Raw genomic sequence first — 95,654 nt, 5'->3', positions numbered from 1 at the left:
TTCCTTTGTACTCACCCTCTCGGGCTTTCCTCCGGGCGCTTCCCTTCGGTATTTCGTGTTCCCGACTCTATCAGACTCTTTCGTGTCCGATTCCCCGTCGGAATGAGGTTCGCTTCGAGGTCTTCGCTTTCGCGTTTCCCTTTCGGCGTGTCCACTACGTTAGCGGGTTTCCCCGGCCATTCATAATCGAGTCATTCGAGTTCGAATTCCGGCATGCCGAAATTCAACCCCGCTGGGGTTCGATCGTAGGTAGTGAGTGGCCTCTTGGGGTTGCTGAACAGCAGGGCCCGTCTCAAGCGGCTCGGGCTACGTTAGGCGTCCCTCGAAGCCGAGTCAAGTTCGACGTTTACGGGGCTGGTGCGCGCGGTAGGGGCTCACGGTCGGATCGTCCGCGATCCAGAACCGCCACGGGTGCGGGGCACCGTCGCCGCCCACTCCGGTGCGCGGTCCGCTGCGTACCTGGTCGGGCGGCGCCGGGGTGCCGGTGAGCACGGAGAGCGGTGCCTGGAGGCCCGCGCAGACGTCGACGCCGTTCAGGGGGCGGCCCACGTCGAGCGCGGTGGCCAGGCGGGCCGGGCCTTTGGCCAGTTCTCGGTCATGGCGGGCCGAGAGTCGACGTTTGCGGGCGTGCTCGGCGCCGACCCGGATCTCCCCGGCCCGCAGCAGGACTCCGCTCGCCTCTCCCTCGGGGCCGCACACGAGGTTGAGGCAGTGCCACATTCCGTAGGTGAAGTAGACGTACGCGTGTCCGGGCGGCCCGAACATCACCTCGTTCCGGGGCGTGCGGCCCCGGAAGGCGTGCGAGCCGGGGTCGTTGGGGCCGTCGTAGGCCTCCACCTCGGTGAGGCGCAGTTCGAGGGGGCCGTCGTCGGTGAGGCGTACGAGCGTGCGGCCCAGCAGGTCCGGGGCGACTTCCAGGACGGGTCGGTCGTAGAAGTCCCTGGGCAGTGGCGTACGTTCGGTGGCCGCGATCATGCCGTCCGAGGGTAACGGACCCCGGAGCGGAACCGGATGCGGTCGTTGCGCGTTCGTAGGGGTCGAGGTCGACACGTCATAGGGGAAGGACAGGCATGGGGTTCAAGCGGCTGCTGGCGAGTTTGGGGGCCGGCGGGGCTTCGGTGGAGACGGAGCTCAGCGAGGCCAATGTGGTGCCCGGCGGGGTCGTCCAGGGCGAGGTGCGGATCCAGGGCGGCTCGGTCGATCAGCAGATCGAGGGGCTTTCGGTGGGGTTGCAGGCCCGCGTCGAGGTCGAGGGCGGTGAGCACGAGCACAAGCAGGACATCGAGTTCACGAAGCTGCGGCTCGGCGGTGCCTTCGAGGTGAAGGCGGGGGCGGTGCACGTGGTGCCGTTCGGCCTGGAGATCCCCTGGGAGACGCCGGTCACGACGGTCGACGGGCAGCAGCTGCGGGGCATGCACATCGGGGTGACGACGGAGCTGGAGATCGCCCGGGCCCTCGATTCGGGCGATCTGGACCAGGTGCACGTGCATCCGCTGCCCGCGCAGCAGGCGATCCTCGACGCGTTCATCGGTCTGGGGTTCCGGTTCAAGAGCGCGGACATGGAGAAGGGGCACATCCGCGGGACGCGGCAGCGGCTGCCGTTCTACCAGGAGATCGAGTTCTACGCGCCGTCGCAGTACCGGGGTCTGACCCAGGTGGAGCTGACGTTCGTCGCGGACGACCGGGCCATGGACGTCGTCCTGGAGATGGACAAGAAGCCGGGTCTGTTCAGCGAGGGCAGCGATTCGTACCGCTCGTTCCAGGTGGGTCTGCACGACTTCCGGGGGACGGACTGGGCGGCGTATCTCCATCAGTGGCTGGCCGAGGTCGGCGGGCGGCGGAACTGGTTCTGAGGCCGGAGCGCCTAGGCTCGGGTTCCACCAGTCGTAGCAGGTGACGTCGCGGCAGGTGACGTCGTAGCAGTTGAAGGCGAATCAGGAGGTGCCGACGTGAGCGAGCTCAAGAGGCCGCCGCTTCCCCATGACTTCCACCCCGAGGTGCCGTCGTTCACGGTGGTGAGCGAGGACGTCGAGCAGGGTGGCGTGCTCGGGGACGCTCAGGTGTACGCGGCCGGGAACACGTCGCCGCAGTTGCGGTGGGAGGGGTTTCCGGCCGGTACGAAGAGCTTCGCGGTGACGTGCTTCGATCCGGACGCGCCGACGGGCAGCGGGTTCTGGCACTGGTCGGTGTTCGACATCCCGGCGTCGGTGACGGAGCTGGTGGCGGGGGCCGGCAGCGGGAAGTTCGAGGGGCTTCCGGCCGGGGCGGTTCAGGTGCGCAACGACTACGGGTCGAAGGACTTCGGGGGTGCGGCTCCGCCCGCCGGGGAGACCCATCGGTATGTGTTCACCGTGTACGCGGTGGACAGCGAGAAGCTGGGTCCTGACGCGGAGGCCTCGCCCGCCGTGGTCGGGTTCAACCTGCGCTTCCACACGCTCGGGCGTGCGCAGCTGGTCGCGGAGTACACGGCGCCCGCGGAGAGCTGACCGTTCGTTTTCCGTTTGCCCTGCCCTGGTCTTGGAGAGATCAGGGCAGGGCATTTTTCTGTTGTCGGTCCGGGTTCACCGCTCGGGGGGCCGCGGATATTGCGTTGTCCATCGTGGCGAGCCCGGCCAGAGTTGATCCAAGCCCGCGTCGGTGGGCCGGCACTACGGAGGTGGGCAGGATGAGGGACACGCTGGTTTTGAACGCGAGCTTCGAGCCGCTCTCGACGGTGACGCTCAACCGTGCCGTGGTGCTGGTGCTCCAGGACAAGGCGGTGGTGGAGCAGTCGCACCCGGATCTGCGGATGCGTGCGGCGGCCGTGGACATACCGGTGCCGCGGGTGATCCGGCTGTGCCGTTACGTACGGGTGCCGTTCCGAAGACAGGCTCCGTGGTCGAGACGGGGTGTGCTGATCAGGGACCAGCACCGGTGCGCCTACTGCGGGCGGCGGGCGACGACGGTGGACCATGTGGTGCCGCGGGCGCAGGGCGGGCGGGACGGGTGGCTGAACACGGTGGCGTCCTGTGCCGAGGACAATCACCGCAAGGCCGACCGGACGCCGCAGGAGGCGGGGATGCCGTTGCTGCGCCAGCCGTTCGTGCCGTCGCCGGCCGATGCGATGCTGCTCGCGATGGCGGCCGGGGACCGTTCGGAGCTGCCGGAGTGGCTGGCCACGGGGGCCGTGCCGGCGGCCTGAGGTCGGTGCGGACCCTGCCGGTGGGGTGTCCGTGCGGTCCCTGCCGTGGGGGTCCGGTTCGTACCGGCTCGTGGGGTCCGGTCCGTGCCGGCTCGTGCGGTCCGGTCCGTGCCGGCTCGTGCGGTCCGGTCCGTACCGGCTGGTGATTGAGGGTTTGTGCGGCCGGTCCTGGCGCAGGTGAGCCGGTCAGGTGCGGAGCCCGCCTTCGGGTGAAGGCGGGCTTCTTCGTGTGCGTACGGGCGTTATTTCAGGGTGAGTTGGAGGATCGCGACGACGCCGACGGCGATGATGACGCCGCGCAGGACGGCGGGCTTCAGGCGGCGGCCGACCTTGGCGCCGATCTGGCCTCCTATGGTCGAGCCGACCGCGATGAGCAGGACGGCGGTCCAGTTGAACTCGGCGACGAAGAGGAAGAAGACGGCGGCGATGCCGTTGACGACGGCGCCGAGGATGTTCTTGACGGCGTTGATGCGCTGGAGGCTGTCGTGCAGGAGCAGGCCCATCAGGGACAGGTAGAGGACGCCCTGGGCGGCGCCGAAGTATCCGCCGTACATGCTGGCCAGGAAGAGTCCGGCCAGCAGGACGGGGCCGCCCTCGGGGTGGACCTCGGTGCCGCGGGCCTCGCGGCGGCGCTTGATGTGGGCGGCGAGGCGCGGCTGGAGGAGGACGAGGACGAGGGCGATGCCGACCAGGACGGGCACGATGGCGTCGAAGGACGAGGACGGCAGGGCGAGCAGCAGCACGGCCCCGGCGAGGCCGCCGAGGAGGGCGGCGCCGGCCAGGCGGAGCACGCGGCGGGTCTGGCCGCGCAGTTCGTGGCGGTAGCCGATGGCTCCGCTGATGGAGCCGGGGACCAGGCCGAGGGCGTTGGAGACGTTCGCGGTGATGGGTGGCAGGCCGGTCGCCAGGAGCACGGGGAAGGTGAGGAGCGTGCCTGATCCGACGATGGTGTTGATGGTGCCCGCGCCGATGCCGGCGGCGAGGACCGCGAGTGCTTCCCAGATGGACAAGGCCATCTCCTTACACGTTCAGTGAGTCGCCTCCCCGCCATGGAGGTCGAGGGGCCGCACTGATCATGCATGAAGGGTGTACGGGGCAGTCAACTCGCCCCGGTGCGGCGGGGGTTGGGGGCCGCCCGCCGCCGGTCGCGGTCGGGTCGTCAGTCGACCGAGGGGGTCTCGCGGCGCTCGGCGGGGCTGTTGCCTTGGCCGCTGCCCTGGTTGCCGGTGTTGAAACCGGGCATGCCGCCGCCGAGGTTGCCGAAGGCGCCGGAGAGGCCCTTGAGGGCGTCGCCGATCTCGCTGGGCACGATCCAGAGCTTGTTGGCGTCGCCTTCGGCGATCTTGGGGAGCATCTGGAGGTACTGGTAGGAGAGCAGCTTCTGGTCGGGGTCGCCGGCGTGGATGGACTCGAAGACCGTACGGATGGCCTGGGCCTCGCCCTCGGCGCGCAGCGCGGCGGCCTTGGCCTCGCCTTCTGCGCGCAGGATCGCGGACTGCTTCTCGCCCTCGGCGCGCAGGATCTCGGACTGCCGTACACCTTCGGCCTGAAGGATGGCGGCGCGCTTGTCACGGTCGGCGCGCATCTGCTTCTCCATCGAGTCCTGGATGGAGGTGGGCGGTTCGATCGCCTTGAGTTCGACGCGGTTGACGCGGATGCCCCACTTGCCGGTGGCTTCGTCGAGGACGCCGCGCAGGGCCGCGTTGATCTCCTCGCGTGAGGTGAGGGTCCGCTCCAGGTCCATGCCGCCGATGATGTTGCGGAGCGTGGTGACGGTGAGCTGCTCGATCGCCTGGATGTAGCTGGCGACTTCGTAGGTGGCGGCCCGGGCGTCGGTCACCTGGTAGTAGATGACGGTGTCGATGTTGACGACCAGGTTGTCCTGGGTGATCACCGGCTGGGGCGGGAAGGGGACGACCTGTTCGCGGAGGTCGATGCGGTTGCGGATGGAGTCGATGAACGGGACCACGATGTTGAGGCCGGCGTTCAGGGTCCGCGTGTAGCGGCCGAAGCGTTCGACGATGGCGGCGCTGGCCTGCGGGATCACCTGGATGGTCTTGATCAGGGCGATGAAGACCAGCACCACCAGAATGATCAGGACGATGATGATCGGTTGCATCGCTTACCCCCGTGCCCTTCTTGCTCTCGGATGGCCCTGGAAACGTTGGCGGTTACCGGACTTGATGATCCTGGCATGGTTCACATGACGATGGCAGTGGCTCCGTCGATCTCGACGACGTCGACCTGCCGGCCGGGCTCGAAGACGCCGTCGGGGGCGAGGGAGCGGGCCGACCAGACCTCGCCCGCCAGTTTGATCCGGCCGCCCTCGGCGTCGACGCGTTCGAGGACGAGGGCCTGACGGCCTTTCAGGGCCTCGGTGCCGGTGGCCAGTTGGGGCCGCTGGGTGCGGTGGCGCGCCGCGATGGGGCGGACGACGGCGATGAGGGCGACCGACACGGCCACGAAGAGCAGCACCTGGGAGACGGTGCCCAGGCCGAGGGCCGCGCCGATCGCGGCGGCGACCGCGCCGACGGCCATCATGCCGAATTCGGGCATGACGGTCAGCACCAGGGGGATGCCCAGCGCCGCCGCGGCGATCAGCCACCAGACCCATGCCTCGATGTCCACGTGGTCATGGTAGGTCCGGGTGTCCCCTCACCGACAGTGCACGATTCCCCGGCGGTGCACGGTTCCCGGACAGTGCACGGTTCCCGGACGGTGCACGATCACCCGGCGGCGCACGATGGTCAGCCGAGCGGGAGGCCCGTCGCGGTGTAGCGGTCGCCGCGGTGCTCGACGAGCAGCGGGAGGCCGAAGCAGAGGGAGAGGTTGCGGGAGGTGAGCTCGGTCTCCATGGGGCCCGCGGCGAGGACCTTGCCCTGGCGGATCATGAGGACGTGGGTGAAGCCGGGGGCGATCTCCTCGACGTGGTGGGTGACCATGACCATCGAGGGGGCGTACGGGTCGCGGGCCAGGCGGCCGAGGCGGCGCACCAGGTCCTCGCGGCCGCCGAGGTCGAGGCCTGCGGCGGGCTCGTCGAGGAGGAGGAGCTCGGGGTCGGTCATCATGGCGCGCGCGATGAGGGTGCGCTTGCGCTCTCCCTCGGAGAGGGTGCCGAACTTGCGGTCCAGGAAGTCCGTCATGCCGAGGCGGTCGAGGAAGGCGCGGGCGCGGTCCTCGTCGACGGCGTCGTACTCCTCCTGCCAGGTGGCGGTCATGCCGTAGGCGGCGGTGAGCACGGTCTGCAGGACGGTCTGGCGCTTGGGGAGCTTGTCGGCCATGGCGACGCCGGCCATGCCGATGCGCGGGCGCAGCTCGAAGACGTCCACCCGGCCGAGCTGCTCGCCGAGGATCCTGGCGGTGCCGGTGCTGGGGAAGAGGTAGCTGGAGGCGATGTTGAGGAGGGTGGTCTTGCCGGCGCCGTTGGGGCCGAGGATGACCCAGCGCTCACCTTCCTTGACCGACCAGGAGACGTCGTCCACCAGAGCGCGTCCGTCGCGGACCACGGATACGTCCACCAGCTCCAGTACATCGCTCATGAGCGCGTTGTCTCCCCATGCCATCGTCTTGAGTTCGCGAGTGCGGGGGTGCGCGCGCCGGTGGGCGCGGTCCCCAGGGAAAACCTACGCCACCGGGGAAGCGATCCCGCCTCTAGGTCCGGTCGTCCGGTTTCTCTAGGCTTGGGGCCATGTTCTCGGAACCACGTTCAGGTCGGCTGGCCGCTTGGGGAAATGCCCTGTTGGCCGGAAATGTCTCGCCGGACGACGCGGCGCTCGCCATCGTCGGGGACGATGCGGTGCACCGGGTGCGGGGGCTGCCCGGCGAGTCCGGTCCGGTGGGGCTGACGCTGGCGCTCGGGCGGCTGCGCGCGCTCGGGGTGACCGGCTGGCGGGTGGCGCTCCCGGCGGCCGGGCATCCGCTGGGGCTCAGCGGGCCGGCGGAGTTCAATGTGCGGGCGCTGGAGGCCGAGGAGGCCGTCGTCGGGTTCGGGGCGCCGTACGGGCTGGTCCCCGAGGTGTACGAGGCCGGGCCCGCGGGGGACGTGCACACCGAGGTGGTCTGGCACTGCCTGGCGGTGCGTGAGGCGCCGCCGGCGGACGTGCCCTCCCTCGGCGAGGCGGAGCGCGAACTCGCGGAGGCGCTGCGGGAGGCGACGGCCACGCTGACCCGGCTCGACGTGGCGGGCTCCGGTCCGGCGGCGTCGGCCGCGATCGACGCGTACCGGGCGCGGGCCGAGGGGCCCGACGAGGAGGTGCTGGCCCCGGGGTATCCGCCGCGCGCGGTACGGGTCCTCGAGCTGGCCCGGCGGGTGGGGCTGCTGGTGTCGCTGGCGTACGAGAGCGGGCACGGGGGTGCGGTGAGCGCCTCGGAGATCTCGGCTCGCCGGGAGGCGTTGCGGCCTGTGGAGCGGGTGGGGCGGCGGGCTCGGGTTGCCGCGTACAACGCGTTCGTGGAGCAGCGCGAGCTCGGCTGACTCCGGGGTGCCTGCGCCCCGGGGCCCCTCGGCTTCGCGCCGGGCGGGGTTGCGGGGTGGGCTCGGCTCGGGGGTTGGCCTTGCGCCCGGCCCGGGGGCTTGCGGGGTGGCCCCGGGCCGGGGTTTTGGGCTTGCGCCGGGGCGGGGTGGTTGCGCAGTTCCCCGCGCCCCTAGAACCGTCTTTCGGGCTCGCGTTGTGCGTGGTTGCTCGCGCAGTTCCTCGCGCCCCTAGAGCCGTGGGGGGTGAGGTGGGGGTGTCAGTGGTTGGTGGAAGTGTTGGCGAAGGCGGGGTTCAGGAGGCCGATCACGTTGACCGTGTTGCCCGTGGCGTTCACCGGGACGTGGACCGGGACCTGTACCAGGTTGCCGGAGACGGCGCCCGGGGAGTTGTGGGCGATGCCGTCGGCGTCGGCCCCGCCGTGGGCGGAGGCGGCGCCGGTCGCGGCGGCGAGGGCGCCGCCGACGAGCACGGTCACGGTGAGGGCCTTGTTGAGCTTCATGGTGTGCGTCCTCCTGATCGTCGCCGCGACGTCCGCCGCGGCATGCCATGGAGAACGCCGGCCCGCCCGCGGGGATGCGCCATGTGAGTGACATACACCCGACGGTATGAATCTCGTACCGGCCGTGACGGCTCGGCGGCGACCGCCCGGCGCGGGGCCGTTTTCGCCGGTCACCCCGGGTCCGCCACGCCGTGCCGTACGGCCCACAGCGCGGCCTGGGTGCGGTCGGCGAGGTCGAGCTTCATCAGGATGTTCGACACGTGGGTCTTCACGGTCTTCTCCGACAGGACGAGGTGGCGGGCGATCTCGCGGTTGGAGCGGCCGTCGGCGATGAGGGCGAGGACCTCCTTCTCCCGTTCGGTGAGCGTGGAGCCGCGCCCGGTGCCGGCGTGGCCCTCGTCCTGGCTGAGCAGCGCGCCCGCGACCTCGGGCTGGAGCAGGACGTGTCCGGCGTGCACCGAGCGGATGGCTCCGGCCAGCGCGTCCGGGTCGATGTCCTTGTAGACGTATCCGGCGGCGCCGGCCCGCAGCGCGGGGACCACGGTGCGCTGCTCGGTGAAGCTGGTGACGACCAGGACCCGCGCCGGGTGGGCGAGCTCGCGGAGTCTGCGCAGGGCCTCGATGCCGTCCATGCCGGGCATCTTCACGTCCATGAGGACCACGTCCGGGACGAGTTCCTGGGCGCGGGCGACGCCTTCGGCGCCGTCGGAGGCCTCCCCCACCACCTCTATGTCGTCCTGTACTTCGAGGAACGTGCGCAGCCCGCGCCGCACCACCTGGTGGTCGTCCACGAGCAGGACCCTGATCACCTTGTCAGCCACCGGGGACCTCCATCTCGATCGTGGCGCCCTTCCCGGGTGCCGAGTGCACGGTGAGCCTGCCGCCGACGCCGCCGGCCCGGTGGCGCATCGAGACCAGGCCGAGGTGGCGGCCGGCGCGGCGGACCAGGCTCGGCTCGAAGCCGCGGCCGTCGTCGCTGATCCGCAGGCGCGCGCCGTGGCCGGTGCGTTCGAGGACGACGTCGACCCGGGCCGCGCCGGAGTGGCGCAGTGCGTTGTGCAGGGCTTCCTGGGCGACGCGCAGCAGGGCCTCCTCCTGGGCGGGCGGCAGGGCCCGTACGCCCTGGTTGTCGAAGGTGACGCGGGCCGCGTGGGCCCGGTCGAGGACCTGGATCTGGGTGCGCAGGGTGTGCACGAGGCCGTCCTCCTCCAGGGCGGCAGGCCTCAACTCCACGACGGCGGCGCGCAGTTCGTCGGCGGCCTCGGCGGCCAGCGAGGCGACCTGCTGGAGCTCGCCCTTGGCACGGGCCGGGTCGCGGTCGACGAGGGCGGCCGCGGCCTGGGCGGTGAGGCGCAGCGAGAAGAGTTTCTGGCTGACCGCGTCGTGCAGCTCGTGGGCCAGGCGCGAGCGTTCCTCGGCGATGGTCAGTTCGCGGCTGCGTTCGTACAGGCGGGCGTTGGTGAGGGCGATCGCGGCGTGCTGGGCGAGCAGGCGCAGGAGTTCCTCGTCGTGGGCGGTGAAGCCGCAGCCGCCGTCGGGCTTGGGGCAGCGTTTGTTGGCGAGGAAGAGCGCGCCGAGCGTCTCGTCGCCGTCACGGATCGGCATGCCGAGGAAGTCGGACATGTCGGGGTGGGCGGCGGGCCAGCCCTCGAAGCGGGGGTCCTTGCGGACGTCGGCGAGGCGCTCGGCGCGCTCTTCGTGGAGCATCGCGGCGAGGATGCCGTGCTGGCGGGGCAGCGGGCCGATCGCGCGCCACTGCTCGTCGCTGACGCCGTCGACGACGAACTGGGCGAAGCCGCCGTGGTCGTCGGGGACGCCGAGCGCCGCGTATTCGGCGTCGAGGAGTTCGCGCGCGGACGCGGTGATCGTCTTGAGGACGTCGCCGACCTCCAGGTGCCGGCTCATGGCGAGCAGGGCGGTGCTCACGGCGGCCAGGCCCGCGCTCGGTGACGGGGTCTGACCTGCGGAGGCGGGGTCGGCGGGTCGGCTCATGGGGTCACCGTACCGGCGGGGGGTGACGGGCGGCCTCGGCCTGTGGACGGCGATCGCCTGCGGCGCAGGGCCTAGGTCGAAGTGCCCCGGGAGTGGGTCCGGCGTCCGAGGCGGGGGCCGGGTGCGGGGCGTCACTGTGAACGCATCGACGGGCGGTCCCGGGGCCGCCCGGTGGGCAGAGGGGTTGGACGTCATGCCGGTTGCGATCATCACGGGGGCTTCGAAGGGGCTGGGCCGGGCGCTGGCCGGGGCGCTGGCGCGGCGGGGCTGGGATCTCGTCCTGGACGCCAGGACCGCGTCCGTCCTTCAGGAGGCGGCGCGCTCGCTCGACGGGTACGGGACCCGGGTCGTGGCGCTGGCGGGGGACGTCACGGACGCGGGGCACCGGGCGGAGCTGGTGGCGGCGGCGCGGGAGCTCGGTTCGCTGGATCTGCTGGTGCACAACGCCTCCGCGCTCGGCGCCGAGCCGCTGGTGCGCCTGGAGGAGCTGGGGCTCGCGGGGCTGAGGGTGGCGCTGGAGACCAATGTGGTGGCGGCGCTCGGTCTGGTGCAGGAGGCGCTGGGTCTGCTGCGGGGCTCGCCCGTGGGGGCGGTGGTGGCGGTCACGTCGGACGCCGCGGTCGAGGCGTACGGGACGTGGGGCGGGTACGGGGCCTCGAAGGCGGCGCTGGACCAGCTGGCGGCGGTGCTGGCCGTGGAGGAGCCGGGGCTTCGGGTGTGGGCGGTGGATCCGGGCGACCTGCGGACCGATCTGTACGCGGCGGCGGTGCCGCAGGACGACGGGGCGGACCGGCCGGAGCCCGCGTCGGTGGTGCCGGGCTTCCTGCGGCTCCTGGAGGAGCGGCCGGCGAGCGGGCGCTACGAAGCCCCCTCGCTCGCGCGCGGGCCCGGCGGGGGTGTGGTGTGGGGCGGTCTCGGCGGGGCGGCCGGGCCGGACGGCCTGGCGGCGGCGGCCCCCGCGGACGGTGCGGGGAGGCCGGGGCGGTGACGGCGCCGATCGTGGTGCGGGTGCCGCCGGAGCTGTTCGCCTCGGTGCCGGCGGAGGTGCGCGGGCGGGGCCGTGACGATGTGCGGCTGATGGTGTCGCGGGGGACGGCGGTGACCCATCACGCGTTCGGTGAGCTGGCCGGGCAGCTGCGCGCCGGTGACGTCCTGGTGGTCAACACCTCGGCGACGCTCGCCGCGGCGGTGGACGCCTTCGTGGCGGGGCGCCCGGTGGTGGTGCACTTCTCGACGCCGGGTCCGGACGGGCGCTGGGCGGGGGAGCTGCGGGCGCCTGCCGCGTCGGGCAGCACCGAGCGCCGCCGCGGGGACCGGGCGGGGGCGGTGGTGGCGCTGCCCGGGGGCGGGCGGCTGGTCCTCGACGAGGCGCTGAGTCCGGACCGGTTGTGGTGGGCGCGGACGGAGGGGGTCGCGGTGCCGGAGCTGATGCGCCGGTACGGGCGGCCGATCCGGTACTCCTACACCGAGCGGGACCAGCCGCTGTCCGCGTACCAGACGGTGTTCGCGCTGCCGGACGCCGGCGGTCTCGGCTCGGCGGAGATGCCGAGCGCGGCGCGGCCGTTCACGGCGGGCCTGGTGGCGGAGCTGGTGCGGCGGGGCGTGGGGTTCGCGCCGGTGACGCTGCATACGGGGGTGGCGTCGGCGGAGGCGCACGAGCCGCCGTATCCGGAGCGGTTCGAGGTGGCGGGGGCGACGGCGCGGCTGGTGAACGCGGCGCGGGCGGGGGGCGGGCGGATCGTGGCGGTGGGGACGACGGCGGTGCGCGCCCTGGAGTCGGCGGCGGGTGCGGACGGGGTGGTGCGCGCGGCTGCGGGCTTCACGGATCTGGTGGTGACGCCGCGGCGCGGGGTGCGGGTGGTGGACGGGCTGCTCACCGGGCTGCACGAGCCGGAGGCCTCCCATCTGCTGATGCTGGAGGCGATCGCGGGCCGCGCGGCGCTGGCCGTCGCCTACGACCAGGCGCTGAGCCGGCTCTACCTGTGGCACGAGTTCGGCGACGTGCACCTCATCCTTCCGGAGGAGAACCCTCACCGTGTGCATTGCTCCAGCAACGTTTGGTGAGACTGTTACCCGCCCGATGTGAGCCCGCGCATAGGACGCACATCACTTACGAAGCCGGCTAGTGGACAAATAAAGGCGGTGTGAGCCGGTCCGGAGTGGGTATGAGGCGCGCTTTGCCGATCCCTGATCCACTACCCGGCTTCGTATGTAGCACCTTTGCCACGAGATTTTGCGGCCGCTAACAATGGCTCCCGTCGCACAGCGCTGCGGCTCCACGCCGCGGCGCTTCGGTGCGCCGTCCCCCGTCATTCGGAAGAGGTCCAACCGCCATGCCCGAGTCCAGCAACCCTGGTCACAGTCGTCTGAACCAGACGCACAAGATCTCGATTGCCGGTGTCGCCGCACTCGGCGCCGCCGCGCTCGCCCTCACGGTTCTTCCCGGCACGGGCACGTCGGGCGACGCCGTGGCCGCCGAGCCGGCCGCCTTCTCGGCGACCGTCGCCAGCACCAAGACGGTCTCGGAGAACGTCTCCAAGCAGCGGGTGACCGCGGACAAGCAGGCCCAGGTCGCCGCCAAGGCGAAGGCCGCCGCGGACGCCAAGGCGAAGGCCGAGGCCGAGGCGAAGAAGCGTGACGCGGCCGCCGCCGCGAGCCGCTCCGCCGCCCGCAAGCCGGTCTACGCCAACAACCTCGACGGCTGGATCCGCCAGTCCCTCGACATCATGAAGAGCAAGGGCATCCCCGGCAGCTACGAGGGCCTGCACCGCAACATCATGCGCGAGTCGACCGGCAACCCGATGGCCATCAACGGCTGGGACATCAACGCCATCAACGGCATTCCGTCCAAGGGTCTGCTCCAGGTCATCCAGCCGACGTTCAACGCCTACCACGTGGCCGGCACGTCGTGGAACATCTACGACCCGGTCGCCAACATCACGGCCGCCGCCAACTACGCGGCCGACAAGTACGGCTCGATGGACAACGTCAACAGCGCCTACTGACGGGTGGGACGTACCACCGAAGCGACGCCGAAGGGCGGCACCCCGTGCGGGGTGCCGCCCTTCGGCGTCGCGTGTGCGCGGTCACCCGCGCACGGCGCTCACTCGTGCACGACGCTCACTTGCGCATGACCTCGGGCTCGTGGCGGCGCAGCAGCCGTGCCACGAAGAAGCCGAGGACGACACCGATGAACAGCAGCACCGAGATGTCGATGAACCACTGGGCGGCGTCGTGCTTCCACAGCGGGTCGAGGTTGGTCGGGTCGCTCTGATCCATCGGCCCCATCAGGTGCGAGAGGTCGAGCGTGGTGCCGGCGCCCGCGATGGCCCAGCGCGAGGGCATCAGCCAGGCGAACTGCTCCAGGCCGGGCGAGTCGTAGACCTTGAACAGGATGCCGGTGAAGACGACCTGGACGATGGCGAACATGACCAGGAGCGGCATGGTCTTCTCGGAGGTCTTCACCAGCGAGGAGATGATCAGGCCGAACATCATCGAGGTGAAGCCGAGCGCGATCACGACCAGGCACATCTCGACCGCGGGCGGCATCACCAGGCCCTCGGCGGGCAGCTTGCGGGTCGAGAAGCCGATCAGGCACAGGATCACGCCCTGGAAGGCGGTGATCACGCCGAGCACCAGGATCTTGGACATCAGGTAGGCCGAGCGGGACAGGCCGGTGGCCCGTTCCCGTTCGTAGATGACCCGTTCCTTGATCAGTTCTCGTACGGAGTTGGCGGCGCCGGAGAAGCACATGCCGACCGCGAGGATCAACATGATCGTTCCGGCGTCGCCGTTGAACCGGGACGGCGGGGTCGGCGGCCCGAGTCCGAACTTCGCCGGGATGACCACGCTGACCGAGCCGATCACGGCCGGCAGGGCCACGGACAGGGCGAGGAAGCCCTTGTCGGAGGCGATGACGGAGACGTAGCGGCGCATCAGCGTCCACAGCTGGGAGGCCCAGCCCTGGGGCTTCGGCGGCTTCATCGCCTGGGCGGGCGGCATCTGCACCGACTGCGGGGCGACGGCGTCGATGTCCGCGGCGTACATCTGGTAGTGCTGCGAGCCCTTCCAGCGGCCCGCCCAGTCGTAGTCGCGGTAGCTCTCGAAGGCGGAGAAGACGTCGGCCCAGGTGCTGTAGCCGAAGAAGTTCAGGGCCTCCTCGGGCGGGCCGAAGTAGGCCACCGAGCCGCCGGGCGCCATCACGAGGAGCTTGTCGCAGATGGCCAGCTCGGCCACCGAGTGGGTGACGACCAGGACGGTGCGACCGTCGTCGGCGAGGCCGCGCAGCAGCTGCATGACGTCGCGGTCCATGCCCGGGTCCAGACCGGAGGTGGGCTCGTCGAGGAAGATCAGCGACGGCTTGGTGAGGAGTTCCAGGGCCACCGAGACGCGCTTGCGCTGGCCACCGGAGAGGGAGGTGACCTTCTTCTCCTTGTGGATGTCCAGCTTGAGCTCGCGCAGCACCTCGTCGATGCGCTGCTGGCGCTCGTTCTCGGTGGTGTCGGCGGGGAAGCGCAGCTTGGCCGCGTACTTCAGCGCCTTCTTGACGGTCAGCTCCTTGTGCAGGATGTCGTCCTGCGGGACCAGACCGATGCGCTGGCGCAGTTCGGCGAACTGCTTGTACAGGTTCCGGTTGTCGTAGAGGACGTCGCCCTTGTTGGCGGGCCGGTAGCCGGTGAGCGCCTTGAGCAGGGTGGACTTTCCGGAACCGGAGGGGCCGATGACCGCGATGAGGGACTTCTCGGGGACGCCGAAGGAGACGTCCTTCAGGATGTCCTTGCCGCCGTCCACCGTGACGGTGAGGTGGCGGGCGGAGAAGGAGACGTCACCGGTGTCGACGAACTCTTCGAGCCGGTCGCCGACGATGCGGAACGTCGAGTGGCCGACGCCGACGATGTCCTGCGGGCCGAGCAGGACGCTGCCGCTCTTGGCGATCGGCTGGCCGTTGACGTAGGTGCCGTTGTGCGAGCCGAGGTCGCGGATCTCCATCCGGCCGTCGGGCGTCGCGTGGAACTCGGCGTGGTGGCGCGAGACCTGGAGGTCGGAGACGACCAGCTCGTTCTCGAGCGCACGGCCGATGCGCATGACGCGGCCGAGGGCGACCTGGTGGAACGTGGTCGGGCTGCGGTCGCCGTAGGCGGGCGGGCTCCCGGCGGGACCGCCCTGCTGCGGGAACTGCGGCGGCTGGGGCTGCTGCGCCTGCTGCCACTGCTGCTGCGGGACCTGCGCCTGCTGCGGCGGCTGGGCCCAGCCGCCCTGCTGGGGCGGGGCCTGCTGCGGTTGAGGGTGGACAGGGGCCTGGGCCTGCTGGGCCGCGGGCTGCGCGTAGGCGGCGGCCGCGGCACCGGACAGATTCAGCCGCGGACCGTCGGTCGCGTTGCCGAGGTGGACCGCGGAGCCGGGCCCGATGTCCATCTGATGGATCCGCTGGCCCTGGACATAGGTGCCGTTGGTCGAACCGTGGTCCTCGATGACCCAACTGCGGCCGCTCCAGCTGATCGTGGCGTGCCGCCACGACACTCTGGCGTCGTCGACCACCAGGTCACCCTGCGGGTTCCGGCCGAGGGTGTACGACCTGGACGGATCGAGCGTCCAGGTGCTGCCATTCAATTCCAGTACGAGTTCCGGCACTCCAGCCCCACTTGTCGTCCCCCGAAAAGACCTCCGCACCGGAGGCCTGTGACTCCCGACACAGGGAGTCTAGGGATGGTGAACATCGTGGGGAACTATTTCAGGCCCGGGCTCGTATCCGAAACCCGGGCCTGGCGAATTGGCTGCACAGTCCGTGCACAGTACGGTCCCGTTCCTGCAACAGGCCCTCGGAGACCGCCCGTTGAGGGGGGTCAAACACTCCTTGAGCGTAATGAGCACCCGCGAATACGCATGGATCATGACGCCTGCCCACTAATGCGGGGTGTTGGTTCAAAAAGGCCCAGATACTCGAAAAGGGGCGAGTCGACCCGTATCCCGGGGCCGCCGCCGAGCAGCCCGACGTACCCGGCGGGGGGCGCCGCGGGCGTGTCCGCAGGGCGGGACGGCGTGCCGGGGGGCGGCGCCGGGCGGATACGGTGGGAGCACCATGACGCCATCGCCCCTGCCCCCCGCCGGCCAGAACTCCGACGCCGGTCAGAGCTCTGACGTACCGACCCTCCTCGTCAAGATCTTCGGCAAGGACCGGCCCGGCATCACCGCCGGGCTCTTCGACACCCTCGCCGCCTACTCCGTCGATGTCGTGGACATCGAACAGGTCGTCTCGCGTGGCCGCCTCGTGCTGTGCGCGCTGGTCACCGAACCCACCGTGGCCTCGCAGGGCGAGCTGCGCGCCACCGTGCACAGCTGGGCCGAGTCGCTCCGGCTGGAGGCCGAGATCATCTCGGGCACCGGTGACAACAGGCCGCGCGGGAGCGGCCGTTCGCACGTCACCGTCCTCGGACACCCGCTGACCGCCGAGGCCACGGCGGCCATAGCGGCCCGTATCGCCGGCACCGGCGGCAACATCGACCGTATCTTCCGGCTCGCCAAGTACCCGGTGACCGCCGTGGAGTTCGCGGTGTCCGGTGTCGAGACCGCGCCGCTGCGCACCGCCCTGGCCGTCGAGGCCAAGGCGCGCGGGGTGGACGTGGCCGTCGTCTCGGCGGGGCTGCACCGGCGGGCCCAGCGCCTCGTCGTGATGGACGTGGACTCCACGCTGATCCAGGACGAGGTGATCGAGCTCTTCGCCGCGCACGCCGGCTGCGAGGACGAGGTCGCCGAGGTGACGGCCCGCGCGATGCGCGGCGAGCTGGACTTCGAGCAGTCCCTGCACGCCCGGGTGGCGCTGCTGCGGGGCCTGGACGCCTCGGTGGTGGACAAGGTGCGGGCCGAGGTGCGGCTCACTCCGGGGGCCCGCACCCTCATCCGTACGCTCAAGGCGCTCGGCTATCAAGTGGGCGTCGTATCGGGCGGGTTCACCCAGGTCACCGATGACCTCAAGGAGCGGCTCGGGCTCGACTTCGCCTCGGCCAACACCCTGGAGATCGAGGACGGGCGGCTCACCGGCCGGGTCACGGGGGACATCGTCGACCGGGCCGGCAAGGCGCGGCTGCTGCGCCGGTTCGCCGAGGAGGCGGGGGTGCCGCTGGCGCAGACCGTGGCGATCGGCGACGGCGCCAACGACCTCGACATGCTGAACGCGGCGGGCCTCGGGGTGGCCTTCAACGCCAAGCCGGTGGTGCGCGAGGCCGCGCACACGGCGGTGAACGTGCCGTTCCTCGACACCGTCCTGTATCTGCTCGGCATCACCCGCGAGGAGGTCGAGGCGGCCGACGGCCTGCTCGACTGATCCGCGTCCCCTGTGCGATCGGGGCCCCGGCGCGCTCGTCGCGCCGGGGCCCCGCCGTGTGCCGTGGAGGGGCCGGGCGCGGTCAGTGGTGCGGGGTCCAGAAGTCGGTGAGGGTGGCGGCGCCGTGTTCCACGGACTTCCACGGGCCGTCGAAGGTGAGCACGGCGATCGCGCAGGTCGGGAAGCCGCTGCGGTTCATCCGCGCCAGGGCGTCGCCCTCGGCGCCGCCGGCGAGCGCGTCGGCCATCGCGTGCATGCCGGGGTTGTGGCCGATGAGCAGCAGGTCCGCGACGTCGTCGGGCGTCTCGTTGACGAGCGCGATCAGCTCGCCGAGCGAGGCCTCGTACATCCGCTCCTCGTACACCGTCCGCGGCCGGTGCGGCAGTTCCTGGACGGCGAGCTTCCAGGTCTCGCGGGTGCGTACGGCGCTGGAGCACAGGGCCAGGCCCAGGTCGAAGCCGGATGCGGCGAGCCGGCGGCCGGCCTCGGGGGCTTCGGCCCGGCCGCGTTCGGCGAGCGGCCGGTCGTGGTCGGACACCTGGGGCCAGTCGGCTTTCGCGTGCCTCAGAAGGACGATCCTGTGCGGTGTGTCGACGCTCATACGACCCAGCTTCGCATGGATCGCGCCATCGGGCGCAGGGTGTTGGAGGGCTCGTCCGGGGGCGTGGGGGCCGGGCCGCACGCGGCGCGCGCGGTCAGCGCGAGAGGCTCTGCTGGAGGCGCTCGACGAGGTGGGAGACGGTGCCGTCGCCGGAGACGGCGTGGGCGTCACCGGAGCCGATGACGAGGGCCAGGAGCACGAAGAAGGCGACGGCCGGCAGCAGGACGGCCCACCACGGCAGCTTGAAGTCGACGCCACCGGCGGCCGGTTGGGGGGACCTCGGGTGGGTGTGGGCCGGCATGACCGCCTCCGTGTGCGTCGTGGGTTCTTGTTCCGCGCCGGACCGGGCGTCCTTGGCGGTACCTCACAACGTAGTGACGCGGCGGGCCCCGTCCCATCCGGTGACCCACCCACTCGACCCTGACCCTGGCCCCCTAGGGGATGGGGGGGCTAGCACCACCATGGCGGTCAGGGCGAGGCGAGCGTCGCGATGACGGCGACGACGACCGTGACGGCGAGCATCGCGCCGAGCACGAGCAGGAGCTTCTTGTGGCTGTTCTGCGGGTTGGGTTCGAGCACTGGCATGCGGCCAGTGTCGCATCCCGGTCCGGCCGTCAGCGCCGGGCCCCGGCCTCGTCCTCGATCGTGCGGTCGCGTCCGGCCAGGACGCCCACGACGATCTGCGGCACCATGAGGGCCGCCATCAGCGCGATGGGCAGGTCCCAGCCGCCGCTGCGGTCGTGCAGCACGCCGACCAGGAGCGGGCCGGGGATGGAGAGCAGATAGCCGACGCACTGGGCGAAGGCCGACAGGCGCACCACGCCCGCGTGGGTGCGGGAGCGCTTGCTGATCATCGTCAGGGCCAGCGGGAAGGCGCAGTTGGAGATGCCGAGCAGCAGCGCCCAGGCCCAGGCGCCGGAGGCGGGGGCGAGGTAGAGACCGGCGTACCCGGCCAGGCCGCAGGCGCCGAGCACCACGACGATGGGGCCCTGGCTGCGCAGCCGGTTGACCAGCCACGGGATCACGAAGCCGAGCGGTACGCCCATGACCATGGTGATCGACAGCAGCAGCCCCGCGGTGCCGGCCGAGACGCCCGCGTCGCGGAAGATCGTCGGCATCCAGCCCATGGTGATGTACGCGCCGGTGGCCTGGAGTCCGAAGAAGCAGGCCAGCGCCCAGGCGGTGCCGCTGCGGGTGATGCGCAGGGCGGGCGCCGTCTCGTCGGCGGCGGCGACGGCCGGCCGGGCGCTGCCCGAGCGGTCGCGCGCCAGCGGGATCCAGACGGCCACGGCGAGGACCGCGAGCAGCGCCCAGATGCCGAGGCCCTGGCGCCAGCTGCCGCCGAGCGCGTCGGTGAGCGGCACGGTGGTGACCGCGGCGAGCGAGGTGCCCGCGGCGAGCGCCATCGAGTAGAGGCCGGTCATGGAGCCGACCCGGTCGGGGAAGTAGCGCTTGACGATGACGGGCATCAGCACGTTGCTCAGGGCTATGCCCATCAGGGCGAGGGCGCTGGCCGCGAGGAAGGAGACGGTGCCGCCCGCGAAGGGGCGCAGGAGCAGGCCCGCGGTGATGGCGGCCATGCCGGCGAGGACGACGGCGCCGGGGCCGAAGCGGCGGGCCAGGCGGGGCGCCATGATGCCGAACACGGCGAAGCAGAACGCCGGCACCGAGGTGAGGACGCCCGCGATGCCGCCGCTCATGTGCAGTCCGCCGGTGACCTCCTTCATCAGCGAGCCGAGGCTGGTGATGGCGGGGCGCAGGTTGACGGCGGCGAGCACCAGCGCGAGCGGTACGAGCCAGCGCGTCCACGCGGGCACCCCGCCCGGGGCAACTGGGGCCGCGGGGGTCTGTCGGGGCCCGGTCGTGTCGGCGGGCGCGGGGCTCAGTGTGGTGGTCTCTTCGTTGGGCATGGTGCCATCATAGAATCATGGGATGATTGGTTGTCCAATCGATTGCCTACGCTCTTCACGGCCCGGCGCCTCCCGTCGCGGCCTCCCGACCCTCACCCGACCCCCTTCCGGACTGGAGCACCATGACGCTGAGCACTCCCCGGCGGTCCGCCCTCGCCGATCAGGTGATCGCGCAGCTGCGCAATCAGATCACCTCGGGCGAATGGCCGGTGGGCACGCGCATCCCGACCGAGCCCGAGCTGGTCGAGCAGCTCGGGGTGGCGCGCAACACCGTGCGCGAGGCGGTCCGCGCCCTCGCGCACAACGGCCTGCTCGACATCCGCCAGGGCTCGGGCACCTATGTGGTGGCGACCAGCGAGCTGGCCGGGGTGATGCAGCGCAGGTTCGCCGCCGCGGACCCGCGCCATGTGGCCGAGCTGCGCTCCACCCTGGAGTCCTCGGCGGCCAGGCTCGCCGCCGAGCGGCGTACCGAGCGCGAGCTGAAGCAGCTGGACGTCCTGCTCGCGCGGCGCGAGGAGGCGTGGGCGGCCGGTGACCGCGAGGCATTCATCTCGGCGGACGCCACGCTCCACCTCGCCGTGGTCGCCGCCTCGCACAACGACGTCCTCACCGAGCTGTACGCCGACCTCGGCCATCTGCTGCGGGACTGGCTGCGCGACGACGTGGCGCTCGACATGACGCCCGAACACCACATGGACCACGGCCGGATGGTCGACGCGATCAGGACCGGCGACGCGCAGACCGCCGCCGCCGAGGCCGCGGCCCACGCCTTCATCTGCCTGCCGGAGCGCCTTGAGGGCCGCGCCTGAGCGGGCCCCGGCCCGGGGGCGGGCTCACACCGCCTTCTGGTGGCTGACCCACACCGTGCGCACGTCCTGCCAGCACCGGTCGGTGAGCCGTACGGTCTGCCCGGGCCCCACCTCCACCGGCAGCGCGTCCGCGTCCAGGTCCCACCACATCGCGCAGTCGGTGTGCAGCCGCACCCGGTCGGCGTCCGGGTAGGGGTTGTGGCAGTACGCGGTGACGCGCGAGCCCTGGACGTAGGTGCGGCAGGCGGCGCCGAACGGCTCGGGGCGCGCGGCCGGGGGCGGCGCGTCGGGGGCGGGGGCGGCGCGCACCACGGAGGGGGCGCCGAGGCCGGCCGCGACGGTGAGCACGAGGAGAAGCAGGGCCAGGGGGCGCGGGACCCGTACCCGTGGGGCCCGCGGACGCGTGAGGCGCACGCCCCCACCTCCTCCCCGGCCGACCGTCCGACATGTCCGTCCCGATCAGTCTGCGGGCAAGTCGCGCCGCACGCACGGCGGCCGCCCACCGGAAGGCTCCGGCGGGCGGCCGCTGTTCGTGCTGTCCGTACGTCCTGCCGAAGGTCAGGCACCCACGGCGTGCAGACCGCCGTCGACGTGGATGATCTCGCCCGTGGTCTTCGGGAACCAGTCCGAGAGCAGGGCGACGACGCCCTTGCCGGCCGGCTCGGGGTCGGCCATGTTCCACTCCATCGGGGAGCGGTGGTTCCACACGTCCGCGAGCTCGGAGAAGCCCGGGATGGACTTGGCGGCCATGGAGCCGATCGGGCCCGCCGAGATCAGGTTGCAGCGGATGTCGTCCTTGCCGAGGTCCCGGGCCATGTAGCGCGAGGTGGCCTCGAGCGCGGCCTTGGCCGGGCCCATCCAGTCGTACTGCGGCCAGGCGAACTGCGCGTCGAAGGTGAGGCCGACGACGGCGCTGCCCGGGGTGAGCAGCTCGCGCAGCGCCATGGTGAGCGACTTCAGCGAGAACGCCGAGACGTGCATGGCGGTGGCGACCGACTCGAACGGCGTGTTGAGGAAGTTGCCGCCGAGCGCGTCCTGCGGGGCGAAGCCGATCGAGTGGACGATGCCGTCCAGCCCGCCGAGTTCGTCCTTGACCAGTCCGGCGACCCGGTCCAGGTGCTCCTGGTTGGTGACGTCGAGCTCGATGACCTTGGCGGGCCTGGGGAGCTTCTTGGCGATGCGCTCGGTCAGGGTCGGACGCGGGAAGGCGGTCAGGATGACCTCGGCCCCCTGCTCCTGCGCCAGCTTCGCGGCGTGGAAGGCGATGGAGGACTCCATCAGCACACCGGTGATCAGGATGCGCTTGCCCTCGAGAATTCCGCTCATGGTGATCAGTGACCCATGCCCAATCCGCCGTCAACCGGGATGACGGCTCCAGTGATGTACGAGGCGTCGTCGGAGGCGAGGAACGTCACCGCGGCGGCGATCTCCTCGGGCTGCGCGTAGCGGCCGAGCGGCACCTGGGACACGATGCCCGCGCGCTGCTCCTCGGTGAGCACCTTGGTCATGTCGGTGTCGACGAAACCGGGTGCGACGACATTGAACGTGATGTTCCGGGAACCGAGTTCACGGGCGAGCGACCGGGCGAAGCCGACGAGACCCGCCTTGGAGGCGGCGTAGTTGGCCTGGCCGGCCGACCCGAGCAGTCCGACCACCGAGGAGATCAGCACCACGCGGCCCTTCTTGGCCCGCAGCATGGCGCGGTTGGCGCGCTTGACCACCCGGAAGGTGCCGGTGAGGTTGGTGTCGAGGACGGAGGTGAAGTCGTCCTCGGTCATGCGCATCAGGAGCTGGTCCCTGGTGATGCCGGCGTTGGCGACCAGGACCTCGACGGGACCGTGCTTGTCCTCGATCTCCTTGTAGGCCTGCTCCACCTGCTCGGTGTCGGTGATGTCGCACTTGACGGCCAGACAGCCCCTTTCGGTCAGGGCGGCCGGCGGTTCTCCGGAGCGGTACGTGATCGCGACCTTGTCGCCGCTGTCGGCAAAAGCGCGGGCGATGGCGAGGCCGATGCCCCGGTTACCTCCGGTGACGAGAACCGAGCGGCTCAACGGATCACCCTTTCGATAGGCGGATTCGTACTCCACGCAAACTATCGGTCCCGCCCGACTTACGAGGAATCGAGCCCTGACAGTGGCGTGGAACGAGTGCTGTCGGGTCCCTACAGAAAGACGTAGTCAGAGGCCCTCGCGGCGCGACATGATCGGGGGCGACCGGTCCGTACGACAGGGGAGAGCGCTGTGCCAGCTGGGACCCATTCCATCGACGAAGCCTTCACGGCGCTGCCCCTGCGGGCACTCGCCGACGCGGCGCTCGCGCGCGCCCGCGCGCTGGGCGCCGTCCACGCCGACTTCCGCTTCGAGCGGGTGCGCGGCGCCGCGCTGCGGCTGCGGGACGCCCGGCCCGCCGGATCCTCCGACACCACCGACCTCGGCTACGCGGTGCGCGTGGTGCACGGCGGGGCGTGGGGGTTCGCCTCCGGCGTGGACCTCACGATGGACGCGGCCGCCAAGGTCGCCTCGCGCGCGGTGGCCATGGCCAAACTGTCCGCGCAGGTCATCGCGGCTGCCGGGTCCGACGAGAGGGTCGAGCTCGCGGACGAGCCGGTGCACTCGGAGAAGACGTGGGTCTCGTCCTACGAGGTCGATCCGTTCTCGGTGCCGGACGAGGACAAGAGCGCGCTGCTCGCCGACTGGAGCGCGCGGCTGCTCGGCGCGCCCGGGGTCGAGCACGTGGACGCGTCCCTGCTCACGGTGCACGAGAACAAGTTCTACGCGGACACGGCGGGCACCGTGACCACCCAGCAGCGGGTGCGGCTGCACCCCCAGCTCACCGCCATCGCGGTGGACCGCACCACCGGCGAGTTCGACTCGATGCGCACCATCGCGCCGCCGGCCGGACGCGGCTGGGAGTACCTGACCGGCACCGGCTGGGACTGGGACGCGGAACTGGAGGAGATCCCTTCGCTTCTGGCCGAGAAGATGCGGGCGCCGAGCGTCGAGGGCGGGCTCTACGACCTGGTGGTGGACCCGTCCAACCTGTGGCTGACCATCCACGAGTCGATCGGCCACGCCACCGAACTGGACCGGGCGCTCGGCTACGAGGCGGCGTACGCGGGCACCTCGTTCGCCACCTTCGACCAGCTCGGCACGCTGGCGTACGGCTCGCAGGTCATGAACGTGACCGGCGACCGCACCGCCGAGCACGGGCTCGCCACCATCGGCTACGACGACGAGGGCGTCGCGGCGCAGTCCTGGGACCTGGTGCGCGACGGCACTCTCGTCGGCTATCAACTCGACCGCCGCATCGCGAAGTTGACGGGCCTCGGCCGCTCCAACGGCTGTGCCTTCGCCGACTCCCCCGGGCACGTCCCGGTGCAGCGGATGGCGAACGTCTCGCTCCAGCCGGACCCGGGCGGGCTCTCCACACAGGACCTGATCGGCGGGGTGGAGCGCGGCATCTACGTGGTCGGCGACCGCTCGTGGTCGATCGACATGCAGCGCTACAACTTCCAGTTCACCGGTCAGCGCTTCTTCCGCATCGAGAACGGCCGGCTCGCCGGCCAGCTGCGCGACGTGGCCTACCAGGCCACCACCACCGACTTCTGGGGCTCCATGGAGAAGGTCGGCGGCCCCCAGACCTATGTCCTGGGCGGCGCCTTCAACTGCGGCAAGGCCCAGCCGGGCCAGATCGCCGCCGTCTCCCACGGCTGCCCCTCCGCCCTGTTCCGGGGCGTCAACATCCTGAACACCACCCAGGAGGCCGGGCGATGAGCTCGCGTACGACCGTCAAGCCGCACGAGATCGTCGAGCGGGCCCTCGATCTGTCCACCGCCGACGGCTGCGTCGTCATCGCCGACGAGCACTCCTCGGCGAACCTGCGCTGGGCCGGCAACGCGCTGACCACCAACGGCGTCACACGCGGGCGCACCCTGACCGTGATCGCGACGGTGGACGGATCCGAGGGCACCGCCTCCGGCGTGGTGTCCCGTTCGGCGGTGACCGCCGACGACCTGGAGCCGCTGGTGCGCGCCGCCGAGGCGGCCGCGCGCGCCGCCGGGCCCGCCGAGGACGCCCGGCCGCTGGTCGGCGCGGCCCCGGCGTCGGCCGATTTCACGGACGCCCCGGCCGAAACGACCTCCGCGGTGTTCACCGACTTCGCGCCCGCCCTCGGCGAGGCCTTCGCCCGGGCCAGGGCGGGCGGCCGCGAGCTGTACGGGTTCGCCCACCACGAGCTGACCTCCACCTATCTGGGCACGTCCACGGGCCTGCGGCTGCGCCACGACCAGCCCACCGGCACCCTGGAGCTCAACGCCAAGTCCCCGGACCGCACCCGTTCGGCGTGGGCGGGGCGGGCGACCGCGGACTTCAAGGACGTCGATCCCGGCGCCCTGGACGAGGAGCTGGCCCGCCGGCTGGGCTGGGCCGAGCGCCGCGTCGAGCTGCCGGCCGGGCGGTACGAGACGCTGCTGCCGCCGACGGCCGTGGCCGACCTGCTGATCTACCAGATCTGGTCGGCGGCGGCCCGGGACGCCGCGGAGGGCCGGACGGTGTTCTCGAAGCAGGGCGGCGGCACCCGCGTCGGCGAGACGCTCTCGCCGCTCCCGCTGACCCTGCGCAGCGATCCGAACGAGCCGGGCCTCGAATACGCGCCGTTCCTGGTGGCGCACTCCTCGGGCGACAGCCAGTCGGTGTTCGACAACGGCCTCCCGCTGACCGCGACCGACTGGATCCGCGGGGGCCGCCTGGAGAACCTGGTCACCACCCGGCACAGCGCCGACCTGACCGGCCTGCCGCTCGCGCCCTCGGCCGGCAACCTGATCCTGGACGGCGGCGGCGAGCACACCCTGGACGAGATGGTCGCCGCCACCGGACGGGGCCTGCTGGTGACGTGCCTGTGGTACATCCGCGAGGTGGACCCGGCGACGCTGCTGCTGACCGGACTGACCCGGGACGGGGTCTACCTCGTCGAGGACGGCGAGGTGGTCGGCGAGGTGAACAACTTCCGGTTCAACGAGTCGCCGGTGGACCTGCTGTCGCGGGCCACCGAGGCGGGGCGCACCGGCCGGACGCTGCCCCGCGAGTGGAACGACTACTTCACCCGTACCGCGATGCCCGCCCTGCGCATCCCCGACTTCAACATGAGCTCGGTCAGCCGGGGCGTGTGACCCCCCTAGACTGGCCTCTTCCACCCCCATCACCACGAGGAGACCCACCACCGTGACGGACATCGTCGACGAGCTGAAGTGGCGCGGGCTGTTCTCGCTGTCCACCGACGAGGACGCCCTGCGCAAGGCTCTCGCGGACGGTCCCGTCACGTTCTATTGCGGCTTCGACCCGACCGCGGCCAGTCTGCACGTCGGCCACCTGGTGCAGGTCCTCACCGTCCGCAGGCTCCAGCAGGCCGGGCACCGGCCGCTGGCGCTCGTGGGCGGGGCGACCGGCCAGATCGGTGACCCGCGGCCGACGGCCGAGCGCACCCTGAACGACCCGGAGACGGTCGCGAACTGGGTGAACCGGCTGCGCGCCCAGATCGAGCCGTTCCTGTCCTTCGAGGGCGAGAACGCGGCCGTGATGGTCAACAACCTGGACTGGACCGCGGGCATGTCCGCGATCGAGTTCCTGCGCGACATCGGCAAGCACTTCCGGGTCAACAAGATGCTCACCAAGGACTCGGTGGCCCGCCGCCTGGAGTCCGAACAGGGCATCAGCTACACGGAGTTCAGCTACCAGCTGCTCCAGGGCATGGACTTCCTGGAGCTGTACCGGCGCTACGGCTGCACCCTCCAGCAGGGCGGCAGCGACCAGTGGGGCAACCTGACGGCCGGGCTCGACCTGATCCACCGCCTGGAGCCGGACGCCCAGGTGCACTGCCTGGCGACACCGCTGATGGTCAAGGCGGACGGCACCAAGTTCGGCAAGACCGAGGGCGGCGCCGTCTGGCTCGACCCGCAGATGACCACGCCGTACGCGTTCTACCAGTTCTGGCTGAACGTGGACGACCGGGACATCTCCACGTACCTGCGCATCCTCTCCTTCAAGTCCCGCGAGGAGCTGGAGGAGATCGAGAAGCTCACCGAGGAGCGTCCGCAGGCGCGCACCGCGCAGCGGGCCCTCGCCGAGGAGCTCACCACCCTGGTCCACGGCGCCGACCAGTGCGCGGCCGTCATCGCCGCGTCCAAGGCGCTGTTCGGCCAGGGCGAGCTGGCGGATCTCGACGAGGCGACGCTGGCCGCCGCCCTGTCCGAGCTGCCGAACGCGAAGGTGTCCGAGCTCGGCCCGGTCACCGACCTGTTCGCCGAGGTGGGTCTGGTGGCCAGCAGGTCGGCGGCCCGGCGCACCGTGAAGGAGGGCGGCGCCTACGTGAACAACGTGAAGGTGACGGCCGAGGACGCGGTCGCCACGGCCGAGGAGCTTCTGCACGGGCGCTGGCTGGTGCTGCGCCGCGGCAAGAAGAACCTGGCGGCGGTCGAGCTGGTCGCCGGCTGAGGCGCGGGCACGCGAAAGGGGCGGTTCCCTCGCGGAACCGCCCCTTTCGTGTGCCGTCAGGCTCTCTGCTTGTTGCCCCGCACCGCCATGTAGAGCATGTCGCCGAGGAAGACGATCACGACGGCGGCCGCGATCTGGAGGCCGTGCCGGCCCCAGTCGATGCCCTTGGTCTCGGCGATGCCGATGGCGCGGGCGATCGAGTTGCCGACGATGCCGCCGATGATGCCGAAGATGGTGGTCAGCCAGAGCGGACTGTGCTGCTTGCCGGGAATGATCGCCTTGGCGATGAGACCGAGCACGAATCCCACGATGATGGCCCACAACCAGCCCATGGCTGCCTCCTAAGTACGGCTCGACGTGAGCAGGTCCCGCCAGTGTCAGCCCGTACTCGGTACGGCGCATGTCGGATACGCCCGTACGGGGCCGGTACCACCCCGTCCGCCCGGCTCGCACCCGCCCCGGTCTCGATCGCGGCGCGGCGCGGGCGTACGGTGAGAGCAGTCCGGGCCGGGGAGGGCCCGCTGTGGAATTCGGGTGGTGGAGCGTGATGCGGAAGCAGAGCAGCGGCCAGGTCTTCCGGATCACCGGGGCCCGCCGGTCGCTCGACGAGGACGTCCGCGGCCGGCAGCGCCGCTACGTGATCTCGATGTCGATCCGTACCCTCTCGGTGGTGCTGACGGCGGTGCTGTGGAACGTCGAGCGGCCCGTCGCCGTGGTGACGCTCGCTCTGGGCGCCCTGCTGCCGTACGTGGCGGTCGTGATCGCCAACGCGGGCCGGGAGAACGTCACTTCGCTGCCGTCGACCTTCATTCCGCCGCCCGTCCGGCCGGCGCTGGGGGCGGCTCCGGCGGGCGGCCCCGCGCCGTCGGCCCCGGGTGCCGCGGCCGGCGACCCGCAGGGGCGTTCACGCGATCACGGCTGATCCGTCACCGTCCGCGAAGCTCAGGAAAACCTCAGATCAATCATGAAGTTCCGGTGCACCACACCGGGTCCCCCATGACATACTTCGTAGGCGCTCCGCATCCCCCGTCGGAGCGACGGACCGACGCCGGGCAGCTCCCCCCGTGGCTGCTCGGCGTCGCCTTTTTCCCGGGGCCGCGCGGCGGCCGGATGGCGCACAATGTCTCTGTGAGTGACGAGACGAGCGCCGAGACCCCCTGCTGTTCCGCCAAGGGCTGCCGCACCGATGCCGTGTGGGTGCTGGCGTGGAACAACCCGAAGCTGCACACCCCCGAGCGCCGCAAGACGTGGCTCGCCTGTGCGGAGCACCGGGAGCACCTGTCCCAATTCCTGGGCGTACGCGGCTTCTTGAAGGACGTGGTGACGCTCGCCGAGTGGGAGTCGGCCGGGTCAGCCGCCGATCGCTGACATCGGGCGGTCGGGCTGGAGGAACGAGGGGTCGTCCAGACCGGAACCGGCCTTCTTGCCCCACATGGCCAGCTTCCACAGCCGGGCGACCTCCTCGTCGCCCGCGTCCGAGCGCAGCGCGGCGCGCAGGTCGGACTCCTCGCGGGCGAACAGGCAGGTGCGCACCTGGCCGTCGGCGGTGAGCCGGGTGCGGTCGCAGGCCCGGCAGAAGGGGCGGGTCACCGAGGCGATGACGCCGACGGTGTGCGGGCCGCCGTCGACCACCCAGCGCTCGGCGGGCGCGGAGCCCCGCTCGTCGTCGCCCTCCGGGGTGAGGGTGAAGCGGGTGCGCAGGGACTCCAGGATGTCACCGGCGGTGATCATGCCGTCGCGCTTCCAGCCGTGCTGGGCGTCGAGCGGCATCTGCTCGATGAAGCGGAGCTCGTAGTCGTGCTCGACGGCCCAGGCCAGCAGGTCGGGCGCCTCGTCGTCGTTGAGGCCCGGCATCAGGACGGCGTTGACCTTGACCGGGGTGAGCCCCGCGTCCCGGGCGGCGCGCATGCCCTCGATGACGTCGTGGTGGCGGTCGCGGCGGGTCAGTGTCTTGAACACCTCGGGCCGCAGGGTGTCGAGCGAGACGTTGACGCGGTCGAGCCCGGCCGCCTTCAGGGCGGCGGCGGTGCGCTTGAGTCCGATGCCGTTGGTGGTGATCGACATCCGGGGGCGCGGTTCGAGGGCGGCGCAGCGCTCGACGATCCCGACCAGGCCGGGACGGAGCAGCGGCTCGCCGCCGGTGAAGCGGACCTCGGTGATGCCGAGGTCGGTGACGGCGATGCGGATGAGCCGGACGATCTCGTCGTCGGTCAGCAGATCGGGCTTGGCCAGCCACTGCAGGCCTTCTTCGGGCATGCAGTACGTGCACCGCAGATTGCACCGGTCGGTGAGCGAGACGCGCAGGTCGGTGGCCACCCGGCCGTAGGTGTCGATGAGCACTTGTGGGCCCCCTCCCCTGTCCGTCGAGGTTCGGCCGCGGTCCGTGCGGAGGGCTGCCGGATGTGTATGCACCCGAGCCTACGCGAGACGTGCGGCAACCGGAGGGGCCGATTGTCACGAGGTGCGGCGAGGCCGTGTCGTAGGGTCCTACGACACGGCCTCGGCCACGGGCCGTGCGGACGCACGGCCGGCGGGCGGCTCAGTGGGCGCCGACGCCGGTCAGGGACTTGACCTCCAGCTCGGCGTACTTGCCGGAGTCAGGCTCCTCCTTGGAGAGCAGCGAGCCGATCCAGCCGAGCAGGAAGCCGAGCGGGATCGAGATGAGGCCCGGGTTCTCCAGCGGGAACCAGTGGAAGTCGACGCCCTTGAACATCGAGGTCTTCGGGTTGCCGGAGACGACGGGTGAGAACAGGACGAGGAACACCGAGCTGAACAGGCCGCCGTAGATCGACCACAGGGCGCCCTGGGTGGTGAAGCGCTTCCAGAACAGGCTGTAGAGGATGGTCGGCAGGTTCGCGGAGGCGGCCACCGCGAAGGCGAGCGCGACCAGACCGGCCACGTTCATGTCGCGGGCGAAGGCCCCCAGCAGGATCGCGACGGCGCCGATGAAGACGGTGGCCCAGCGGGCGGCCCGCATCTCCTCCTTCTCGGTCGCCTTCCCCTTGCGGATGACGTTGGCGTAGATGTCGTGCGCGAACGAGGACGACGAGGCGAGGGTGAGGCCGGCGACGACGGCGAGGATGGTCGCGAAGGCGACCGCGGAGATCACCGCGAGCAGGGTCGCGCCGCCGGTGGTGCCGACGCCGCCGCCCAGGTACTCGGCGAGCTGCGGGGCCGCGGTGTTGCCGGCCGGGTTCTGCGCCTTGATGGCGGCCGGGCCCACCAGGGCCGCCGCGCCGAAGCCGAGCGCGATGGTCATCAGGTAGAAGGCGCCGATGATGCCGATCGCCCAGTTCACCGACTTACGGGCGGCCTTGGCGGTGGGCACCGTGTAGAAGCGGATCAGGATGTGCGGCAGGCCGGCGGTGCCGAGCACCAGGGCGATGCCGAGCGAGAGGAAGTCCAGCTTGGAGGTGCCGCTGACGCCGTACTTGAGTCCCGGCTCCAGGAACGCCGCGCCCTTGCCGCTCTTCTCGGCGGCGCTGCCGAGCAGGTCGGAGACGTTGAAGTGGAACTTGAGCAGCACCAGGAAGGTCATGAGGACGGCGCCCGCGATGAGCAGGACCGCCTTGACCATCTGCACCCAGGTGGTGCCCTTCATGCCGCCGATGGTGACGTACACGATCATCAGGACGCCGACGAGGGCGACGATGAGGATCTTGCCGGCGTCGGTGGTGATGCCGAGCAGCAGCGAGACGAGGACGCCGGCGCCGGCCATCTGCGCGAGCAGGTAGAAGATCGAGACGACGATGGTGGAGGCGCCGGCCGCGGTGCGCACCGGGCGCTGGCGCATCCGGTAGGCCAGCACGTCGCCCATCGTGTAGCGGCCGGAGTTGCGCAGCGGCTCGGCGACCAGGAGCAGGGCCACCAGCCAGGCGACGAGGAAGCCGATGGAGTACAGGAAGCCGTCGTAGCCGAACAGGGCGATGGCCCCGGCGATGCCCAGGAAGGACGCGGCGGACATGTAGTCGCCGGAGACCGCGAGGCCGTTCTGGAAGGCGGTGAACTGGCGCCCGCCGGCGTAGAAGTCGGAGGCGTTCCTGGTCTGGCGGCCGGCCCACACGGTGATGGCGAGCGTGGCGGCGACGAACACCGCGAACAGGGTGATGATCAGCGGCCGGTGCTCGGTGGTCGAGGAGGCGGCGAGCGGGATCAGGGCGTGGCTCATGCGTCGGCCTCCATGCGGTTCCTGATGGCCTCGGCCCGGGGGTCGAGCCTGGCCGCCGCGTGCCGTGCGTAGAACCAGGCGATGAGGAAGGTGGTGAGGAACTGGGCGAGGCCGAAGACGAAGGCCACGTTGATGTTGCCGATGACCTTGGTGCCCATGAAGCCGCCCGCGTAGCTGGACAGCAGCACGTACAGCAGGTACCAGACGATGAAGGCGATGGTCAGGGGGAACGCGAACGAGCGGTGGGCGCGGCGGAGTTCGCCGAATTCCGCGCTCTGCTGCTCCGCGACGAATGCCTCGGTACTGGGCTGGGCGGCTCGGGGGGCCGCCCCGGCTTCGGGCGGCGGCGCGTCGGTGGGCACGGAGTCTCCTCGCGGTGCTGGTGAAGCGGGCAGGGGAAATGCGGACATGGGGGTCCTTGGTCCGGGTCGGATGCGGTCCCCCTGACAACGGCACGGGGCGCGGGCCGTCTCGGTTCAGTCCGGCCGTTTTTTCTGTGTGGCGCATCCCCCGGGCGCCGGCGCGTCGTGTGCGGCTCCCGGTGCGGCGGCGCGACTTTCCACGCGAACTCGGCCGAAGCCGTTGATGCGCCGCGATGATCGGCGATAGCTTCACTGCTCCGTAACGAGAGTTCCGCCAACCCCATGGAGACCCCATGACGTTGCACATCTCCCGTACGCGCCGCGCCGTAGCCGCGTCGGCGGGTCTGGCCACCGCCGTCGCGCTGGCGCTGCTCCCCGGCACCGCGACGGCCGCACCGGCCGCGCCGGCCCCGGCGAAGGCGGCGGCCACCACCGGGCCCGAGCTGAGTTACATCGTCAACGTCCGTCCCGGGCAGGGCAATTCGGCCCGGATCAAGAGAGCGGTCACCCAGGCGGGCGGCTCGGTGCTCCAGGTGTACGACCGGATAGGCGTGCTCGTCGTGCACTCCGCGAACGCGGACTTCGCGCAGCGGATCCGCACGGTGCGGGGCGTCGAATCGGCCGGCGCCTCGCGGACCGCGCCGCTGCCGGCGCAGTCCACCACGGACGTGGGCACGCCGAAGCGGCTGACCGCCGAGGACCTCAAGGCGGCGGCCGTGAAGGCGGCGCCGGGCGAGGACCCGCTGGAGCCGCTCCAGTGGGACCTGAAGGCGATCAGGGCGGACAAGGCGCACGAGAAGACGCTGGGCAGCTCCCGGGTGACCGTCGGCGTGATCGACACGGGGGTCGACGACACCCACCCGGACATCGCGCCCAACTTCGACCGCGCCAAGTCGGTCAGCTGCATCAGCGGCAAGCCGGACACCACCGACGGCGCCTGGCGGCCCTTCACCACCGGCGGCTCGCCGCACGGTACGCATGTGGCGGGCGAGATCGCCGGCGCGAAGAACGGCGTCGGCATCACCGGGGTGGCGCCGGGCGTGAAGGTCGCGGCGATCAAGGTGTCGACGCAGGGCGGCAGTTTCTTCTACACCGAGGCCGTGGTCTGCGGTTTCGTGTGGGCGGCCGAGCACCACATCGACGTGACGAACAACAGCTATTACACCGACCCCTGGTACTTCAACTGCAAGAACGACCCCGACCAGAAGGCGCTGGTCGAGGCGATCACCCGGGCGTCCCGGTACGCCGAGTCCAGGGGCACGGTCAACGTGGCCGCGGCGGGCAACGAGAACTACGACTTCACGTCGCCCTCGATCACCGACGCGTCGAGCCCCAACGACACCACTCCGGGCAGCCGGGTCATCGACCCGCGTGAGTGCCTGGACATCCCGACCCAGCTGCCGGGCGTGGTGACGGTCGCGGCGACCGGCGCCAAGGGCCTCAAGTCGTCGTTCTCCAACTACGGTCTCGGCGTGATCGACATCGCGGCGCCGGGCGGCGACTCGACCGCGTACCAGGCACCGCAGGCCCCCGCCACCAGCGGCCTGATCCTCGGCCCGGTGCCCGGCGGCACGTGGGCGTACATGGCCGGAACCTCCATGGCGACGCCGCACGTGGTGGGCGTGGCGGCCCTGCTGAAGTCGCGGCACCCGCACGCCTCGGCGGCGGCGATCAAGACGCTGCTCACCCTCCAGGCGAACGCCACGGCGTGCACGACGCCGTACGACATCGACGGTGACGGCACGCCCGACGCGGTCTGCAAGGGCGGCAAGCACTACAACGGCTTCTACGGGGCGGGCATCGCCGACGCCCTCAACGCCGTTCGGTAGCGCGCGAGTTGAGGGGGCCGTCCGCTTGCCGGGCGGCCCCTTTGCGCGTGCGCGGCCTGGTGGCGGTCAGGGAGCGGGGGACGGCCGTTCGCGGTACGCCTGCGCCAGAAGGAGCTGTGCCGCGAGGTAGGTCAGCATGATCCAGAAGTCGGGGCGGGGCGCCTGCGGCCAGTCGGCGACGCCGGTGGCGATCAGGGTGTCGGAGAGCAGGAACAGCGCGCCGCCGGCGCCCACGAGCGGGCCGAGCCGGGAGGAGCGGTAGGCCGTCGCGGTCAGCAGCAGGCTGTATCCGGCGACCGGGATCCTCAGGTCCGGGGGCAGATCGGGCCACAGGGCCGCCACGGTGGCGACCAGGGCGACCGCGTAGAGCGCGCCGAGCCCGGGGTGTGTCCTGCCGCGCCCGAACAGGACGAGGTAGCAGACGTGCCCGGCGGCGAAGCAGCCCATGCCGAGCAGGAACGCGGGGTCGGCGCCCGAGAGCAGGAACACGTCGCCGCCCCAGCCGCACAGCAGCGCGGCGATCAGCAGGCCGGGGCCGCCCCTCGCGTACACGTGCGCGGCGAGCAGCGGCATCAGGAGCGGCTTGGCGACCAGGTGCCCGGTGTGCCATCCGGCGAGGAGCGAGCCGAGGTCCACGAGGCAGGCGAACGCGAAGGCGAGCAGCAGCGGGGTGACCGCCGCGCCGTGCCGCGGCCCCGGCCCGCCGCCCCGTACGGGCGGGGGCGCGCCCGGGGCCGTGCGGCGCGGGGCGGCGTCCGCGCCGGGTCGCGTCATACGGCGCGCTCCGGCACGGCGGGTGCGGCGCTCGCGGAGGACACGGGCGCGGCGGCGTCGGGCCCCGAGCCCGTGCCCGCCCCGGCAGCGCCGGCCGGCGCGCTCCGCGGCTGCCAGCCGGGGCCGCGGAAGACGCGCCCGGCCCGCTCCCGCCAGCTGCTCGCGGCCCGTACGTCGCGCGCGATGGCGGCGTACTCGTGGGTGGCGACGCGCAGCGGGTTGTAGGTCGAGATGTTCTTGGTGAGCCCGAACACGGGCCGCTCGGTCTCGGCGGTGAAGGAGCCGAACATCCGGTCCCAGATGATCAGGATGCCCCCGAAGTTGCGGTCCAGGTAGCCGCCCTGGGAGGCGTGGTGGACCCGGTGGTGGGAGGGCGTGTTGAGGACGAACTCGAAGGGCCGGGGCAGCTTGCCGACCCGCTCGGTGTGCACCCAGAACTGGTAGACGAGGTTGGCCGACGAGCAGAACGCGAGCACGGCCGGGTGCATGCCGAGCGCGATGAGCGGCACGTAGAAGGGCCAGACGGTCCAGGTCGTCCAGGGCTGTCGCAGCGCGGTGGTGAGGTTGAAGTTGCGGCTGGAGTGGTGCACCACGTGGCAGGCCCACAGGATCCGGATCACGTGGTGGCCGCGGTGCGACCAGTAGTAGAAGAAGTCCTGCCCGAGCAGCATCAGCGGCAGCGTCCACCACAGGACGGGGATGCTGAGCGGGGTCAGCGCGTAGACCGCGGTGTAGATCGCGACGATCGGGATCTTCCACAACGCGTCGAAGACGAGACTGCCCAGGCCCATGCCGACGCTGGTGGCGGCGTCCTTCGTCTCGTACCCCGCGGCCTCCTCGTCCGGATGGAGCCGGTAGCTCACCATCTCCACGACGGTGAGCAGCACGAAGGCGGGTATCGACCACAGCACGACATCGGGCAGGTTCGGCGACATGCCTGCACCGTAGGGGCGGTGCGGCGGCCCCGGCTAGATGTTGTTACCGACAAGTATGCGAGAAGGGTTGTCAGCAGGCTTTGGTGACTTCTGCCAAGAGGGGCGCCTGAGCCCGTCCCGACCGCCTGCACCAGGACGGACGTCCTACACCCCCGCCGCCCCCAGCAGCACCCCCACCCCATACGTGACCCCCATCGCCACCGCACCCCCTCCCACGTTCCGCCAGATCGCGCGGCGGGGCGGGGCCGCGCCCAGGCGGGCGCTGCCCCAGCCGGTGAGGGTGAGGGCGGCCAGGACCGAGCCGACCGTCACGTACAGGCGGGCCTGGGGCGGGGGCAGCACGATGGCGAGGAGGGGGAGCAGGGCGCCGGCGGTGAAGGCGAGGAAGCTGGCCCAGGCCGCGTGCCAGGGGTTGGTGAGGTCGTCGGGGTCGATGCCGAGCTCGACACTGGCGTGGGCGCGCAGCGCGTCGCGCTCGGTGAGCTGGACCGCCGCCTCGCGGGCCACCTCCTCACTCAGGCCCCGCTCGGTCAACAGCCCGGTCAGTTCGGCCAGTTCGGCTTCGGGCGACTCCTTCAGCTCACGCCGCTCCAGGGCGAGCGCGGCCCGCTCCGAGTCGCGCTGGGTGGAGACCGAGACGTACTCGCCGGCCGCCATGGACAGCGAACCGGCGAGCAGCCCGGCGAGGCCCGCCGTCAGGAGGGCCGAGCGGTCGTCCGTCGCACCGGCCACGCCGACGACGAGTCCGGCGGTGGAGACGATGCCGTCGTTGGCGCCCAGGACCGCGGCCCGCAGCCAGTTGAGCCGCGAGCCGAGGGCCCCCTGGTGCGCCTCGTCGTGCTGGTCGGGTGAGTTCATGCGGGGCAGGGTCTCACCCCGCGTTCACCACACCCGCACCGACCCGCCCGGGGCGAACGCGGGACTCGTCGCGCCGGCGGGGACCTCCTTCAGGGGCTCGGCGACCTCGGCCACCGTGGGGCCCACGCGCCGCGCGATCGCGTCCAGGAACGGCAGGTCGAATCCGTAGACGCGGGCCGCGTTGCCACCCACCATCGCCGCGACCTCCTCGCTCGGCAGGCCCGCGTAGGCGATCCGCAGCCCCTCCCGCGAGAAGGGGGTGGTGCCCTCGTCGTGGGGGTAGTCGCTGCCCCACATGATCTTGTCGAGGCCGATCCGGTCGCGCAGCGGCACCTCGTGCGGCCGCATGAAACTGGCTCCGACGAAGCAGTTGTCCCGCCACACCCGCGACGGACCCCTGCCCATGGAACCGGCCAGCCCCGCGCCGAACTTGGACTCCGCGGTGGCCGCCTTCGTCCTGGCCGCCACCAGCCGCCCGTGGTAGTAGTCCAGCATGTCGAGCACGCCGGGGATCCAGCCCGACCCCTGCTCGGTGAGCACCAGGTGGAGGGACGGGTGGCGGTTGAAGGCGCCGCCGAAGATCAGGTGCCACAGTGCCCGGTGCGAGAACCAGGTGGTCTCCACCATGAACACCGCGCGCGCGGCCGGCTCCTCCCCCAGCGGCGGCGACGCGGACCCCCCGTGGTGGTTGACCGGTACGCCGAGCTCGGCGCAGACCGCCCAGATCGGGTCGTACGCCTCGGAGTACAGCTCGGGCACCCCCGAGCCCGGCGGCGCGCCCGGCAGCAGGACGCCGCCGGTCAGGCCGGCCTCGCGGCTGTGGCGGATCTCGCGCACCGCCTCGTCCACGTCGTTCAGCAGGATCTGCGCCACGCCCGCCCGGCGCCCTGGCGCCTGCGCGCAGAAGTCGGCGAGCCACCGGTTGTGGGCGCGCAGCCCGGCCCAGCGCCGCTCGTACTCCTCGCGCGTCGGGGCGGGCGCCATGAGGGAGGCCGACGGGAAGAACGGCGGGATCGTGTTCGGGAAGACGACCTCGGCGACGATGCCGTCCGCCTCCAGCTCGGCCACCCGGCGGGCCGAGTTCCAGTTGCGGTCGGCCGTGTCGGCCATCAGGTCCTCGTACGGGTTGACGTACGTGGCCACCCACGCGTCGAAGGCGTCGTGGTACTTCGACTCCAGGTAGGGCCGGTAGTCCAGGAGGTCGGCGCCGGCGTGACAGTCCGCCGAGATGACCGTGTAGCGCTCGGCCGCCGCCGCGCTCCCGCCGTCCGGTCCGCTCGCGCCGGCCGCGCCCCGCCCGTTCGCGCCCCCCGTCCCGCGCCCGCTCACCGCTCCACCCCCAGGACCGGGAAGTCGTGCTCGGTCAGCCAGTGGCGGCCCACCTCGCGCGAGCGCGCCCAGGACGCCTCGACGGCCGACTGGTCCTCGGGCTGGCCCAGTTCGGCGGGGGTCGGCCCGATCCGGCGGGCGAGCGGCGCCAGCTTCGCGGTGTCGAAGCCGAACACCTCGGCCGCCGCGAGGCCGAGCATCCGCCGGGTCTCCGACACCGGGATGTCGTGGAAGGTGGTGCGCAGCCACTCCCGGGTGCGGGGCCAGGTGCCCTCCGGGTGCGGGAAGTCGGAGCCCCACAGGATGTTGTCGACGCCGATCTCGTAGCGCTGGGCCAGTTCGCGGCGCTTGGTGTTGGTGGCGCAGACGAAGATCTGCCGGTCGAGGTACTCGCTGGGCGGGCGCTTCAGCTCGGCGAACGGCGAGAGCTTCTTGCCGCCGTGCGCGCCGAGGTAGAGCCGGTCCATGAACCACAGCAGGTTGGGCAGCCACCAGCAACCGGACTCCGCCACCCCGAACCTGAGCCCGGGGTGGCGCTCGAAGACGCCGGACCACAGCAGGAACCACAGCGGGCGGGCGGGCCACCAGGTCACCTCGGACACATAGATGCCCAGGTGGTCGCCGTACTCGTGGCGCGGGGCCGCCCCCGAGTGGGTCACCAGCGGCATCCCGGTCTCGGCCGCGGCGGCCCACACCGGGTCGTAGCGCCGGTCGTGGTAGGGGGCGCGGTCCACCCACATCGAGGGGATCATCAGCGCGCCGAGCCCGGACTCCTTGGCCCGGTGGATCTCGGCGACGACCCGGTCGACCTCGCCGGTGACGGGCAGCAGGGCGACCCCGCAGTGCCGTTCGGGATGGTGTGCGACGAACTCGGCGAGCCAGCGGTTGTGCGCCTGGGCGCCCGCCATGCCGAGGTCGGGGTCCTGGTCGCCGGAGAGGCCGAGGCCGACGCCGAAGGGGGCGGCGGTGCGGCTGTCCACGGCGTCCGCGTCGGGGAAGACGACCTCGCCCGCGACGCCGTCGCCGTCGAGCTCCTTGATGCGCCGGGCCGCGTCCCAACCCCCGCGCAGACCTTCCTCGTTGTCGCTGAACCAGCGGTCCGCGAAGGCCTCGTTGCGCACCCCGAGCCGGGTCATCTCCTCGCGGCGGCGCTCGCGCCCCGCGAGGAACTCGTCGAACTCCCGGTGGAAGCGGCTGTCCAGATAGGGCCGGTACTCCTCGGTGGGGAGCCCGGCGTGGCAGTCGGAGGAGATGATCAGGTACGGATCGTTCTGCGCTGTCATCGCACGTCCCTCGTCAGTCCAGGATGAAGCTTTCCAGGTAGGCCGGGTCGGCCCGGTCGAGCATCGACTGCGAGCGCGCCCGGATCTGCCGGTCGCTGTGCTCGCTCGCCGGGAGCATCCAGAACCGGTCGGCCCTGATCCCGTCGACGACCTCGGCCGCCACGGCCTCGACCGGGGTGAACTCGATCGCGTGGCCCGCGGCACGCATCGCCGACTCCCACTGGTCGAGGCTGCGGTAGGGCGTTCTGCGCGGGCGCTCCTTGGCGTAGCGCCCGGGCCGGTTGCGGTGCGACTCCCACAGGCCGGTGCGCAGCATGTGCGGGCCGGGGAAGAGCACCGATGCGCCGATCGGGACCCCCTCCGCCTTCAGGTGCGCGTACAGCGACTCGGTCATCGTGACCACCGCCGACTTGGTGACGGCGTACACGGACGCGGTCGGCAGCGGGGCGATGCCGCCGTCCCCGGAGGAGGTGTTGACGATCCGGCCCGCCTCGCCGCCGGCGATCATGCGGGGCACGAAGGCCTGGATGCCGTGGAAGACGCCCCACACATTGACCGCGAAGGCCCACTTCCAGTCGTTGGCCTCGTGCTCCCACATGCGGCCCTCGGCGCCGGAGCCGACCCCGGCGTTGTTGCACAGCACGTGCACCGCGCCGAACGCCTCGTACGCGGCGTCCGCGAGGGCCAGCACCTCGTCCCGTTCGCTGACGTCGACGGTGCGGGCGAGCACCTCGGCCCCGTCCTCGCGCAGCTGTCGCGCCGCCTTGCCCAGGGCGCCCTCCTCGACGTCGGCGAGGACCACCTTGAGCCCCTCGGCGGCGAACCGCCGGGCCATCGCGAGCCCGATCCCGCTCGCCGCACCGGTCACCACCGCGACCTGCCCCTGCCTCAGCTCCATGGTCAAAGACTCCCCTCGGGCGGCCCGTCGAGGATCTGCCGGGGATCGTCGTAGCGCTGGTGGATGTAGGGCAACAGGGCCTGGGCGCTGACCCGTTCGGCCACCGTGCCCCGCTGGTCGGTGGCCTTCTCGCCGATGGTGATCTGGACGAGGCGGCGCACCGGCAGATCGGCGACCGGGTCGTACATCGACTCGCGCAGCACCACGTCGCCGGTGACCTTCTCCAGGGTGCGCACCTTCTCGTTGCGTACGCAGTGCACGAGGACGGGGTCGGCGTCGAAGCCCTCGCCGTCCACGGCCGGCAGGAACTTGAAGTAGAAGTCGGTCCTGCGGGTCGGCCCGGGCAGCGGCAGCGGCCCCTCGACCGCGCCGCGCACCTCCACGAACGCGATGCCGTGCCGGGCGAGCGAGGCGCGGACGACCAGGCCGTCGCGCTCGACCACCACCTCGCCGAGCTTCTTCGGCTCTCCGAACACTTCGCGTCCGCCGATCAGGGCGCGTTCGTGCGTCATCGGCATGACCAGCGGATACCAGCCCTCCTGTCCGTCGTGCACCGCGGCGACGGCGACCGAGCCCGCGCCGAGCGGATATCCGGGCAGGTCGACGGTGCTGATGTTGGCCCGCACCAGCGGGCGCTCTCCGGGCTTCAGCGGCGGCGGCAGGACGGCCGCGACCGCGTCGGGGTCGCTCTCCCAGACCGCCACGACGCCGGTCGACCAGATGTCGGGGAGCTTGGAGTTCGCGGTGCGCGCCGCCTGGATCTCGGCCTCGGTGCGCGCCCCGTACCGTACGCGTGCCATGTCGTACCACCCTTCGCGGACTGTCTCCTGGGGGGTCCGGCCTACGGGGGCCCTCTTCTCCCGGCGGCCTGTAACACAGTTACATCGCGTCCGATGAAGGGTAAAGACCCGCGCACCCACCAAATATGACGGAGCATCAGACATGACGCGTGCCTCCCTCACCCGCGAGGAGATCCTCCTCGCGGCCGGGGCCCTGGTCAGACAGCACGGGCCCGCCGCCCTGACCATGCGCAAGCTCGCCGCCGAACTCGGCACCGCCGTCACCTCGATCTACTGGCACGTGGGCAACCGCGAATCCCTGCTGGACGCACTGGTGGAGCGGACCGTGGCGGAGCTGGGCGAGATCGCACCGCGCGGGCGCACCCCGGCCGCCCGCGTGGTGTCGGTGGCCCGCACCCTGCGCGACGAGCTGCGCGCGCGCCCGCACCTGATCGCGATGGTCCACGAACGGGGCCTGACCGAGCGGATGTTCCTGCCCGCCCAGCAGGCCCTGGTGCGCGAGATGCACGCGGCGGGCCTGCGCGGCGCCCGCGCGGCGCAGGCGGTGCGGGCCGTGCAGTTCCAGGTCGTGGGGTACGTCCTGATCGAGCGCAACCGGGAGCGCGCCCCGCTCCAGCGCCCGGCGGAGGAGGAGCTGTGGCATCCGCGGACGGCCGGACAGGATCCGGCGCTGGCCCGGGCGCTGGCCGCGCCGGTGGATCAGGACCGGCTCTTCACCGACTCGGTGCGGGCGCTCGTGGCGGGGCTGCTCGCGGGCGCGAAGGAGTAGGCACGGCGCCTTCGGCCGCCGCCCGCGCCTGCCCCGCACTGTGGCCCGGCCCTCACTCCGGCCCCCGGACCGGCGCCGCCCACCGGAGCGGGGCAGCTCCATATCGTCTGATTCCGGGGCGAGTTGGGGGCGTGCGCCCGGGCGCGAGGAGCCCGGCGGCACGGGCCGGATGCCCCGCCGGGGCCCGGCGTGTCAGTGCGGACCCGTATTCTCTGTGACCATGCTCGACGACCTGACGACAGCAGCGACGTGGCCGGCCGCCTACCCACCGGGGTACGCGGTCGTCGACGTGGAGACCACCGGCCTCGCCCGCGACGACCGGATCATCTCGGCTGCCGTCTACCGCCTCGACGCCCAGGGCAATGTCGAGGACCACTGGTACACGCTGGTCAACCCCGAGCGCGACCCCGGCCCGGTGTGGATCCACGGGCTCACCAGTGACGTGCTCGAAGGCGCGCCCCTGTTCCCCGACATCGCCGAGGAGTTCGCCGCCCGGCTCGACGGCCGGGTCCTGGTCGCGCACAACGCGATCTTCGACTGGCAGATGATCGCGCGCGAGTACGCGCGGGCCACCCGCACCGCCCCCGTCAGGCAGCGGCTGTGCACCATCGCCCTGTCGAAGGAGCTGGCGCTGCCGCTGCCCAACCACAAACTGGAATCCCTGGCCGCGCATTACGGCGTCGTGCAGCAGCGCGCGCACCACGCCCTCGACGACGCGCGGGTGCTCGCCGAGGCCTTCCGGCCGAGCCTGCACGCCGCGGCGGCCGGCGGGGTGCGCCTGCCGCTGCTCGAATGCCGCCCGCTCACCGAGTGGACGGACGCGCCGGCCACCCCCCGCATCGGCTACCAGGCCTCCTACCGCGGCGGCGGCTCGGGCACCTGGCGCGCCTCGCGCAAGCGCCCGGCGTGCCCGTACCCCAACCCCGGGCGCTACGAGCCGGACCGGCCGCTGAAGCAGGGCATGCGGGTCGCCTTCTCCGGTGACACCTCCGTCGACCGCGAGCTCCTGGAGGATCGTGCCGTCGAGGCGGGGCTGCACGTGGCGACGAGCGTGTCGCGGCTCACCAGTCTGCTCGTCACCAACGACCCCGACTCGGCCACCTCCAAGACCGTCAAGGCGAAGTCCTTCGGCACCCCCGTCGTCGACGAGGCCGCCTTCACCCAGCTGCTGCGGGACGTGACACCGGCAGACGGGTGAGTGCCGGGCGCGGCGCCCACCGTGCGCGCCGCGCACCCTCCACCCTGTGGCCCATGGCACGTTGCGAGGTCTGCGGAAACGACTACGGGATGTCCTTCGAGGTGCACGCGCAGGGTGCGGTGCACGTCTTCGACTGCTTCTCGTGCGCCATCCACCGCATGGCGCCCATCTGTGAACACTGCCGGGTCCAGATCATCGGCCAGGGGGTCGAGGTCGAGGGTGCCTGGTACTGCGGGGCGCACTGCGCCCGCGCGGAGGGGAAGGCGGGCATCGTCGACAAGGTCTGACCCCTTTGCCCCCGGACAAATCCCCCGGACCCGAGGGCGACCCTCCGCCACCCCACCCACCGCACCCCGTGACCCGAGTTGTACCGTCATGGGGTGTACCGCTTCCTGTTGTCCCGGCAGTGGGTGCTCGTCACCCTTCTGGCCCTGGCTCTCATCCCCACGATGATCGAGCTGGGCTTCTGGCAGCTGCACCGCCACGAGCACAAGGTCGCCCAGAACACCGTCATCGCCGACAACATGAAGGCGGCCCCCGTCCCGGTGACCGACCTCACCTCGCCGGGCCACACGGTGCCCCACTCCGACTACTGGCGCCGGGTGACCGCCACCGGGCACTACGACACCGCGCACGAGGTCGTCGTGCGGCGCAGGACCGCCGCCGACGGCCGGGTCGGCTACCACGTGCTCACCCCGTTCGTCCTCGACAACGGCCCGACCGTCCTGGTCAACCGGGGCTGGATCCCCGACGACGGCAGCCAGATGAACTTCCCCAAGATCCCGGCCCCGCCCGCGGGCAGGCTGACGGTCACCGGCCGTCTGATGGCCGACCAGACCACCGCGGCCAGCGGCATCAAGGACGTCAAGGGCCTGCCGCCCCGCCAGGTCATGCTGATCAGCAGCGCCCAGCAGGCCAGGGCGCTGGGCCGAACGGTGCTGGGCGGCTACATCGAGCAGACCGCGCCGGACTCCCCCGGCGGCTCCCCCGAACTGATCCCGGCCCCCGACGACAGCTCGATCGGGCCGCACATGGCGTACGCCGTCCAGTGGTGGCTGTTCTCGGCCGCGGTGCCGGTCGGCTGGTTCATCCTCGTACGGCGCGAGAAGCAGGACCGCGAGGCAGCCGCGGCCGAGCCGGCGGCCGAGCCCGAGCCCGCAACCGCCTGATCCGGTGCCGCGCGCGCCCGGTCAGGTGACTGCTTAACAATTTGTCCCGCCGGGAACACGCCATGGCGTGACGCAACGTACTCAGCGCATCGAGGACTACGCCCTCATCGGCGATCTGCAGACCGCGGCCCTGATCGGCCTCGACGGATCCGTCGACTGGCTCTGCCTGCCCCGTTTCGATTCGGCCGCCTGCTTCTCCGCCCTGCTCGGTGACGAGAACAACGGCCACTGGCGGATCGCCCCGACGGAGGCCGGCCACTCGGGCCGGTGCTCCCGGCGCGCCTATCTGGATGATTCGCTCGTCCTGGAGACGTACTGGGAGACCGCCACCGGCACGGTGAAGGTCATCGACTTCATGCCCCAGCGCGATGTCGCCCCGGACGTGGTGCGCATCGTGGAGGGGGTCAGCGGGACCGTCGAGATGGGCTCGGTCCTGCGCCTGCGCTTCGACTACGGTCATGTGGTGCCCTGGATGCGCCGCTGCGACGGGCACCGGGTCGCGGTCGCCGGGCCCGACTCGGCGTGGCTGCGCAGCGAGCCCGAGGTCAAGACCTGGGGCCAGCACATGAGCACCCGCTCCTCGTTCACGGTCGGCAAGGGCGACAAGGTCGCCTTCGTCCTGACCTGGCACGCCTCGCACGAACCGCGCCCCGATCTCATCGACCCGTTCGAGGCGCTCGACCAGTCCCTCGCCGACTGGCGGGAATGGGCGGGCCGGTGCCGCTACACGGGCCCCTACCGCGACGCGGTGATGCGCTCCCTGATCACCCTCAAGGCGCTGACCTTCGCCCCCACCGGCGGCATCGTCGCGGCCCCCACCACCTCGCTGCCCGAGGAGCTGGGCGGCGTCCGCAACTGGGACTACCGCTACTGCTGGCTGCGCGACTCCACGCTCACCCTCGAAGCGCTGCTGTCGGCGGGCTATCTGGAGGAGGCGGGCCGCTGGCGGGACTGGCTGCTGCGCGCCGTCGCCGGCGATCCGGCCGACCTCCAGATCATGTATGGCCTGTCGGGCGAGCGCCGCCTGCCCGAGTTCGAACTCCCCTGGCTTAAGGGGCACTTCGAGTCCGCGCCGGTACGGATCGGCAACGCGGCCGTCGAGCAGCTCCAGCTCGACGTGTACGGGGAAGTCATCGACTCGCTGTATCTCGCGCGCCAGGCGGGCCTGCAGAGCGAGTCGCACGCCTGGAACCTCCAGCTCAGCCTGCTCGGCTTCCTGGAGGCGCGCTGGCGCGAGCCGGACGAGGGGCTGTGGGAGGTGCGCGGGCCGCGCCGGCACTTCGTGCACTCGAAGGTGATGGCGTGGGTGGCCGCCGACCGCGCGGTGCGCACCCTGGAGGCGGACCCGGAACTGCGCGGCGACGCCGGGCGCTGGCGCAAGATGCGAGACGAGGTGCACCAGGAGGTCTGCGAGAAGGGCTTCGACCCGGAGCGCAACACCTTCACCCAGGCGTACGGCTCGCAGGAACTGGACGCGGCGACCCTGCTCATCCCCCGGGTCGGCTTCCTGCCGGCGGACGACCCCCGGGTGATCGGCACGGTCGACGCGGTGCACGCCGAGCTCGGCGGAAGCGGCTTCGTCCGCCGCTACAGCACCGACGGAACGACCGTCGACGGCCTGCCCGGCGACGAGGGCACCTTCCTGGTCTGCTCGTTCTGGATGGCGGACGCGCTGCGCCTGACCGGGCGGAAGAAGGAGGCACGGGAGCTGTTCGAGCGGCTCCTGACGCTGCGCAACGACGTGGGCCTGCTCGCCGAGGAGTACGACCCGTCGGCCGGACGCCAGCTCGGCAACTTCCCGCAGGCCTTCAGCCACATCGGTCTGGTCGCGACCGCCTGCGCGATGGAACCGGACGGCGACGAGGGTGCAGGATAGCCCGCATGGATCTTGGACTGAAGGACCGTGTGTACGTCGTCACCGGGGCCTCGCGGGGCCTCGGCCTCGCCTCGGCCCGGGCGCTGGTCGCCGACGGCGCGAAGGTGGTCGTCACCGCCCGCGACGAGCAGACGCTGAACGCCGCCGCATCCGAACTCGGCCCCGGCGCGCTCCCGGTGACCTCCGACAACGCCGACCCGGCCGCGGCGGCGCGGCTCATCGCCACCGCCCGCGAGCACTTCGGGCGCTTCGACGGCGTGCTGATCAGCGTGGGCGGCCCGGCGCCGGGGTTCGTCGCGGACAACTCCGACGAGCAGTGGCAGTCCGCCTTCGAGGCGGTGTTCCTCGGCGCGGTCCGCATCGCCCGCGCGGCGGCCGAGGAACTCGACGAGGGCGGCGTGATCGGCTTCGTCCTGTCCGGCTCGGTCCACGAGCCGATCCCCGGCCTGACCATCTCCAACGGCCTGCGCCCCGGCCTCGCGGGCTTCGCCAAGTCCCTGGCCGACGAGTTGGGCCCGCGCGGCATCCGCGTGGTGGGCCTGCTGCCGGCCCGCATCGACACCGACCGCGTCCGCCAGCTGGACGAACTGTCCGGCGACGCGGAGGCGACCCGAGCGGCGAACGAGTCCCGCATCCCGCTGCGCCGCTACGGCACACCGGACGAGTTCGGCCGCACGGCGGCGTTCCTGCTGTCGCCGGCGGCGTCATATCTGACCGGGGTGATGGTGCCGGTGGATGGGGGGGCGCGGCACGGGTTTTGAGCGGGGGGGGGGTGTGGGGCGGGGCGGGCGCTGGGTTACGGGGCGGCGGGCTGTGCGCGGGTCGGCGCGGGTGCGGGGCGGCCGGCTGCGCGGAGGCCGGGGGGCGAGTGGCGGGGCGGCGGGTGTGCGGGGGCGGCGGGCTGTCGGGTGCGCCTCGGACGGGTCGGCCGCGGCGGGCTGCGGGGACGGCGCCGCGGCCGGGCCGGCCGATCAGCCGCAGCGCCAGGTCGTGGGCGTGGTGCGATGGGTGGTGGAGCTCCATGTGCTGCCGGCCAGGGTGCCGTCGTCCGCCGAGACGTTGACGGTCTTGTCCATGCCGGTCAGCGTGGCGGTCAGGGTGGCGGTCTTCGTGCCCAGTTGCCAGACGCCGAGCACCTGGGCGCCGAAGGGTGCGGGCTGGTAACCGACGGCCTGCCCGGTGCGGTTGACCGTGAACATGAGGCCGCTCTTGTCGGGCTGGACGACCGTGCCGTCCCGGTCCCAGAGCACGCCGTGCGCACCGGCCAGGCCGGCCACCCGCCCGTTCGCGACGGCGTACCCCTTGACCCTGCTCTCCCCCGCCGGGACGGTCAGCCTGCGCGCGCTTTTGGCCCGCCAGAGGTAGACGGCGTTGGCGTCGACCGGGTTGTCGGCCGGGTAGCTGTTGACCAGCACCGTGCCGTCCTGGTCGATCCCCACGGCCTCGGTCTGCCCGGCGGTGGGCAGTCCACCGGTCACCTTCACGACGGTGCCCGGCGCCGACGCGGGCCACATGACGGCGGCCATGGGACCGCCGCCCTGCTCGGAACTGGCCCACCCGACGATGTCGCCCGCGTCGTCGATCGCCGTGGGGAAGGCGTTCATCCGCCCGGAGAAGGTCGGCACGGGCAGCTGTTCCAGGGTGTTGCCGCGCGAGCGGAAGGGGTGGATGTGGTTCTGGGCGTCGTCGGTGTACCCCACGACGGTCCCGTCACGGTTGACCCCCGCGACGGTGAGGCTGTCGGTGAGCCCCGGCAGATCCCCCAGGTCGGTGACCTTGCCACCGGCCCAGCGGACGGCGTGGTGCGTGCGGGGGTAGGCACCACTGCTCGACGCCACCCCCGCGTACCCGCCGGCACTGTCGGCCGCGTCGACTGTCCCTTCGGGGGTGTTGGGGGGTAGGGGGAGGGGGGCGGGGGTGAGGGCACAGGGGGTTGCCCCGGCCGAGGGGGCCCTTTTTGCCTGGACGGCGGGGGTGGGCTCTGTGGCAGAGGCCGGGGCTGCGGGGGCGAGGAGGGGGGGTGGTGGCGGTGGCGATGGCTGTGGCGAGGGTGAGGGCGGCCGGGAGGTGTCGGGACCACATGGGGGGGTGCAACTCCTTTGCGCGGGGCGGGGGTTGGGGGGGCGTGCTTTTGGGTTCGGGGAGGTTCGTGCTGGGGTGGGCGGAGGTATGGGGGGGGTTGGGTTCAGGGTGGCGTGGGGGTGCTGACGGGGGGCTGACGCCCGGGGGGCGATGCGGGCGGGGTGTGGAGCTGCCCCGGCGCCCTGGCGCGATGTCCCTGCGGGCCGTGCGTGGCTGGGCGCGCAGTTCCCCGCGCCCCTTTCAGGACCGGGGTGCTCGGGGTCTGCGGAGTCCCGCGCCCCTTGGCGGCACCGGTGCTGGTTCGCGCGCGCATCCACAGCCTGTCCGGCGTTTGAGGACGAGCGCCGTTCAGGCGCGATCGGGGGCGCAGCCCCCGCCGGGGTCCGAGGGGCGAAGCCCCTCAGGGGGTCTGGGGCGCAGCCCCAGGGCCAGGCACCCTCCAACGCCCGTCACGGGCGGGTGGGTGGGCAGCCTCCTGGGGGGTCTGGGGCGAAGCCCCAGGGCCCGGGCCTATCCAACCCCCGTCACGGGCGGGCGGGTGGGCAAGCCCCCCCCCGGGTCTGGGGCGGAGCCCCAGGGGCCGGGCCGCGCCCCCTCAGCGGGCAGCACCCCCCAGCCCCGGCCCGGAGGTCAACTCACCCGCCGAGCCCCGTGCTTGAGGCCGCGCAGGCGAACCTCCGCCGGCAGGCTCTCCAGCCCGGCAGAACCCCGGGCATGCTCAAGCGCCTCCCCCTCAAGCCCCCCCAACGCCTCCGCAGGCCGCGCATGAGGCTCCAGCAGCAACGACACCCGCGCCCCCGGCGCAGACCTCCGCCCCACCAGGGCCACCCGCGCCCGGGCAACCCCCTCCAACCCCTCGGCCTCCCCTTCGAGCACGGATTCCAGCGCCTTTCCCCGCAGCAGCGCCCCCTCCCCGTCCCCGGAGTCCACCAGCACCTCGGCGAGGCGGGCCCGGCGCAGCTGGGCGAGCAGCCACCACAGCGTGAGGACGACGAGGAGCGCGAGGACGGCGATCATCACGGGCCACCACCAGTCCTGGTCGTGCCAGCGGACGCGGCGGGCCCGGCTCAGAAGGACGTCGTGCCTGGTGCCCCAGGGCCACCAGGACGGCACGGCGAGTCCTAGCCCGGCGGCCAGCACCGCCCCACCCACGACGAACAGCACGAGCCCGACGAGGCCGAGCACCAACCGGTTGACCGTCCGCAGCATGGCTCAGCCCTTCCGTACCTGGCGGCTCACATGGACCACGAGCCCGGGCGGCGCGGCAAGGCCCAGCTCCTTGATGCCCGCGCCGAGCGCCGCGTCCAAGTCGGCCCGTACATCGTCGAGTTCACGGAAGTGGGACAGGGCACGCACCACGACACGGCGCCGCCGCACCCGCACCCGCGCCGACTGGACGCCGGCCACCTCCATCGCCCGGTCCCGCAGCACCAGCGCCGCGGCGTTCCGGTCGAGGCCCGCACGTACGGCGGCGGACCGGCGCCGCATCGGCAGAACGGCGCGCAGACCGGGGGTGAGCGCGAGGGCGATCAGCCAGAGGCCGACCAGCGCGACGGCGCCCGCACCCGCGAGCACCGCGACATCGTCGACGGGATGGTCCGCGAGCCAGTGGGCGAGACCGGTGCGCCAGCGCATGGCCGAGCGGTGGGCGCGTACGGCGGCCACGTCGTACAGGAGGAGACCGGACGCGGCCAGGAGGAGCAGGGCGACGATCCCCGCCGGCACCCGGCGGGCCGACCAGAACCGGCCCGCCCGGCCGCCCTCGCCATCCGCGAGCACCGGCACGGCGTCGTGGTCGGAGGCCGAGGACGCCTGGTCGAGCCCGGGGTCGGCAGCCGCGGAGGAGCCGCTCTGGTCCAGTACGGGAAGGCGCTCGGTGCGGGGCTCGTCCTCGTACGGCCGGCTCATCGGATCCTCCCCCGGTCCGCCGCGCCCGACCCCGCCGCGTGCAGACGCTCGATCCGCACCGCCACGTCGGGCACCTCCATCCCCGCCAACGCCCTTACCCGCTCGGCGACTTGACGGCGTACGGCACGGCACTGGCCGCCCAGGTCGCCGGGGTAGCCGAGTTCGACACTGACCTGTACCCGGGCCGAGTCCTGGTGCACCGTGACGGTGGCGCGGGGCGGCGCTCCGTCCTCGGGGACCTCGTCGAGGGCCTCCCGAGCCGCCTGCGCGGCGATCTTCGCGACGACCCGGTCGGCGATCCGGGTGGCGCCGCGCTCGGCGGGCTCGATCCGTGCGGCCACCGGCATCGGTCAGCGCCGCCGGTCGCCGCGGTCGCGGGTCCGGAAGAAGTCGCCCGGTTCGAGGTCGCCGTCGAGGAAGCGTCCGACCACGAAGCCGACGGCGCCCAGCGCCGCGACCAGCAGGAAGGCCCCGAAGCCGCCGAAGTATCCGGCGAACGCGAGCGCCATGCCGGTCATCAAGCCAACCACCGCCATGCTCATGCCGAGCTCCTCGGTCTGTTTCCAAAAACGGTATGCGGAAAGTTACGAACCACCGAGCCACCGGCCCAGGCCGGGCCCGGTCAGGATCACCGAGCCGTCGGACCGGGCCAGTTGAACGGGCCGTCGGCCACCCAGGCCGTCAAGCCAGGCCGGGACCACTGGGCCACTGGGCCACCGGGCCACCGGGCCACCGGGCTACTGGAGCCGGGACTCCGGTTCCTCGTCCTCCTCCTCGGGCAGCTTCACATCGCTGACCGCGATGTTGACCTCCACGACTTCGAGCCCGGTCATCCGCTCCACGGCGGAGACCACGTTCTCGCGCACGTCGCGGGCCACCTCGGCGATGGAGACGCCGTAGTCGACCACGATTTCGAGGTCGAGCGCGGTCTGCACCTCGCCCACCTCGGCCTTCACACCGCGCGTGACGGCCGGCTTGCCGCCCGGCACCCGGTCCCTGACCGCGCCGAACGTACGCGACAAGCCGCTGCCCATGGCGTGCACGCCGACGACGTCACGCGCCGCCATCCCGGCGATCTTCTCGACCACTCCGTCGGCGATCGTGGTGCGACCACGCCCCGCCGGGTCTCCGCCGCCCTTCTTGGTGACGGACGTCCTTCTGTTCTGGTCGCCGGATTCGCCTGCGGACTCGTTCCCGGGTGCACCGGGGCGGTTGCGCTCTGCGGTGGTGTCGCTCATGACCGTTCGTCCCTTCGCCCTTGGACTCCATTGCCCACATTAAGTGCGCTTGCCCCGACTCGCCCCCTCGATGCGGCAGGCTGGGGGAATGACGGGTGATGGATGGAGTGCCGCGGTACGCCGGCGGCTGGGTGCCGGACGACTGCTCGCGCTGGGCGGTCCCGAGGACGGGGCGTGGATCACCGAGCGGGCCGCGGGCGCGCTCCTGAGCGTGGCGGCCGCGGGGGTGCCAGGGCTCGTCCTGACGTCCTTGAGGGTCGGCCCGGCCGACCCGGACGCCCCGGCCCGGCCGCTGGTCACGCCCCCGCCGAGCGCCCTGCCGCCGGTCCCGCTGCGCATCACGGCCGAACTCGCCGTCGTGGGCGGGCATCCGGTGCCGGAGCTGACGGCGCGTCTGCGCGAGGCGCTGTTCTCGGCCGCGCAGGACCGGCTGGGCCTCGACGTCTCGGACGTCGACCTCAAGGTGACGGATCTGCTCGACGCGCCGCCCGGCACCCGGCCGGACCCCCCGTTCGGCGGTCCCCCACCCGGGCCCGCCGAGGCGCCCGCGACCGCCGCGGCGGCAGCCGCCCTCGCCACCCCCGGCGTGGTGCAGCTGACCGACGAGCTGGGCCCGCCCGTACGCGAGACGGACGGGCACCTCCAGGTGGAGCTGACCACGCTGGGCCACCCGCTCGAAGTGGCCCGGGCGGTACGCGGCGCGGTGGCCCGGGCGGTGCCGGCCGCCGGATCGGTGGGCGTCCTGGTCACCTGGGTCACCTGACCGGGGCCCGTCGCGGCGCGGCTCAGTCCGAGAGGCCGGCCAGGTCGCGCAGCCGGCGGGCCTGCGCGGCGCGCTCCGCGACGCGCTGGTCCTCGTAGGTACGGCCCGACGCGCCCCGCAGCAGCGCCTTGGTCTCGACCACCGCGTCCCGCGGGGCGGCGAGCAGCGCGCCCGCCAAGTCCCGTACGGCGGAGTCGAGTTCGGACGTCGGCACGGCGAGGTTGGCGAGGCCGGTGCGCTCGGCCTCCTCGGCTCCGACGAACCGCCCGGTCGCGCAGATTTCGAGCGCGCGGGCGTATCCGACGAGCCCGACGAGCGGGTGCGTACCGGTGAGGTCGGGAACGAGACCGAGGCTGGTCTCGCGCATGGCGAACTGCACGTCCTCGGCCACGACCCGGAGGTCACAGGCGAGGGCGAGCTGGAATCCGGCACCGATGGCGTGCCCCTGGACGGCCGCGATCGACACGATGTCGTTGCGGCGCCACCAGGTGAACGCTTCCTGGTACTCGGCGATGACCGCGTCGAGCTCCGCGTCGGAGCCGCGCGCGAGGTCGAGGAACGAGGGCTCGCCGTCGAAGCCTTCGGGGGTGAAGGCCTGGCGGTCGAGGCCGGCGGAGAAGGACTTGCCCTCACCGCACAGCACGACGACGCGCACGCTGCCCGGAAGTGACCGTCCGGCCTCCGCCAACGCCCGCCACAGAGCGGGAGACTGAGCGTTGCGCTTGGCCGGATTGGTCAGCGTCACCGTGGCGATCGCGTCGTCGACGGAGAGCCGTACGCCGTCCTTGTCGAATACCTCACGTACGGATGCGGACGTGGCCATGGGGCGCCTCCGGGTCAGTGCCGTCATTGAGGGATCGCCTCGGCGATCCGTAAGTGACTGCACAGTAACCACCCGGCCGACCGCACGGCCGACCGGGTGGCCACCACCGGACCCGGTGGGCCACAGGAGCTGTTCGGGGCCGCCCCGGTCAGGCCGAGGCGACCTTCTTGCCCCGGGTCGCTCCACCGCGTCCACGGAGAGTGACCCCGGACTCGCTGAGCATCCGGTGGACGAATCCGTAGGACCGGCCGGTTTCCTCGGCCAGCGCCCGGATGCTCGCACCGGAGTCGTACTTCTTCTTCAGGTCTGCCGCGAGCTTGTCGCGCGCGGCGCCGGTCACCCGGCTGCCCTTCTTCAGAGTCTCGGCCACCCGTGCCTCCTCATGGGAAGTGCGCTCTGGACTTCTCATGATCACCCCTCCTGGGCTTCCTGGCCACCCATTCGGCAAGGTCCGTCCAACAAGGTTCCGGGCACGGAGCGCGACGAGCGGGCGCGGAACATCGCATTCCGCCTGGGCCGGGACATATCACGGGCCGAAAGTCGAGACGAACCGCCAGGTCAGCGCTGTGTTCCGGGTCACACACGGAAAAAGGCCCGCCCCGGTGGGGGCGGACCGTGATCGGGCGCGGGACACACCGGGGTACGAGACGCACTCACTCAGATTGAGGATCACGCGTGAGCCGAATGATCCAGAACCAGTGGATCATCGCGCCGGACCACCCGGGGAGCGCGTGCGCGGCGGCCGGCCGGACGCCCCGGTGGCGCCGCTGGCCGGACCGCCGACGGGCGTCGGTCAGGCCAGGGCGACCAGGTCCGCGTAGTCCGGACCCCACAGGTCCTCGACACCGTCCGGCAGCAGGATGATCCGCTCCGGCTGGAGCGCCTCGACGGCGCCCTCGTCGTGGGTGACCAGGACGACCGCGCCCTTGTACGTGCGCAGCGCGCCGAGGATCTCCTCACGGCTCGCCGGGTCCAGGTTGTTGGTGGGCTCGTCGAGCAGCAGCACGTTGGCGGACGACACCACGAGGGTGGCGAGCGCCAGCCGGGTCTTCTCGCCGCCGGACAGGACGCCGGCCGGCTTGTCGACGTCGTCGCCGGAGAAGAGGAAGGAGCCGAGCGTCTTGCGCACCTCGACCAGGTCCAGGTCGGGGGCGGAGGAGCGCATGTTCTCCAGAACCGTGCGGTCCGGGTCGAGCGTCTCGTGCTCCTGCGCGTAGTAGCCCATCTTCAGGCCGTGTCCCGGGGTGACCTCGCCGGTGTCGGGCTTCTCGGCGCCGGCGAGCAGCCGCAGCAGCGTCGTCTTGCCGGCGCCGTTGAGGCCGAGGATGACCACGCGCGAGCCCTTGTCGATGGCCAGGTCGACATCGGTGAAGATTTCGAGCGAGCCGTACGACTTGGACAGGCCCTCGGCCGTCAGCGGCGTCTTGCCGCAGGGGGCGGGCTCGGGGAAGCGGAGCTTGGCGACCTTGTCGGAGACGCGGACCGCCTCAAGGCCGGAGAGCAGGCGCTCGGCGCGCTTGGCCATGTTCTGCGCGGCGACGGTCTTGGTGGCCTTGGCCCGCATCTTGTCGGCCTGGGAGTTGAGGGCCGCGGCCTTCTTCTCGGCGTTCTGGCGCTCGCGCTTGCGGCGCTTCTCGTCGGCCTCGCGCTGCTGCTGGTAGAGCTTCCAGCCCATGTTGTAGACGTCGATGTGGGCGCGGTTGGCGTCCAGGTAGAACACCTTGTTGACGACCGTCTCCACCAGGTCGACGTCGTGCGAGATCACGATGAAGCCGCCGCGGTACGTCTTGAGGTAGTCGCGCAGCCAGACGATCGAGTCGGCGTCGAGGTGGTTGGTCGGCTCGTCCAGGAGCAGCGTGTCGGCGTCCGAGAAGAGGATGCGAGCGAGCTCGATACGGCGGCGCTGACCGCCGGAGAGGGTGTGCAGCGGCTGGCCGAGGACCCGGTCGGGCAGGCCGAGGGCGGCGGCGATGGTGGCGGCCTCGGCCTCGGCGGCGTACCCGCCCTTGGTGAGGAACTCGGTCTCCAGGCGCTCGTACTTCTTCATCGCCTTCTCGCGCGTGGCGCCCTTGCCGTTCGCCATGCGGTCCTCGTTCTCGCGCATCTTGCGCAGCACCTCGTCGAGGCCGCGGGCGGAGAGGATGCGGTCGCGGGCGAGGACGTCGAGGTCGCCGGTGCGGGGGTCCTGCGGCAGATAGCCGACCTCGCCCGAGCGCGTGATGGTGCCGGCGGCGGGGATGCCCTCGCCGGCCAGGCACTTGGTGAGGGTGGTCTTGCCGGCGCCGTTGCGGCCGACCAGGCCGATGCGGTCGCCCTTGGCGACGCGGAAGGACGCGGACTCGATGAGGACTCGGGCGCCGGCGCGCAGCTCGATGCCGGTGGCGGTGATCACGGAAAGACTCCAGGGCGGTGGGGACGGCGGACGGGACGGGGGTCGGTGAGGTCGACGCCGCCTAATGCACAAGGAGAATTGCCATGCGGCCAATTCTAACTGGGTCGTGCAACCCGGTTTCCGCCACGGTCCGCGGGGCCCTCACTCCGGCCGGGCCCCGCGCCCGGAGAAGGGCAGGTCGTTGCCCAGCGGGGTGCGCCCGGGGGTGATCCTGCCGAGCCCGTCGACGGCCGCCCGCTCCGGGCCCGGGGCGCCGGGGCCGCCGCAGGGCTGTGCCACGAGCAGCACCCCGCGGGTCCGCGCGGTGCGTCCGGGGTCGAAGGCGCAGCCCGGGTGCGCGGGCAGCAGCCAGCGCAGGTCGCCGTCGGCGGCGCGGAAGGCGCTGACGCGCTCGGGGATGACGACGGCGAGCATGCGGGCCTGCGCGTCGAGCGGCTGGAGGACCCCCGCGGCGCGCCCGGGCCGCTCCGCCAGCCAGCCGGCCAGGCCGGGCACCGCCCGGTGCCAGCGGACCCGTTGCGGACCGGTGTCGGTGATCATGCCGTCCGCCCAGAGCGCGAAGGCGTGGCCGGGCGCGCGGTACAGGGCCAGCGGCCTGCTGTCGCGCCGCGTGTACGTCCAGCGCCGGGTGCCGGTGCCGCGGTCGTACGCCTCGACGGCCGCGCCCCGGATGCGGACCGGGTCGAAGGCGGAGGCCGAGGTGGGGGCGGTGCGGCGGTCGAAGCGGTCGCCGAAGGGGGTCCGGTCGGCGTGCTGGGCGGCGGTGACCAGCGGGAGGGCGAGTACGGCGGCGACTGCGGTCAGCGCGAGACGGGTCCGGTCCATGAGGCGCCGAGCGTATCGGCCGACGCAACAAAACGGGCGTAGCGCAATGAACCGGTTGATACTCGGAGTGACCTGGTGATGCGCGGGGTGACCGCGAGCGGCCCGCCGCTCGCGGGCCCCAGAGCGGACGGTGGAGCGCCCATGCAGTTCGACGACGACGCCCCTCTGGACACGTCCGAGGTCAATGACGCGCGCGGCGGCCGCATCCCGGGCGGCCGGGCCACCGTCGGGGGCGGCATCGTCGGCGTCATCGCGCTGCTCCTGGCTCTGTTCTTCGGGGTGGGCCCCGAGCAGCTCGGGCTCTCGTCGGGCGACACCTCGCCGGCCGCGACCTCCTCCTCGCAGGCCCAGGTGAACCAGAGCTGCCGCACCGGCTCGGACGCCAACACCAAGGACGACTGCCGGATCGTGGCGGTGGTCAACAGCGTGCAGGACTACTGGGGCCAGGAGTTCCCGCGGCGCGGCGGCGCGTACTCCCCCGCCCGGACCGTCTTCTTCACCGGCCGTGTCAACACCGCCTGCGGGACGGCCACTTCGGCCGTCGGGCCGTTCTACTGCCCGGGCGACCGGCAGGTCTACCTCGACCTCGGCTTCTTCGACGAACTGCGCACCAAGTTCGGCTCCAGCGGCGGGCCCTTCGCCCAGGCGTACGTGGTGGCGCACGAGTACGGGCACCACATCCAGAACCTGATGGGCACCCTGCAGAAGTCCCAGGACGGGCGGCAGGGCGCGGACAGCAACGCGGTGAAGGTGGAGTTGCAGGCCGACTGCTACGCCGGGGTGTGGGCGCACCACGCGACGACGACCCCCGACAAGGCGACCGGACGCCCGCTGATCTCCCGGCTCACCGACCAGGACATCAAGGACGGCCTGGACGCGGCGGCGGCCGTCGGCGACGACCGCATCCAGGAGAAGTTCCAGGGCCGGGTCACCCCGGAGACCTGGACGCACGGCTCGGCGCAGCAGCGCCAGCAGTGGTTCTACACCGGCTACCGGACGGGCGACACGGCCCGCTGCGACACGTTCGCGCGGTGAGCCGGGGGGCGCTGCCGGGGGCGTTGTCGGTGCCGGGGGGCGTTGTCAGTGCCGGGTGCGAGACTGAGAGCCGGATCACATTCGGCGGCGCGGACGTGGAAGGGACGAACGGCATGAGCATGTACCCGACGATCCTGTACGGCGATGCGAAGGCGGCGATCCGCCGGCTCAAGGAGGCCTTCGGCTTCACCGAGGTGTGCACCTACGAGGGCGAGGACGGCAGCGTGATGCACGCCGAACTGTCCTACGGGGCGGGCGTGGTGATGCTCGGGTCGAAGGGCCGCGAGGGCCTGTTCGCCCGGACGATGGCGGACGCGGGCCCGGTGGGCGTGTACGTGGTGGTGAGCGATGTGGACGCGCACCACAAACGGGCCGCCGAGCACGGCATGGAGATCCTCATGGAGCCGACCGACCAGGACTACGGCTCGCGGGACTACATGGCGCGGGACGCGGAGGGCAACGTGTGGAGTTTCGGTACGTACGCGCCGGGCGCCGGCGAGTGAGCCGGTAACCGGGGCGCGCCGGCCGTCACGGCCCCGGGCCGAGTCGCGTGCGCCCGGGCCGAGCGGTGTGCGCCGACCCTGGCCCGGTGTCCCGGCGCCGGGTCCACGTGCGCCCGCCCCAGCTCCGTGCCCCGGGCCGAGCCCCCGTGCGCCGACCCGAGCCCAATGCCGGGCCCCCTGCGCCGGCGGTCCCGCCGCCCCGGGTGGGGCCGGCGGGGCCGGTGCTGCGGGTGCTACGCGCGTCGCTACGCGGAACCGGTGTGGACCTGGAAGGCGGCGCGGCGTACCGCCTTCGCGAGGGCCGGGTCGGGATGGGCCGCGGCGAGCGCCACCAGGACCTGCACCGTGCGCGGATGCCCAACGGCCCGCACCTCGTCCAGCAGGGCCGGCACCGTGCCCTGCACCGCGGAGTCCAGGTGGCGTACCAGGAGTTCGCTCTCGCCGTGGTCGGCCACGGCGGCAGCCGTGTCGACCCAGAGCCAGGTGGACTCCTCGCGGGTGAGCACCCCGACGACGTCCTCGGGGTCGCCGCCCTCGTACTCGGCGAGCCAGAGCAGGGCGTAGGGACGCAGGGTGGTCTCGGTCGCGGCGGCGCGCACCGCGGGCTCGGCCGGGGCCCCCACGACCCGCAGCGCCTCGAAGGCGAGCCCGCGCAGCAGCGCGTCGTCGCCCCGGGCCACGTCGAGCAGCTCGGTGACGGCGCTGCCGACGGTGCGTGCCGCGGTCCACGCGCGGTACTCGGCGCGGGCCGGGCCCGGGGTCAGTCCCGCGCAGCCGCGCAGCATGTCCTCGGCCGACTGCTCGATGTTGCCGGCCGGGCTCTGCGCGGCGACGCAGATCTGTTCCAGCTTGACCCAGACCGCCCAGTTGCCGAGCGGGGTCAAGGTGGCCTGGCCCTCGCCGAGCACGAGCGCGCCGACGGCGGCGAGGCCGGCCAGCGCCCAGTCCAGGAGGTGCGGCAGCAGCGGCGGCATCGACACGGGGTCGGGCCGGGGGCCGTAGGGCACCTCGCAGCGTTCCTCGCGCAGTTCGGCGACGCGCTGCTCCAGCAGGTCGAGCAGGGCCGGCACGAGGACCGGCCCGTTGGAGAGCTGGAGGAGCGAGAGCACCTGGGGGACGGCCTCGACGACTTCGGCGACCGCGGTCGGGGCGATGTCCCCGGGTGCGGGATGCACGAGCGACCAGGCGTCGAACAGGGCGACCCAGCCCCGCAGGACGGCCGCGTCGTCGCGGTCCCAGGCGCGCAGCCGCCAGCCGGGCCGCACCGTCGCGCCGTGCAGCTCGACGAGCCCGGCGAGCCGGGCCCGGTCCCAGCCGGCCCGCACCTGAGCGGTCGTCAGTCCCAGTGCGGCGGCGGCCCGTTCGGCGACCGGTGCGGGCAGCGGGCCGGGCCTGCCGGGGCCGGGCGCGGCGCCGCGGGTGCGCTCGGCGTCGGTCCAGCGGGCGACGCGCACGGCGTCGGCGAGCACCGCTCTGGCCTGGCGGGCCAGTTCGGCGGCGGCCGGGGTGCCGGCGGGTGGCCGGGGTGCCGGCCGGGTGCGCCGGTCGGTCACGGCCCTGCGTGCGGTGGCGAGGGGCCGGGCTTGCGTCGGGTGCGGAGCGCGGACAAGCCGCAGTCTGGAGTCGCGCGGCAACTTCTCTTCAGGCTTCCGGGACGTCACGCATGCAGTCTTCCCGGTCACTGGCCGAAAGCCCAAACGGAAGGGTTCGCCCGCCCCGCGCCCGGCGGGCCCCGCGACGTCCGGGCCCGGCGGCCCGTCCCGCGGAGGGATGCGGTCCGCTTCCCGTCCCGAGGCCCAAGCGGAACGGGCCGCGACGGCCCGGGCCGCTTCGCGCCGCCCTCTCGGGGGCCGGGCACCGCACCGCGCGACGCACCCGCGGCGGTGACGTCCGCAGGTACAAGCGGAACCGGCCGCGACCGGCCGCGCCGCGCGGGCCCGGTCACATGAGCGGGGTGAGGAAGCGCCGCAGGGTCTCTTCGTAGCCGGTCGGGTCCGCGTTCCACATCGCGGCGTGCGGCGCGCTGCGCACCGGGTGCAGGGTGACCAGTTCCGGTCGCCGCGCGGCCAGTTCGCGCGAGGGTCCCCAGGGCGCGACGGTGTCGTCGGGGCCGTGGAAGACCAGCGTGGGCACCCGCGGGGTCACCGCGGCGGCGGTCTCGTGGCGGCGGTCGCCGTGCACGCCGGTACGGCCCTGGGCCGCGCGGACCGCGAGCGGCAGCAGCGGGCCCGGGGTGCGGCGGGCCGCGGCCAGGGCCTTGACGGTGAACTCCCAGTCCAGGACCGGCGAGTCGAGCACGAGGCCGCTGACGCGTTCGCGCAGTGCGGAGCGGTCGGCGGCGCGCAGCGCCATGGTGGCGCCGGTGGACCAGCCGTGCAGGATGACGCGCTGGGCGCCCGAGCGCACGGCGTAGCGGATCGCGGCGTCGAGGTCGCGCCATTCGGAGTCACCGAGGTGGCCGAGCCCGTCCTGCGGCCGCGGCGCTCCCTCGTCGCCGCGGTAGGCGAGGGAGAGCACCGTGAGCCGCTGGCGGCGCAGGAACTCCAGCAGGTTCAGGGGGTGTTCGCGGGTCGTGCCGAGGCCGTGCACGGCGATCACCCAGGTGGGACGTTCACCGGGGACCAACCAGGCGGGCAGCGGCCCCAGTTCGGCCGCGATCTCGACGTTCCGGTAGGGGATGCCGAGGGCGGTCTCGGGGGTGCCGCGGTGCAGCTGGGGGGTGAGCCACACGCGGTCCCCCGCGGCCGGGGCGCCGCAGGTGACCCGCTCCAGGCGGCGCACCACGGTGTCGGCGGTGTGCGGGGCGCTCTCCAGCACCTCCCCCACGACGGCGTGGACACCGTCGCCCTCCAGGCCGTACGTCCCCGGGCGCAGCGCGGCGAGCGAGCGGGTCAGGGTGATGCGGCCGGGGGCCGTGGCGTGCACGGTCAGGCGGGGGCCGGTGGGCAGCGGGCGGCCGGGCGGCGCCTTGAGCGCGGCGTCGCTGGCGTGGCGTCCGGCGACGACCGCTGCCGCGCCGACGCCGAGGAGTGTGGTGACGGCCGCTGCCGTCTTCGTCGCGAGGCGCACGGGTCCAGTGTCGGGGTGCGGGGCGCCCGGTGCCAGTGGGCGGGGCCATCGGAGCGGCGGGCCCCGGTCGCGGGGCTCCCGCCGACGGGTTCCCGGCCCGGCGGCCCGGGCCCGCCCGGGCCGCCGGGCAAGGCGAGGGGGGCGGCTCCCGTCTCAGGGCTGCCCGTACCCCCGCAGCTTCTCGGCGACTTCGTCGAGCTGGTCCCGGCTGAGCAGGGACGGGGTACGGCCGGGCACGGCGGCGGCGGTGAGCCACAGGCGGCACATCCACTCCAGCTGGGCGGTCCGGTCGTAGGCCTGGCCGAGGGAGGCGCCGTAGGTGACGGTGCCGTGGTTCTGCAGCAGGCATCCGGTGCGGTCCTCCAGGGCCCGCAGCAGGTGCGCGGCCAGCTCCTCGCTGCCGTACAGGGCGTACGGGGCGACGCGGACCGGGCCGCCGAGCGCGGCCGCCATGTAGTGCACCAGCGGCAGTTCGGACACCAGCGTCGAGACGGCGGTGGCGTGCACGGCGTGGGTGTGCACGACGGCCCGGGCGTCGGTGTGCCGGTAGACGGCGAGGTGCAGGGGGATCTCGCTGGTGGGCCGCAGGGTGCCGAGCACCTGGCGCCCTTCGAGGTCGACGGCGACCGTGTCGGCGGGCCCGAGCCGGTCGTAGGGGACGCCGGTCGGGGTGACGAGGACGAGGTCGCCGACCCGGACCGACACATTGCCCGAGGTGCCGACGACCAGTCCCTCCGCGGCCGTGCGGCGCGCGGTGTCGATGAGTTCGGCCCATGCCGCGGCCGTCGCCGCCCCGTTGTCGCTCATGCGGGCGATCCTGCCAGGCGCAGGCCGTCCGGGCGCCGTCCGGCCGGTGGACGTCCACTAGCCTCGGGGGGATTTGTTCCATACACCGCTGTTTCAGGGGGAATTGATGGCTCGCGACCGTGTTCGCCCGCTGCGTCGCGCGGGGGCGCGGGCCGTGCTCGCGGGATCGCTCGCCGCGGCGGCCCTCGGCTGCGCGGCGCTGGCGGCGCAGCCCGCCGCCTCGGCCGCGGCCCGGCCCGCCGGGCACGACGTCTCCTCCCACCAGGGCGCCGTCGACTGGGCGGCGGCCAGGAGCCGGGGCGCGTCCTTCGTCTATGTGAAGGCGACCGAGTCGACGACGTACCGCAATCCCTACTTCGGGCAGCAGTACGACGGCGCCCGGCGGGCCGGGCTGCTGCGGGGCGCCTACCACTTCGCGGTCCCGGGGCAGTCGTCGGGCCGGGCGCAGGCCGAGTACTTCGTGCGCAACGGGGGCGGCTGGTCGGCCGACGGCCACACGCTGCCGCCCGCGGTGGACCTGGAGCACAACCCGTACGCCAAGGACGCCAAGGACGGCAGCCGCGACCGGTGCTACGGCCTGGGGCCCGCCGCGATGACGGCCTGGATCGCCGCCTTCAGCGACGAGGTGCGGCTGCGCACCGGCCGCCGGCCGGTGATCTACACGACCACCTCGTGGTGGGACGCGTGCACGGGCCGCAGCCGGGCGTTCGGCGCGACCCACGCCCTGTGGCTCGCCCGGTACGCGCCGGCGCCGGGCCCGCTGCCCGCGGGCTGGTCGTACTGGACGCTGTGGCAGCACCAGGACGGCCGCGGAACCCTGCCGGGTGACCAGAATCTCTTCAATGGGAGTTTTGAGCAGTTGCGGCGGTTCGCGACCGGGCGCTGACCGGCCCGGCGGGCAGCCCCCACGGCCCCGCGCGGCGGCCCGGCGGGTCCGGCCCCGAGCGGCCCGCGCGGCCCGCGCGGCCCGCCGGGAACGAGAAGGGGCGACGGTCACCGATGCGCCCGTCCCAGTTCATCTTCCGTTCACCCAGGTTGCTTACGTTCGTCCCGCCACTGACGTCGAACGATTGCCTGGGTAAATGGAACACATCACGCTGCTGCTCGCGATCGTGATCGTGACAGCTCTCGTGTTCGATTTCACGAACGGTTTCCATGACACCGCCAACGCGATGGCCACCACCATCTCGACCGGCGCCCTGAAGCCCAAGACGGCGGTCGCCATGTCCGCCGCGCTCAACCTGGTCGGCGCGTTCCTGTCGGTGGAGGTCGCCAAGACGATCTCCGGCGGGATCATCGACGAGAAGGGGATCCGCACCGAAGTCATCTTCGCGGCCCTGGTCGGTGCCATCCTGTGGAACCTTCTGACCTGGCTGCTCGGGCTGCCCTCCAGTTCCTCGCACGCGCTGTTCGGCGGCCTCATCGGCGCCGCGGTCATGTCGGCCGGCTGGTCGTCCGTCAACGGCTCGACCGTCGTCACCAAGGTGCTGCTCCCCGCGGTCGCCGCCCCCGTCGTCGCGGGCATCGCCGCGATGCTGGCCACCCGGCTCACCTACCGGATCAACCGCAACACCGACGAGAAGGCCACCGCCAAGGGATACCGGGCCGGCCAGATCGCCTCGGCCGGACTCGTCTCGCTCGCCCACGGCACCAACGACGCCCAGAAGACGATGGGCATCATCACCCTCGCCCTGGTCACCGCGGGCGTGCTGCACCCGGGCGCGAACCCCCCGCTGTGGGTCATCGTCTCGGCCGGTCTGGCCATCGCGATGGGCACCTACCTCGGCGGCTGGCGCATCATCCGCACCCTGGGCAAGGGCCTGACCGAGCTGCGCCCGCCGCAGGGCTTCGCCGCCCAGACCGGCGCCGCCACCGTCATCCTCGCCTCCTCGCACATCGGCTTCTCGCTCTCCACCACCCAGGTCTGCTCGGGCTCCGTCATGGGCGCGGGCCTCGGCCGCAAGGGCGGGGTGGTCCGCTGGTCCACGGCGAGCCGGATGGCCGTCGCCTGGATCCTGACGCTGCCGGCCGCCGGACTGGTCGGCGCGGGCGCGGAGTTCCTCACCCAGCAGGGCACCTGGGGCATCGCCGCCGTCGCGGTCCTGCTGATCGCGGGCTCGGGCACCATCTGGAAGCTGTCGCGCCGCGAGCCGGTCGACGCGCACAACGTCACCGCCGACGAGGCCCCCGCGGCCGAGCCCGCCGGTGTCATCACCACCGCGATCGCCGCGGTCACCCCGCCGCCCACCGGCCTGGCCGTCGCGTCGACCGAGCTGCGGGCCACCATCCAGGCCCCGGCCCCCGTCGACCCGCCCACCCCGGCCGCGGTCTGACCCCGGAACTCCGCTCACCCAAGGAATCCTCATGCACATCGACTGGGCAGCTCTCGGCTCCGTCTTCGGCGTCAGCCTCGCGGTGACCGTCGGCCTCGTGGGCCTGTTCACCCTCGGCATCGTCGGCCTCACCAAGCGGGAGGCCGCGGCGTCCGGCACCGCGGGCAACGCCGCCGTGGCCCGCGCCGGGGCGTACACCTGCTTCGCGCTCTGCGCGGCGGCCGTGGCGTACGGGATCCATCTGATCGTCGCCTGACACGCGCACCGCACCGCGCACCACCGCAACCGCCCTTGGGCCCCGGCCCGAGGGCGGTTCGCCGTGACGCCGCACACTCTCTCGCGCCGCAGGTCAACAGCAAGTTGACGGGTGTTCTCACAGCGTGGTGGACTGCACCGGCCAGCTACGGCGGCAGAAGAGGAAGCCGGTGCGAATCCGGCGCGGTCCCGCCACTGTCACCGGGGAGTCGTCCCCGCGAGCCAGGAACTCTCACCGCCGGTCACGTCGAACCAGGGCGCGGACACCCTGAGTGAGGACACACCGCCATGCGCTCCTGCCCGTCAAGACCTTCCGGCCCCCTCCGCGACGCCCGGGCGCGCTGACGATGCGGGCCGATCGCGTCTTCGTCCACGGCGTCACCGCCGGACTCCTCGGCGACCTCCTGTTCGGCGATCCGCGCCGCGGCCATCCCGTCGCCGCCTTCGGCCGGGCCGCCGGCGCCGTCGAGCGCCTCCTGTGGCGCGACCACCGCGGCTGGGGCGCCCTGCACACCCTGGTGTGCGCGGGCGGCGCCACGGGCGCCGCCGCCCTCGCCCGTCGTGCCGTGCGCGGCAGGCCGCTCGCCGCCGCCGCGCTGACCGCCGCCGCCACCTGGACGGTGGTCGGCGGCACCTCGCTGGGCCGCGAGGCACGCGCCATCGGCGGCGCGCTGGCCGCCGGCGACGTCGAGGTGGCCCGCGAGCGCCTGCCGCACCTGTGCGGCCGCGACCCGCAGTCCCTCGACGCCGACGGCGTCGCGCGCGCGGTCGTCGAATCCGTCGCCGAGAACACCTCGGACGCGGTCGTCGGCGCCCTGGTGTGGGGCGCGCTCGCGGGCGTGCCGGGCCTGGTGGGCTTCCGCGCGGTCAACACCCTGGACGCGATGGTCGGGCACAAATCGCCCCGCCACCGCCGGTACGGCTGGGCCTCGGCCCGCCTGGACGACGTGGCGGGCTGGCCGGGCGCCCGCCTCACCGCCGTCCTGGCGGCGCTGGCCGGCCCGGACACCCGGGGCGCGCTACGCGCCTGGCGCTCCGACGCCGGCCGGCATCCGAGCCCCAACGCGGGCCCGGTGGAAGCCTCGTTCGCCGGGGCCCTCGGCGTGCGCCTGGGCGGCACGCTCTCCTACGCGGGGCGCGTCGAGCACCGGCCGGTCCTGAACGCACCGGGGCGGGCGGTCGGCGTCGCGGACATCGAACGGGCGGTGCGGCTCTCGCGCACGGTGGGCTGGCTGACGCTGGCCACCGCCGTCGCGGCGCGGGCCGCTGTGAGGAAGGGACGTACATGGGTGGCGGGCTGCTGATCGCCGGCACGACCTCGGACGCGGGCAAGAGCGTCGTCACGGCCGGGATCTGCCGCTGGCTGGTGCGCCAGGGCGTCAAGGTCGCGCCCTTCAAGGGGCAGAACATGTCGCTCAACTCGTTCGTGACGCGCGAGGGCGCGGAGATCGGCCGGGCCCAGGCGATGCAGGCGCAGGCGTCCCGGGTGGAGCCGACCGCGCTGATGAACCCGGTGCTGCTCAAGCCCGGCAGCGACCGCTCCAGCCAGGTCGTCCTGATGGGCAGACCGGTGGGCGAGCTGAGCGCCCGCGGCTACCACGGCGGACGCCAGCAGGCGCTGCTCGGCACCGTCCTCGACTGCCTGGCCGAACTGCGGGACACCTATGACGCGGTGATCTGCGAGGGGGCGGGCAGCCCGGCCGAGATCAACCTGCGGCGCACCGACATCGTCAACATGGGCATCGCCCGGGCCGCGCGGCTGCCCGTGGTGGTGGTCGGCGACATCGACCGCGGCGGCGTGTTCGCCTCGTTCTTCGGGACCACGGCCCTGCTGAGCCCCGAGGACCAGGCGCTGGTCGCGGGGTACGTCGTCAACAAGTTCCGCGGCGACGTGACGCTCCTCGAACCCGGCATCGAGATGCTGCGCGGTCTCACCGGACGGCACACCTACGGGATCCTCCCCTACGCCCACGGGCTCGGGATCGACGAGGAGGACGGCCTTCGCGTGTCGATGCGCGGAGCGGTGCGCGAGTCGGTGGTGGCGCCGCCGGTCGGCGAGGACGTGCTGCGCGTCGCGGTGTGCGCGGTTCCGCTGATGTCCAACTTCACCGACGTGGACGCGCTGGCGGCCGAACCCGGTGTGGTCGTGCGGTTCGTGGACCGGCCCGAGGAGCTCACCGACGCCGATCTCGTGGTGGTGCCGGGCACCCGCGGCACCGTGCGCGCCCTGGAGTGGCTGCGCGAGCGGGGCCTGGCCGCGGAGATCGCCCGCCGGGCCGCCGCGGGCCGCCCGGTGCTCGGCATCTGCGGCGGCTTCCAGCTGCTCGGCGAGCACATCGAGGACGAGGTCGAGTCGAAGGCGGGCTCGGTGCCCGGGCTCGGACTGCTGCCCCTGCGGGTGCGGTTCGCGGCCGGCAAGACCCTGGCGCGGCCCGTCGGGGAGGCACTCGGCGAGCGGGTCGAGGGCTACGAGATCCACCACGGGGTGGCCCAGGTCCTGGGCGGCGAAGCCTTCTTGGACGGCTGCCGGGTGGGCCCGGTGTGGGGCACGCACTGGCACGGCTCCCTGGAGAGCGACGGATTCCGGCGCCGGTTCCTGGAGCGGGTCGCGCGGGACGCGGGCCGGCGTTTCGTGCCCGCGCCCGACACCTCGTTCGGCGCGCTGCGCGAGGAGCAGCTCGACCGGCTCGGCGACCTGATCGAGGAACACGCCGACACCGGCGCCCTGTTGCGGCTGATCGAGCAGGGCCCGCCCGCCGGGCTGCCCTTCATCCCGCCGGGGGCGCCGTGACCGTCCGGCGTACCCCGCGGCGTACAGCACTACTCGAAGGAGAGATCGGCACATGAGCACCCGGTATCCGTTCACCGCCGTCGTCGGCATGGACGACCTGCGGCTCGCGCTGCTCCTGAACGCCGTCAGCCCGGCCGTGGGCGGTGTTCTGGTCCGGGGCGAGAAGGGCACCGCCAAGAGCACCGCCGTGCGGGCGCTAGCGGACCTGCTGCCCGAGGTGGCCGTCGTGCCGGGCTGCCGGTTCAGCTGCGACCCCGCCGCACCCGACCAGAACTGCCCGGACGGGCCGCACGGGAGCGGCCCGGGCGCGGCCCGCGCGGCCCGGATGGTCGAACTGCCGGTGGGCGCGTCCGAGGACCGCCTGGTGGGCGCCCTGGACATCGAGCGGGCGCTGGGCGAGGGCGTGAAGTCCTTCGAGCCGGGCCTGCTCGCGGACGCGCACCGCGGCATCCTGTACGTCGACGAGGTCAACCTGCTGCACGACCACCTCATCGACCTGCTGCTCGACGCCGCCGCCATGGGCTCGTCCTACGTCGAGCGCGAGGGCGTCTCGGTACGGCACGCCGCGCGGTTCCTGCTCGTCGGCACGATGAACCCCGAAGAGGGCGAGCTGCGCCCGCAGTTGCTCGACCGGTTCGGCCTGACCGTCGAGGTTTCGGCCTCGCGCGAGCCCGGGCAGCGGGTCGAGGTGGTGCGCCGCCGGCTCGCGTACGACGACGACCCGGCCGCCTTCGCCGCGCGCTGGGCCGACGAGGAGAGCGCGCTGCGCGAACGCATCGCGGCGGCACGGGAGTTGCTGCCCTCGGTCATGCTCGGCGACGCGGCGCTGCTCCAGATCGCGGCCACCTGCGCCGCGTTCGAGGTCGACGGGATGCGGGCCGACATCGTGATGGCCCGCACCGCCGCCGCCCTCGCCGCGTGGGCCGGGCGCACCGAGGTCAGCAGCGAGGACGTCCGGCAGGCGGCGCTGCTCGCGCTGCCGCACCGCCGCAGGCGCAACCCGTTCGACGCGCCGGGCCTCGACGAGGACAAGCTCGACGAGACCCTGGAGCAGTTCCGGGGCGAGGACGAGGGTGCGGACGGGGACGACGATCCGGACCCGGGCCCCGAGGGCCCGGACGGCGGTGGCGGAGGCGGCGTCCCGCCGCAGGGCGACGCCCCCGAAAGTCCCGCCGAATCCCCCGAGTCCCCCGAGTCCCCCGCCGACTCGGGACCCCCCGACTCGGGCCCCGCCGGCCCCCCGGACACCTCCGAGGCGCCGCGGCCCCCCGCGTCCCCCGCCCCGGCCGGGGCCGGCGAGCGGGGCGCGGTGCAGGCCGCCGAGCCCTTCCGCACGAAGATGCTGAGCGTGCCGGGTCTCGGCGAGGGCGCGGCGGGCCGGCGCTCGCGGGCCCGCACCGACCACGGCCGCACCACCGGTTCGCGCCGGCCCCAAGGGGCGCTCACCAAGCTGCACTTGGCGGCGACGGTGCAGGCGGCGGCCCCGCACCAGCGGGCGCGCGGGCGGTCGGGCCCCGGGCTGGTCGTACGCCGTGACGACCTGCGCCAGGCCACCCGCGAGGGCCGCGAGGGCAACCTCGTGCTCTTCGTGGTGGACGCGTCCGGGTCGATGGCGGCCCGGCAGCGGATGAGCGCGGTCAAGGGCGCGGTGCTCTCACTGCTCCTGGACGCCTACCAGCGCCGCGACAAGGTCGGTCTGATCACGTTCCGCGGCAAGGACGCCGACCTCGCGCTGCCGCCCACCTCCTCGGTGGACGCGGCGGCGGCCCGGCTCGCGTCACTGCCGACCGGCGGGCGCACCCCGCTGGCGGCGGGCCTCCTGAAGGCCCATGACGTGCTGCGCGTGGAGCGGCTGCGCGACCCCTCGCGCCGGCCGCTGCTGGTGGTCGTCACCGACGGACGGGCCACGGGCGGCCCCGAGCCGGTCGCGCTCGCCGGACGGGCGGCCCGGCTGCACGCCGGCGACGGCACCGCGTCGGTGGTCGTGGACTGCGAGTCGGGGATGGTGCGGCTCGGCCTTGCCGGGGAGCTGGCACGTGAACTGGGCGGCAGCGCCGTCACCTTGGACGCACTGCGGGCGGACTCTATCGCCACACTCGTCAAGGACGCAACGGGAACTTCGAGGAGGGCCGCTTAATGCCGCAGGGACAGGTCAGTGTCGTACCCGAGGACGGTCTGACGACGCGTCAGCGCCGCAACAGGCATCTGGTGATGGTGCACACGGGCATCGGCAAGGGGAAGTCGACGGCCGCGTTCGGGATGGCGCTGCGCGCCTGGAACCAGGGCTGGCCGGTCGGGGTGTTCCAGTTCGTGAAGTCGGCGAAGTGGAAGGTCGGCGAGGAGAACGCGCTGAAGGTGCTCGGTGCCTCCGGCGAGGGCGGCGTCGTCGACTGGCACAAGATGGGCGAGGGCTGGTCGTGGATCCAGCGCGAGACCGCCGAGGGCGAACCGACCCACGAGGAGAAGGCCCGCGAGGGCTGGGAGCAGGTCAAGCGCGACCTGGCGGCCGAGACGTACAGGTTCTACGTGCTCGACGAGTTCGCCTATCTGCTGCACTGGGGCTGGGTCGACGTGGACGAGGTCGTCTCGGTGTTGCGCGAGCGCCCCGGCACCCAGCACGTCGTCATCACCGGCCGCAACGCCCCCGGGCCGCTGGTGGAGTTCGCGGATCTGGTCACCGACATGTCCAAGGTCAAGCACCCGATGGACGCCGGTCAGAAGGGCCAGCGGGGCATCGAGTGGTAGCACGTCTCGTCATCGCGGCCCCGGCGTCGGGCAGCGGCAAGACCACCGTGGCGACCGGCCTGATGGCGGCCTTCGCCCGCTCGGGGCTCGCCGTGTCCCCGCACAAGGTGGGCCCCGACTACATCGACCCCGGCTACCACGCGCTCGCGACCGGGCGGCCCGGCCGCAACCTGGACGCGTACATGTGCGGTCCCGAGCTGATGGCCCCGCTGTTCGCGCACGGCGCGCACGGCTGCGACCTGGCCGTGGTCGAGGGCGTGATGGGCCTGTACGACGGGGCGAGCGGGCTGGGCGAGCTCGCCTCCACCGCCCAGGTGGCCAAGCTGCTGCGCGCCCCGGTGGTGCTCGTGGTGGACGCCTCCTCGCAGTCGCGGTCGGTGGCGGCCCTGGTGCACGGGTTCGCCTCGTGGGACCCCGGGGTGCGCATCGGCGGAGTGATCCTCAACAAGGTCGGCTCCGACCGGCACGAGGCCCTGCTGCGCGAGGCGATGGAGGACGTGGGCGTGCCGGTGCTGGGCGCCCTGCGCCGGGCCCCCCAGGTCGACACCCCGTCCCGTCACCTGGGCCTGGTGCCGGTCGCCGAGCGGCGGGCCGACGCGCTGGACGCGGTGGCGGCGATGGGGGAACAGGTGCGGGCCGGCTGCGACCTGCCCGCCCTGCTGGCCCTGGCCCGGTCGGCTCCGGCGCTGGATGCGGAGCCGTGGGCCGCGCAGCCCTGGGCTGCGGAACCGTGGGATGCGGCGCAGAGGGACGCGGCGCAGGAGGAGGCCGGGCCGCGGGGGGCGGAGCCGCGGGATGCCGGGACGTGCGGTGCCGGGCCGCGGGAAAGGGGATCCGGCCTCGCGCGCCCCGCACGGCGGCCCGTCGTCGCCGTCGCGGGCGGCTCCGCCTTCACGTTCTCCTACGCCGAGCACACCGAACTACTCACCGCCGCCGGCGCGGACGTCGTCACCTTCGACCCGCTCCAGGACGAGCAACTCCCGCCCGGCACCGACGGGTTGGTGATAGGCGGCGGATTCCCCGAGGTGTACGCCGCCGAGCTGTCCGCCAACGAACGGCTGCGCAAGGCCGTGACCGAACTCGCCCTCTCGGGCGCGCCGGTGGCCGCCGAATGCGCAGGCCTGCTCTACCTGGCCCGCTCCCTCGACGGGCAGCCCATGTGCGGGGTGCTCGACGCGGACGCGCGGATGTCGGGCCGGCTCACGCTCGGCTACCGCGAGGCCGTCGCGGTGTGCGACAACAGCCTGGCCGTCGCCGGGACGCGGCTGCGCGGCCACGAGTTCCACCGCACCGTGATCGAGCCGGGCGCGGGCGCCGACCCGGCCTGGGGCGTGGTGCACCCCGAGCGCCGCGTCGAGGGCTTCGTACGGGGCGGTGTGCACGCGAGCTATCTGCACACCCACTGGGCGGCCCGCCCGGAGGTGGCCCGGCGGTTCGCCGAGGGCTGCGCCCGGTGACGTACCGCCCGGCCGCGCCCTCAGGCGGCGACGCCCACCACCAGCCAGATGAAGCCCACGCCCGCGACGGTGCACAGCAGCGTGGACAGGGCGGGGTGGTCGTGGTGGGCCTCGGGAAGGATCTCGGCGGCGGCGAGGTAGAGGAGCACGCCGCCGAAGAAGCCGAGATAGCTGCCGAGAAGCTGCTCCGGAAGGGTGAACAGCACGGTGGAGGCGGCGCCCGCCATGGGGGCCAGCGCGTCGGCGTAGAGCATCGCGAGCGCCTTGCGCTTCTCGTTCCCGTACAGGCTCGTGATCGTGTACGTGTTGAAGCCGTCGGCGAAGTCGTGGGTGATGACGGCGAGCGCCACGGCGACGCCCATGCCGGCGCCCACCTGGAAGGCGGCGCCGATCGCGATCCCGTCCATCAGGCTGTGCCCGACCATCGCGGCGGCGACGGAGAGGCCGACCTGCGGGGCGCGCTGCCCGCCCGCCCCGTGCGCGGCCTGGCGCACCGCGAGCACCCGCTCGACGACGTGCGCGAAGAGGAAGCCCCCCACGAACAGGAGCAGGGCGCGCGGCACCCCGAAGAGGTCCTCGCCGGCCGCGTCCAGGGCCTCCGGCAGCAGGTCGAGGCCGACGACGCCGAGCATGAGGCCGCCCGCGAGCCCGAGCACCAGATGGCGCCGGTCGGTGACCCGCTGGGCGGTCCAGCCGCCCACCAGGGTCATCAGGAACGCGCCGAGCGCGACGATTACCGCCATGCGCCCTTGCTAACCGACGGGGCCCCCACTCCGCATGTCCACACCGGGGCCGGCCGCCGCCCCCGGGCGGCCTGAGGGGAGCCGCTGCGTGGCCGACGACGCCGCCCGCACCGCCCCGCACGCCGGGGCGCCCCTGGTCGTGGGCGTGGGCGCCTCGCGCGGCGTCCCGGCGGACGAGGTGCTCACGCTGATCGGGGCCGCCCTCGCGGGGGCGGGCCTGGACCCGGCGGCCGTCGTGGAGCTGGCCACGGTGGACGCCAGGGCCGCCGAGCCCGGGATCGTCGCGGCAGCGGCGCGGCTCGGGGTGCCACTCGTCGGGCATCCGGCGGCCGAGCTGGCGGCGGTCGCGGTGCCGCACGGCTCGGACGCGGTCCTCGCCGCGGTCGGCACGCGCTCCGTGGCCGAGGCGGCGGCCCTGGCCCGGGGCGGCGAACTGGTGGCGCCCAAGCGGAAGTCGAGCCCCGCGGGGCGTGCCGCCATGGCGACGTGTGCGATCGTTCGACGACCCCACCTCCGGCCGTCCGCCGACACCGGCGACGGACCCCCCACCAGGAGCGAGGAAACCATGTCCATCCCCACCGAGGTTCCGCACGATCTGCGCCACCACGGCGACGCCGAGGTCCGCGACGACGGCCTGCGGCTGACCGATCTCGCGGTCAACGTCCGCACCGGCACTCCCCCGGTCTGGCTGCGCGAGCGGATCGCCGACTCCCTGACCGGGCTCGCCGCCTACCCCGACGGCCGGGCGGCCCGCGCCGCGGTGGCCGCCCGGCACGCGCTCGCGCCGGAGCGGGTGCTGCTCACGGCGGGCGCCGCGGAGGCGTTCGTCCTGCTGGCCCGCGCCCTGACGTTCCGTCACTCCGTGGTGATACACCCGCAGTTCACCGAGCCGGAGGCGGCACTGCGCGACGCCGGGCACACGGTGCGGCGGGTACTGCTGCGCCCCGAGGACGGCTTCCGCCTCGACCCGTCGGCCGTGCCGGACGAGGCCGATCTGGTGGTGGTGGGCAACCCCACCAACCCGACCTCCGTCCTGCATCCGGCCGCCCTGCTGGCCCAACTGGCGCGGCCCGGGCGGACGTTGGTGGTGGACGAGGCGTTCATGGACGCGGTGCCGGGTGAGCGCGAGGCGCTGGCGGGCCGCACCGACCTGCCCGGTCTCGTGGTGCTGCGCAGCCTGACCAAGACCTGGGGGCTCGCGGGTCTGCGGATCGGTTACGTCCTGGCCGAGCCGGAGACCGTGGCGACGCTCCAGCGGGCCCAGCCGCTGTGGCCGGTCTCCACCCCGGCCCTGGTCGCGGCGCTCGCCTGCATGGAGCCGCGGGCGCTGGCGGAGGCCGAAGCGGCGGCCCGGCGGATCGCCGAGGACCGGGCCCATCTGCTGGCCGGGCTCGCCGAGTTCGACGAGGTGCGCGCGGTGGACTCGGCCGAGGGCCCGTTCGTCCTGGCCCGGATCGACGGCGCGGCCAGGGTGCGCGACCATCTGCGCACCCTCGGCTTCGCGGCCCGGCGCGGCGACACCTTCCCGGGGCTCGGCCCCGAGTGGCTGCGGCTGGCGGTGCGCGACCGCACCACGACCAACCGCTTCCTCCAGGCCCTGGACCAGGCGCTGGTCCTCGCCGGTCCCTGACGGGGAGCCCGCCCCCGCCGGGGCCCCCGTCCCCGGCCGCCGTCGGTCAGGCCCGGTCGCCGCGGGCGCGCCGGGTCAGCACGAGGGCGCCGGCGCCGCCCACGAGCAGTACGGCGGCGCCGCCCACGAGGTAGGGCGTCGCCGAACTCCCGCCGGTCTCGGCCAGGGTGGAGTCGGCGACGGTCTGCGTCTTCACCGCGGCCTCGGCGGGGCCCTTGTCCGCGACGGCCGGAGCGGGCTTGGCCGCAGGCGCCTCGGGCGTCCGGCAGGTCGCCTCGGCGAGGGTGACCTCGCCCTTGACGTCGGCCACGTTCAGATGGAGCGGGTTGACCGACACCTTGAGCCGCAGCGCGACGGCGGCGGCGGTGCGCGAGGTGGTGGTGGCCCGGGACAGGTCGAGGGTGACCTCGCCGACCCCGGGCACCCGCACCTGCGTGGTGCCGCCCGCCGTCAGCGTGACCCTGCGGCCGAGCACGCTCACCGCGCCGAGGACGTTGGACTTGGCGACCGGCGCGCGCCCGGCCTCGCAGACGGCGCTGGACGTGACCTCGCCCACCTCGACGAGGGAGAGCAGCGGAAGGCCGGGCACGTGCAGCCGGGCGTTGACCAGCCGGCTCGAACCCTCGGCCTTCCGCGCGTCGACGCTCGCCTTCGCGGTGGCGACGTCCGCCTTCAGGACGTCGACGGGCCGATCGCCAGCCACCCCGTCCAGCTTGACCGTGAGCGCGGTGCGGTCCGCGCCGGCCGGCGCCTGCACCTCGTTGAGCGTGGCCTTCAGCGGTACGTCGATGGTCTTGTCGAGCAGCGAGACGTCGAGTGCGGTCCGCAGCACGACGGCGCTCGCCCGCCCGCCGCCGTCGCCCTCGACGCCGGTGGCGTGCGCGGGCGCCGCGAGGAGCAGCGGTCCGGCCGCGAGCGCCGTGCAGGCCGCGAGGGCGGCGGAGCGACGGGCGGCCGGGCCGGTCGCGGGCAGGCGGAAGTGGTTGCTGTGCACGATGGTGGAACCCCCACAGGAGACATGGCTGCCGGGGCGCCCGCCACGGGGACTCGTGGGACTCCTGGGAGTCGGGGCGCACCGGCGACTTGGGACACCGCATCTTTACGCACACAGAGTGAACTGGCGGTCACACGAAGCCAGTTCACCCCAAAGGGTGGTTTCCGCCTTCATATTCGATTCATCCGGCACGGGCGTTCCCTCCCGTCACACCCGGCACCGCGCTACGCCCCGTACGCCGCCCGGCCGCACCGGCGTACGCATGAAGAACCTCAACGACGGCGCGGTGCCGCGCGTCACGCCCGGTCAACCGGACGATGCGTGCGGGGCGGGTCGACTCCGGCCGCCGGCGCCCGCGTTGGCGTACGGGATCAGCCCACGATCCGTCCGTTGAGGACGATCCGGCGCGGCGCGGCGAGCACCCGTACGTCGGCGCGCGGATCCTCGTCGTACACGACAAGGTCGGCGGGGGCGCCCTCCTCCAGGGCGGGACGGCCCAGCCAGGCCCTCGCCCCCCACGCGGTGGCGGACAGCGCCTCGAGGGCGGGGATGCCCGCCGTGACGAGTTCGGCGACCTCGGCGGCGACCAGGCCGTGCGCGAGCGAGCCGCCCGCGTCCGTGCCGACGAACACGGGCACCCCGGCGTCGTAGGCCGAGCGCACCGTGTCGTAACGGCGCTCGTGCAGCCTGCGCATGTGGGCCGCCCAGTCCGGGAACTTGGCCTCGCCGCCGTCGGCCATGTGCGGGAACGTCGCGATGTTGACCAGGGTCGGCACGATCGCCACGCCCCGCTCGGCGAACAGCGGAATCGTCTCGTCGGTCAGGCCGGTGGCGTGCTCGACGCAGTCGATGCCCGCCTCGACCAGGTCCCGCAGCGAGTCCTCGGCGAAGCAGTGTGCGGTGACGCGGGCGCCGAGCCGGTGGGCCTCGGCGATGGCGGCCTCCACCTCGCCGCGCGGCCAGCACGGGGCGAGGTCCCCCGCGTCCCGGTCGATCCAGTCGCCGACCAGCTTGACCCAGCCGTCCCCGCGCCGCGCCTCGCGCGCCACGTACGCCACGAGGTCGCCGGGCTCGATCTCGTGGGCGTAGTTGCGGATGTAGCGGCGGGTGCGGGCGATGTGCCGGCCCGCGCGGATAATCTTCGGCAGATCCTCGCGGTCGTCGATCCAGCGGGTGTCGGAGGGCGAGCCGGCGTCGCGCACCAGCAGCGTCCCGGCGTCGCGGTCGGTGAGCGCCTGCCGCTCGCTCACTTCGTCGGGCACCGGACCGTGCTGGTCGAGGCCGACGTGGCAGTGCGCGTCGACCAGGCCCGGCAGCACCCAGCCGCTGACGGTGACCGCCTCGCCGGGCGGGCGCTCATAGGTGATCCGCCCGTCGACCGCCCAGAGTTCGTCCCGTACGTCCTCGGGTCCCACGAGGACGCGTCCCTTCACATGCAGCACCGCGCGATCGCTCATGGTCAGCACTGTACGAGGCCCTCGGTAGTCTCCCTCCAGAGGATCGAACACCCGACGCATCCCCCGATCTGACCGAAGAAGGCACCGCCGTGACACACCCGCTCCTGGACCTGGCCCCGCTGACCGCCGACCACTTCGCGGCGATCGAGCGACGGGTGGCCGCCCTGCTCGCCACCGAGCAGGACGTGGTGATCATGCAGGGCGAGGCGCTGCTGCCCCTGGAGGGCTGCATCAGGGGTGCGGCCCACCCCGGCTCCGCCGCGCTGAACGTGGTGACCGGCCCCTACGGGCAGACCTTCGGCACCTGGCTGCGCGACTGCGGCGCGCGGGTCGTCGACCTGGAGGTGCCCTTCCACGCGGCGGTCACCGCCGAGCAGATCGACCGGGCGCTCACCGAACACCCGGAGATCGACTTCGTCTCGCTCGTCCACGCGGAGGCGGCCACCGGCAACACCAACCCGGTCGCGGAGATCGGCGAGGTGGTGCGCCGGCACGGGGCCCTGTTCATGCTGGACGCGGTGGCGTCGGTGGCCGCCGAGCCGCTCCTGGTGGACGCCTGGGGCGTGGACCTGTGCGTGATCGGCGCGCAGAAGGCGATGGGCGGCCCGGCCGGCGTCTCGGCGGTCTCGGTCAGCGCCCGCGCCTGGGAGCGCATGGCGGCCAACCCCGGGGCCCCGCGCCACTCCTACCTCTCACTGCTGGACTGGAAGCAGCGCTGGATCGACGGCGGCCGCAAGACGCTGCTGCACGCGCCGGCCCAGCTGGAGATGCTGGCCCTCGAAGCGTGCGTGGAGCGCATCGAGGCCGAGGGCCTGGGCGCGGTGACCGCGCGGCACGCCTCGGCCGCCGCGGCCACCAGGACGGGCGTCCTGGCGCTCGGCGGCGGGCTCGCCCCGTACGTGCACGAGGCGCGCGACGCCGCGCCCGTGGCGACGACGCTGCGCTCGCCCGAGGGGGTCGACGCCGCCGAGCTGGTGGCAAAGGCGCTCGCCTCCGACCCCTCGCTGCCGCTGATCGCCGGCGGCGGCGCGCTGGCCGCCACCGTGATCCGGGTCAACCACTACGGGGTGGACGCCACCCGCGGCGCCGTCCAGTCCTCGCTCGCGGCGCTGGGGGCCGCGCTCGGCGAGTACGGGATCGCGGTGGACCTGGAGGCCGCCCGCCGGGCCGTCTCCGAAACCTGGTGACACTTTTCCACCACTGATTCCACCGCCGAAATTCCATATACGTTCCACAAAACGGGAAGCTGCTTATTCTCCGCAGCTTCCCGTTTTCTTATGCCCGGTCTTTCCGGGCTCAAACGCACAGGTTTCAACAGGGTTCCCGGATGGTCACAGAGGTGTGATCGACTCCACAACGCCCCCGGTTTGTCCGGTAATTACCGGACAAACCGGATCGCGCACATGCCCGCGTGATAACACGAACCCGCTCTTCACACACCCCCTGACGGGAATGCGATTTCAATTTCCGATCGGTAAATTCCCTCGGCATGACCGCCGCGCAAACAGCAGTCCGAATCGAAAGCCCACGAGTGGAGGACGGAGCCGCGATCTGGCGCATCGCCCGTGACTCCCAGGTACTCGACCTCAACTCCTCGTACAGCTATCTGCTCTGGTGCCGCGACTTCGCCCGGACCTCCGTGGTCGCCCGGGGCGAGGACGGCGCGCCCATCGCCTTCATCACCGGCTACGTACGGCCCGAGCGGCCGGACACCCTGGTGGTCTGGCAGGTGGCCGTGGACCACGCCCACCGGGGCCAGGGACTTGCCGGGCTGCTGCTCGAAGCGCTGACCGCGAAGGTGACCTCCGCGTACGGCGTCACCCGCGTCGAGACGACGGTGTCGCCGGACAACATCCCGTCCGACCGGCTGTTCACCGCCTACTCCGAGCGCCGCGGCGCCGCCCTCGAACGTGAAGTCCTCTTCGACGCGGGTCTTTTCCCCGACGACGGGCACCAGCCCGAGGTCCTCTACCGCATCGGCCCCCTCCACCCCCAGGGAGAAACGCTGTGACCATCACCCCGCCCGCCCTCAGTGTCTTCGAGTCCCTCGAATCGGAGGTGCGCAGCTACTGCCGCGGCTGGCCCGCCGTGTTCGACCGCGCGCAGGGTGCCCGCCTCATCGACGAGGACGGCCACAGCTATCTCGACTTCTTCGCCGGGGCCGGCTCACTCAATTACGGGCACAACAACCCGGTGATGAAACGGGCGCTCCTCGACTACATCGAGCGCGACGGCATCACGCACGGCCTCGACATGGCGACGACCGCGAAACGGACGTTCCTTGAGACGTTCCAGAACGTGATCCTGCGCCCGCGCGACCTGCCGTACAAGGTGATGTTCCCGGGCCCGACCGGCACCAACGCCGTGGAGGCCGCGCTCAAGCTGGCCCGCAAGGTGAAGGGCCGCGAGTCGATCGTCTCGTTCACCAACGCCTTCCACGGCATGTCGCTCGGCTCGCTCGCGGTGACCGGCAACGCCTTCAAGCGGGCCGGGGCCGGCATCCCGCTGGTGCACGGCACCCCGATGCCGTTCGACAACTACCTCGACGGCCGGGTGCCCGACTTCCTGTGGTTCGAGCGGCTTCTGGAGGACCAGGGCTCGGGCCTCAACAAGCCGGCCGCCGTGATCGTGGAGACCGTGCAGGGCGAGGGCGGCATCAACGTGGCGCGGCCCGAGTGGCTGCGCGCGCTCGCCGACCTGTGCCGGCGCCGCGACATGCTGCTCATCGTCGACGACATCCAGATGGGCTGCGGCCGTACCGGCGCGTTCTTCTCCTTCGAGGAGGCGGGCATCGTGCCGGACATCGTCACCGTCTCCAAGTCGATCAGCGGCTACGGACTCCCGCTGTCGCTCTGCCTGTTCAAGGGCGAGCTCGACGTGTGGGAGCCGGGCGAGCACAACGGCACCTTCCGCGGCAACAACCCGGCGTTCGTCACCGCGACCGCGGCCCTGGACGCGTACTGGGCCGACGGCGGCCAGATGGAGAAGCACACCCTGGCCCGCGGCGAGCAGGTCGAGCAGGCGCTGCTCGCCCTGTGCACCGAGCACGGCCGGCTCGGCGCGAGCTACCGGGGCCGCGGTCTGGTGTGGGGCCTGGAGTTCGCCGACCCGGCCCGCGCCTCCGAGGTCTGCGCCCGCGCCTTCGAGCTGGGGCTGCTCCTGGAGACCTCCGGCCCGCAGAGCGAGGTCGTCAAGCTGCTCCCGCCGCTGACCATCACGCCCGACGAACTGGACGAGGGTCTGCGCTCGCTGGCCCGCGCGGTCGCCGCGACCGTCTGACCCCCGCGGGGCCCCGGCCGCGTCCGGGGCCCGCACGAGCCCATCGCATCCGCCACAGAAAGGCAGCAAGTCACCGTGATTGTCCGCTCGTTGAAGGACATCGAGAACACCGACCGCCATGTGAAGGCGGCCTCCGGCACCTGGGAGAGCAAGCGGATCGTGCTCGCCAAGGAGAAGGTCGGCTTCTCCCTGCACGAGACCGTCCTGTACGCGGGCACCGAGACCTCCATGTGGTACGCCAACCACATCGAGGCGGTCCTGTGCACCGGGGGCGAGGCCGAGCTCACCAACGAGGAGACCGGCGAGACCCACTGGATCGAGCCGGGCACGATGTACCTCCTGGACGGCCACGAGCGCCACACCCTGCGCCCCAAGACCGACTTCCGCTGCGTCTGCGTCTTCAACCCGCCCGTCACCGGACGGGAGGACCACGACGAGAACGGCGTCTACCCGCTGCTGACCGAACCCGAGGAGGGCTGACCATGACCGCCCAGGATCTCTACCCCACGCGTGGCTCCGCCGAGGTGGTCACGCCCCGCCAGGACCCGGTCGTCTGGGGCCCGTCCGCGGGTCTGGAGTCGTTCGAGAAGGACGGCTTCCTCGCGATCGAGGACCTGCTCACGGACGACGAGGTGGCGACGTACCGCACGGAGCTGGAGCGGCTGATCGCCGATCCCTCCGTACGCGCCGACGAGCGCTCGATCATCGAGCCGCAGACGCAGTCCGTGCGCTCGGTCTTCGAGGTGCACCGGATCAGCGAGGTCTTCGCCCGTCTGGTCAGCGACGAGCGCGTCGTGGGCATGGCGCGCCGGATCCTCGGTTCGGACGTGTACGTCCACCAGTCGCGGATCAACGTGAAGCCGGGCTTCGGCGCCTCGGGCTTCTACTGGCACTCGGACTTCGAGACCTGGCACGCCGAGGACGGTCTGCCCCGGATGCGTACGGTGTCGGTCTCGATCGCGCTGACCGAGAACCACGACACCAACGGCGGCCTGATGATCATGCCCGGGTCGCATCTGGACTTCCTCGGCTGCGAGGGGGCGACGCCCAAGGACAACTACAAGAAGTCCCTCCAGATGCAGGACGCGGGCACGCCGTCCGACGAGGCGCTGACCAAGATGGCCGACCGGCACGGCATCAGGCTGTTCACCGGCCGGGCGGGCTCGGCGACCTGGTTCGACTGCAACGCGATGCACGGTTCCGGGGACAACATCACCCCGTATCCGCGCAGCAACGTGTTCATCGTCTTCAACAGCGTCGAGAACGCGGCCGAGGAACCCTTCGCGGCGCCGATCCGGCGTCCGGAGTTCATCGGCGCCCGGGACTTCACGCCGGTGCGCTGAGGGGGGCGCCGATGCGGGGCGGGGCCGCCCCACCGTGCCCCGTCCGACCACCCGGAGGCCGCCCCCAGGGCCCTGGGCCAGGGACCGTACCGACGTCCGCACAGAGATCGTTGGTACGGTCCCCCCATGTCCATGGCCGATGAACCTTCCCGTTCCCCCGTCACCGCCGCCGACGTCGAACACGCCGTGCGGCTCTCCGTGACCGCGCTGCGGGCGGGCCTCGCCGCCGACTGGAGCGTGCCGGCCGGCACGCTGGAGTGGGACTGCTGGGAGACGGTCGAGCACCTCTCGGACGACCTGTTCGCCTACGCCGTGCAGATCGGCCCCGCGCAGCCGCCGCTGGACGGCGACGTGCCGTACCTGTGGGAGGCCAAGCGCCCCGGCGGCCCGCGCAACGCGGTGCACGCGGACCGCGCCGCGGGCCCCGCCGGACTGCTCCAGACCCTGGAGGCGAGCGGCGCCCTGCTCACCGCGATGGTGCGCACCACCTCGCCCGACGTCCGCGCCCACCACGGCTTCGGCATCTCCGACCCGGAGGGCTTCGGCGCGATGGGCATCGTGGAGGTCCTGCTGCACACGCACGACGTGGCCGAGGGGCTCGGCCTGCCCTGGACCGCGCCGGCCGGTCTGTGCGACCGGGTGCTGGCCCGGCTCTTCCGGGACGTGCCCGACGACCAGGACCGCTGGCGGGTGCTGCTGTGGATGAGCGGCCGGGCGGATCTGCCGGGCCGGACCCGCCCCACCGCCTGGCGCTGGTACGGCGAGCCGCTCAGTCCGTCCGCAGCCACCCCCTGAGCGGTCCGGTGGCGGTGCAGCCCGCGCGCAGGGCGGCGGCCGACCGCAAGGAGTGAGGGCCCCTCCGCCTCGGCGCGGCCCGGGGTCAGCGGGCGGGCAGCAGGTCGAGGAGGTGGTCCACGTCCTCGGCCGAGGTGTAGAGGTGGAAGGCGGCGCGCAGGTTGCCCGCGCGGTCGGAGAGTTCGACGCCCGCGCGGCTCAGCTCCTGCTGGCGCCGCCCGAGGCCCGGCACCGCCACGATCGCCGACCCCGGCGCGGCCACCGGCTCGTACCCGAGTTCCGCGAGCCCGGCCCGGAAGCGGTCGGCCAGCGCGGTGTTGTGGGCGTGGATGCGCTCGGTGCCCACCTCCTCGATCAGGGCGAGCGCGTGCCGCGCCCCGGTGTAGGAGAACAGGGCCGGGCTCTCGTCGAACCGCCGTGCGCTGTGGGCGAGTTCGTCGATCGGGCCGTAGCAGGCGTCCCAGGGGCGCTCGCCCGCGACCCAGCCCGCGAAGACGGGGCTGAGGCCGCCGAGGTCCTCGGGGACGGTGAGGAAGGCGACGCCGCGCGGGGTGGTCAGCCATTTGAAGCCGACCGTCACGGTGTAGTCGTACGCCGCCGCGTCCACCGGGTACCAGCCCGCGCCCTGGGACACGTCGACCAGGGTCCGCGCGCCGTGGGCGCGGGCCGCCGCGCGGATCGCGGCGAGGTCGGCGATGCGGCCGTCGGCCGACTGGACCGCGCTGACCGCGACCAGCGCCGTGCCCGGCCGCACCGCCTCGGCGAGCCGTTCCAGCGGCGCGGTGCGCACCAGCAGGTCGGACCGCATGTGGAACGGGTTCACCACGGAGCTGAAGTCGGCCTCGGCGACCAGGACTTCGGCGCCCTTGGGCAGCGAGGTGGCGATCAGGCCGGTGTAGACGGCGACCGACGCCCCGGCCGCCACGCACCGCACCGGAACGCCGGCGATCCGCGCGTAGGCGGCGCGGGCCGCCTCCACGTCGCCGAACATGTCGGTCGGCCGCCCCGCCGCCGACGCCGCCACGGCCTCACCCATGGCGGCCACGGTCCGTGCGGGGAGCAGCCCGGTGCTCGCGGTGTTGAGATAGGTGGTCTGCGGCGCGAACTCGCCGCGCGCGAGGGAGTCCAGTTCCATGGGTCCACCCTGAACGCCCGGCCACCTCACGTCAATTGGGCAAAATTCACCGGTATCCCCAAGCGGAGCTTATGAATGGGGCCGGGAGTGGCGCCCCGGGCCGGGCGGCCGGGCCGGCGCCTGCCCGGCGGCCGGGGGCCGTGCCGGGGGGGCGGCGGTGCCGGGCGGTCAGCGGCGCCGGGCGGTCAGCGGCGCCGGTCTGGCCAGCGGTGCCGGGCGGTCAGCGGCGCTGGGCGGACCGGGTCAGCGGGGCACCTCGCACCCGTCCGGCCCACAGGTCTCGCCGTCGCCCCCGGCCCGGTCGCCGGCGGCGTCGCCGAGGGGCCGCAGCGCCGGGGTGCGCTCCTGCCAGGCCTGGTCGAGGGCCTGCGCGAAGACCTCGGCGGGCTGCCCGCCGGAGATGCCGTACTTCCGGTCGAGCACGAAGAAGGGTACGGCGTTGGCGCCGAGCTCGGCGGCCTCGCGTTCGTCGGCCCGTACCGCGTCGGCGTAGGCGTTCTCGTCGGCGATGACCGTACGGACCTCCTCGGCGTCCAGACCCGCCGCGACCGCGATCTCGGCCAGCACCGCGGGGTCGAAGACGGAGCGCTCCTCGGCGAAGTTCGTCCGGTAGGCGAGGTCGAGCAGCTCGCTCTGGCGCCCGCGCGCCTTGGCCAGGTGCAGGACGCGGTGGATGTCGAAGGTGTTGCCGTGGTCGCGGCCGTCGGCGAGGTAGCCGAGTCCCTCGGCGTGCGCGTTGGAGGCGACGTTCGCCTCCATGGCGCGGGCCTCCTCCAGGGTGCGGCCGTACTTAGCGGCCAGCATGGGGATCACCGGCCCAATGTCGCCCTTGGGCCGGTTCGGGTCGAGCTCGAAGGAGCGGTGGACCACCTCGACGTCGTCCCGGTGGGCGAACGCGGCCAGCCCCTTCTCGAACCGGGCCTTGCCGATGTAGCACCACGGGCAGGCGATGTCGCTCCAGATCTCGACGCGCATGTCACTTCTCTCACTTTGTTGAAGGTCGTACGTTCTACGCCAACACGCACCCCGCACGCCCCATTCCCGGCCCGCACCCGTCCCGGCCCGGGCCGCGGCCCCCGCCATGCCCGAGGGGCGGAGCTTGGGGTGCAGGGGCGAAGCCCCGCCGGGGCCCGAGGGGCGAAGCCCCTCAGCGGGTCTGGGGCGCAGCCCCAGGGCCAGGCACCCTCCACCCCGCCGCACGGGCGGGCGGGTGGGCAAACCCCCGGGGCCCGAGGGGCGAAGCCCCCCAGCAGGGCCGGGGCGCAGCCCCAGGGAGCCGGGCCCCGGGCCCCCGAGGGAGCGGCCACCCCTCAACCCAGCACCCCATCCACCCTCCGCGGCACCCCCAACGGATTCCCGTCCCGCAACTCCGGCGGAAGCAGCGCCGAAGGAGTCGACTGGTACGTCACCGGCCGCAACCACCGCTCCACCGCGGTGACCCCCACCGAGGTGGACGTCGACGTCGTCGCCGGGTACGGCCCCCCGTGGTGCTGCGCGGGCGCCACCGCCACCCCCGTGGGCCAGCCGTCCACCAGCACCCGCCCCGCCAACGGCGTGAGCAGCGCGAGGAGTTGGGCCCCGCCGCCCTCCCCCCGCGCCTCGGCCGAGGACAGCTGAAGGGTCGCGGTGAGATTGCCGGGCAGCCGCGCGAGCACGGCCTCGATCTCGGACTCGTCCGCGTACCGGGCCACCACCGTCACCGGCCCGAAGCACTCCTCCAGGAGCAGGTCGTGCTCCCCCTCCGCCACCAGCAGCGCCGCCGGCACGGTCAGGAACCCCCCGCTCACGGTGTGCTGCCCGCCCGCGCCGGGCGTGACCGGGGCCTCGACCCCGGGCAGCGCCGCCCGCTCGGCGACCCCGGCGACGAACGCGTCCCGCATCCGGTGGTCGAGCATCACCCCGGCGTCGGTGTCGCTGACGGCGGCCGTGAGCGCCTTGAGCAGCGCGTCGCCCGCCGCACCCTGCGGCGCGAGGACGAAGCCGGGCTTGGTGCAGAACTGGCCGACCCCCATCGAAAGGGAGGCCCCGAGCCCCGCGCCGATCTCCTCGCCCCGCTCCTCGGCCGCGGCCGCCGTCACCACCACCGGGTTGAGGGAGCCCAGTTCGCCGTGGAAGGGGATGGGCACGGGCCGCGCGGCAGCGGCGTCGAACAGGGCCCGCCCGCCGCGCACCGACCCGGTGAACCCGGCGGCCGACACCAGCGGATGGCGTACGAGCTCGACGCCCGCGGTGAAGCCGTGCACCAGGACGACGACGTCCTCGGGCAGCCCGGCCCGGACGGCGGCCCGGCGCAGCAGCGAGACACAGAGTTCGGAGGTGGCCGGGTGGTCCGGGTGCGCCTTGACCACGACCGGGCAGCCCGCCGCGAGCGCGCTCGCGGTGTCGCCGCCGGGCACGGAGAAGGCGAGCGGGAAGTTCGAGGCCGAGTAGACGGCGACGACCCCGAGCGGGACCTTGATGCGCCGCAGGTCCGGCCACGGCGGGGTGCGGGACGGGTCGGCGTGGTCGATGCGTATGTCGAGGAAGGAGCCGTCCTCGACGGCCTCGGCGAACGCCCTCAACTGGGCGGTGGTGCGCGCGAGTTCACCGGTGAGGCGGACGGGCCCGAGCGCCGTCTCGGCGTCGGCGGCCTCCACCACGTGCTCGGCCGACGCGTCCAGGAGGTCGGCGGCGGCCCGCAGGAGGACGGCGCGTACGCTCAGCGGAGCCAGCGCCGCGCGCGTGGCCCACGCGGCCCGCACCGCCTGGTCCACCTCCTGCGGCGTGGCTTCGACCGCAACCTCTTCGCGCGGCTTCCCTGTTCGGGGGTCGACACTCCAGACTGGTGCTGCTGCGCTCACCGCGTTGTCCTTCCACTGCCCGGTCCGCTACTGCCCCCACCAGGACTTGTTCGGTATTCTGAACAGAGTTCCCGATGCTGAATATGCTGGGACTCTATTAACGGGCGTTCCGCCTTGGCAAGAAGCCATGGCGAGAAGGAGCGGGGTGCTGGATGCCGGCGGTCGAATCGGGTGGAGCACAGGTCAAGTCCGCGGTGCGGACGGTCGAGTTGCTCGAGTATTTCGCAGGGCGGCCCGGAATGCACTCCCTCGCCGCGGTCCAGGAAGCGGTCGGATACCCGAAGTCCAGTCTGTACATGTTGCTGCGCACCCTGGTCGAGCTCGGCTGGGTGGAGACGGACGCCACCGGCACGCGGTACGGCATCGGCGTACGGGCCCTGCTGGTCGGCACCTCGTACATCGACGGCGACGAGGTGGTGGCGGCGGCCCGCCCCACCCTCGACCGGCTCTCGGACGACACCACCGAGACCATCCACCTCGCCCGCCTCGACGGCACGAACGTGGTCTACCTCGCCACCCGCCAGTCCCAGCACTATCTGCGCCCGTTCACCCGCGTCGGCCGCCGCCTGCCCGCCCACTCCACCTCGCTCGGCAAGGCGCTGCTCGCCACCCACAGCGACGAGCAGGTGCGCAAGCTGCTCCCCGAGACCCTCCAGCAGCTCACCGAGCACACGATCACCGACCGCGAGAAGCTCATCGAGGAGCTCCACCTCGTCCGCGAACAGGGCTATGCCGTGGACCGCGAGGAGAACACGCTCGGCCTGCGCTGCTTCGGCGTCGCGATCCCGTACCGCACTCCCGCCCGCGACGCGATCAGCTGCTCGGTCCCCGTGGCGCGGCTGACTCCCGCCCACGAACAGATGGTGAAGGACGCCCTGTTCGACGCCCGGGACCGCCTGACGCTCGCCACCCGCCGCCTCTGACCCTCACTCCCCCGACCGCCCGTCCCCGCCCCCAGGGGCGCGAGGAACCGCGCGACCGGCCCGCCACCGCCCGCAGCCGAGGGACGGCGCGAGGGGCCCTTAGGCAAAGCCCCCCAACGCCGGCCACCGACCACGCCAACCACCTCGGCCCCTCGGGCTCCCGGGCTCCCCCGCGCGGCGGAGCCGAATCCCCCAGCAGCACGACGCGCCGGGCAACCCGCCCCGGGAAGGTGAAGGGATGCCCTCCCCGCCCCCAGTCCGCACCCTGTTCGGCCTGAAAGCCCGCCACCGCTGGGTCCACCTGGTCCTGGGCGGCGCCCTGCTGATGCCGTACTTCCTGGTGGGCTCCGTCGTCGTCGGCGCCGTCGCCCCCGGCAGGAGCGCCTTCGACTCCTTTCCCCGCGCCCTCGTCACGTTCGCCGTCGCCCTGCCCCTCGCCGCCGTCTCGGGGCTTGTGCCGATCGCCCGGCCCCTGCTCGTGTCCGGCGTGCGCGCCCTGTGCGGGGTGGAGGCGCCGGCCCTCGCCGACGGGCCCGCCCGCTCCTTCGACGCCCGGCTGCGCGCCGCCGCCTGGTACGCGCTGCACGTGGCGCTCGGCGGAATCCTGAGCGGGATGAGCCTGGCGCTGCCGCCGTTCACGGTGTTCCTGATCGCCCTGCCCGTCTTCCCGGGACTGCGCCGCAGCGCCGCCTACGCCGGGGGGCCGCTGTCGACCGACTGGGGCATCGCCCTCGCCCCGCTCGCCGGGATCGCGATGCTGCTCGGCCTCGCGGCGTGCTCGGCGGCGGCCGGGGCCCTGCTGGCCCGGGCCGCCCCCGTCCTGCTCGGCCCGGCGCCCGCCGACCGCCTGGCCGAGGCCGAGCGGCGCGCGGCGGAACTGGCCGTGCGCAACCGGCTCGCCCGCGAGCTGCACGACTCGGTGGGCCACGCGCTGAGCGCGGTGACCCTCCAGGCGAGCGCGGCCCGCCGCGTCCTGGACGCCGATCCCGCCTTCGTGCGCGAGGCGCTCGCCGCGATCGAGGAGACCACCCGGCGCACGGTCGGCGAACTCGACGCCGTACTCGGCCTGTTGCGCCAGGACGACGGCGACCTCGCCACCCCGGACCTCGCCGCCCTCGCGGACCTGCTGTCCCGTACGGGCATCGAGGTGGCGTACGTCCTTGAGGGCGATCCGGCCCGCGTGCCCGAGCTCGTCTCGCGCGAGGCGTACCGGATCGTCCAGGAGGGCCTCACCAACGCCCTTCGCCACGGCGGGAGTTCATCCGACATGTCCGTCACCCTGAACGTCGCCGTCAGCGGCGGAGAGTTGGCCCTGATGATGGAGAACCCCCTGTCCGGCGCGGCGCCGCTGGTGCGCCCCGGCGGCGGACGCGGCCTGCGCGGCATGGCGGAGCGGGCGGCCCTGCTCGGCGGCCACGTGGCGGCGGGCCCGGCGGACGGCGTCTGGCGCCTGCGCGCCCGGCTGCCGCTGGGCGGTGCGCGATGAGCGGGCCGGTCCGGGTGGTGGTGGCCGACGACGAGCGCATGGTGCGCACCGCGCTGCGGGTCATCCTCGACGCCGAGCCCGGGCTCGAGGTCGTGGGTGAGGCCGCCACCGGCGCGGAGGCCGTCGCGGTCGTCCGCGACCGGCGGCCCGACGTGGTCCTGATGGACGTGCGCATGCCGGAGATCGACGGCATCCGCGCCACCGAGCAGATCCTGGCCACCCTCGCGCCCGCGCCGCGGATCGTGGTGGTCACGACCTTCGAGAACGACAGCTATGTGTACGACGCGCTGCGCGCCGGGGCCTCGGGGTTCCTCCTGAAGCGGGCCGCGCCCGAGGAGCTGATCCAGGCGGTCCGCCTCGTCGCGGGCGGCGACTCGCTGCTGTTCCCCGGCCGGCTGCGGGAGCTGGCCGTGCGGCACGCCCCGGTACGCGCGGCCGGCGCGCCCTGGACGGCCCGGCTCACCGAGCGCGAGGAGCAGGTGCTGCGCCTGATGGCGACCGGCCTCACCAACGCGGAGATCGCCGGGCGGATGGGCGTCGGCCCGGCCACCGTGAAGACCCATGTGGCCTCGGTCCTGGCCAAGACGGGCGCCCGCGACCGCACCCAGGCGGTGATCGCGGCCTACGAATCGGGCTTCGTCCGGCCCCGATGAAGGTTGCCTGAGAAACCGGGACGACAGGAACTCGGCGCCCCGGCCCGTCCGTCTTGCGTACGGGATGAACAAGACAATCAGGCGCGCCTCGGTCTTCTGTCTGCTGATGGTGCTCGCCCTCATCGGTCGAGCCACCTACGTGCAGTTCTACAAAGGCCAGGCCCTCGCGGACGACAAGCTGAACCGGCGGAACACCATCGCGGAGTACGCGCAGCCGCTCGGGGACATCATCGTGGCCGGATCCCCGGTCACCGGCTCGGAAAGGACGAAGAGCGGCGACCTCACCTACCAGCGCACCTACCAGGACGGCCCGCTGTACGCACCGGTGACCGGCTACGCCTCACAGGTGTACGGAGCGACCCAGCTGGAGGGGATCTACTCCAAGGTCCTGGACGGCAGCGACCCGCGCATGCAGAACCCCCTGGACGCGCTCACCCGGCAGCGGGCGGCCGGCGGTGACGTGCTGACCACCATCGACCCCACGGTGCAGAAGGCCGGCTACCAGGCGCTCGGCCACAACGAGGGCGCGGCGGTCGCGATGGACCCGAAGACCGGCCGCATCCTCGGCATGGTCTCCACCCCGTCGTACGACCCGAGCCGGATCGCGGGTTCCTCGTCGGCGGCCGGCGACGCCTGGAAGCAGCTCTCCGAGGACAAGAGCCAACCCATGCTCAACCGGGCGCTGCGCCAGCCGCTCGCCCCCGGCTCCACGTTCAAACTCGTGGTGGCGTCGGCGGCGCTGGAGAACGGGCTCTACCCGGACATCGACACGAAGACCGCGAGCCCCAACCCGTACCGGATGCCCGGCACGACGACCGACCTGCGCAACGAGTCGGCGTCCGCGCCCTGCGAGAACGCCTCGATCCGTACCGCGCTCGCGTACTCCTGCAACAACGTGTTCGGCAAGATGGCCGTGGACCTGGGCCAGGACAAGGTGCGGGCGATGGCCGAGAAGTTCGGCTTCAACGACGCGGAGCTGGACGTGCCGGTGCGCGCGGCGGCGAGTGTGTACCCGAAGAACATGAACCCGTCGTCCACCGCCCTGTCCGGCATCGGCCAGTTCGATGTGACCGCCACACCGATGCAGATGGCGATGGTGTCGGCCGCCATAGCCAACGACGGTGTGCTGGCGTCGCCGCACATGGTGTCCAAGGTGACGGACTCCCGGGGCAGCACCTTGCAGTCCTATCCCGACGCGGACCCGGGCTCGGGCTCCGGCGGGAAGCGGATCCTGTCCTCGAAGTCGGCGCGGCAGCTGTACAGCGCGATGCTCTCGGTGGTGAGCGACGGCACCGGCACCAACGCGAAGATCCCCGGCATGGAGGTGGGCGCGAAGACGGGCACCGCCCAGCACGGGGTCGACAACTCCAAGAAGCCGTACGCCTGGTTCACCTCGTTCGCCAAGGACCCGAAGACCGGCAAGGAGATCGCGGTGGCGGTGGTCGTCCAGGACTCCGACGCCGAACGTTCGGAGGTCAGCGGCAACGGCCTGGCGGGCCCGGTCGCCCGGGCGATGATGAAAGCGGCGCTGGGGACACCCTGACGGAACGCCCCGGCCCGAAACCGGGCCGGGGCACCGCGTCACTACGGCACTACGGCAGGAAGTACATCGGGTTGGGAATCTTGTACGTCTTGTCGGCGAAGCCGCCGGAGAGGTCGGTGTACTGGTCGCCGAGGTTGGCGACGATGTTGTAGCCGAGCGACTCGATGTGCTTGCGGGTGCCCGCCTTGTAGTCGACCGTCGAGCAGGTCCAGGTGGGCTTGCCGCAGCTCAGGTAGGCCGGCGGGTTGGCCTTGTCCTTCAGGAAGAAGTGCGCGGCGTCGACCGGCACCTGGTAGCCCGCCCTGGTGAGGTTCACGGCGCTGGCGTCGCGCTGCGAGACGTCGCGGCCGGTGAGGAAGAAGACGGTGACGCCCTTCCCGGCCGCGTAGTTGACCAGGTCCGGCATGCCGAACACGGCGATCGAGCGCGCGCTCTGGACGTACGCGTCGAAGGCGGCGGCGTTGTAGGCGAAGCCGTTCTTCTTCTCGTAGTCGTAGGTCAGCAGCGTCGTGTCGTCGACGTCGAGCACGATGGCGGGCTTACGGCCGTCCCGTCCGGGGTGCTCGGCGGCGTGCTTGATCTGCCGCTTGGCGCGGGCCTCGATCTCCGCGACCTGCTTGGCGTAGTTGCTCTTGGGCGACGCCTGGTAGGCGCCGGACGCGTCGGCCGCACCGCCGTAGTAGGCGTTGATCTTGTCTTCGACCTTGGTGATGTTGGGGATCTCGCGGTCCGACTTCGGCGTGGAATTGTCGGCGGAGGCGGCGCCGACGCCGTAGAAGGCAACGCCGGTGATGGCGAGGGCGGCGGTGGTGGTGGCGGCTTTGGTGAGAATGCGCATGGGCGCCTGTCTACGCGCATCACACGCGCCCCGCCAGGGGAAACCCGACATTCTTTGCCGCACCGTGTCCTACTGCGGGTAGCCCCGGCGGGGCTGGGGCGCCCGGGGCATGCGCAGTTCCCCGCGCCCCTCAACCCCGCGGTCGTGTGCGGACCGTGCCCGCTTGCTCGCGCAGTTCCCCGCGCCCCTGGCAGGGCCGGGCCGGCCCGGGGTTTGCGCAGTTCCCTGCGCCCCTCAACCCCTCGATCGTGTGCGGACCGTGCCCGCTACTCGCGCAGTTCCCCGCGCCCCTGGCAGGACCGGTGCTGGCCCGCATGCGCATCCTCAGCCCGTCCGGCGATTGAGGACGAGCGCCGTTCAGGCGCGAAGGGGGTCTGGGGCGCAGCCCCAGGGCCCGGGCCTATCCGACCCGCTGCACGGGCGGGCGGGTGGGCGAACCCCCCGGGGCCAGGGGCAGAGCCCCAGAGCCCTACCCCAGCACCCCAGCCCTCCGCACCACCTCAAGATCCCCGTCCGACGCCAACCCCGCATGGTAGAGCCGAAGCTCAGTCGCCCCCCAGGCCCGGGCCCGAGCCGCATCCTCCGCCAACTCCTCGGGCCGGCCCCCCATCCCCGACACCACGGTGAAGTTGGCCGCCACAACCCCCGCCGCAGCACCCCAGCCCGAGCCCCCCGAACCAAAACCCCCCAAACCCATCCCACCCACACCGGAGGTGACACCCCCCGGCACCACCACCCCATCAGCCACACCGAACACCCCCACCCAATCCACCCCCACATTCGCCCCGCACCGCTCCGGCCGGGGATCCGCGTGCAGCAGGACCTGGAACCCCGCGCCGGCCCGGGCGCGTACCGCCCCCACCGCCGCCTCCTGGAACTCCCGCGCCACCCGCGCCCGGAACCCCAGCGTGGCCGCGAGCAGGTCCGCGCCGGACGCGTCCACCGCACCGCCCCGCCACGCCGGTTCGAGCGCCGCCCGCACCCGTACCCGCAACTCACCCACCGCCAGCCCAAGTTGCTCGTACCCCTCCTCGCAGGACGGGCAGAAGCAGAGCGACATCAGGTACTGCGCGGTGTCGTCCAGCCCCACCCCCGCGATCTTGTCGTGGGCGTGCAGATGCGACATGCCGTACCACCCGCACGACTCCAGTTCCGTGCCCAGCGCGCCGGGCCGCACCGCCGCCTCGGCCGCGAGTGCGACGAGCAGGGCCCGCACCCGGGGCTGAGCTATGCAGGGCGCCCAGGGATAGCGGTCCCCGTACGCGTTGACGACCGACGTCTCGGGGTGCTCCGCGCCGAGCCGGGAGTTGTGCGCCAGCACCACCCAGGAGTGCACATCGAGGCCCGCCGCGGCGAGCGCCTCCGCGGCCCGCCCGAAGGCGTCCCCGGGAGCCCATTCACCGGCCGCGTACGGCTTCAACTCCCGTCCGTGCCAATACAGTTCGTCCGGCTGATACAGCACCGCGGCATGCCCGGCCGTGACGATGCGGTGGCGCGGGTGGCGCGGGGTGAGGGCACGGGTCGAGTGGTACGCGGAGGCGAGCGTCACCTGGCGCACACCGAGATCCGCGATGCGGGCGGCGGCGTCCGGATCCCCGATGACGTCCCAGGGGTACAGGAACGCGGACGCCTTCACCCGCCCACCCCGACGCCCCCGGCACCGGCACCGGCACCCGAATCCGTACCGGCACCCGAACCCGCACCCGCACCGGCACCCGCACCCGCACCCGCACCCGCACCACCCGGCGCACCAGCACCCGACGGCCGCACCCCCGCAGGGCCCGCCCCACTCGCCCCCAGCAACCCACGCCCCCGCTCGATCAGTTCGGCCAGCTGCTTGACGTGGGCGGGGTCGGGCTCGCTCAGCGGCGGACGCACCTCGCCGACATCGAGGCCGCCCAGCCGCACCCCCGCCTTGACCAGCGACACGGCGTACCCGCGGCCCTGGTTGCGCAGTTCGACCAGCGGCACGAAGAATCCGTCGAGCAGCCGGTTGGCCGTCGCGTCGTCGCCGGATTCCAGGGCCCGGTGGAAGGCGAGCGCGATGTCGGGCGCGAAGCAGAAGACCGCGGAGGAGTACAGCGTGATGCCGATGCCGCGGTAGGCGAGGCCGGTGAGTTCGGCGGTGGGAAGCCCGTTGAAGTACAGCGGGTCGAGGCCCGCCGACCGTACGGCGCTGACGATCCGCTGCATCAGGTCGAGGTCGCCCAGGCCGTCCTTGAAGCCGATGATCCGCTCGACGCGGGCGAGTTCGACGGCGGTCCTGGGGGTCAGGACCGCGTTGTCGCGCTGGTAGACGATGATGTCGAGCGAGGTCGCCGCGGCCAGTTCGGTGTAGTGCGCGAGGAGCCCGGCCTGGTCGGCGACGACGAGGTAGGGCGGCATCGCGAGCAGCCCGTCCGCCCCGGCCTCCTCGGCGAGCCGGGCGAACTGCACGGCGAGGGCCGTGCCGTACCCGGCGCCCGCGACCACGGGCACCCGCCCCCCGCTCTCCTCGACGGCCGCGGCGACACAGACCCGGAACTCCTGCGGGGTCAGCGCGTGGAACTCCCCCGTGCCGCAGCAGGCGAACACGGCCGCCGCCCCGGCCTCGATCCCCTGGCGCACATGGGTGCGGAAGGTGTCGAGGTCGAGGCTGCCGTCCGGCCCGTACGCGGTCACGGGGAAGAACAGGGGGCCGCTGACGTGAGTGAGACGGGCGGCGAGCGGGGCTGGGGTCACGGGCTGCTCCCTGGGCAAGGACCGTCGTGCACAGTTCTGATTGACGTCCATATCTCTGAACATCTCCACGCTAAGCCCGCGTTCCGGCGCCGGTCAAGGTCAACAGCCGGGGCGCACCAGCGGATTGAGCACCGGGGCGCCCTCTTGACGCCGTTCGGACAGCGTCCCTAGCGTGTCCACGGTTGTGAATGTTGTCCAGGGATGCAGCAGCGCTGTTCGTGGGCGTGCTGGTTCATGGACGCACCTGTTCATGGCCGCGCTTGCTCACGCGGTCCGCGCGCCCGGGCCCGACCCACCCCCGAGGAGAGCCCATGCCCCGCCCCCGCACCGTCCTGCTCACCGGCGCCGCCGGCGGCCTCGGCACCCTGATGCGCGAGCTGCTCCCCGCGTACGGCTACGAGCTGCGCCTCCTGGACCTCCTGCCCGTCCCGGGCGAGCCGGACGCGATCACCGCCGACCTCGCCGACAGGGACGCGCTGCGCGAAGCGGTGCGCGGGGTCGATGCCGTGCTGCACCTCGCGGGCATCTCGCTGGAGTCCTCCTTCGACAAGATCCTGCGGGCCAACATCGAAGGCACGTACCACCTCTACGAGGCGGCCCGCGCGGAGGGCGTGCGGCGGATCGTGTTCGCCTCCTCCAACCACGCGGTCGGCTTCACGCCCCGCCCCGAGGGCGCGGACCCGCTGATCCCGGTGACCACCCCGCACCGCCCCGACACCTTCTACGGCCTCTCCAAGGCGTTCGGCGAGGACCTCGCGCAGTTCTACTGGGACAAGCACGGCCTGGAGACCGTCTCGGTCCGCATCGGCTCCTGCTTCCCCGAGCCGACCTCCGTACGGATGCTGTCGGTCTGGATGAGCCCCGCCGACGGGGCCCGCCTCTTCGACGCGGCGCTCGGCGCCGAGGGCGTCGGACACACCGTGGTGTACGGCTCGTCCGCCAACACCCGCCTGTGGTGGGACCTTTCCTCCGCCCGGGCACTCGGCTACGAGCCGCGGGACGACTCCGAGCCGTACGCCGCGAAGCTCGTCGCCGAGCAGGGCGAACTCGATCCGGACCGGCCCGAGCACGCCTTCCTCGGCGGCCACTTCACGACGGACCCGCCCGTCTGGCCGCACTGACCGCCGGTACGCGCCACCTCGCCCGGGCTCAAGGACCGCCCGGGTCGGCCGGTCGGCCCAGGTTCAAGGAACCGCAAAGCGGTGCCGCTCGTTCCCGGAGCATGACCGCAATGACGCCTGGCTCGAATCTTCCCCTCCCGACCGCCCGCGTGACGGTGGACGTGGCCGCCCCCGTGCGGCTCGACGTCTCGGGCCTGCTGCTCACCGCCGACGGCAAGGTGCGCTCGGACGACGACTTCATCTTCTACAACCAGCCCCAGGGCCCCGGTGTGAGCTACCGCTCGGGCGGCGGCTCCGCTCCCGACGCGATCGTGGTGGACACCGCGGCCGTGCCGCCCGGCATCGAGAAGATCGTGGTGACGGCGAGCCCCGACGCGGCGGGCCAGACGTTCCAGGGCATCGAGCCCACGGCCACCCTGCGCAACGGCGACGACGGGAGCGTGATCGCCACCTTCACGCCGCCCCGCCTCGGTTCCGAGACGGCCCTGGTGGTCATGGAGATCTATCTGCGCGGCGGCGCCTGGAAGGCCCGCGCCGTCGGCCAGGGGTACGCCAACGGCCTCGCCGGGATCGCCACGGACTTCGGGGTCTCGGTCGAGGAGCCCGCGGCGGCGCCCGCGGCGCCCCCGATGCCGTCCGCCCCGCCGGCCGACCCGCGCTCGACCGCCCAGGCACCGGCGGCGCCGCCCGCCCCCGCGGCCCCCGCCGCCCCGGCCGGCACCGGAAAGATCAACCTGGACAAGGGGCGGGTCAGCCTCCAGAAGAACCAGACGGTCTCCCTGGTCAAGGGCGGCCGGCCGCTGCTGTCCCAGGTCAAGATGGGCCTCGGCTGGGAACCCGCGTTCCGCGGCAAGGACATCGACCTGGACGCCTCGGTGATCGCCTACGGCCCGCAGCGCAACCACCTGGACACCTGCTACTTCGGCAAGCTCTCCATCCTCAACGGCGCGATCAAGCACTCCGGCGACAACCTGACGGGCGAGGGCGCGGGGGACGACGAGGTGATCGTGGTCGACCTCGGCCGCATCCCGGCGGAGGCGACGGGTCTGGTCTTCACCGTCAACTCCTTCTCCGGCCAGAAGTTCACCGAGGTCGCCAAGGCGTACTGCCGGTTGATCGACGCGGCGAGCGGCGAGGAACTCGTGCGCTTCGACCTCACGGGCGCGGAGCCCCAGACGGGCGTCATGATGGCGAAGTTGATCAAGCAGTTCTCGGGCGAGTGGGAGATGACGGGGCTCGGCAGCTTCGTGAAGTCCCGTACGGCCCGCGGCATGGTGAAGCCGGGGGCGGAGGTCCTGTAGGCGCTGCCGGCCCGCGGCCCGCGCCTCCCCCCGGGAACCCCGGGTCCGTGCGGGCCGGTCGGACGGCGGGGGGGGGGGGGGGGGGGGGGGGGGGGGGGGGGGGGGGGGGGGGGGCGGGGGGGCGCCCCGCCCCCCCCCCCCCCCCCCCCCCCCCCCCCCCCCCCCCCCCGCCGCGGGGGGGGCCCCCCCCCGGGGGGCGGGGGGGGGGGGGGGGGGGGGGGCGCCGGGGGGGGAGGGCACAGGGGGTTGCCCCGGCCGAGGGGGCCCTTTTTGCCTGGACGGCGGGGGTGGGCTCTGTGGCA

Annotated in this window: 94 protein-coding genes and 1 riboswitch; of the genes, 45 read left to right on the top strand and 49 right to left on the bottom strand. The window is 72.9% G+C overall.

Annotated elements, in window-relative coordinates; all coding sequences use genetic code 11:
* Positions 1-333 precede the first annotated feature (333 nt).
* Complete coding sequence (locus tag ACGF3I_RS28580) at positions 334-975, bottom strand: DNA-3-methyladenine glycosylase (RefSeq protein WP_393136925.1); 642 nt, start codon at positions 973-975, stop codon at positions 334-336.
* A gap of 95 nt (positions 976-1,070) precedes the next feature.
* Between ACGF3I_RS28580 and ACGF3I_RS28575 the strand changes: the two genes are divergently transcribed.
* From ACGF3I_RS28575 to ACGF3I_RS28565, 3 genes are all read left to right on the top strand, one after another.
* Positions 1,071-1,853: a sporulation protein gene (locus tag ACGF3I_RS28575; RefSeq protein WP_393136923.1), complete on the top strand. Its 783-nt coding sequence runs from the start codon at positions 1,071-1,073 to the stop codon at positions 1,851-1,853.
* A gap of 96 nt (positions 1,854-1,949) precedes the next feature.
* Positions 1,950-2,486, top strand: coding sequence for a YbhB/YbcL family Raf kinase inhibitor-like protein (locus ACGF3I_RS28570; protein ID WP_393136921.1), 537 nt, complete (start codon positions 1,950-1,952; stop codon positions 2,484-2,486).
* Positions 2,487-2,665: 179 nt separating this feature from the next.
* Positions 2,666-3,181, top strand: a complete 516-nt coding sequence (locus ACGF3I_RS28565; RefSeq protein WP_393136919.1) for an HNH endonuclease — start codon at positions 2,666-2,668, stop codon at positions 3,179-3,181.
* A gap of 242 nt (positions 3,182-3,423) precedes the next feature.
* On the opposite strand, the gene ACGF3I_RS28560 is transcribed toward ACGF3I_RS28565, so the two are convergent.
* The 4 genes from ACGF3I_RS28560 to ACGF3I_RS28545 form a co-directional block, all read right to left on the bottom strand.
* Complete coding sequence (locus ACGF3I_RS28560; RefSeq protein WP_393136917.1) at positions 3,424-4,197, bottom strand: sulfite exporter TauE/SafE family protein; 774 nt, start codon at positions 4,195-4,197, stop codon at positions 3,424-3,426.
* A 143-nt stretch (positions 4,198-4,340) separates the two neighbouring features.
* The gene (locus ACGF3I_RS28555) at positions 4,341-5,300 is read right to left on the bottom strand and encodes an SPFH domain-containing protein (protein WP_393136915.1); all 960 of its coding nucleotides are present in this window, start codon (positions 5,298-5,300) and stop codon (positions 4,341-4,343) included.
* 80 nt (positions 5,301-5,380) lie between these two features.
* Positions 5,381-5,809 (bottom strand): NfeD family protein, encoded by a 429-nt coding sequence (locus ACGF3I_RS28550; protein ID WP_393136913.1) that lies wholly within the window; start codon positions 5,807-5,809, stop codon positions 5,381-5,383.
* A gap of 119 nt (positions 5,810-5,928) precedes the next feature.
* On the bottom strand, positions 5,929-6,720 hold the full coding sequence (locus ACGF3I_RS28545; RefSeq protein ID WP_393136911.1) for an ABC transporter ATP-binding protein: 792 nt from the start codon (positions 6,718-6,720) through the stop codon (positions 5,929-5,931).
* Positions 6,721-6,869: 149 nt separating this feature from the next.
* Here ACGF3I_RS28545 and ACGF3I_RS28540 point away from each other — a divergent pair, with 149 nt between their 5' ends.
* Positions 6,870-7,655 (top strand): hypothetical protein, encoded by a 786-nt coding sequence (locus ACGF3I_RS28540; RefSeq protein WP_393136909.1) that lies wholly within the window; start codon positions 6,870-6,872, stop codon positions 7,653-7,655.
* A gap of 257 nt (positions 7,656-7,912) precedes the next feature.
* Here the strand turns inward: ACGF3I_RS28540 and ACGF3I_RS28535 are convergent, their stop codons facing one another.
* The 3 genes from ACGF3I_RS28535 to ACGF3I_RS28525 all read right to left on the bottom strand — a co-directional run bounded on the left by ACGF3I_RS28535 (position 7,913) and on the right by ACGF3I_RS28525 (position 10,147).
* Positions 7,913-8,155, bottom strand: a complete 243-nt coding sequence (locus ACGF3I_RS28535; RefSeq protein ID WP_393136907.1) for a chaplin — start codon at positions 8,153-8,155, stop codon at positions 7,913-7,915.
* A gap of 170 nt (positions 8,156-8,325) precedes the next feature.
* Positions 8,326-8,976 (bottom strand): response regulator, encoded by a 651-nt coding sequence (locus ACGF3I_RS28530; RefSeq protein ID WP_393136905.1) that lies wholly within the window; start codon positions 8,974-8,976, stop codon positions 8,326-8,328.
* Positions 8,969-10,147, bottom strand: coding sequence for a GAF domain-containing sensor histidine kinase (locus ACGF3I_RS28525; protein WP_393136903.1), 1,179 nt, complete (start codon positions 10,145-10,147; stop codon positions 8,969-8,971). Before ACGF3I_RS28525 ends, ACGF3I_RS28530 begins: the two co-directional genes overlap by 8 nt.
* Positions 10,148-10,340: 193 nt before the next feature.
* On the opposite strand from ACGF3I_RS28525, the gene ACGF3I_RS28520 reads away from it, so the two are divergent.
* The 3 genes from ACGF3I_RS28520 to ACGF3I_RS28510 all read left to right on the top strand — a co-directional run bounded on the left by ACGF3I_RS28520 (position 10,341) and on the right by ACGF3I_RS28510 (position 13,152).
* A complete protein-coding gene (locus ACGF3I_RS28520) occupies positions 10,341-11,135 on the top strand; it encodes an SDR family NAD(P)-dependent oxidoreductase (protein ID WP_393136901.1) in 795 nt (264 codons plus the stop codon).
* On the top strand, positions 11,132-12,211 hold the full coding sequence (locus ACGF3I_RS28515) for an S-adenosylmethionine:tRNA ribosyltransferase-isomerase (protein WP_393136899.1): 1,080 nt from the start codon (positions 11,132-11,134) through the stop codon (positions 12,209-12,211). The genes ACGF3I_RS28520 and ACGF3I_RS28515 overlap by 4 nt, the downstream gene beginning before the upstream one ends.
* A 269-nt stretch (positions 12,212-12,480) precedes the next feature.
* Entirely contained in the window at positions 12,481-13,152 is a 672-nt protein-coding gene (locus tag ACGF3I_RS28510; protein WP_393136897.1) for a transglycosylase SLT domain-containing protein, read from the top strand.
* 115 nt (positions 13,153-13,267) lie between these two features.
* Here the strand turns inward: ACGF3I_RS28510 and ACGF3I_RS28505 are convergent, their stop codons facing one another.
* On the bottom strand, positions 13,268-15,778 hold the full coding sequence (locus ACGF3I_RS28505; RefSeq protein WP_393136894.1) for an FHA domain-containing protein: 2,511 nt from the start codon (positions 15,776-15,778) through the stop codon (positions 13,268-13,270).
* 448 nt (positions 15,779-16,226) lie between these two features.
* Here ACGF3I_RS28505 and serB point away from each other — a divergent pair, with 448 nt between their 5' ends.
* Positions 16,227-17,468 carry a phosphoserine phosphatase SerB gene (gene serB / locus ACGF3I_RS28500; protein ID WP_393136892.1) on the top strand — a complete coding sequence of 414 codons (1,242 nt, stop codon included), beginning with the start codon at positions 16,227-16,229 and terminating at the stop codon, positions 17,466-17,468.
* An 82-nt stretch (positions 17,469-17,550) separates the two neighbouring features.
* On the opposite strand, the gene ACGF3I_RS28495 is transcribed toward serB, so the two are convergent.
* The 4 genes from ACGF3I_RS28495 to ACGF3I_RS28480 form a co-directional block, all read right to left on the bottom strand.
* Complete coding sequence (locus tag ACGF3I_RS28495; RefSeq protein WP_393136890.1) at positions 17,551-18,069, bottom strand: SixA phosphatase family protein; 519 nt, start codon at positions 18,067-18,069, stop codon at positions 17,551-17,553.
* A 94-nt stretch (positions 18,070-18,163) separates the two neighbouring features.
* Positions 18,164-18,370 (bottom strand): hypothetical protein, encoded by a 207-nt coding sequence (locus ACGF3I_RS28490; protein WP_393136888.1) that lies wholly within the window; start codon positions 18,368-18,370, stop codon positions 18,164-18,166.
* Positions 18,371-18,537: 167 nt separating this feature from the next.
* On the bottom strand, positions 18,538-18,654 hold the full coding sequence (locus ACGF3I_RS28485) for an SGM_5486 family transporter-associated protein (protein ID WP_261711291.1): 117 nt from the start codon (positions 18,652-18,654) through the stop codon (positions 18,538-18,540).
* 29 nt (positions 18,655-18,683) lie between these two features.
* Positions 18,684-19,979, bottom strand: a complete 1,296-nt coding sequence (locus ACGF3I_RS28480) for a CynX/NimT family MFS transporter (protein WP_393136886.1) — start codon at positions 19,977-19,979, stop codon at positions 18,684-18,686.
* Positions 19,980-20,101: 122 nt separating this feature from the next.
* On the opposite strand from ACGF3I_RS28480, the gene ACGF3I_RS28475 reads away from it, so the two are divergent.
* On the top strand, positions 20,102-20,788 hold the full coding sequence (locus ACGF3I_RS28475; RefSeq protein WP_393136884.1) for a FadR/GntR family transcriptional regulator: 687 nt from the start codon (positions 20,102-20,104) through the stop codon (positions 20,786-20,788).
* 24 nt (positions 20,789-20,812) lie between these two features.
* Here the strand turns inward: ACGF3I_RS28475 and ACGF3I_RS28470 are convergent, their stop codons facing one another.
* The 3 genes from ACGF3I_RS28470 to fabG form a co-directional block, all read right to left on the bottom strand.
* Complete coding sequence (locus ACGF3I_RS28470; RefSeq protein ID WP_393136882.1) at positions 20,813-21,202, bottom strand: hypothetical protein; 390 nt, start codon at positions 21,200-21,202, stop codon at positions 20,813-20,815.
* A 144-nt stretch (positions 21,203-21,346) separates the two neighbouring features.
* The gene (fabI, locus tag ACGF3I_RS28465; RefSeq protein ID WP_393136880.1) at positions 21,347-22,114 is read right to left on the bottom strand and encodes an enoyl-ACP reductase FabI; all 768 of its coding nucleotides are present in this window, start codon (positions 22,112-22,114) and stop codon (positions 21,347-21,349) included.
* A 5-nt stretch (positions 22,115-22,119) separates the two neighbouring features.
* Positions 22,120-22,839 (bottom strand): 3-oxoacyl-[acyl-carrier-protein] reductase, encoded by a 720-nt coding sequence (gene fabG / locus ACGF3I_RS28460; RefSeq protein ID WP_393136878.1) that lies wholly within the window; start codon positions 22,837-22,839, stop codon positions 22,120-22,122.
* Positions 22,840-23,049: 210 nt separating this feature from the next.
* Here fabG and ACGF3I_RS28455 point away from each other — a divergent pair, with 210 nt between their 5' ends.
* The 3 genes from ACGF3I_RS28455 to tyrS are packed head-to-tail and all read left to right on the top strand — an operon-like array spanning position 23,050 to position 27,276.
* Entirely contained in the window at positions 23,050-24,561 is a 1,512-nt protein-coding gene (locus ACGF3I_RS28455) for a TldD/PmbA family protein (protein ID WP_393136932.1), read from the top strand.
* Positions 24,558-25,955 carry a metallopeptidase TldD-related protein gene (locus tag ACGF3I_RS28450; protein WP_393136876.1) on the top strand — a complete coding sequence of 466 codons (1,398 nt, stop codon included), beginning with the start codon at positions 24,558-24,560 and terminating at the stop codon, positions 25,953-25,955. Before ACGF3I_RS28455 ends, ACGF3I_RS28450 begins: the two co-directional genes overlap by 4 nt.
* Positions 25,956-26,007: 52 nt before the next feature.
* Entirely contained in the window at positions 26,008-27,276 is a 1,269-nt protein-coding gene (tyrS, locus tag ACGF3I_RS28445; protein ID WP_393136874.1) for a tyrosine--tRNA ligase, read from the top strand.
* 56 nt (positions 27,277-27,332) lie between these two features.
* Here tyrS and ACGF3I_RS28440 read toward each other — a convergent pair whose 3' ends face one another.
* On the bottom strand, positions 27,333-27,608 hold the full coding sequence (locus ACGF3I_RS28440; RefSeq protein WP_362723360.1) for a GlsB/YeaQ/YmgE family stress response membrane protein: 276 nt from the start codon (positions 27,606-27,608) through the stop codon (positions 27,333-27,335).
* Positions 27,609-27,823: 215 nt separating this feature from the next.
* Between ACGF3I_RS28440 and ACGF3I_RS28435 the strand changes: the two genes are divergently transcribed.
* On the top strand, positions 27,824-28,198 hold the full coding sequence (locus ACGF3I_RS28435) for a DUF3099 domain-containing protein (RefSeq protein WP_393136872.1): 375 nt from the start codon (positions 27,824-27,826) through the stop codon (positions 28,196-28,198).
* A 188-nt stretch (positions 28,199-28,386) separates the two neighbouring features.
* A complete protein-coding gene (locus ACGF3I_RS28430) occupies positions 28,387-28,644 on the top strand; it encodes a hypothetical protein (RefSeq protein ID WP_393136930.1) in 258 nt (85 codons plus the stop codon).
* Here the strand turns inward: ACGF3I_RS28430 and moaA are convergent.
* The 3 genes from moaA to ACGF3I_RS28415 all read right to left on the bottom strand — a co-directional run bounded on the left by moaA (position 28,627) and on the right by ACGF3I_RS28415 (position 31,806).
* A complete protein-coding gene (moaA, locus tag ACGF3I_RS28425) occupies positions 28,627-29,616 on the bottom strand; it encodes a GTP 3',8-cyclase MoaA (protein ID WP_393136869.1) in 990 nt (329 codons plus the stop codon). The genes ACGF3I_RS28430 and moaA overlap by 18 nt on opposite strands.
* A 199-nt stretch (positions 29,617-29,815) precedes the next feature.
* Positions 29,816-31,444, bottom strand: a complete 1,629-nt coding sequence (locus ACGF3I_RS28420; protein WP_393136867.1) for a cation acetate symporter — start codon at positions 31,442-31,444, stop codon at positions 29,816-29,818.
* Positions 31,441-31,806: a DUF485 domain-containing protein gene (locus ACGF3I_RS28415; protein WP_393136865.1), complete on the bottom strand. Its 366-nt coding sequence runs from the start codon at positions 31,804-31,806 to the stop codon at positions 31,441-31,443. The genes ACGF3I_RS28420 and ACGF3I_RS28415 overlap by 4 nt, the downstream gene beginning before the upstream one ends.
* Positions 31,807-32,099: 293 nt before the next feature.
* On the opposite strand from ACGF3I_RS28415, the gene ACGF3I_RS28410 reads away from it, so the two are divergent.
* Positions 32,100-33,635 (top strand): S8 family serine peptidase, encoded by a 1,536-nt coding sequence (locus tag ACGF3I_RS28410; protein WP_393136863.1) that lies wholly within the window; start codon positions 32,100-32,102, stop codon positions 33,633-33,635.
* Positions 33,636-33,701: 66 nt separating this feature from the next.
* Here the strand turns inward: ACGF3I_RS28410 and ACGF3I_RS28405 are convergent, their stop codons facing one another.
* The 7 genes from ACGF3I_RS28405 to ACGF3I_RS28375 all read right to left on the bottom strand — a co-directional run bounded on the left by ACGF3I_RS28405 (position 33,702) and on the right by ACGF3I_RS28375 (position 40,512).
* On the bottom strand, positions 33,702-34,409 hold the full coding sequence (locus ACGF3I_RS28405) for a lysoplasmalogenase (RefSeq protein ID WP_393136861.1): 708 nt from the start codon (positions 34,407-34,409) through the stop codon (positions 33,702-33,704).
* Positions 34,406-35,344: a sterol desaturase family protein gene (locus ACGF3I_RS28400; protein WP_393136859.1), complete on the bottom strand. Its 939-nt coding sequence runs from the start codon at positions 35,342-35,344 to the stop codon at positions 34,406-34,408. Before ACGF3I_RS28400 ends, ACGF3I_RS28405 begins: the two co-directional genes overlap by 4 nt.
* A 144-nt stretch (positions 35,345-35,488) precedes the next feature.
* Positions 35,489-36,202, bottom strand: a complete 714-nt coding sequence (locus ACGF3I_RS28395) for a VIT family protein (protein ID WP_393136857.1) — start codon at positions 36,200-36,202, stop codon at positions 35,489-35,491.
* A 24-nt stretch (positions 36,203-36,226) separates the two neighbouring features.
* Entirely contained in the window at positions 36,227-37,432 is a 1,206-nt protein-coding gene (locus ACGF3I_RS28390) for an amidohydrolase family protein (RefSeq protein WP_393136928.1), read from the bottom strand.
* A 95-nt stretch (positions 37,433-37,527) separates the two neighbouring features.
* On the bottom strand, positions 37,528-38,814 hold the full coding sequence (locus ACGF3I_RS28385) for an amidohydrolase family protein (RefSeq protein WP_393136855.1): 1,287 nt from the start codon (positions 38,812-38,814) through the stop codon (positions 37,528-37,530).
* A gap of 13 nt (positions 38,815-38,827) precedes the next feature.
* Positions 38,828-39,712 (bottom strand): SDR family NAD(P)-dependent oxidoreductase, encoded by an 885-nt coding sequence (locus ACGF3I_RS28380; RefSeq protein ID WP_393136853.1) that lies wholly within the window; start codon positions 39,710-39,712, stop codon positions 38,828-38,830.
* Positions 39,713-39,714: 2 nt separating this feature from the next.
* Positions 39,715-40,512 carry an acetoacetate decarboxylase family protein gene (locus tag ACGF3I_RS28375; protein WP_393136850.1) on the bottom strand — a complete coding sequence of 266 codons (798 nt, stop codon included), beginning with the start codon at positions 40,510-40,512 and terminating at the stop codon, positions 39,715-39,717.
* A gap of 142 nt (positions 40,513-40,654) precedes the next feature.
* Here ACGF3I_RS28375 and ACGF3I_RS28370 point away from each other — a divergent pair, with 142 nt between their 5' ends.
* From ACGF3I_RS28370 to ACGF3I_RS28345, 6 genes are all read left to right on the top strand, one after another.
* On the top strand, positions 40,655-41,281 hold the full coding sequence (locus tag ACGF3I_RS28370; protein WP_393136848.1) for a TetR/AcrR family transcriptional regulator: 627 nt from the start codon (positions 40,655-40,657) through the stop codon (positions 41,279-41,281).
* Between the two features lie 214 nt (positions 41,282-41,495).
* Entirely contained in the window at positions 41,496-42,479 is a 984-nt protein-coding gene (locus ACGF3I_RS28365; protein WP_393136846.1) for a DEDDh family exonuclease, read from the top strand.
* A gap of 53 nt (positions 42,480-42,532) precedes the next feature.
* Positions 42,533-42,766: a hypothetical protein gene (locus ACGF3I_RS28360; RefSeq protein ID WP_114036065.1), complete on the top strand. Its 234-nt coding sequence runs from the start codon at positions 42,533-42,535 to the stop codon at positions 42,764-42,766.
* A gap of 93 nt (positions 42,767-42,859) precedes the next feature.
* Positions 42,860-43,648 carry an SURF1 family protein gene (locus ACGF3I_RS28355; protein WP_393136844.1) on the top strand — a complete coding sequence of 263 codons (789 nt, stop codon included), beginning with the start codon at positions 42,860-42,862 and terminating at the stop codon, positions 43,646-43,648.
* A 67-nt stretch (positions 43,649-43,715) separates the two neighbouring features.
* Positions 43,716-45,524: a glycoside hydrolase family 15 protein gene (locus ACGF3I_RS28350; RefSeq protein WP_393136842.1), complete on the top strand. Its 1,809-nt coding sequence runs from the start codon at positions 43,716-43,718 to the stop codon at positions 45,522-45,524.
* A 5-nt stretch (positions 45,525-45,529) separates the two neighbouring features.
* The gene (locus ACGF3I_RS28345) at positions 45,530-46,285 is read left to right on the top strand and encodes an SDR family oxidoreductase (RefSeq protein ID WP_393136840.1); all 756 of its coding nucleotides are present in this window, start codon (positions 45,530-45,532) and stop codon (positions 46,283-46,285) included.
* Between the two features lie 210 nt (positions 46,286-46,495).
* Here ACGF3I_RS28345 and ACGF3I_RS28340 read toward each other — a convergent pair whose 3' ends face one another.
* From ACGF3I_RS28340 to ACGF3I_RS28315, 6 genes are all read right to left on the bottom strand, one after another.
* Positions 46,496-47,362: a hypothetical protein gene (locus ACGF3I_RS28340; protein ID WP_393136839.1), complete on the bottom strand. Its 867-nt coding sequence runs from the start codon at positions 47,360-47,362 to the stop codon at positions 46,496-46,498.
* A gap of 874 nt (positions 47,363-48,236) precedes the next feature.
* Positions 48,237-48,815 (bottom strand): alkaline shock response membrane anchor protein AmaP, encoded by a 579-nt coding sequence (gene amaP, locus ACGF3I_RS28335; protein WP_393136837.1) that lies wholly within the window; start codon positions 48,813-48,815, stop codon positions 48,237-48,239.
* 3 nt (positions 48,816-48,818) lie between these two features.
* Positions 48,819-49,514: a DUF6286 domain-containing protein gene (locus ACGF3I_RS28330; protein ID WP_393136835.1), complete on the bottom strand. Its 696-nt coding sequence runs from the start codon at positions 49,512-49,514 to the stop codon at positions 48,819-48,821.
* Positions 49,511-49,861, bottom strand: coding sequence for a hypothetical protein (locus ACGF3I_RS28325; protein WP_393136833.1), 351 nt, complete (start codon positions 49,859-49,861; stop codon positions 49,511-49,513). Before ACGF3I_RS28325 ends, ACGF3I_RS28330 begins: the two co-directional genes overlap by 4 nt.
* 3 nt (positions 49,862-49,864) lie before the next feature.
* Positions 49,865-50,056: a hypothetical protein gene (locus ACGF3I_RS28320; RefSeq protein ID WP_393136831.1), complete on the bottom strand. Its 192-nt coding sequence runs from the start codon at positions 50,054-50,056 to the stop codon at positions 49,865-49,867.
* Positions 50,057-50,251: 195 nt separating this feature from the next.
* Positions 50,252-50,752, bottom strand: a complete 501-nt coding sequence (locus ACGF3I_RS28315) for an Asp23/Gls24 family envelope stress response protein (protein WP_393136828.1) — start codon at positions 50,750-50,752, stop codon at positions 50,252-50,254.
* Between the two features lie 88 nt (positions 50,753-50,840).
* On the opposite strand from ACGF3I_RS28315, the gene ACGF3I_RS28310 reads away from it, so the two are divergent.
* Positions 50,841-51,515 (top strand): hypothetical protein, encoded by a 675-nt coding sequence (locus ACGF3I_RS28310; protein ID WP_393136826.1) that lies wholly within the window; start codon positions 50,841-50,843, stop codon positions 51,513-51,515.
* Between the two features lie 22 nt (positions 51,516-51,537).
* On the opposite strand, the gene ACGF3I_RS28305 is transcribed toward ACGF3I_RS28310, so the two are convergent.
* The 4 genes from ACGF3I_RS28305 to ACGF3I_RS28290 all read right to left on the bottom strand — a co-directional run bounded on the left by ACGF3I_RS28305 (position 51,538) and on the right by ACGF3I_RS28290 (position 55,555).
* The gene (locus ACGF3I_RS28305) at positions 51,538-52,338 is read right to left on the bottom strand and encodes an enoyl-CoA hydratase/isomerase family protein (protein ID WP_393136824.1); all 801 of its coding nucleotides are present in this window, start codon (positions 52,336-52,338) and stop codon (positions 51,538-51,540) included.
* A gap of 148 nt (positions 52,339-52,486) precedes the next feature.
* Positions 52,487-52,708, bottom strand: coding sequence for a helix-turn-helix domain-containing protein (locus tag ACGF3I_RS28300; protein ID WP_393136822.1), 222 nt, complete (start codon positions 52,706-52,708; stop codon positions 52,487-52,489).
* Between the two features lie 423 nt (positions 52,709-53,131).
* On the bottom strand, positions 53,132-54,730 hold the full coding sequence (locus tag ACGF3I_RS28295; protein ID WP_393136820.1) for an ABC-F family ATP-binding cassette domain-containing protein: 1,599 nt from the start codon (positions 54,728-54,730) through the stop codon (positions 53,132-53,134).
* A 141-nt stretch (positions 54,731-54,871) separates the two neighbouring features.
* Positions 54,872-55,555, bottom strand: a complete 684-nt coding sequence (locus ACGF3I_RS28290; RefSeq protein WP_393136818.1) for a hypothetical protein — start codon at positions 55,553-55,555, stop codon at positions 54,872-54,874.
* Between the two features lie 141 nt (positions 55,556-55,696).
* Here ACGF3I_RS28290 and ACGF3I_RS28285 point away from each other — a divergent pair, with 141 nt between their 5' ends.
* Positions 55,697-56,590 carry a neutral zinc metallopeptidase gene (locus tag ACGF3I_RS28285; RefSeq protein WP_393136816.1) on the top strand — a complete coding sequence of 298 codons (894 nt, stop codon included), beginning with the start codon at positions 55,697-55,699 and terminating at the stop codon, positions 56,588-56,590.
* Positions 56,591-56,703: 113 nt separating this feature from the next.
* Positions 56,704-57,093, top strand: a complete 390-nt coding sequence (locus ACGF3I_RS28280; RefSeq protein ID WP_393136814.1) for a VOC family protein — start codon at positions 56,704-56,706, stop codon at positions 57,091-57,093.
* Between the two features lie 245 nt (positions 57,094-57,338).
* Here the strand turns inward: ACGF3I_RS28280 and ACGF3I_RS28275 are convergent, their stop codons facing one another.
* The 3 genes from ACGF3I_RS28275 to ACGF3I_RS28265 all read right to left on the bottom strand — a co-directional run bounded on the left by ACGF3I_RS28275 (position 57,339) and on the right by ACGF3I_RS28265 (position 60,969).
* Positions 57,339-58,646 carry a hypothetical protein gene (locus tag ACGF3I_RS28275; RefSeq protein ID WP_393136926.1) on the bottom strand — a complete coding sequence of 436 codons (1,308 nt, stop codon included), beginning with the start codon at positions 58,644-58,646 and terminating at the stop codon, positions 57,339-57,341.
* A gap of 388 nt (positions 58,647-59,034) precedes the next feature.
* Complete coding sequence (locus tag ACGF3I_RS28270) at positions 59,035-60,162, bottom strand: alpha/beta hydrolase (protein ID WP_393136812.1); 1,128 nt, start codon at positions 60,160-60,162, stop codon at positions 59,035-59,037.
* A 153-nt stretch (positions 60,163-60,315) separates the two neighbouring features.
* Positions 60,316-60,969: a class II aldolase/adducin family protein gene (locus tag ACGF3I_RS28265; RefSeq protein ID WP_393136810.1), complete on the bottom strand. Its 654-nt coding sequence runs from the start codon at positions 60,967-60,969 to the stop codon at positions 60,316-60,318.
* 106 nt (positions 60,970-61,075) lie between these two features.
* Between ACGF3I_RS28265 and ACGF3I_RS28260 the strand changes: the two genes are divergently transcribed.
* From ACGF3I_RS28260 to ACGF3I_RS28225, 8 genes are all read left to right on the top strand, one after another.
* Positions 61,076-61,855: a lysozyme gene (locus ACGF3I_RS28260; RefSeq protein ID WP_393136808.1), complete on the top strand. Its 780-nt coding sequence runs from the start codon at positions 61,076-61,078 to the stop codon at positions 61,853-61,855.
* Positions 61,856-62,051: 196 nt separating this feature from the next.
* Positions 62,052-63,302, top strand: a complete 1,251-nt coding sequence (locus ACGF3I_RS28255; RefSeq protein ID WP_393136806.1) for an anion permease — start codon at positions 62,052-62,054, stop codon at positions 63,300-63,302.
* Positions 63,303-63,333: 31 nt separating this feature from the next.
* Complete coding sequence (locus ACGF3I_RS28250; protein ID WP_393136804.1) at positions 63,334-63,558, top strand: hypothetical protein; 225 nt, start codon at positions 63,334-63,336, stop codon at positions 63,556-63,558.
* Positions 63,559-63,668: 110 nt separating this feature from the next.
* A riboswitch (cobalamin riboswitch) is annotated at positions 63,669-63,810 on the top strand.
* A gap of 94 nt (positions 63,811-63,904) precedes the next feature.
* Positions 63,905-64,861, top strand: a complete 957-nt coding sequence (locus ACGF3I_RS28245; protein WP_393136801.1) for a cobalamin biosynthesis protein — start codon at positions 63,905-63,907, stop codon at positions 64,859-64,861.
* A complete protein-coding gene (locus ACGF3I_RS28240) occupies positions 64,843-66,348 on the top strand; it encodes a cobyric acid synthase (RefSeq protein ID WP_393136799.1) in 1,506 nt (501 codons plus the stop codon). Before ACGF3I_RS28245 ends, ACGF3I_RS28240 begins: the two co-directional genes overlap by 19 nt.
* Positions 66,349-66,400: 52 nt before the next feature.
* Complete coding sequence (locus ACGF3I_RS28235) at positions 66,401-68,485, top strand: putative cobaltochelatase (RefSeq protein ID WP_393136797.1); 2,085 nt, start codon at positions 66,401-66,403, stop codon at positions 68,483-68,485.
* Positions 68,485-69,093: a cob(I)yrinic acid a,c-diamide adenosyltransferase gene (cobO, locus tag ACGF3I_RS28230; RefSeq protein ID WP_393136795.1), complete on the top strand. Its 609-nt coding sequence runs from the start codon at positions 68,485-68,487 to the stop codon at positions 69,091-69,093. Before ACGF3I_RS28235 ends, cobO begins: the two co-directional genes overlap by 1 nt.
* Positions 69,087-70,550: a cobyrinate a,c-diamide synthase gene (locus ACGF3I_RS28225; protein WP_393136793.1), complete on the top strand. Its 1,464-nt coding sequence runs from the start codon at positions 69,087-69,089 to the stop codon at positions 70,548-70,550. Before cobO ends, ACGF3I_RS28225 begins: the two co-directional genes overlap by 7 nt.
* Positions 70,551-70,570: 20 nt before the next feature.
* On the opposite strand, the gene ACGF3I_RS28220 is transcribed toward ACGF3I_RS28225, so the two are convergent.
* Positions 70,571-71,293 (bottom strand): ZIP family metal transporter, encoded by a 723-nt coding sequence (locus ACGF3I_RS28220; protein WP_393136791.1) that lies wholly within the window; start codon positions 71,291-71,293, stop codon positions 70,571-70,573.
* An 88-nt stretch (positions 71,294-71,381) separates the two neighbouring features.
* Between ACGF3I_RS28220 and cobC the strand changes: the two genes are divergently transcribed.
* Positions 71,382-72,923, top strand: coding sequence for an Rv2231c family pyridoxal phosphate-dependent protein CobC (gene cobC / locus ACGF3I_RS28215; protein WP_393136789.1), 1,542 nt, complete (start codon positions 71,382-71,384; stop codon positions 72,921-72,923).
* Positions 72,924-72,969: 46 nt separating this feature from the next.
* On the opposite strand, the gene ACGF3I_RS28210 is transcribed toward cobC, so the two are convergent.
* Together ACGF3I_RS28210 and ACGF3I_RS28205 are read right to left on the bottom strand one after the other, a co-directional pair.
* Positions 72,970-73,917: an SCO1860 family LAETG-anchored protein gene (locus ACGF3I_RS28210; RefSeq protein ID WP_393136787.1), complete on the bottom strand. Its 948-nt coding sequence runs from the start codon at positions 73,915-73,917 to the stop codon at positions 72,970-72,972.
* 371 nt (positions 73,918-74,288) lie between these two features.
* Positions 74,289-75,374, bottom strand: coding sequence for an amidohydrolase family protein (locus ACGF3I_RS28205; RefSeq protein WP_393136785.1), 1,086 nt, complete (start codon positions 75,372-75,374; stop codon positions 74,289-74,291).
* An 89-nt stretch (positions 75,375-75,463) separates the two neighbouring features.
* Between ACGF3I_RS28205 and ACGF3I_RS28200 the strand changes: the two genes are divergently transcribed.
* From ACGF3I_RS28200 to ACGF3I_RS28175, 6 genes are all read left to right on the top strand, one after another.
* Entirely contained in the window at positions 75,464-76,561 is a 1,098-nt protein-coding gene (locus tag ACGF3I_RS28200) for a pyridoxal-phosphate-dependent aminotransferase family protein (protein WP_393136783.1), read from the top strand.
* A gap of 344 nt (positions 76,562-76,905) precedes the next feature.
* Entirely contained in the window at positions 76,906-77,385 is a 480-nt protein-coding gene (gene ectA / locus ACGF3I_RS28195) for a diaminobutyrate acetyltransferase (RefSeq protein ID WP_393136781.1), read from the top strand.
* On the top strand, positions 77,382-78,653 hold the full coding sequence (gene ectB / locus ACGF3I_RS28190) for a diaminobutyrate--2-oxoglutarate transaminase (RefSeq protein WP_393136778.1): 1,272 nt from the start codon (positions 77,382-77,384) through the stop codon (positions 78,651-78,653). Before ectA ends, ectB begins: the two co-directional genes overlap by 4 nt.
* Positions 78,654-78,728: 75 nt before the next feature.
* Positions 78,729-79,133: an ectoine synthase gene (locus ACGF3I_RS28185; RefSeq protein WP_393136776.1), complete on the top strand. Its 405-nt coding sequence runs from the start codon at positions 78,729-78,731 to the stop codon at positions 79,131-79,133.
* A gap of 2 nt (positions 79,134-79,135) precedes the next feature.
* Positions 79,136-79,996, top strand: coding sequence for an ectoine hydroxylase (thpD, locus tag ACGF3I_RS28180; protein WP_393136774.1), 861 nt, complete (start codon positions 79,136-79,138; stop codon positions 79,994-79,996).
* 126 nt (positions 79,997-80,122) lie between these two features.
* Positions 80,123-80,791, top strand: a complete 669-nt coding sequence (locus ACGF3I_RS28175; RefSeq protein WP_393136772.1) for a hypothetical protein — start codon at positions 80,123-80,125, stop codon at positions 80,789-80,791.
* A gap of 85 nt (positions 80,792-80,876) precedes the next feature.
* On the opposite strand, the gene ACGF3I_RS28170 is transcribed toward ACGF3I_RS28175, so the two are convergent.
* The 3 genes from ACGF3I_RS28170 to ACGF3I_RS28160 form a co-directional block, all read right to left on the bottom strand.
* A complete protein-coding gene (locus ACGF3I_RS28170) occupies positions 80,877-81,926 on the bottom strand; it encodes an aminotransferase class V-fold PLP-dependent enzyme (protein ID WP_393136770.1) in 1,050 nt (349 codons plus the stop codon).
* 243 nt (positions 81,927-82,169) lie between these two features.
* On the bottom strand, positions 82,170-82,901 hold the full coding sequence (locus tag ACGF3I_RS28165; RefSeq protein ID WP_393136768.1) for a DsbA family oxidoreductase: 732 nt from the start codon (positions 82,899-82,901) through the stop codon (positions 82,170-82,172).
* 335 nt (positions 82,902-83,236) lie between these two features.
* On the bottom strand, positions 83,237-84,766 hold the full coding sequence (locus ACGF3I_RS28160; protein WP_393136766.1) for an aldehyde dehydrogenase (NADP(+)): 1,530 nt from the start codon (positions 84,764-84,766) through the stop codon (positions 83,237-83,239).
* Positions 84,767-84,918: 152 nt separating this feature from the next.
* Here ACGF3I_RS28160 and ACGF3I_RS28155 point away from each other — a divergent pair, with 152 nt between their 5' ends.
* The 4 genes from ACGF3I_RS28155 to ACGF3I_RS28140 all read left to right on the top strand — a co-directional run bounded on the left by ACGF3I_RS28155 (position 84,919) and on the right by ACGF3I_RS28140 (position 89,371).
* Positions 84,919-85,689, top strand: a complete 771-nt coding sequence (locus ACGF3I_RS28155) for an IclR family transcriptional regulator (RefSeq protein WP_393136764.1) — start codon at positions 84,919-84,921, stop codon at positions 85,687-85,689.
* A gap of 238 nt (positions 85,690-85,927) precedes the next feature.
* Positions 85,928-87,175 (top strand): sensor histidine kinase, encoded by a 1,248-nt coding sequence (locus ACGF3I_RS28150; RefSeq protein WP_393136762.1) that lies wholly within the window; start codon positions 85,928-85,930, stop codon positions 87,173-87,175.
* Entirely contained in the window at positions 87,172-87,828 is a 657-nt protein-coding gene (locus tag ACGF3I_RS28145; protein ID WP_393136760.1) for a response regulator, read from the top strand. Before ACGF3I_RS28150 ends, ACGF3I_RS28145 begins: the two co-directional genes overlap by 4 nt.
* A gap of 64 nt (positions 87,829-87,892) precedes the next feature.
* Positions 87,893-89,371: a peptidoglycan D,D-transpeptidase FtsI family protein gene (locus ACGF3I_RS28140; RefSeq protein WP_393136758.1), complete on the top strand. Its 1,479-nt coding sequence runs from the start codon at positions 87,893-87,895 to the stop codon at positions 89,369-89,371.
* A 49-nt stretch (positions 89,372-89,420) separates the two neighbouring features.
* On the opposite strand, the gene ACGF3I_RS28135 is transcribed toward ACGF3I_RS28140, so the two are convergent.
* The 3 genes from ACGF3I_RS28135 to ACGF3I_RS28125 all read right to left on the bottom strand — a co-directional run bounded on the left by ACGF3I_RS28135 (position 89,421) and on the right by ACGF3I_RS28125 (position 92,930).
* A complete protein-coding gene (locus tag ACGF3I_RS28135; RefSeq protein ID WP_393136756.1) occupies positions 89,421-90,209 on the bottom strand; it encodes an HAD family acid phosphatase in 789 nt (262 codons plus the stop codon).
* Between the two features lie 469 nt (positions 90,210-90,678).
* Positions 90,679-91,845, bottom strand: a complete 1,167-nt coding sequence (locus ACGF3I_RS28130; protein ID WP_393136754.1) for a hypothetical protein — start codon at positions 91,843-91,845, stop codon at positions 90,679-90,681.
* Positions 91,842-92,930: a 5-dehydro-4-deoxyglucarate dehydratase gene (locus tag ACGF3I_RS28125; RefSeq protein ID WP_393136752.1), complete on the bottom strand. Its 1,089-nt coding sequence runs from the start codon at positions 92,928-92,930 to the stop codon at positions 91,842-91,844. Before ACGF3I_RS28125 ends, ACGF3I_RS28130 begins: the two co-directional genes overlap by 4 nt.
* Positions 92,931-93,241: 311 nt before the next feature.
* Here ACGF3I_RS28125 and ACGF3I_RS28120 point away from each other — a divergent pair, with 311 nt between their 5' ends.
* Both ACGF3I_RS28120 and ACGF3I_RS28115 read left to right on the top strand, forming a co-directional pair.
* Positions 93,242-94,051: an NAD-dependent epimerase/dehydratase family protein gene (locus ACGF3I_RS28120; protein WP_393136750.1), complete on the top strand. Its 810-nt coding sequence runs from the start codon at positions 93,242-93,244 to the stop codon at positions 94,049-94,051.
* 101 nt (positions 94,052-94,152) lie between these two features.
* The gene (locus ACGF3I_RS28115; protein WP_393136747.1) at positions 94,153-95,352 is read left to right on the top strand and encodes a TerD family protein; all 1,200 of its coding nucleotides are present in this window, start codon (positions 94,153-94,155) and stop codon (positions 95,350-95,352) included.
* The last annotated feature ends 302 nt before the right edge of the window (positions 95,353-95,654 follow it).

It is taken from the genome of Streptomyces sp. NPDC048111, from assembly GCF_043202815.1.
GTDB lineage: Bacteria > Actinomycetota > Actinomycetes > Streptomycetales > Streptomycetaceae > Streptomyces.
This window is presented reverse-complemented; position numbering and strand designations above follow the sequence as displayed.

Bases quoted from the DNA above. Each gene is read 5' to 3' on its own strand.
- ACGF3I_RS28430 (WP_393136930.1), top strand. From the start codon at position 28,387: ATGGCGCACAATGTCTCTGTGAGTGACGAGACGAGCGCCGAGACCCCC.
- serB (WP_393136892.1), top strand. From the start codon at position 16,227: ATGACGCCATCGCCCCTGCCCCCCGCCGGCCAGAACTCCGACGCCGGT.
- ACGF3I_RS28235 (WP_393136797.1), top strand. From the start codon at position 66,401: ATGAGCACCCGGTATCCGTTCACCGCCGTCGTCGGCATGGACGACCTG.
- ACGF3I_RS28245 (WP_393136801.1), top strand. From the start codon at position 63,905: ATGCGGGCCGATCGCGTCTTCGTCCACGGCGTCACCGCCGGACTCCTC.
- ACGF3I_RS28440 (WP_362723360.1), bottom strand. From the start codon at position 27,608: ATGGGCTGGTTGTGGGCCATCATCGTGGGATTCGTGCTCGGTCTCATC.
- ACGF3I_RS28155 (WP_393136764.1), top strand. From the start codon at position 84,919: ATGCCGGCGGTCGAATCGGGTGGAGCACAGGTCAAGTCCGCGGTGCGG.
- ACGF3I_RS28385 (WP_393136855.1), bottom strand. From the start codon at position 38,814: ATGACAGCGCAGAACGATCCGTACCTGATCATCTCCTCCGACTGCCAC.
- cobO (WP_393136795.1), top strand. From the start codon at position 68,485: ATGCCGCAGGGACAGGTCAGTGTCGTACCCGAGGACGGTCTGACGACG.
- ACGF3I_RS28510 (WP_393136897.1), top strand. From the start codon at position 12,481: ATGCCCGAGTCCAGCAACCCTGGTCACAGTCGTCTGAACCAGACGCAC.
- ACGF3I_RS28135 (WP_393136756.1), bottom strand. From the start codon at position 90,209: ATGCGCATTCTCACCAAAGCCGCCACCACCACCGCCGCCCTCGCCATC.
- ACGF3I_RS28485 (WP_261711291.1), bottom strand. From the start codon at position 18,654: ATGCCAGTGCTCGAACCCAACCCGCAGAACAGCCACAAGAAGCTCCTG.
- ACGF3I_RS28490 (WP_393136888.1), bottom strand. From the start codon at position 18,370: ATGCCGGCCCACACCCACCCGAGGTCCCCCCAACCGGCCGCCGGTGGC.
- ACGF3I_RS28395 (WP_393136857.1), bottom strand. From the start codon at position 36,202: ATGAACTCACCCGACCAGCACGACGAGGCGCACCAGGGGGCCCTCGGC.
- ACGF3I_RS28420 (WP_393136867.1), bottom strand. From the start codon at position 31,444: ATGAGCCACGCCCTGATCCCGCTCGCCGCCTCCTCGACCACCGAGCAC.
- ACGF3I_RS28255 (WP_393136806.1), top strand. From the start codon at position 62,052: ATGGAACACATCACGCTGCTGCTCGCGATCGTGATCGTGACAGCTCTC.
- ACGF3I_RS28205 (WP_393136785.1), bottom strand. From the start codon at position 75,374: ATGAGCGATCGCGCGGTGCTGCATGTGAAGGGACGCGTCCTCGTGGGA.
- ACGF3I_RS28555 (WP_393136915.1), bottom strand. From the start codon at position 5,300: ATGCAACCGATCATCATCGTCCTGATCATTCTGGTGGTGCTGGTCTTC.
- ACGF3I_RS28280 (WP_393136814.1), top strand. From the start codon at position 56,704: ATGAGCATGTACCCGACGATCCTGTACGGCGATGCGAAGGCGGCGATC.
- thpD (WP_393136774.1), top strand. From the start codon at position 79,136: ATGACCGCCCAGGATCTCTACCCCACGCGTGGCTCCGCCGAGGTGGTC.
- ACGF3I_RS28175 (WP_393136772.1), top strand. From the start codon at position 80,123: ATGTCCATGGCCGATGAACCTTCCCGTTCCCCCGTCACCGCCGCCGAC.
- ACGF3I_RS28520 (WP_393136901.1), top strand. From the start codon at position 10,341: ATGCCGGTTGCGATCATCACGGGGGCTTCGAAGGGGCTGGGCCGGGCG.
- ACGF3I_RS28525 (WP_393136903.1), bottom strand. From the start codon at position 10,147: ATGAGCCGACCCGCCGACCCCGCCTCCGCAGGTCAGACCCCGTCACCG.
- ACGF3I_RS28405 (WP_393136861.1), bottom strand. From the start codon at position 34,409: ATGACGCGACCCGGCGCGGACGCCGCCCCGCGCCGCACGGCCCCGGGC.
- ACGF3I_RS28345 (WP_393136840.1), top strand. From the start codon at position 45,530: ATGGATCTTGGACTGAAGGACCGTGTGTACGTCGTCACCGGGGCCTCG.
- ACGF3I_RS28260 (WP_393136808.1), top strand. From the start codon at position 61,076: ATGGCTCGCGACCGTGTTCGCCCGCTGCGTCGCGCGGGGGCGCGGGCC.
- ACGF3I_RS28320 (WP_393136831.1), bottom strand. From the start codon at position 50,056: ATGAGCATGGCGGTGGTTGGCTTGATGACCGGCATGGCGCTCGCGTTC.
- ACGF3I_RS28545 (WP_393136911.1), bottom strand. From the start codon at position 6,720: ATGAGCGATGTACTGGAGCTGGTGGACGTATCCGTGGTCCGCGACGGA.
- ACGF3I_RS28140 (WP_393136758.1), top strand. From the start codon at position 87,893: ATGAACAAGACAATCAGGCGCGCCTCGGTCTTCTGTCTGCTGATGGTG.
- ACGF3I_RS28145 (WP_393136760.1), top strand. From the start codon at position 87,172: ATGAGCGGGCCGGTCCGGGTGGTGGTGGCCGACGACGAGCGCATGGTG.
- ACGF3I_RS28330 (WP_393136835.1), bottom strand. From the start codon at position 49,514: ATGAGCCGGCCGTACGAGGACGAGCCCCGCACCGAGCGCCTTCCCGTA.
- ACGF3I_RS28480 (WP_393136886.1), bottom strand. From the start codon at position 19,979: ATGCCCAACGAAGAGACCACCACACTGAGCCCCGCGCCCGCCGACACG.
- ACGF3I_RS28305 (WP_393136824.1), bottom strand. From the start codon at position 52,338: ATGGCCACGTCCGCATCCGTACGTGAGGTATTCGACAAGGACGGCGTA.
- ACGF3I_RS28120 (WP_393136750.1), top strand. From the start codon at position 93,242: ATGCCCCGCCCCCGCACCGTCCTGCTCACCGGCGCCGCCGGCGGCCTC.
- ACGF3I_RS28410 (WP_393136863.1), top strand. From the start codon at position 32,100: ATGACGTTGCACATCTCCCGTACGCGCCGCGCCGTAGCCGCGTCGGCG.
- fabI (WP_393136880.1), bottom strand. From the start codon at position 22,114: ATGAGCGGAATTCTCGAGGGCAAGCGCATCCTGATCACCGGTGTGCTG.
- ACGF3I_RS28475 (WP_393136884.1), top strand. From the start codon at position 20,102: ATGACGCTGAGCACTCCCCGGCGGTCCGCCCTCGCCGATCAGGTGATC.
- ACGF3I_RS28150 (WP_393136762.1), top strand. From the start codon at position 85,928: ATGCCCTCCCCGCCCCCAGTCCGCACCCTGTTCGGCCTGAAAGCCCGC.
- ACGF3I_RS28565 (WP_393136919.1), top strand. From the start codon at position 2,666: ATGAGGGACACGCTGGTTTTGAACGCGAGCTTCGAGCCGCTCTCGACG.
- ACGF3I_RS28375 (WP_393136850.1), bottom strand. From the start codon at position 40,512: ATGGCACGCGTACGGTACGGGGCGCGCACCGAGGCCGAGATCCAGGCG.
- ACGF3I_RS28575 (WP_393136923.1), top strand. From the start codon at position 1,071: ATGGGGTTCAAGCGGCTGCTGGCGAGTTTGGGGGCCGGCGGGGCTTCG.
- ACGF3I_RS28540 (WP_393136909.1), top strand. From the start codon at position 6,870: ATGTTCTCGGAACCACGTTCAGGTCGGCTGGCCGCTTGGGGAAATGCC.
- ACGF3I_RS28170 (WP_393136770.1), bottom strand. From the start codon at position 81,926: ATGGAACTGGACTCCCTCGCGCGCGGCGAGTTCGCGCCGCAGACCACC.
- ACGF3I_RS28285 (WP_393136816.1), top strand. From the start codon at position 55,697: ATGCAGTTCGACGACGACGCCCCTCTGGACACGTCCGAGGTCAATGAC.
- ACGF3I_RS28165 (WP_393136768.1), bottom strand. From the start codon at position 82,901: ATGCGCGTCGAGATCTGGAGCGACATCGCCTGCCCGTGGTGCTACATC.
- ACGF3I_RS28265 (WP_393136810.1), bottom strand. From the start codon at position 60,969: ATGAGCGACAACGGGGCGGCGACGGCCGCGGCATGGGCCGAACTCATC.
- ACGF3I_RS28495 (WP_393136890.1), bottom strand. From the start codon at position 18,069: ATGAGCGTCGACACACCGCACAGGATCGTCCTTCTGAGGCACGCGAAA.
- ACGF3I_RS28370 (WP_393136848.1), top strand. From the start codon at position 40,655: ATGACGCGTGCCTCCCTCACCCGCGAGGAGATCCTCCTCGCGGCCGGG.
- ACGF3I_RS28220 (WP_393136791.1), bottom strand. From the start codon at position 71,293: ATGGCGGTAATCGTCGCGCTCGGCGCGTTCCTGATGACCCTGGTGGGC.
- ACGF3I_RS28450 (WP_393136876.1), top strand. From the start codon at position 24,558: ATGAGCTCGCGTACGACCGTCAAGCCGCACGAGATCGTCGAGCGGGCC.
- ACGF3I_RS28240 (WP_393136799.1), top strand. From the start codon at position 64,843: ATGGGTGGCGGGCTGCTGATCGCCGGCACGACCTCGGACGCGGGCAAG.
- ACGF3I_RS28360 (WP_114036065.1), top strand. From the start codon at position 42,533: ATGGCACGTTGCGAGGTCTGCGGAAACGACTACGGGATGTCCTTCGAG.
- ACGF3I_RS28310 (WP_393136826.1), top strand. From the start codon at position 50,841: ATGACGGGTGATGGATGGAGTGCCGCGGTACGCCGGCGGCTGGGTGCC.
- ACGF3I_RS28580 (WP_393136925.1), bottom strand. From the start codon at position 975: ATGATCGCGGCCACCGAACGTACGCCACTGCCCAGGGACTTCTACGAC.
- ACGF3I_RS28115 (WP_393136747.1), top strand. From the start codon at position 94,153: ATGACCGCAATGACGCCTGGCTCGAATCTTCCCCTCCCGACCGCCCGC.
- ACGF3I_RS28560 (WP_393136917.1), bottom strand. From the start codon at position 4,197: ATGGCCTTGTCCATCTGGGAAGCACTCGCGGTCCTCGCCGCCGGCATC.
- ACGF3I_RS28250 (WP_393136804.1), top strand. From the start codon at position 63,334: ATGCACATCGACTGGGCAGCTCTCGGCTCCGTCTTCGGCGTCAGCCTC.
- ACGF3I_RS28315 (WP_393136828.1), bottom strand. From the start codon at position 50,752: ATGAGCGACACCACCGCAGAGCGCAACCGCCCCGGTGCACCCGGGAAC.
- ACGF3I_RS28290 (WP_393136818.1), bottom strand. From the start codon at position 55,555: ATGGACCGGACCCGTCTCGCGCTGACCGCAGTCGCCGCCGTACTCGCC.
- ACGF3I_RS28435 (WP_393136872.1), top strand. From the start codon at position 27,824: ATGCGGAAGCAGAGCAGCGGCCAGGTCTTCCGGATCACCGGGGCCCGC.
- ACGF3I_RS28325 (WP_393136833.1), bottom strand. From the start codon at position 49,861: ATGCCGGTGGCCGCACGGATCGAGCCCGCCGAGCGCGGCGCCACCCGG.
- ACGF3I_RS28535 (WP_393136907.1), bottom strand. From the start codon at position 8,155: ATGAAGCTCAACAAGGCCCTCACCGTGACCGTGCTCGTCGGCGGCGCC.
- ACGF3I_RS28380 (WP_393136853.1), bottom strand. From the start codon at position 39,712: ATGGAGCTGAGGCAGGGGCAGGTCGCGGTGGTGACCGGTGCGGCGAGC.
- ACGF3I_RS28400 (WP_393136859.1), bottom strand. From the start codon at position 35,344: ATGTCGCCGAACCTGCCCGATGTCGTGCTGTGGTCGATACCCGCCTTC.
- amaP (WP_393136837.1), bottom strand. From the start codon at position 48,815: ATGCTGCGGACGGTCAACCGGTTGGTGCTCGGCCTCGTCGGGCTCGTG.